113 protein-coding genes (2 of these 113 cut by a window edge) are annotated in these 112,761 nt (G+C 70.4%); 31 read left to right on the top strand and 82 right to left on the bottom strand.

The genetic code is table 11. From position 1 onward, the window contains the following. Both KV102_RS16835 and KV102_RS16830 read right to left on the bottom strand, forming a co-directional pair. Window positions 1-356 carry the beginning of a DNA translocase FtsK gene (locus tag KV102_RS16835; protein WP_220346976.1) on the bottom strand. It extends 2,170 nt beyond the left edge of the window, so 356 of the gene's 2,526 nt are visible here — the first part of the coding sequence; it begins with the start codon at window positions 354-356; its stop codon lies beyond the left edge, outside the window. Window positions 357-495: 139 nt separating this feature from the next. Beyond that, a complete protein-coding gene (locus KV102_RS16830) occupies window positions 496-918 on the bottom strand; it encodes an Hsp20/alpha crystallin family protein (RefSeq protein WP_220342471.1) in 423 nt (140 codons plus the stop codon). A 105-nt stretch (window positions 919-1,023) separates the two neighbouring features. Here KV102_RS16830 and KV102_RS16825 point away from each other — a divergent pair, with 105 nt between their 5' ends. Together KV102_RS16825 and KV102_RS16820 are read left to right on the top strand one after the other, a co-directional pair. Continuing rightward, window positions 1,024-1,323 (top strand): MerR family transcriptional regulator, encoded by a 300-nt coding sequence (locus tag KV102_RS16825; RefSeq protein WP_220346975.1) that lies wholly within the window; start codon window positions 1,024-1,026, stop codon window positions 1,321-1,323. Between the two features lie 96 nt (window positions 1,324-1,419). After that, window positions 1,420-3,027 (top strand): hypothetical protein, encoded by a 1,608-nt coding sequence (locus tag KV102_RS16820; protein WP_220346974.1) that lies wholly within the window; start codon window positions 1,420-1,422, stop codon window positions 3,025-3,027. Between the two features lie 141 nt (window positions 3,028-3,168). Here KV102_RS16820 and KV102_RS16815 read toward each other — a convergent pair whose 3' ends face one another. From KV102_RS16815 to KV102_RS16800, 4 genes are all read right to left on the bottom strand, one after another. Continuing rightward, a complete protein-coding gene (locus KV102_RS16815) occupies window positions 3,169-4,860 on the bottom strand; it encodes a ribonuclease J (RefSeq protein ID WP_220341358.1) in 1,692 nt (563 codons plus the stop codon). A gap of 3 nt (window positions 4,861-4,863) precedes the next feature. Then, window positions 4,864-5,781 carry a 4-hydroxy-tetrahydrodipicolinate synthase gene (gene dapA / locus KV102_RS16810; protein ID WP_220346973.1) on the bottom strand — a complete coding sequence of 306 codons (918 nt, stop codon included), beginning with the start codon at window positions 5,779-5,781 and terminating at the stop codon, window positions 4,864-4,866. A 201-nt stretch (window positions 5,782-5,982) separates the two neighbouring features. Next, complete coding sequence (locus KV102_RS16805; RefSeq protein WP_220346972.1) at window positions 5,983-6,504, bottom strand: dihydrofolate reductase; 522 nt, start codon at window positions 6,502-6,504, stop codon at window positions 5,983-5,985. After that, window positions 6,501-7,313 carry a thymidylate synthase gene (locus KV102_RS16800; protein WP_220341355.1) on the bottom strand — a complete coding sequence of 271 codons (813 nt, stop codon included), beginning with the start codon at window positions 7,311-7,313 and terminating at the stop codon, window positions 6,501-6,503. Before KV102_RS16800 ends, KV102_RS16805 begins: the two co-directional genes overlap by 4 nt. 39 nt (window positions 7,314-7,352) lie before the next feature. Between KV102_RS16800 and KV102_RS16795 the strand changes: the two genes are divergently transcribed. The 4 genes from KV102_RS16795 to KV102_RS16780 are packed head-to-tail and all read left to right on the top strand — an operon-like array spanning window position 7,353 to window position 9,603. After that, on the top strand, window positions 7,353-7,907 hold the full coding sequence (locus KV102_RS16795) for a GNAT family N-acetyltransferase (protein WP_220346971.1): 555 nt from the start codon (window positions 7,353-7,355) through the stop codon (window positions 7,905-7,907). Next, entirely contained in the window at window positions 7,900-8,544 is a 645-nt protein-coding gene (locus KV102_RS16790; protein ID WP_220346970.1) for a DUF2461 domain-containing protein, read from the top strand. Before KV102_RS16795 ends, KV102_RS16790 begins: the two co-directional genes overlap by 8 nt. Next, the gene (locus KV102_RS16785) at window positions 8,534-9,307 is read left to right on the top strand and encodes an AzlC family ABC transporter permease (protein WP_220341352.1); all 774 of its coding nucleotides are present in this window, start codon (window positions 8,534-8,536) and stop codon (window positions 9,305-9,307) included. The genes KV102_RS16790 and KV102_RS16785 overlap by 11 nt, the downstream gene beginning before the upstream one ends. Continuing rightward, window positions 9,304-9,603: an AzlD domain-containing protein gene (locus KV102_RS16780; RefSeq protein ID WP_220346969.1), complete on the top strand. Its 300-nt coding sequence runs from the start codon at window positions 9,304-9,306 to the stop codon at window positions 9,601-9,603. The genes KV102_RS16785 and KV102_RS16780 overlap by 4 nt, the downstream gene beginning before the upstream one ends. A 10-nt stretch (window positions 9,604-9,613) precedes the next feature. Here the strand turns inward: KV102_RS16780 and dapB are convergent, their stop codons facing one another. Continuing rightward, window positions 9,614-10,366, bottom strand: a complete 753-nt coding sequence (dapB, locus tag KV102_RS16775; RefSeq protein WP_220346968.1) for a 4-hydroxy-tetrahydrodipicolinate reductase — start codon at window positions 10,364-10,366, stop codon at window positions 9,614-9,616. Window positions 10,367-10,453: 87 nt separating this feature from the next. Between dapB and KV102_RS16770 the strand changes: the two genes are divergently transcribed. Both KV102_RS16770 and KV102_RS16765 read left to right on the top strand, forming a co-directional pair. Continuing rightward, complete coding sequence (locus KV102_RS16770) at window positions 10,454-11,485, top strand: NYN domain-containing protein (RefSeq protein WP_220341349.1); 1,032 nt, start codon at window positions 10,454-10,456, stop codon at window positions 11,483-11,485. 166 nt (window positions 11,486-11,651) lie between these two features. Continuing rightward, the gene (locus tag KV102_RS16765) at window positions 11,652-11,855 is read left to right on the top strand and encodes a cold-shock protein (protein ID WP_220341348.1); all 204 of its coding nucleotides are present in this window, start codon (window positions 11,652-11,654) and stop codon (window positions 11,853-11,855) included. Window positions 11,856-11,951: 96 nt separating this feature from the next. Here the strand turns inward: KV102_RS16765 and KV102_RS16760 are convergent, their stop codons facing one another. From KV102_RS16760 to KV102_RS16750, 3 genes are all read right to left on the bottom strand, one after another. Beyond that, a complete protein-coding gene (locus KV102_RS16760) occupies window positions 11,952-12,269 on the bottom strand; it encodes a hypothetical protein (RefSeq protein ID WP_220341347.1) in 318 nt (105 codons plus the stop codon). A 98-nt stretch (window positions 12,270-12,367) separates the two neighbouring features. Beyond that, window positions 12,368-13,585 (bottom strand): kynureninase, encoded by a 1,218-nt coding sequence (kynU, locus tag KV102_RS16755; protein WP_220346967.1) that lies wholly within the window; start codon window positions 13,583-13,585, stop codon window positions 12,368-12,370. Beyond that, on the bottom strand, window positions 13,582-16,290 hold the full coding sequence (locus KV102_RS16750; protein ID WP_220346966.1) for an HAD-IC family P-type ATPase: 2,709 nt from the start codon (window positions 16,288-16,290) through the stop codon (window positions 13,582-13,584). The genes kynU and KV102_RS16750 overlap by 4 nt, the downstream gene beginning before the upstream one ends. 65 nt (window positions 16,291-16,355) lie before the next feature. Here KV102_RS16750 and KV102_RS16745 point away from each other — a divergent pair, with 65 nt between their 5' ends. Beyond that, entirely contained in the window at window positions 16,356-16,766 is a 411-nt protein-coding gene (locus KV102_RS16745; protein ID WP_220346965.1) for a TIGR03667 family PPOX class F420-dependent oxidoreductase, read from the top strand. A 35-nt stretch (window positions 16,767-16,801) separates the two neighbouring features. Here the strand turns inward: KV102_RS16745 and KV102_RS16740 are convergent, their stop codons facing one another. The 3 genes from KV102_RS16740 to rpsO form a co-directional block, all read right to left on the bottom strand. Beyond that, window positions 16,802-18,124 (bottom strand): pitrilysin family protein, encoded by a 1,323-nt coding sequence (locus KV102_RS16740; protein ID WP_220346964.1) that lies wholly within the window; start codon window positions 18,122-18,124, stop codon window positions 16,802-16,804. After that, a complete protein-coding gene (locus tag KV102_RS16735; RefSeq protein ID WP_220346963.1) occupies window positions 18,121-20,364 on the bottom strand; it encodes a polyribonucleotide nucleotidyltransferase in 2,244 nt (747 codons plus the stop codon). The genes KV102_RS16740 and KV102_RS16735 overlap by 4 nt, the downstream gene beginning before the upstream one ends. Before the next feature lie 291 nt (window positions 20,365-20,655). Beyond that, window positions 20,656-20,919, bottom strand: a complete 264-nt coding sequence (gene rpsO, locus KV102_RS16730; protein WP_220342470.1) for a 30S ribosomal protein S15 — start codon at window positions 20,917-20,919, stop codon at window positions 20,656-20,658. Window positions 20,920-21,143: 224 nt separating this feature from the next. On the opposite strand from rpsO, the gene KV102_RS16725 reads away from it, so the two are divergent. Continuing rightward, a complete protein-coding gene (locus tag KV102_RS16725) occupies window positions 21,144-21,350 on the top strand; it encodes a hypothetical protein (RefSeq protein ID WP_220341341.1) in 207 nt (68 codons plus the stop codon). 9 nt (window positions 21,351-21,359) lie between these two features. On the opposite strand, the gene KV102_RS16720 is transcribed toward KV102_RS16725, so the two are convergent. The 5 genes from KV102_RS16720 to KV102_RS16700 are packed head-to-tail and all read right to left on the bottom strand — an operon-like array spanning window position 21,360 to window position 25,993. Continuing rightward, the gene (locus KV102_RS16720; RefSeq protein ID WP_220346962.1) at window positions 21,360-22,649 is read right to left on the bottom strand and encodes a glutaminase; all 1,290 of its coding nucleotides are present in this window, start codon (window positions 22,647-22,649) and stop codon (window positions 21,360-21,362) included. A gap of 6 nt (window positions 22,650-22,655) precedes the next feature. Further along, window positions 22,656-23,495, bottom strand: a complete 840-nt coding sequence (locus tag KV102_RS16715) for an alpha/beta fold hydrolase (protein ID WP_220346961.1) — start codon at window positions 23,493-23,495, stop codon at window positions 22,656-22,658. Continuing rightward, window positions 23,390-24,367 carry a protein kinase gene (locus KV102_RS16710; RefSeq protein WP_255561182.1) on the bottom strand — a complete coding sequence of 326 codons (978 nt, stop codon included), beginning with the start codon at window positions 24,365-24,367 and terminating at the stop codon, window positions 23,390-23,392. Before KV102_RS16710 ends, KV102_RS16715 begins: the two co-directional genes overlap by 106 nt. Beyond that, a complete protein-coding gene (locus tag KV102_RS16705; RefSeq protein ID WP_220346959.1) occupies window positions 24,364-25,083 on the bottom strand; it encodes an ABC transporter permease in 720 nt (239 codons plus the stop codon). Before KV102_RS16705 ends, KV102_RS16710 begins: the two co-directional genes overlap by 4 nt. After that, window positions 25,064-25,993 (bottom strand): ABC transporter ATP-binding protein, encoded by a 930-nt coding sequence (locus tag KV102_RS16700; RefSeq protein WP_220346958.1) that lies wholly within the window; start codon window positions 25,991-25,993, stop codon window positions 25,064-25,066. The genes KV102_RS16705 and KV102_RS16700 overlap by 20 nt, the downstream gene beginning before the upstream one ends. A gap of 213 nt (window positions 25,994-26,206) precedes the next feature. Between KV102_RS16700 and KV102_RS16695 the strand changes: the two genes are divergently transcribed. Next, the gene (locus KV102_RS16695) at window positions 26,207-28,948 is read left to right on the top strand and encodes an AAA family ATPase (RefSeq protein ID WP_308290358.1); all 2,742 of its coding nucleotides are present in this window, start codon (window positions 26,207-26,209) and stop codon (window positions 28,946-28,948) included. Window positions 28,949-29,046: 98 nt separating this feature from the next. After that, window positions 29,047-30,657, top strand: coding sequence for a multicopper oxidase family protein (locus tag KV102_RS16690; RefSeq protein ID WP_220346956.1), 1,611 nt, complete (start codon window positions 29,047-29,049; stop codon window positions 30,655-30,657). Window positions 30,658-30,684: 27 nt separating this feature from the next. On the opposite strand, the gene KV102_RS16685 is transcribed toward KV102_RS16690, so the two are convergent. The 9 genes from KV102_RS16685 to rimP all read right to left on the bottom strand — a co-directional run bounded on the left by KV102_RS16685 (window position 30,685) and on the right by rimP (window position 40,042). After that, a complete protein-coding gene (locus KV102_RS16685; RefSeq protein ID WP_220346955.1) occupies window positions 30,685-31,161 on the bottom strand; it encodes a GNAT family N-acetyltransferase in 477 nt (158 codons plus the stop codon). 145 nt (window positions 31,162-31,306) lie between these two features. Continuing rightward, window positions 31,307-32,263 carry a bifunctional riboflavin kinase/FAD synthetase gene (locus KV102_RS16680; RefSeq protein ID WP_308290355.1) on the bottom strand — a complete coding sequence of 319 codons (957 nt, stop codon included), beginning with the start codon at window positions 32,261-32,263 and terminating at the stop codon, window positions 31,307-31,309. 86 nt (window positions 32,264-32,349) lie between these two features. Next, a complete protein-coding gene (locus KV102_RS16675) occupies window positions 32,350-33,585 on the bottom strand; it encodes a phosphatidylserine/phosphatidylglycerophosphate/cardiolipin synthase family protein (RefSeq protein WP_220346954.1) in 1,236 nt (411 codons plus the stop codon). Window positions 33,586-33,635: 50 nt separating this feature from the next. Continuing rightward, the gene (truB, locus tag KV102_RS16670; RefSeq protein ID WP_220346953.1) at window positions 33,636-34,526 is read right to left on the bottom strand and encodes a tRNA pseudouridine(55) synthase TruB; all 891 of its coding nucleotides are present in this window, start codon (window positions 34,524-34,526) and stop codon (window positions 33,636-33,638) included. Then, complete coding sequence (gene rbfA, locus KV102_RS16665; protein WP_220341330.1) at window positions 34,523-35,005, bottom strand: 30S ribosome-binding factor RbfA; 483 nt, start codon at window positions 35,003-35,005, stop codon at window positions 34,523-34,525. The genes truB and rbfA overlap by 4 nt, the downstream gene beginning before the upstream one ends. Before the next feature lie 78 nt (window positions 35,006-35,083). Further along, window positions 35,084-38,044 (bottom strand): translation initiation factor IF-2, encoded by a 2,961-nt coding sequence (gene infB / locus KV102_RS16660; RefSeq protein WP_220346952.1) that lies wholly within the window; start codon window positions 38,042-38,044, stop codon window positions 35,084-35,086. 112 nt (window positions 38,045-38,156) lie between these two features. Next, complete coding sequence (locus KV102_RS16655; protein ID WP_301021448.1) at window positions 38,157-38,456, bottom strand: YlxR family protein; 300 nt, start codon at window positions 38,454-38,456, stop codon at window positions 38,157-38,159. Window positions 38,457-38,585: 129 nt separating this feature from the next. Further along, entirely contained in the window at window positions 38,586-39,584 is a 999-nt protein-coding gene (gene nusA / locus KV102_RS16650; protein WP_220341328.1) for a transcription termination factor NusA, read from the bottom strand. Further along, on the bottom strand, window positions 39,584-40,042 hold the full coding sequence (rimP, locus tag KV102_RS16645; protein ID WP_220341327.1) for a ribosome maturation factor RimP: 459 nt from the start codon (window positions 40,040-40,042) through the stop codon (window positions 39,584-39,586). The genes nusA and rimP overlap by 1 nt, the downstream gene beginning before the upstream one ends. A 141-nt stretch (window positions 40,043-40,183) precedes the next feature. Here rimP and KV102_RS16640 point away from each other — a divergent pair, with 141 nt between their 5' ends. The 3 genes from KV102_RS16640 to KV102_RS16630 are packed head-to-tail and all read left to right on the top strand — an operon-like array spanning window position 40,184 to window position 42,346. Then, window positions 40,184-40,726, top strand: a complete 543-nt coding sequence (locus KV102_RS16640) for a hypothetical protein (RefSeq protein WP_220346951.1) — start codon at window positions 40,184-40,186, stop codon at window positions 40,724-40,726. Then, on the top strand, window positions 40,723-41,169 hold the full coding sequence (locus tag KV102_RS16635) for a ferritin-like domain-containing protein (protein WP_220346950.1): 447 nt from the start codon (window positions 40,723-40,725) through the stop codon (window positions 41,167-41,169). The genes KV102_RS16640 and KV102_RS16635 overlap by 4 nt, the downstream gene beginning before the upstream one ends. 31 nt (window positions 41,170-41,200) lie before the next feature. Further along, window positions 41,201-42,346: a GNAT family N-acetyltransferase gene (locus KV102_RS16630; RefSeq protein ID WP_220346949.1), complete on the top strand. Its 1,146-nt coding sequence runs from the start codon at window positions 41,201-41,203 to the stop codon at window positions 42,344-42,346. Window positions 42,347-42,353: 7 nt separating this feature from the next. On the opposite strand, the gene KV102_RS16625 is transcribed toward KV102_RS16630, so the two are convergent. The 5 genes from KV102_RS16625 to KV102_RS16605 form a co-directional block, all read right to left on the bottom strand. Continuing rightward, entirely contained in the window at window positions 42,354-44,123 is a 1,770-nt protein-coding gene (locus tag KV102_RS16625; RefSeq protein WP_220341323.1) for a proline--tRNA ligase, read from the bottom strand. Window positions 44,124-44,203: 80 nt separating this feature from the next. Next, a complete protein-coding gene (locus tag KV102_RS16620; RefSeq protein WP_220346948.1) occupies window positions 44,204-44,785 on the bottom strand; it encodes a hypothetical protein in 582 nt (193 codons plus the stop codon). Further along, entirely contained in the window at window positions 44,767-45,339 is a 573-nt protein-coding gene (locus KV102_RS16615; RefSeq protein ID WP_220341321.1) for a hypothetical protein, read from the bottom strand. The genes KV102_RS16620 and KV102_RS16615 overlap by 19 nt, the downstream gene beginning before the upstream one ends. Window positions 45,340-45,388: 49 nt before the next feature. Beyond that, entirely contained in the window at window positions 45,389-45,961 is a 573-nt protein-coding gene (locus KV102_RS16610; protein WP_220346947.1) for a hypothetical protein, read from the bottom strand. After that, window positions 45,961-46,803: a GNAT family N-acetyltransferase gene (locus KV102_RS16605; protein WP_220346946.1), complete on the bottom strand. Its 843-nt coding sequence runs from the start codon at window positions 46,801-46,803 to the stop codon at window positions 45,961-45,963. Before KV102_RS16605 ends, KV102_RS16610 begins: the two co-directional genes overlap by 1 nt. Window positions 46,804-46,891: 88 nt before the next feature. On the opposite strand from KV102_RS16605, the gene KV102_RS16600 reads away from it, so the two are divergent. Continuing rightward, window positions 46,892-47,407, top strand: a complete 516-nt coding sequence (locus tag KV102_RS16600) for a DinB family protein (protein ID WP_220346945.1) — start codon at window positions 46,892-46,894, stop codon at window positions 47,405-47,407. Window positions 47,408-47,415: 8 nt separating this feature from the next. Here KV102_RS16600 and ispG read toward each other — a convergent pair whose 3' ends face one another. Genes ispG through KV102_RS16575 form a run of 5 tightly spaced genes read right to left on the bottom strand, consistent with a single transcriptional unit; the run spans window position 47,416 to window position 52,957 of the window. Then, entirely contained in the window at window positions 47,416-48,564 is a 1,149-nt protein-coding gene (ispG, locus tag KV102_RS16595; protein ID WP_220346944.1) for a flavodoxin-dependent (E)-4-hydroxy-3-methylbut-2-enyl-diphosphate synthase, read from the bottom strand. Between the two features lie 37 nt (window positions 48,565-48,601). After that, window positions 48,602-49,915, bottom strand: coding sequence for an RIP metalloprotease (locus tag KV102_RS16590; protein ID WP_220346943.1), 1,314 nt, complete (start codon window positions 49,913-49,915; stop codon window positions 48,602-48,604). Continuing rightward, window positions 49,912-51,150 carry a 1-deoxy-D-xylulose-5-phosphate reductoisomerase gene (dxr, locus tag KV102_RS16585; protein ID WP_220341315.1) on the bottom strand — a complete coding sequence of 413 codons (1,239 nt, stop codon included), beginning with the start codon at window positions 51,148-51,150 and terminating at the stop codon, window positions 49,912-49,914. The genes KV102_RS16590 and dxr overlap by 4 nt, the downstream gene beginning before the upstream one ends. 50 nt (window positions 51,151-51,200) lie before the next feature. Beyond that, window positions 51,201-51,995 (bottom strand): ABC transporter permease subunit, encoded by a 795-nt coding sequence (locus KV102_RS16580; protein ID WP_220341314.1) that lies wholly within the window; start codon window positions 51,993-51,995, stop codon window positions 51,201-51,203. Further along, entirely contained in the window at window positions 51,992-52,957 is a 966-nt protein-coding gene (locus KV102_RS16575; protein WP_220341313.1) for an ABC transporter ATP-binding protein, read from the bottom strand. The genes KV102_RS16580 and KV102_RS16575 overlap by 4 nt, the downstream gene beginning before the upstream one ends. Before the next feature lie 137 nt (window positions 52,958-53,094). Between KV102_RS16575 and KV102_RS16570 the strand changes: the two genes are divergently transcribed. After that, a complete protein-coding gene (locus KV102_RS16570) occupies window positions 53,095-54,261 on the top strand; it encodes a histidine kinase (protein ID WP_220346942.1) in 1,167 nt (388 codons plus the stop codon). Then, window positions 54,258-54,902 carry a response regulator transcription factor gene (locus KV102_RS16565; protein WP_220341311.1) on the top strand — a complete coding sequence of 215 codons (645 nt, stop codon included), beginning with the start codon at window positions 54,258-54,260 and terminating at the stop codon, window positions 54,900-54,902. Before KV102_RS16570 ends, KV102_RS16565 begins: the two co-directional genes overlap by 4 nt. A gap of 16 nt (window positions 54,903-54,918) precedes the next feature. On the opposite strand, the gene KV102_RS16560 is transcribed toward KV102_RS16565, so the two are convergent. After that, a complete protein-coding gene (locus KV102_RS16560) occupies window positions 54,919-56,361 on the bottom strand; it encodes a gamma-aminobutyraldehyde dehydrogenase (protein ID WP_220346941.1) in 1,443 nt (480 codons plus the stop codon). A 142-nt stretch (window positions 56,362-56,503) separates the two neighbouring features. Here KV102_RS16560 and KV102_RS16555 point away from each other — a divergent pair, with 142 nt between their 5' ends. Next, window positions 56,504-57,880 carry an aspartate aminotransferase family protein gene (locus KV102_RS16555; protein WP_220346940.1) on the top strand — a complete coding sequence of 459 codons (1,377 nt, stop codon included), beginning with the start codon at window positions 56,504-56,506 and terminating at the stop codon, window positions 57,878-57,880. 64 nt (window positions 57,881-57,944) lie between these two features. On the opposite strand, the gene KV102_RS16550 is transcribed toward KV102_RS16555, so the two are convergent. From KV102_RS16550 to KV102_RS16530, 5 genes are all read right to left on the bottom strand, one after another. Then, window positions 57,945-58,568, bottom strand: a complete 624-nt coding sequence (locus tag KV102_RS16550) for a hypothetical protein (protein ID WP_220346939.1) — start codon at window positions 58,566-58,568, stop codon at window positions 57,945-57,947. 380 nt (window positions 58,569-58,948) lie between these two features. After that, on the bottom strand, window positions 58,949-59,767 hold the full coding sequence (locus tag KV102_RS16545) for an ABC transporter permease (protein ID WP_255561181.1): 819 nt from the start codon (window positions 59,765-59,767) through the stop codon (window positions 58,949-58,951). Then, complete coding sequence (locus KV102_RS16540) at window positions 59,764-60,708, bottom strand: ABC transporter permease (protein WP_220346938.1); 945 nt, start codon at window positions 60,706-60,708, stop codon at window positions 59,764-59,766. The genes KV102_RS16545 and KV102_RS16540 overlap by 4 nt, the downstream gene beginning before the upstream one ends. Further along, the gene (locus tag KV102_RS16535) at window positions 60,708-61,877 is read right to left on the bottom strand and encodes an ABC transporter ATP-binding protein (RefSeq protein ID WP_220341307.1); all 1,170 of its coding nucleotides are present in this window, start codon (window positions 61,875-61,877) and stop codon (window positions 60,708-60,710) included. The genes KV102_RS16540 and KV102_RS16535 overlap by 1 nt, the downstream gene beginning before the upstream one ends. Further along, window positions 61,861-63,009, bottom strand: a complete 1,149-nt coding sequence (locus KV102_RS16530; protein ID WP_220346937.1) for a PotD/PotF family extracellular solute-binding protein — start codon at window positions 63,007-63,009, stop codon at window positions 61,861-61,863. The genes KV102_RS16535 and KV102_RS16530 overlap by 17 nt, the downstream gene beginning before the upstream one ends. A gap of 245 nt (window positions 63,010-63,254) precedes the next feature. Here KV102_RS16530 and KV102_RS16525 point away from each other — a divergent pair, with 245 nt between their 5' ends. After that, the gene (locus tag KV102_RS16525; RefSeq protein WP_220346936.1) at window positions 63,255-63,728 is read left to right on the top strand and encodes an Lrp/AsnC family transcriptional regulator; all 474 of its coding nucleotides are present in this window, start codon (window positions 63,255-63,257) and stop codon (window positions 63,726-63,728) included. A 4-nt stretch (window positions 63,729-63,732) separates the two neighbouring features. Here the strand turns inward: KV102_RS16525 and KV102_RS16520 are convergent, their stop codons facing one another. From KV102_RS16520 to KV102_RS16470, 11 genes are all read right to left on the bottom strand, one after another. Then, window positions 63,733-64,446 carry an AMP-binding protein gene (locus tag KV102_RS16520; RefSeq protein WP_220341304.1) on the bottom strand — a complete coding sequence of 238 codons (714 nt, stop codon included), beginning with the start codon at window positions 64,444-64,446 and terminating at the stop codon, window positions 63,733-63,735. Continuing rightward, window positions 64,443-64,856 carry a thiol-disulfide oxidoreductase DCC family protein gene (locus KV102_RS16515; protein ID WP_220346935.1) on the bottom strand — a complete coding sequence of 138 codons (414 nt, stop codon included), beginning with the start codon at window positions 64,854-64,856 and terminating at the stop codon, window positions 64,443-64,445. Before KV102_RS16515 ends, KV102_RS16520 begins: the two co-directional genes overlap by 4 nt. Then, on the bottom strand, window positions 64,856-65,584 hold the full coding sequence (locus KV102_RS16510) for an enoyl-CoA hydratase (RefSeq protein WP_220346934.1): 729 nt from the start codon (window positions 65,582-65,584) through the stop codon (window positions 64,856-64,858). Before KV102_RS16510 ends, KV102_RS16515 begins: the two co-directional genes overlap by 1 nt. A 15-nt stretch (window positions 65,585-65,599) precedes the next feature. After that, window positions 65,600-66,454 (bottom strand): HAD family hydrolase, encoded by an 855-nt coding sequence (locus KV102_RS16505; protein ID WP_220341301.1) that lies wholly within the window; start codon window positions 66,452-66,454, stop codon window positions 65,600-65,602. After that, complete coding sequence (rlmN, locus tag KV102_RS16500) at window positions 66,447-67,577, bottom strand: 23S rRNA (adenine(2503)-C(2))-methyltransferase RlmN (RefSeq protein ID WP_220346933.1); 1,131 nt, start codon at window positions 67,575-67,577, stop codon at window positions 66,447-66,449. The genes KV102_RS16505 and rlmN overlap by 8 nt, the downstream gene beginning before the upstream one ends. Window positions 67,578-67,626: 49 nt before the next feature. After that, window positions 67,627-68,469: a phosphatidate cytidylyltransferase gene (locus KV102_RS16495; RefSeq protein ID WP_220341299.1), complete on the bottom strand. Its 843-nt coding sequence runs from the start codon at window positions 68,467-68,469 to the stop codon at window positions 67,627-67,629. Beyond that, complete coding sequence (gene frr / locus KV102_RS16490) at window positions 68,469-69,023, bottom strand: ribosome recycling factor (RefSeq protein WP_220342466.1); 555 nt, start codon at window positions 69,021-69,023, stop codon at window positions 68,469-68,471. Before frr ends, KV102_RS16495 begins: the two co-directional genes overlap by 1 nt. Window positions 69,024-69,058: 35 nt before the next feature. Next, on the bottom strand, window positions 69,059-69,793 hold the full coding sequence (pyrH, locus tag KV102_RS16485) for a UMP kinase (RefSeq protein WP_220342465.1): 735 nt from the start codon (window positions 69,791-69,793) through the stop codon (window positions 69,059-69,061). 105 nt (window positions 69,794-69,898) lie between these two features. Continuing rightward, on the bottom strand, window positions 69,899-70,723 hold the full coding sequence (tsf, locus tag KV102_RS16480; protein ID WP_220341298.1) for a translation elongation factor Ts: 825 nt from the start codon (window positions 70,721-70,723) through the stop codon (window positions 69,899-69,901). Between the two features lie 69 nt (window positions 70,724-70,792). Beyond that, window positions 70,793-71,776 (bottom strand): 30S ribosomal protein S2, encoded by a 984-nt coding sequence (gene rpsB, locus KV102_RS16475; RefSeq protein WP_220346932.1) that lies wholly within the window; start codon window positions 71,774-71,776, stop codon window positions 70,793-70,795. A 260-nt stretch (window positions 71,777-72,036) separates the two neighbouring features. Then, window positions 72,037-72,549 carry a CAP domain-containing protein gene (locus KV102_RS16470; protein ID WP_220346931.1) on the bottom strand — a complete coding sequence of 171 codons (513 nt, stop codon included), beginning with the start codon at window positions 72,547-72,549 and terminating at the stop codon, window positions 72,037-72,039. A gap of 123 nt (window positions 72,550-72,672) precedes the next feature. Here KV102_RS16470 and KV102_RS16465 point away from each other — a divergent pair, with 123 nt between their 5' ends. Continuing rightward, the gene (locus tag KV102_RS16465; RefSeq protein ID WP_220346930.1) at window positions 72,673-73,596 is read left to right on the top strand and encodes a M23 family metallopeptidase; all 924 of its coding nucleotides are present in this window, start codon (window positions 72,673-72,675) and stop codon (window positions 73,594-73,596) included. 56 nt (window positions 73,597-73,652) lie between these two features. Here KV102_RS16465 and KV102_RS16460 read toward each other — a convergent pair whose 3' ends face one another. The 10 genes from KV102_RS16460 to rplS form a co-directional block, all read right to left on the bottom strand. Then, window positions 73,653-75,905 (bottom strand): NADP-dependent isocitrate dehydrogenase, encoded by a 2,253-nt coding sequence (locus KV102_RS16460; RefSeq protein ID WP_220341294.1) that lies wholly within the window; start codon window positions 75,903-75,905, stop codon window positions 73,653-73,655. Between the two features lie 174 nt (window positions 75,906-76,079). After that, complete coding sequence (locus tag KV102_RS16455) at window positions 76,080-77,066, bottom strand: tyrosine recombinase XerC (protein ID WP_220346929.1); 987 nt, start codon at window positions 77,064-77,066, stop codon at window positions 76,080-76,082. Between the two features lie 47 nt (window positions 77,067-77,113). Then, window positions 77,114-78,346 carry a DNA-processing protein DprA gene (dprA, locus tag KV102_RS16450; RefSeq protein ID WP_220341292.1) on the bottom strand — a complete coding sequence of 411 codons (1,233 nt, stop codon included), beginning with the start codon at window positions 78,344-78,346 and terminating at the stop codon, window positions 77,114-77,116. Next, window positions 78,343-79,911: a YifB family Mg chelatase-like AAA ATPase gene (locus KV102_RS16445; protein ID WP_301021654.1), complete on the bottom strand. Its 1,569-nt coding sequence runs from the start codon at window positions 79,909-79,911 to the stop codon at window positions 78,343-78,345. The genes dprA and KV102_RS16445 overlap by 4 nt, the downstream gene beginning before the upstream one ends. Continuing rightward, on the bottom strand, window positions 79,908-80,276 hold the full coding sequence (locus KV102_RS16440) for a YraN family protein (protein WP_220346928.1): 369 nt from the start codon (window positions 80,274-80,276) through the stop codon (window positions 79,908-79,910). Before KV102_RS16440 ends, KV102_RS16445 begins: the two co-directional genes overlap by 4 nt. A gap of 102 nt (window positions 80,277-80,378) precedes the next feature. Next, window positions 80,379-80,687, bottom strand: a complete 309-nt coding sequence (locus tag KV102_RS16435) for a DUF2469 domain-containing protein (RefSeq protein ID WP_220341290.1) — start codon at window positions 80,685-80,687, stop codon at window positions 80,379-80,381. A 67-nt stretch (window positions 80,688-80,754) separates the two neighbouring features. After that, a complete protein-coding gene (locus tag KV102_RS16430) occupies window positions 80,755-81,624 on the bottom strand; it encodes a ribonuclease HII (protein ID WP_308290354.1) in 870 nt (289 codons plus the stop codon). Between the two features lie 22 nt (window positions 81,625-81,646). After that, the gene (lepB, locus tag KV102_RS16425; RefSeq protein ID WP_220346927.1) at window positions 81,647-82,354 is read right to left on the bottom strand and encodes a signal peptidase I; all 708 of its coding nucleotides are present in this window, start codon (window positions 82,352-82,354) and stop codon (window positions 81,647-81,649) included. Window positions 82,355-82,403: 49 nt separating this feature from the next. Further along, entirely contained in the window at window positions 82,404-83,177 is a 774-nt protein-coding gene (gene lepB / locus KV102_RS16420) for a signal peptidase I (RefSeq protein WP_255559259.1), read from the bottom strand. Window positions 83,178-83,202: 25 nt separating this feature from the next. Then, window positions 83,203-83,553 (bottom strand): 50S ribosomal protein L19, encoded by a 351-nt coding sequence (rplS, locus tag KV102_RS16415; RefSeq protein ID WP_220341288.1) that lies wholly within the window; start codon window positions 83,551-83,553, stop codon window positions 83,203-83,205. Window positions 83,554-84,003: 450 nt separating this feature from the next. On the opposite strand from rplS, the gene KV102_RS16410 reads away from it, so the two are divergent. After that, complete coding sequence (locus tag KV102_RS16410) at window positions 84,004-84,819, top strand: LuxR C-terminal-related transcriptional regulator (RefSeq protein ID WP_220341287.1); 816 nt, start codon at window positions 84,004-84,006, stop codon at window positions 84,817-84,819. Between the two features lie 3 nt (window positions 84,820-84,822). Here KV102_RS16410 and trmD read toward each other — a convergent pair whose 3' ends face one another. The 4 genes from trmD to rpsP are packed head-to-tail and all read right to left on the bottom strand — an operon-like array spanning window position 84,823 to window position 86,870. After that, window positions 84,823-85,545, bottom strand: coding sequence for a tRNA (guanosine(37)-N1)-methyltransferase TrmD (gene trmD / locus KV102_RS16405; protein WP_255561177.1), 723 nt, complete (start codon window positions 85,543-85,545; stop codon window positions 84,823-84,825). Then, complete coding sequence (rimM, locus tag KV102_RS16400; RefSeq protein WP_220341286.1) at window positions 85,542-86,084, bottom strand: ribosome maturation factor RimM; 543 nt, start codon at window positions 86,082-86,084, stop codon at window positions 85,542-85,544. The genes trmD and rimM overlap by 4 nt, the downstream gene beginning before the upstream one ends. A 4-nt stretch (window positions 86,085-86,088) precedes the next feature. Further along, window positions 86,089-86,331, bottom strand: a complete 243-nt coding sequence (locus tag KV102_RS16395; protein ID WP_220342460.1) for an RNA-binding protein — start codon at window positions 86,329-86,331, stop codon at window positions 86,089-86,091. Window positions 86,332-86,339: 8 nt separating this feature from the next. Next, window positions 86,340-86,870 (bottom strand): 30S ribosomal protein S16, encoded by a 531-nt coding sequence (rpsP, locus tag KV102_RS16390; RefSeq protein WP_220341285.1) that lies wholly within the window; start codon window positions 86,868-86,870, stop codon window positions 86,340-86,342. A gap of 216 nt (window positions 86,871-87,086) precedes the next feature. Here rpsP and KV102_RS16385 point away from each other — a divergent pair, with 216 nt between their 5' ends. After that, window positions 87,087-87,530 carry an HIT family protein gene (locus KV102_RS16385; protein ID WP_220346926.1) on the top strand — a complete coding sequence of 148 codons (444 nt, stop codon included), beginning with the start codon at window positions 87,087-87,089 and terminating at the stop codon, window positions 87,528-87,530. 22 nt (window positions 87,531-87,552) lie between these two features. Here the strand turns inward: KV102_RS16385 and KV102_RS16380 are convergent, their stop codons facing one another. The 4 genes from KV102_RS16380 to KV102_RS16365 form a co-directional block, all read right to left on the bottom strand. Then, window positions 87,553-89,469 (bottom strand): ABC transporter ATP-binding protein, encoded by a 1,917-nt coding sequence (locus tag KV102_RS16380; RefSeq protein ID WP_220346925.1) that lies wholly within the window; start codon window positions 89,467-89,469, stop codon window positions 87,553-87,555. After that, window positions 89,466-91,199, bottom strand: coding sequence for an ABC transporter ATP-binding protein (locus KV102_RS16375; RefSeq protein ID WP_220346924.1), 1,734 nt, complete (start codon window positions 91,197-91,199; stop codon window positions 89,466-89,468). The genes KV102_RS16380 and KV102_RS16375 overlap by 4 nt, the downstream gene beginning before the upstream one ends. Before the next feature lie 73 nt (window positions 91,200-91,272). Further along, on the bottom strand, window positions 91,273-92,673 hold the full coding sequence (locus KV102_RS16370; RefSeq protein WP_374106981.1) for a gluconate:H+ symporter: 1,401 nt from the start codon (window positions 92,671-92,673) through the stop codon (window positions 91,273-91,275). After that, window positions 92,670-93,200 carry a gluconokinase gene (locus KV102_RS16365; RefSeq protein ID WP_220341281.1) on the bottom strand — a complete coding sequence of 177 codons (531 nt, stop codon included), beginning with the start codon at window positions 93,198-93,200 and terminating at the stop codon, window positions 92,670-92,672. Before KV102_RS16365 ends, KV102_RS16370 begins: the two co-directional genes overlap by 4 nt. A gap of 144 nt (window positions 93,201-93,344) precedes the next feature. Between KV102_RS16365 and KV102_RS16360 the strand changes: the two genes are divergently transcribed. After that, window positions 93,345-94,646 (top strand): DUF4437 domain-containing protein, encoded by a 1,302-nt coding sequence (locus KV102_RS16360; RefSeq protein ID WP_220346923.1) that lies wholly within the window; start codon window positions 93,345-93,347, stop codon window positions 94,644-94,646. Then, on the top strand, window positions 94,643-95,383 hold the full coding sequence (locus KV102_RS16355) for a hypothetical protein (protein WP_220341279.1): 741 nt from the start codon (window positions 94,643-94,645) through the stop codon (window positions 95,381-95,383). The genes KV102_RS16360 and KV102_RS16355 overlap by 4 nt, the downstream gene beginning before the upstream one ends. A 102-nt stretch (window positions 95,384-95,485) precedes the next feature. On the opposite strand, the gene KV102_RS16350 is transcribed toward KV102_RS16355, so the two are convergent. Next, window positions 95,486-96,343: a CoA ester lyase gene (locus KV102_RS16350; protein ID WP_220346922.1), complete on the bottom strand. Its 858-nt coding sequence runs from the start codon at window positions 96,341-96,343 to the stop codon at window positions 95,486-95,488. Window positions 96,344-96,438: 95 nt separating this feature from the next. On the opposite strand from KV102_RS16350, the gene KV102_RS16345 reads away from it, so the two are divergent. The 4 genes from KV102_RS16345 to KV102_RS16330 are packed head-to-tail and all read left to right on the top strand — an operon-like array spanning window position 96,439 to window position 101,468. After that, window positions 96,439-97,677: a CaiB/BaiF CoA-transferase family protein gene (locus tag KV102_RS16345; protein ID WP_255561176.1), complete on the top strand. Its 1,239-nt coding sequence runs from the start codon at window positions 96,439-96,441 to the stop codon at window positions 97,675-97,677. Between the two features lie 32 nt (window positions 97,678-97,709). Beyond that, complete coding sequence (locus KV102_RS16340) at window positions 97,710-98,558, top strand: cyclase family protein (RefSeq protein ID WP_220341277.1); 849 nt, start codon at window positions 97,710-97,712, stop codon at window positions 98,556-98,558. Continuing rightward, window positions 98,551-100,005: an MmgE/PrpD family protein gene (locus tag KV102_RS16335; RefSeq protein WP_220346921.1), complete on the top strand. Its 1,455-nt coding sequence runs from the start codon at window positions 98,551-98,553 to the stop codon at window positions 100,003-100,005. The genes KV102_RS16340 and KV102_RS16335 overlap by 8 nt, the downstream gene beginning before the upstream one ends. Then, window positions 100,002-101,468, top strand: coding sequence for a dihydroorotase family protein (locus KV102_RS16330; RefSeq protein WP_220341275.1), 1,467 nt, complete (start codon window positions 100,002-100,004; stop codon window positions 101,466-101,468). Before KV102_RS16335 ends, KV102_RS16330 begins: the two co-directional genes overlap by 4 nt. A 10-nt stretch (window positions 101,469-101,478) precedes the next feature. Here the strand turns inward: KV102_RS16330 and KV102_RS16325 are convergent, their stop codons facing one another. The 3 genes from KV102_RS16325 to KV102_RS16315 all read right to left on the bottom strand — a co-directional run bounded on the left by KV102_RS16325 (window position 101,479) and on the right by KV102_RS16315 (window position 103,439). Further along, entirely contained in the window at window positions 101,479-102,288 is an 810-nt protein-coding gene (locus KV102_RS16325; RefSeq protein ID WP_220341274.1) for an IclR family transcriptional regulator, read from the bottom strand. Between the two features lie 141 nt (window positions 102,289-102,429). Beyond that, window positions 102,430-103,125, bottom strand: coding sequence for an alpha/beta fold hydrolase (locus tag KV102_RS16320; protein WP_220341273.1), 696 nt, complete (start codon window positions 103,123-103,125; stop codon window positions 102,430-102,432). Next, window positions 103,122-103,439, bottom strand: coding sequence for an antibiotic biosynthesis monooxygenase (locus KV102_RS16315; protein WP_220341272.1), 318 nt, complete (start codon window positions 103,437-103,439; stop codon window positions 103,122-103,124). The genes KV102_RS16320 and KV102_RS16315 overlap by 4 nt, the downstream gene beginning before the upstream one ends. Before the next feature lie 51 nt (window positions 103,440-103,490). On the opposite strand from KV102_RS16315, the gene KV102_RS16310 reads away from it, so the two are divergent. Next, entirely contained in the window at window positions 103,491-104,315 is an 825-nt protein-coding gene (locus KV102_RS16310) for a hypothetical protein (RefSeq protein ID WP_220346920.1), read from the top strand. Beyond that, window positions 104,312-105,175 (top strand): NAD-dependent epimerase/dehydratase family protein, encoded by an 864-nt coding sequence (locus KV102_RS16305; RefSeq protein WP_220341270.1) that lies wholly within the window; start codon window positions 104,312-104,314, stop codon window positions 105,173-105,175. The genes KV102_RS16310 and KV102_RS16305 overlap by 4 nt, the downstream gene beginning before the upstream one ends. Before the next feature lie 155 nt (window positions 105,176-105,330). Here the strand turns inward: KV102_RS16305 and KV102_RS16300 are convergent, their stop codons facing one another. From KV102_RS16300 to KV102_RS16275, 6 genes are all read right to left on the bottom strand, one after another. Beyond that, window positions 105,331-106,560, bottom strand: a complete 1,230-nt coding sequence (locus KV102_RS16300) for a hypothetical protein (RefSeq protein WP_220341269.1) — start codon at window positions 106,558-106,560, stop codon at window positions 105,331-105,333. Beyond that, window positions 106,557-107,204 carry a neocarzinostatin apoprotein domain-containing protein gene (locus KV102_RS16295; RefSeq protein WP_220346919.1) on the bottom strand — a complete coding sequence of 216 codons (648 nt, stop codon included), beginning with the start codon at window positions 107,202-107,204 and terminating at the stop codon, window positions 106,557-106,559. Before KV102_RS16295 ends, KV102_RS16300 begins: the two co-directional genes overlap by 4 nt. A gap of 65 nt (window positions 107,205-107,269) precedes the next feature. Then, window positions 107,270-110,098 carry a branched-chain amino acid ABC transporter permease/ATP-binding protein gene (locus tag KV102_RS16290; protein ID WP_220346918.1) on the bottom strand — a complete coding sequence of 943 codons (2,829 nt, stop codon included), beginning with the start codon at window positions 110,096-110,098 and terminating at the stop codon, window positions 107,270-107,272. Then, on the bottom strand, window positions 110,095-110,871 hold the full coding sequence (locus KV102_RS16285) for an ABC transporter ATP-binding protein (RefSeq protein ID WP_220346917.1): 777 nt from the start codon (window positions 110,869-110,871) through the stop codon (window positions 110,095-110,097). Before KV102_RS16285 ends, KV102_RS16290 begins: the two co-directional genes overlap by 4 nt. Further along, window positions 110,852-112,186 carry an ABC transporter substrate-binding protein gene (locus tag KV102_RS16280; protein ID WP_220341265.1) on the bottom strand — a complete coding sequence of 445 codons (1,335 nt, stop codon included), beginning with the start codon at window positions 112,184-112,186 and terminating at the stop codon, window positions 110,852-110,854. The genes KV102_RS16285 and KV102_RS16280 overlap by 20 nt, the downstream gene beginning before the upstream one ends. An 89-nt stretch (window positions 112,187-112,275) precedes the next feature. Beyond that, window positions 112,276-112,761 carry the final stretch of a hypothetical protein gene (locus KV102_RS16275; protein ID WP_220341264.1) on the bottom strand. The gene runs 804 nt beyond the window's last position, so only the last 486 of its 1,290 coding nucleotides appear in the window; its start codon lies beyond the right edge, outside the window; it ends in the stop codon at window positions 112,276-112,278.

Here is a 112,761-nt window from a genome sequence, read left to right as displayed (position 1 = left end):
GTCAACGGGCTGTCGACCTGGAACCACACAGCGCCGACGACGACGACGCCGGCGCCGATGAGGACGAGCCCGACACCGTCACGACGGTGCTCCGGCTCGAGGTCACGAGCAGCGTGCCCGACGCTCCGCACGATCGCGCCGAGCATGCGGGCCAGGCCCATCCAGAGCGCCGCGATCCCCCTCCCGAGCGCGCTGAGGGCACGCAGGACCGGACCAGGACCCGAACGCGGCGGCGGAGCGGGACGACGCCTGGTCGTACCCTGCCCACGCTGCTGCGGACGACGGCCCTGGCCACCGGACGACCGCGAGTTCTTTTTGGACGACCCTCGCGGTGGGGAAGACGTACGGCTCGCCATGGGGGCGACTCTAAGCCTGAGAGCCGCACCCGTCCGGTAGCCCACGCCGTGCGACGGGTTGCTCGTCGCGGGCCCACCTCGTCGTCGTGCGGACGCGCGGGGGCGAGGGCCCGCAGTGGGCCCCCGCCCCCGCCGTCGGTCAGGCGCTGATCGCGCGGCTGGTGTCCTCGCCGTGCTGGATCTCGACCTTGCGCGGCTTCGCCTTCTCCGCGACAGGGATCGTCACCCGCAGCACCCCGTCGGCATAGCGCGCCTCGACGCGCTCGGTGTCGAGCGTGTCGCCGAGGATGAGCTGCCGGCTGAACACACCGCGCGGACGCTCGGCCGCGATCAGCTCCTCGACGCCCTCGCGGGCCGGACGGTCGGCGCGGACCGTCAGGACGTTGCGCTCGACGTCGATGTCGATCGAGCCCGGGTCGACGCCCGGCAGGTCGAGCTCGACGACGAACGAGTCGCCCTCGCGCCACGCATCCATCGGCATCCCGGCCGGACGAGCGGCGGTCCCGAAGACCTGCTGAGTCAGACGGTCGAGCTCACGGAACGGATCGGTGCGCATGAGCATGATCATCACCTCCACAGAACCTTTCATGCCTCACGCATGACCTATATTGGCTGTTACACTTTTTATATACCGCAGAGTTGATGACGATGCAAGAGGGGTCGACAGATGACTGGTCGAGCGCGGGACCGCGCGGTCTACGCGATCTCGGTCGCCGCCGAGCTCGCGGGCACCGCCGCCCAGAACCTCCGCGTCTACGAGCGCGAAGGTCTGGTCGCACCGGCCCGGACCAGCGGCGGCACGCGTCGCTACAGCGACGACGACGTCGTACGGCTCCGGAGGATCGTGGCGCTGCTCGACTCGGGGCTCAACCTCGCAGGCATCACCATGGTCCTCGAGCTGGAGGACGAGAACGCCCGCCTGCGCGCCGACCGCGACGCCGAGCAGGATGCCGGTCGCGACGGCTGAGCGGGCCAGATCATCTCGGGACGGTGGCGGTCTCCGTCCGTCCATCCGCTGCTGCGAAGATGACCGGCGAATCGTCCCGCAGCGGAAGAGGCACACGTGAGTCGTCGCGACGCCGACAAGAAGAATGGCCCGCGAGCGTATGCGCGTGCACGTCTCGACAAGCGCAGAGGCAAGGAGGCCGGCCTCCGCCTTCCGGTGACCACGGCGCTGCTGATCGTCTACGCGGTTCTCGCGCTGATCGGCCTCGCGCTGCTGTTCATCGCCCCGTACTGGTTCGGGTTCCTGCGCGGCGTCGCCTACAATGCCGCCGCGCCGGTGACGCTCACCGCGGTGCTCCTGGTCCTGCTGGCGCTCGTCGCCGACCTGCGCGGGAGGCGGATGGTCGTGCTCGTGATCGCGTTGACGGTCGGATGGGTGGCCTTCGGGGTCTACTCGACGCTGACCGTCGGATGGCACGCAGCGAAGGGCGTGTACGAAGCGTCCGTCGTGGAGACCGACGACCCTCAGGGCGGGTACAAGGTTCGTGAGCCGTACGAGGTGGCGAGGTCGAACGTCTCACAAGGCATCGGTGACGTGATCGCGTCCGACCGCGCCACCGCGATCAAGCACGTCGACGGAGAGTGGACGGCGATCGTCCCCCGCAAGGGATGGAACAAGGGGTACGCGAAGGTCGTCTCCCGCGACACCGACGGCGAGTACACGTCGTGCGCCTTCGACGACGAGCACTCGGGGGTCAAGTTCGGCGGGAAGTTCAGCCACAACCTCGGCCGCGCGATCACCGGGCAGGTCATCGACACCTGGGGCCGTTTCGCCCCCGTCGTGTGGGACGAGTCCGACATGTTCGGGCTGTGCGACGGCGACGGAGCCAGGATCGTCGTGCCCCTCACGCGGTGGAGCGGTCACTGGGCGTCGCACCAGGTGCCCGCCGGCGTCGCGATCGTCGAGACCGACGGGAGCGTCCGTGTCGACAAGACCGCGAAGGGGATCGACGGGCCGGTCTATCCGATCTCGCTCGCTGCCGAGCAGCGCGAGTCGACACGAGCCGCTGGGTCGTTCTGGGACTACGTCAGGCACCGCTCCGGGTACGCCGACAGCGACGCCGTCGGCGAGGCGGGGGCCGCCAACACCGGTGAGTTCGCCCTCGTCCGCGCCAAGGGCGGGATGGACTACGTGACGCCGTTGACCCGTGCATCGAGCGACCGTTCCGGGTCCCAGTCGATCGTCGGAGTCTCCACGATCGCGGCGGACAGGACCGAGCCGGGCAGACTCGCCACGCTGACCGTCCACAAGGTCCCGGCGGAGTCGGGCCTGCGCGGCCGGATCTCGAAGACGCTGACCAACTTCCAGAACGTCTCCGTCCTCGCGACCCGCAAGGCCACGATGCTCGAGGTCGTCCCCACGAGCGCCGACATGTGGGTGGCCACGCTCGGGATGGAGGCGGCCGACGTGATCTCTCCCGCGTATCGGATCGAGATCCCCAGCGAGGGTGAAGCGTGCCTGAAGGCGCTCGACGGCCGCACCATCCAGTGCGGCGCGCAGGCCGGGGTCGACGGCAACGGAGCCGGGCCGGTCCTCGCTCCGTCGGACGGCGCCGACCCGAGCGGTGGTGCCCTCGCTGATCGCAGCGACGCGGAGCTGCTCAAGGACCTCGCCGACATCACCGCCGAGCTCCAACGTCGCGAACAGGCAGGTCCGGCCGACTGACCGCCTGGCGAGCCTGCGGCCGGCCAGTGCGAAGCGGGGAGAACTCACCCCTGGGTGGCCCCAGGGTCCGACCGGACGGCTCGGACGACCTCACGGGCGGCGGACAACCGCCGCCGCCACGAGAGGCCGCCGAGACGTCTCTCAGGCCTCGAGGACGACGGGCACGATCATCGGGCGCCGGCGGTGCGCTCCCGAGACCCAGCGGCCCACCGTACGGCGGATGATCTGCTGGAGCTGGTGCGTGTCGTACGTGCCGTCGCTGACGGCGTCGGCCAGCGCCTGCTCGATCCGGGGCACGATCTCGGTGAAGATCGAATCGTCCTCGGCGAAGCCGCGAGCCTGGATCTCCGGACCGCTGACGACCTTGCCGCTCGAGGAGTCGATGACCACGATGACCGAGACGAAGCCCTCCTCGCCGAGGATCCGCCGGTCCTTGAGCTCGGACTCGGTGATGTCTCCGACCGACGAGCCGTCGACGTAGACGTAGCCGCAGTCGACCTTCCCGGTGACCTTGGCGCGACCGTCGACGAGGTCCACCACGAACCCGTCCTCGGCGATGACGACGCGGTCGTGCTCGACCCCCGTCGCCCGCGCCAGCGCCGCGTTGGCGTGCAGGTGACGCATCTCGCCGTGGACCGGCATGACGTTGCTCGGCTTGACGATGTTGTAGCAGTAGAGGAGCTCGCCCGCCGACGCATGGCCGGAGACGTGGACCAGGGCGTTGCCCTTGTGCACCACGCGCGCGCCCAGCCGGATGAGGCCGTCGATGACGCGGTAGACGGCGTTCTCGTTGCCGGGGATCAGCGAGCTCGCCAGCACCACCGTGTCACCGGGTTCGATGCGGACGGAGTCGTGCGAGTTGGCCGCGATCCGCGACAGCGCCGCCATCGGCTCGCCCTGCGACCCGGTCGACACGAGGACGAGCTCCTCGGGCCGGTAGTCGGAGATCTTGCGGCCGTCGACGATCACGCCGTCGGGGACGTGGAGATAGCCGAGGTCGCGCGCGATCTGCATGTTGCGGATCATCGAGCGGCCGATGTAGGCGACCTTGCGGCCGTGCTTGACCGCGGCGTCGAGGATCTGCTGGACGCGGTGCACGTGCGAGGCGAAGCAGGCTGTGATGATGCGCTGCTGGCTCTGCGCGAAGACGCGGTCGAGCACCGGCGAGATGTCACGCTCGGTCGTCGTGAAGCCCGGGACGTCGGCGTTGGTGGAGTCGGTGAGGAAGAGGTCGACCCCGGCCTCCCCCAGCCGCGCGAACGCCCGCAGGTCGGTGATGCGGCCGTCGAGCGGAAGCTGGTCCATCTTGAAGTCGCCGGTGTGGATGACCAGGCCGGCCTCGGTACGGATCGCGACGGCGAGAGCGTCCGGGATCGAGTGGTTGACCGCGATGAACTCCAGGTCGAACGGCGCCAGCGACAGGGTGTCGTCCTCGGCCACGACGTACTTCGGCACGTCCTTGAGACGGTGCTCGCGGAGCTTCGAGTCGACCAGGGCGAGCGTCAGGCGCGATCCGACGAGCGGGATGTCGCCGCGCTCGCGCAGGAGGTACGGGACGCCACCGATGTGGTCCTCGTGACCGTGGGTCAAGACGATCGCGACGATGTCGTCCAGACGGTGCCGAATCGGCGAGAAGTCGGGCAGGATCAGGTCGACACCTGGCTGGTGGTCCTCGGGGAAGAGGACGCCGCAGTCCACGATGAGGAGCTTGCCGGCGTGCTCGAAGACGGTCATGTTGCGACCGATCTCGCCGAGACCGCCGAGCGCGATGATGCGCAGCCCGTCGGCGGGGAGCTCTGGCGGTGCGCCGAGCTCGGGATGAGGATGGCTCATTTATCAGTCCTTCAGCAGGGAGGCGTCACGCAGCACGCGTGCCAGCTCGGCCACCTGCTCGTCAGTCGCGTCCACGTAGGGCGAACGCGTAGTCCGGTCGTCGATCACACCCAGCAGCTGCAACGCTGCCTTGGACATGATCGCGCCTTGGGAGCTTGGCGGCATGACAGCGGCCACCACGTCGAGCAGCTGCTCGTTGATCGCACGGGCGTCACGGAGGCGGCCGTCGTCGACCGCGCGCACCATCGCGGCGTACTGCGCCGCGGCGACGTGGCTGACCACCGACACCACGCCGGCGGCGCCGGTGACGAGCCATGCGAGGTTGAGGGCGTCGTCGCCCGAATAGAGCGCGAGCCCGGTGTCACGCATCACGGCAGCACCGCCGGCGAGGTCGCCGACGGCGTCCTTCACGGCCACGATCGCCTCGTGCTGGGCGACCTCGGCGTAGGTCTCGGTGGAGATGCGGACGACCGAGCGGCTGGGGATGTCGTACAGCATCACAGGCACGCCGCCGCCGGCGTCGGCGACGGTCGTGAAGTGGCGGACGAGCCCGGCCTGCGGCGGCTTGTTGTAGTACGGCGAGACGAGAAGCATCCCGTGAGCACCTGCGGCCGCGGCCTGGCGGGCGAGGCGGGCCGACGCGCGGGTGTCGTTGTTGCCCACGCCGGCGACGACCGACGCACGGTCTCCTACGGCCTCGAGGACCGCCGTCAGGAGCTGACCGTCCTCTTCCGGGTTGGTCGTGGGTGACTCGCCGGTGGTGCCGCTGACCACGAGACCGTCGGAGCCCTGGTCGACGAGGTACGAGGCCAGCTTGGCGGCGGCGTCGAGGTCGAGGGCGCCGTCGGGGGCGAACGGAGTCACCATGGCCGTCAGCACCCGGCCGAACGGGGCCGCAGGAGAAGCGAGCGGTGAGGTCATGTGGACCACGCTACCGCCTGGGTGGCGCTGTGCTCCCGGCGCCACACACCGAGCGCCGCACCGGCCGCCGGCTCCGGAAGCGGACATGGAATGTCCCGATCCTGTCCGTTCGGGGGCCCGGACAGGACCGGGACACTGGGGAGATCGTCGAAGCCCTCGTCGGTGTTACACCTGATCGGGAACTGTCTCGTGTGATCTGGGTCACACCCGCTCGTACGTCACGATCCGGTAGCCCTCGTAGGGCACGGTCTGGGCCTCGCGCCACTGCGACCAGTCGACCTCGGGGAACCAGGCATCGCCAGGCGGGGCGGCGTCGACGTGCGTGAGGACCATGCGATCTGCTCTCGAGAGGGACTGCGCGTAGAGCTGCTCCCCTCCGATGACGAAGACCTCGTCGTCCAGCTCGGATGCCAGGTCGAGTGCGCCGTCCACGTCGTGGCTGACGACGACCTCGTCCGGTCCCTTCCAGCCCGTGCGCCGCGTCACCACGACGGAGGTGCGGCGCGGGAGCGGCCGCCCGATCGAGTCCCACGTCTTGCGACCCATCACCAGGACGTGGCCGGTGGTGAGCGCCTTGAACTGAGCGAGATCACCGGTCGGGGGCCACGGCAGACCACCGTCTCGACCGATCACGCCGTTGGTCCCGACGGCGGCGACGAGCGTGATGCGGGCACGGTGGCCGCCGCGCCCTGTGTCGTCGTCGCTGCCCGGATCGAGCGTCATACGGCGATGGGGGCCTTGATGGCCGGGTGGGGGTCGTAGCCGGTGACCGTGACCGCGTCGAGGGTGAAGCCGTCGATCGAGGTGACGCCCGGGTCGAGCTCGAGCTGCGGCAGCGGGCGCGGCTCGCGCGTGAGCTGCTCACGCGCCTGGTCGAGGTGGTTGACGTAGAGGTGCGCGTCACCCAGCGTGTGGACGAAGTCGCCCACCTCGAGGCCGGTCACCTGGGCGACCATGTGCGTGAGGAGCGCGTACGAGGCGATGTTGAAGGGCACTCCGAGGAAGACGTCGCCGGATCGCTGGTAGAGCTGGCACGACAGACGGCCCGGGCCCCCGTCGGCCCCAGGCGCGACGTAGAACTGGAACATCGTGTGGCACGGCGCCAGCGCCATGTCGGGGAGGTCGGAGACGTTCCAGGCGCTCACGATGTGGCGGCGCGAGTCGGGGTCGCCCACGATGGCGTCGACCACGCCCTGGAGCTGGTCGACGTGGCGGCCGTCGGGCGTCGGCCAGGACCGCCACTGGTAGCCGTAGATCGGGCCCAGCTCACCCTGCTCGTCAGCCCACTCGTCCCAGATCGAGACGCCGTTCTCTTTGAGGTAGGCGGTGTTGGTGCTGCCGGCGATGAACCACAGCAGCTCGGCGACCACCGACCTCACGTGCACCTTCTTGGTGGTGACCAGGGGGAACCCCTCACGCAGGTCGAACCGCATCTGGTGACCGAACACGCTGAGCGTGCCGGTGCCGGTGCGGTCGTCCTTGCGGACGCCGTCGTCGAGGATCCGCTGGACGAGGTCGAGGTAGGCGCGCACGTGGTCACGCTACGGCACCGACCTGACACAATCGCAGGCGTGACCACTGCCGACACCAGCGTCCGGATCGCGTGGAGCGCCGACGCCGACGCCATCGCGACGCTCCAGGCCGCGGCGTGGCGCGAGCGCTACGCCGACGTGCTGCCTCCCGAGCTCCTCGAGCAGGTCGTGCCCGAGCTCTTCGCCGAGAAGTGGGCCGCCTCCCTGGACCGTCCCGGCGACGCACGCAACCGGGTCCTCGTCGCCCTGGAGCACAGCACCGTCCGCGGGTTCACCGTGACGGGCCCTTCGACCGACGACGACGCCGACCCGGTCGCCGACGGCGAGGTGAGCGAGCTGACGGTCTCGCCCGACCACCGGCGTACCGGTCACGCCTCCCGGCTCCTCCAGGCGGCGGCCGACACCCTTCGGGCCGACCGGTTCACCCGGGCGACCATGTGGCTCGACGCCCGCGACGACGCCCTGCGCGCCTTCGTCGCGAGCACGGGGTGGGCTCCCGACGGCGCTCACCGTGAGGTCGACCCCGTCGGCGACGGCAGCGTCCGGCTCAAGCAGGTGAGGCTCCACACCACCCTCGGGGGTGACGGTGACTGACGGTGACCACGGCCCGGTCGGGTTCTCCGTCGCGGCGGCCGACTTCTACGAAGACCTCGAGAACGACAACTCGCGCACCTTCTGGACCGCCCGCAAGGACGACTACGAGACGCTCGTACGGCGTCCCATGCTGGCCCTCACGGCGGTGCTGGCCGACGAGTTCGGCCCCGCGAAGGTGTTCCGCCCCTATCGCGACGTCCGCTTCAGTGCCGACAAGACGCCGTACAAGACCCACCAGGGCGCGTTCGTCTCGACGTCGCCGGCCACCGGCTACTACGTCCAGATCGACGCCTCCGGCGTCAGGGTGGGCGCCGGCTGGTACGACGCCACGGCGGACCGCAAGCACCGGTTCCGCCAGGCGGTGGACGACCCACGCAAGGGCTCCGCGCTCGAGCGGCTGATCGACTCGCTGGTCGCGAAGGGTTTCGAGGTCGGTGGTGACCGGGTCAAGACCCGGCCGCGAGGCTGGCCGGCGGACCATCCGCGCATCGATCTCCTGCGCCACAACACGCTGACGCTCATGCGCTGGTACGGCACGCCGGGCTGGATGGAGACTCCCGGGCTCGCCACCCGGGTGGCCGACGACTGGCGCACGCTCACCCCTCTCCTCGACTGGCACGCGCAGCATGTCGGCTGAGGTCCCCGCTCCCAGCGACCGCAGCGTCGTCGTCGACTCCCTCGGTGTCGGCCTCGCCACCGGTGTGTACGGCATCTCCTTCGGCGCCATCGGCACCGCATCAGGGCTGACCGTGGCCCAGACCTGCGTGCTGTCGCTGCTGATGTTCAGCGGAGCCTCCCAGTTCGCGTTCGCCGGCGTGGTCGCCGCCGGCGGGAACCCGGTCACGGGAGGGGTCACCGCCTTCCTCCTCGGCAGCCGCAACACGTTCTACGGGCTGGGTCTCGCACCGCGGCTGCGCGTGCGCGGCTGGCGGCGGCTGGTGACCGCACAGCTGGTCATCGACGAGTCGACCGCGATGGGGGTCGCGCGCGAGACCGACCGGCACGCCCGCATCGGGTTCTACGTCACGGGCACGTCGATCTTCGTGCTGTGGAACCTCATGACGTTCCTCGGGGCCCTGGCCGGCAACGCGCTCGGCGACCCCCGCACGTACGGGCTCGACGCCGCGGTCGCCGCTGCGTTCCTGGCGCTGCTGTGGCCCCGGCTCACCGCCTGGCCCCAACGGCTGGTCGCGGCGGTGGGAGCGCTGGTGGCGATCGGGACGGTGCCGCTGACGCCGGCGGGAGCGCCGATCATCGTCGGCGGTGCAGTCGCCGTGCTCGTCGGTCTGTGGCTCACCCGCCGCACCAGCGAGGCCGAGGTCGCCGACGCTCTCGAGCACGCGGACGACCCGCACGAGCACCGTCACCACCGTGACGAGCCCGAGGAGGGCACGTCGTGATCTGGTGGGCCGTGATCATCGCGTCGCTGGCCTGCTACGCGCTCAAGCTGGCCGGCCTGTCGGTGCCCGACCGTGTCCTCGAGCGGCCTCTGACGGTGCGGGTCGCGGCGCTGATCCCCGTGGGGCTCCTCGGCGCCCTCGTCGCGGTCCAGGCGTTCGCCGACGGTCAGGCCCTCGTGCTCGACGCCCGCGTCGCCGGTGTCGGCGTCGCGGTGGGGCTGCTCCTGCTCCGGGCGCCGTTCCTCGTCGTCGTCGCCGGTGCGGCGCTCACCGCCGCTCTCGTCAGGCTGATCTGAGCAGCAGCGCTCACTCGAGCCCGAGCACTCCGTCCAGACCGACCGTCAGCCCCGGGCGGTCCACCACGCCACGCACTCCCGCCACCACGCCGGGCATGAACGACTCACGGTGGACGGAGTCGTGCCGGATCGTCAACGTCTCGCCGGCGTCACCGAGCACGACCTCCTGGTGCGCGACCAGGCCACGGGCACGGACGGCGTGGACGTGGATCCCGTCGACGACGGCTCCCCGGGCTCCGAGGGGGTCGGAGGTCGTCGCGTCCGGCACCGGGGGCGTCCCGGCCTCCGCCCGCGCCGCGGCGATCAGCTCCGCCGTCCTGGTCGCGGTGCCAGAAGGTGCGTCGACCTTGTCCGGGTGGTGCAGCTCGACGATCTCGACCGACTCGAAGTAGGGCGCGGCGACGCGGGCGAACCGCATCATCAGCACCGCACCGATCGAGAAGTTGGGCACGATGAGCACGCCGACTCCGGGTGACGCCTCGACAAGGTCGCGGACCTCGGCGATCCGGGCGTCGTCGAAGCCCGACGTGCCGACGACCGCGTGGATCCCGTGGCCGACGCAGAACCGCAGGTTGTCCATCACGACGTCGGGGCTGGTGAAGTCCACCGCGACGGTCGCACCGGCCTCGACGAGCTGCTCGAGGGGCTCGTCGGCGTCGATCCTCGCCACCACCGAGATGCCGTCCGCCGCCTCGAGTGCACGCACCGACTCCGACCCCATCCGTCCCTGCGCGCCCAGCACCCCGACCGTGATCTCACTCATGTGCCGATCCTCTCATCGTCCGCACGGCGGCAGCGTCCGGCAGACTGTGTACGAGACGCACCCGCGTCACCGACAGAAAGAGCAGGCATGCCTGAACCGGGCGCAACCCGCGTCGCCGTCTACATCGACTTCGACAACATCGTCATCTCCCGGTACGACCAGGTGAACGGACGCAACCAGTTCCAGCGCGACAAGGCGCGGGCGTTCTCGACCAACGAGACCGCCGCCGACAGTGAGGTCACCGAGAAGCTGGCACGGGCGACCGTCGACGTCGGCGCCATCATCGACTTCGCGTCGTCGTTCGGCACGCTGGTCCTCACACGGGCCTACGCCGACTGGTCGGCGCCGGTCAACGCGGAGTACCGCGGGCAGCTCGTGAGCCGCGCCGTGGACCTGGTCCAGCTCTTCCCGGCAGCGGCCTACGGCAAGAACGGTGCTGACATCCGCCTGGCGGTCGACGCCGTGGAGGACATGTTCCGTCTGCCCGACCTCACGCACGTCGTGATCGTCGCCGGCGACTCCGACTACATCGCGCTCGCGCAGCGGTGCAAGCGGTTGGGCCGCTACGTCGTCGGTGTCGGGGTGGCCGGCTCGACGAGCAAGTCGCTCGCCGCGGCGTGCGACGAGATGGTGACGTACGACTCACTTCCCGGTGTCGAGGCCCCTCCCCCGGCGCCGGACAAGCCTGCGCGAGGCTCCACCCGCAAGCGCACCTCCAAGTCCGCCCAGACGGCATCGGCCGAGCCCGCCACCGAGGAGCCCAGCGCACCTGCCGCCAAGAAGGCCCCGCTCAAGGCGGCCGCACGATCCACGGTGCCCCTCTTCGCCGAGCCGGGATCGGACGACGCCGTCGAGACCGAGCCCGAGGACGCCCAGGACCTGGCGACACGTCTCCTCGAGCGCGCGCTGCGTCTTGGCCACGAGAAGGACGACGCTGACTGGCTCCACAGCTCCGCGGTCAAGAGCCAGATGAAGCGGATGGATCCGTCCTTCAACGAGAAGTCCCTGGGCTACCGCTCCTTCTCCGACTTCGTCAAGTCGCGCGACGGTGTGGCCGAGATGGACGAGAGCAGCACCGCCCGTCTCATCCGACTTCACCCGGCCAGGACGGGGCGGTGACACCACCGGTTAACCAGGAGGTGATAGCGTCGGAGATGTTGCATGACGTCATTGCCGCAGATTCGAATCTGGACCTCGCTCGCGAGGAACGTTCTTTCCCAGGTTGATGTGCTCGCGACACCAGTCGCTCGCTAACACAGCGTGCGCACGACCGAAGGAGAGAAACATGGCTACAGGTACCGTCAAGTGGTTCAACGCCGACAAGGGCTTCGGCTTCATCGCCCCCGACGGCGGCGGCGAGGACGTGTTCGCGCACTTCAGCGCGATCGCTGCTTCGGGCTTCCGCTCGCTCGAGGAGAACCAGAAGGTCGAGTTCGACGTCGAGCAGGGCCCCAAGGGTCTGCAGGCCGCCAACATCCGGCCGCTCTGACACCCGACTGAATCGGGTCTCGAACCCGCAGAACCCCCGCTCCCTCTCTGGGTGCGGGGGTTCTGCACGTCCGGCCGCCGAAGCGGCCGGGGCGCGTCAGCGTCCGACGGTCAGCGGGACCGCGTCGGGATCGACCGAAGCGATGATGCTGCGGACCTGATCGGTGTCGGCCTCGAGGTGGGAGACCTCGAAGTTGCCGACGGGCTCGCGACGGGAGCCGATCCAGCAGTCGACCCCAGCCTCGCGCAGAGCGGCCAGGATCGGCGCACAGGTGCGGCCCGGTCCGGGGCACCACGCGAAGACGCGCGGACGCTCGGGCCGGTCGTGGCTCAGGCCCATCCGGCTCAGGTCTCGCTGGGGGCGGCGGCTGCGTCCGGGTGTGGTCGTCGCAGCAGGTTCGGGTTGGTCGCTCACGAGGCACCAGCTCTCGGTCGGCCGGCGGCGTGCTCGGGGGCGAGCTCGTCGAACCGGTGACTCCAGACTACGCCACCGAGCGGGGTGGCTCCGACCGCTCAGAGGGCCTCGACGATCTCGCGGGTGATGTCCATCGCCGTCCAGAGCTCGGCGTAGGAGGTGGTGAGCGGCGAGAGACCGAGCCTGATCATGTCGGGGTTCCGGAAGTCCGGGATGACGGCGGCCGCGTACATCGAGGCAGCGACCTCACGAGCCTGGGGACCCTGCACCGTGACATGGGCCCCTCGCCGCGCCGGGTCACGTGGTGACGCGACGACGAAGCCGTGCGAGACGAGCCACGCGTCGGCGAGCTCGACGCACATCTGCGTGAGGGCGACCGCCTTCGTGCGGAGAGCGTCGATCCCCGCCTCGGCGACCAGCGAGACCGACGCGTCGACGGCGGCGATGCCAGGGACGTACGCGGTGCCGGACAGCATCGCCCGGATCGACCGGTCGGGATCGTACGTCGGTCCCATCGCGAAGCGGTCCGCGGTGCTCCACCACCCGGTGATCGGCTGCCGCACGGTCCCCAGGTGCCGCTGCGCCACGTAGAGGAAGGCAGGCGCGCCCGGTCCGGCATTGAGGTACTTGTACGTGCAACCGACGGCCAGGTCCACCCCCGCCTCGTCCAGCTCGATCGGGACGACGCCCGCGGAGTGACACAGGTCCCAGATCGCCAGCGCGCCGACCTCGTGGACCAGCGCCGTGGTCGCCGGCAGGTCGAGGAGCGCGCCCGAGCGGTAGTCGACGTGGCTCAGCAGTACCAGCGCCGTACGGTCGGAGAGCGCCGCTCGCAGCTCGTCCTCGGTGACACCCTCGACCACGTCGGGGGACAGCCATCGCACGGTCATCCCGCGCGAGGCCGCCACGGAGTCGACGAGATAGCGGTCGGTGGGGAAGTCCACGTCTGCGGCGACGATCTCGTCGCGGTCCGGCCTCAGGTCGCAGCCGGCGTGGAGCACCTTGAAGAGGTTGACCGACGTCGACTCGGCGATCACGGTCTGTCCGGGGGCGGCCCCGAGGCACGCCGCTGCCAGGCGGTCGCCGACCTGCTCAGGAAGCTCCAGCCACCCCTCCTCCCAGCTCCGGATCAGGCGCTCGCCCCACTGGCGGCGCAGGACGTCCTCCACGCGCTGGAGGGTCCGCAGCGGTGGTCGACCGAGCGAGTTGCCGTCGAGGTAGGCGACCGGGTCCTCGGCGAGGAGGAACTCCTCGCGGAATCGCGACAGCGGGTCGGCCGCGTCCAGCGCGACCGCGTCGTCGTAGGAGGGGATCATCCGCCGATCTCACCATGGACGCCTCGCCAGCGGTCCACCGCCTTGCCGACCTCCACGAGGAGGAACACCGCGATCGCCAGCGCCGCGGTGTAGCCCCACACGTCGAGACCGATCGGTGCCGACTCGAACCAGGTGTTCATGAACGGCAGATAGACGAAGCCGATCTGGGCGAGGACCATCGCCGCGGAGGAGATCCAGACCGCGGGGTTTCCGCGCAGCGCCCTCGTCGTCAGGCTCGAGGCGTCGAGGTAGCGGCTGTTGAACAGGTACGCGAGCTGGCCGAGAGCCAACATCGTGACGGCCGCCGTCCTGGCCTCGTCCAGCGACAACCCGGCGTCGTAGGTGGTGGTGAACACGAGCAGCGCTGCTCCGCCGATGAGGACCGACACGACCGCGATCCGCCAGCCGTAGGCGAGGTCGACGACCGAGGCACCCGGGTCGCGCGGACGCCGGTCCATGATCCCGGGCTCCGCCTTCTCGTAGGCGAGGGCCAACGACAGAGTCACGGCGGTCACCATGTTGATCCACAGGACCTGCACCGGCTCGAGAGGCAGGGTCATGCCGAAGACGACGGCCACCAGCATCACGAGGGCCTGCGCCCCGTTGGTCGGCAGGAGGAACAGCACCGACTTGCGGACGTTGTCGTAGATCCGCCGGCCCTCCTCGACCGCCTTCTCGATGGTCGCGAAGTTGTCGTCGGCCAGGACGACGTCGGCCGCCTCCTTCGTCGCCTCCGTCCCCTTGATCCCCATCGCCACCCCGACGTCGGCCTGGGTGAGCGCAGGGGCGTCATTGACACCGTCACCGGTCATGGCGACGACCTCGCGGTGGTGCTGGAGGGCGGAGACGATCCGGATCTTGTGCTCCGGGCTCGTCCGCGCATAGATGTCGACCTCCAGCACGGCCTCCCGCAGCTGCGTGGTGCTCATCGCCTCGAGCTCGGCGCCGGTCAGGACACCGACCCCCTCACCCTCCACGATGCCCATCTCGCGCCCGATGGCGAGCGCCGTACCCGCGTGGTCACCGGTGATCATCTTGACCCGGATCCCGGCACGGTGGCACTTCTCGATCGCGGCGACGGCCTCCGGGCGTGGCGGGTCGACGATCCCGACCAGGCCGACCATCTCCAAGCCCTGGCTGACGTCCTCGTCGCTCAGGGCCTCCTCGCCGGGCCGAGGCGCGCCGACCGCCGCAGCCAGGACCCGCAGACCTTGGCTGCCCAGGTCCTCGATCCGCTCCGACCACCACTCGCGGTCCAGGGGCTCGGTCGACCCGTCTGCGCCACGCTGGGAGCCACAGCGGTCCAGGATGCGGTCGGGTGCACCCTTGACCGACACCTGCAGACTGCCGTCAGCCGCTCGGTCGAGCGTCGCCATGTACTTGGTCTGGGAGTCGAAGGGCACCACGTCGAGGCGCCTGCCGCCCGGGTCGTCGAAGGACGCCTTGAGAGCCAGCGTCCGCAGCGCACCGTCCGTCGGGACCCCGACGAGCGTCCAGTCGTCCCCGTCGCGGCGAACGACGGCGTCGTTGCAGCGCGCCATCACGGTCACCAGCTCGGCGAGGTCGGGGCGTTCCTCGCACCGCACGGGCGCGCCGCCGTCACGGATCTCGCCGTCCGGGGCGTACCCGATGCCGGTGACCTCGTACGCCGCCGCGCGCGTCACCACGGTGCGGGCCGTCATCTCGTTCTTGGTGAGCGTGCCGGTCTTGTCGGAGCAGATCGTCGTCACCGAGCCGAGCGCCTCGACGGCCGGAAGCTTGCGGGTGATCGCCCGCTCCCGCGCCATCTGCTGGACGCCGAGGGCGAGGATGATGGTGACCAGCGCGGGGAGACCCTCCGGGACGGCCGCGACCGCGAACCCGATCGTCGCCGACACGAGCTCGGGGATGTCGAAGTCGTGCACGAGGCGGCCGACGAGCACCATCACGACCGCCATGACGGCGATCAGGAGCGCCAACGCCTTGCCGAACGCGTCGAGCTGGCGACTCAGCGGGGTCTCGAGCGGCTCGACCTCGTCGACGAGGGTCTGGATCCTGCCGACCTCGGTGCTCTGACCGGTCGCCGTCACGACCCCGAGCCCGCTCCCCTGCGTCACGAGCGTCCCGGAGAAGACCATGTCGGCGCGGTCCCCCACCCCTGCGTCCGCGGCCACGACGTCGACGTCCTTGCTGGAGGGCACGGACTCGCCGGTGAGCGCGGACTCCTCGACCTGGAGGTTCGAGGCCGCCAGGAGCCGCAGGTCGGCGGGGACCTTGTCGCCGCCCCGGAGGCGTACGACGTCGCCGGGGGCGAGCGCTTCGGCGTCCACACGACGCCAGCCACCGTCACGGCGTACGTCGGCCTGCACGCTCAGCATCGTGCGGATGCCGGCCAAGGCCTTCTCGGCCCGGCCTTCCTGGATCAGGCCGATCGCGGCGTTGATGACCGCGACCGCCAGGATCACCGTGAAGTCGACCCAGTCCTCCAGGACGGCCTTCGCTGCCGCGGACGCCAGGAGGATGTAGATCAACGTGTCCTCGAACTGAGCGACCACCCGCTTCCACCACGGGGTCGGCTCGGGCGGCGCCAGACGGTTGGGACCCACGTCGGCGAGCCGGCGTTCGGCCTCGGCGTCGGTCAGCCCGTCACGCGACGTCCCCAGGCGCTCCAGGACCTCGTCGACGGGAGTGGCCCAGACCGGCGGTTGATCGGTGACCTCGTCCATGGGTCCATCGAACCGTGGCTGGTCTTGCGCCGCACCCGCGGGTCCCCTTCGCGTTACGGTGAACCATGAGCGTCGCTCCCACGATCCCCGCCGCGGTCGCCGAACGCCTGGCCGAGGACCTCGTCGTCTGGCTGACGACCGTGAACGCGGCCGGGGAGCCGACACCCACACCCGTCTGGTTCGTCTGGCACGACGGCGCGCTGTGGATCCGGAGCCGGCCCGAGGGCGCCAAGATCGCGCACCTCGCCGCCAATCCGCACGTCGCGCTCAACCTCAACAGCGACCGCGCAGGCAACGACGTCGTCGTCCTCAACGGGACGGCGACCATCGAGGAGACCATGCCGGACGAGACGTGGGCCGCCTACACCGGCAAGTACGGCAACCAGATCTCCGGGCTCGGCTCCACGGCGAAGTCCTTCGCGGAGTCCTACTCGACCACGCTGCGCGTCGCGGTCGGGCGGGTACGCAGCTGGTAGCAGGGCACGCCTGACGCTGCGGTGGCCGCGCCAGGTCAGTCCAGGTCGTCCAGCGACTCGAACGGGCCGACCACCGCGAGGGCGGGTTTGCCGGCGAACATCCGGGCCACCTCGCGCGCGTCGTCGAGCGTCACGGCGTCGATGCTGGCGAGCAGGTCGTCGATGCCGGCCAGCTCGCCGTGGAGGAGGTCGGCCTTGGCGATGCGGCTCATCCGCGAGGCGGGGTCCTCGAGCCCGAGCACCACGCTCCCCTTGAGCTGTCCCTTGCCGCGCTCGAGCTCCTCGGCGGTCGGTCCGCGCTCGGCGAACGTGCCGAGCTCGTCGCGGACGACCTTGAGCACGTCGCCGAGCTTGCCCGGCGCGCACCCCGCGTAGACGCCGAGCATGCCGGCGTCGGCGTAGCTGGCGCCGAACGAGTAGACCGAGTACGCGAGGCCGCGCTTCTCGCGGATCTCTTGGAACAGGCGGGAGGACATGCCCCCTCCGAGCACCGCGTTGACCACGCCGAGAGCGTGCCGGCGGTCGTCTCCGCGCTGCACGCCGGGCAGCGCCGCGACGACGTTGGCCTGCTCGGTCGGCCGGGCCACGAGGCCGCGAGCGCGCCGGAACCGCGTACGGCCGCCGCCCCTGCGGACGGCGGCGGGACCGGCGTCACCGGCGATGGCGAGCACCCGGCCGAACGCCTGCGCGACCTGCTCGACGACCCGCTCGTGGTCGACGTTGCCGGCGACGGAGACCACCATCGCCGACGGCACGTAGCGGCGGCGGTAGTAACGCAGGATCTGCGGGCGTGTCAGCTCGCGGATCGTGCCGGGGTCACCGGCGACCGGGCGACCGAGCGGCGTGGGTCCCCAGGCGAGCGACGTCGCCAGGTTGTGGACGACGTCGTCCGGGTCGTCCTCGTTCATGGCGATCTCTTCGAGGATGACGTCGCGCTCAGCCTCGACGTCCTCGGTGGTGATGAGCGAGTCGGTCACCATGTCGGCGAGCACGTCGACGGCCAGCGGCAGGTCGTCGTCGAGTACGCGTGCGTGGTAGCACGTGTACTCCTTGCCGGTGAAGGCGTTCATCTCTCCACCGACCGCGTCGAGGGCGGCGGAGATGTCCAGGGCCGAGCGCGTGCTCGTCCCCTTGAAGAGCAGGTGCTCCAGGAAGTGCGACGCACCGGACAGGGTCGGGGCCTCGTCGCGAGACCCGACCCCGACCCAGATGCCGATGGTGGCCGTCCGCACGCCCGGCATGGCCTCGGTCACCACACGCAGCCCACCCTTGAGGACCGTCCGGCGGACGAGTCCGCCTTCGGTCAGGAGGGTGCGTGTGGTGCCCGGGCTCTGGTCCGGGTCGAGCAGGACGGTCACGAAGCGCTGTCGGCCTTCGCGGCGGTGTCCGCGCCCTCGGCGGGAGCCTCGTCCGAGGACGAGCCCTCCACGACGGGGATCAGCGACAGCTTGCCGCGGTCGTCGATCTCGGCGATGGAGACCATGACCTTCTGGCCGACCTTGACGACGTCGTCGACGTTCTCGACACGCTTGCCGTCGTTGAGGTCACGCAGCTTGCTGATGTGCAGCAGGCCGTCCTTGCCCGGCATCAGCGAGACGAACGCGCCGAAGTTGGTCGTCTTGACGACCGTGCCGAGGTAGCGCTCACCGATCTCAGGCATCGTCGGGTTGGCGATGGCGTTGATCGCCGCACGGGCGGCCTCTGCTGCCTCGCCCGACTCTGCGCCGACGTAGACGGTGCCGTCGTCCTCGAGCGTGATCTGCGCACCCGTGTCGTCCTGGATCTGGTTGATGACCTTGCCCTTGGGGCCGATCACCTCACCGATCTTGTCGACCGGGATGTGGATCGTGATGATCCGCGGCGCGTAGAGCGACATCTCGTCCGGAGTCGAGATGGCCTCGTTCATGACGTCGAGGATCGTGAACCGCGCGTCGCGAGCCTGGGTCAGCGCACCTGCGAGCACCGACGCCGGGATGCCGTCGAGCTTGGTGTCGAGCTGCAGGGCGGTGACGAATTCGCGCGTGCCGGCGACCTTGAAGTCCATGTCGCCGTAGGCATCCTCGGCGCCGAGGATGTCGGTCAGCGTGACGAACTCCGTCTTGCCGTCGACCTCGCCCGAGATCAGACCCATCGCGATGCCCGCGACCGGGGCGCGCAGCGGCACACCGGCGTTGAGCAGCGCCATCGTCGAGGCGCAGACCGAGCCCATCGAGGTGGAGCCGTTGGAGCTGAGCGCCTCGGAGACCTGACGGATCGCGTAGGGGAACTCCTCGCGAGCCGGCAGCACCGGCATGAGCGCACGGCCGGCGAGGGCGCCGTGACCGACCTCGCGCCGCTTCGGCGAACCGACACGACCGGTCTCACCGGTCGAGTACGGCGGGAAGTTGTAGTTGTGCAGGTAGCGACGGGCGCGCTCGGGCGAGAGCGTGTCGAGCTTCTGCTCCATCGTCAGCATGTTGAGCGTCGTGACGCCGAGGATCTGCGTCTCGCCGCGCTCGAACAGCGCCGAGCCGTGGACGCGCGGGATCGTGCCGACCTCGGCGTGCAGCGTACGGATGTCGGCGAGTCCGCGACCGTCGATGCGGATCTTGTCGGTGAGCACGCGCTGGCGGACGAGCTTCTTGGTGACCGCACGGACAGCCGCGCCGAGCTCCTTCTCGCGACCCTCGAACTGCTCGCCGAGCTTGTCGAGGACGTCGGCCTTGATGGCGTCGAGACGCTCCTCGCGCTCCGCCTTGCCGGCGATGGTGAGCGCCTGACGCAGGTCCTCGGAGGCAGCCGCCTCGACCGCGTCGTAGGCGTCGTCCTGGTAGTCGAGGAAGACCGGGAACTCCTGCACCGGCTTGGCTGCCGACGCGGCGAGCGCGGCCTGCGCCTCGCACAGCGTGCGGATGAACGGCTTGGAAGCCTCGAGGCCCTCGGCCACGATCTCCTCGGTGGGCGCGGTGGCGCCGCCGCGGACGAGCTCCCACGTCACCTCGGTCGACTCGGCCTCGACCATCATGATCGCGACGTCGTCACCGGCGATGCGGCCCGCGACGACCATGTCGAACACGGCGTTCTCGAGCTCGGAGTGCTTCGGGAACGCGACCCACTGGCCGTCGATGAGCGCGACCCGCACGCCACCGATGGGGCCGGAGAACGGCAGGCCCGAGATCTGCGTCGAGGCCGACGCGGCGTTGATCGCGAGGACGTCGTAGGCGACGTCGGGGTTGAGTGCCATCACGGTGATGACGACCTGCACCTCGTTGCGCAGACCCTTCTTGAAGGTCGGGCGCAGCGGGCGGTCGATGAGGCGGCAGGTGAGGATCGCGTCCTCGCTCGGCCGTCCCTCACGCCGGAAGAACGAACCGGGGATGCGACCCGCGGCGTACATGCGCTCCTCGACGTCGACCGTGAGCGGGAAGAAGTCGAAGTGGTCCTTCGGGTGCTTCCCAGCGGTCGTCGTCGACAGCAGCATCGTGTCGTCGTCGAGGAAGGCGGTGACAGCACCGCCGGCCTGGCGAGCCAGCACACCGGTCTCGAAGCGGATCTCCCGCTTGCCGAAGCGGCCGTTGTCGATGACAGCAGTGGTGGAGTGGATCTCGGGTCCCGTCATGGGTACCCCTTTCTCACGCGCATCCTGCGCGTGCGTCTCGCGGAGCAGTCACGCGAGCGGGCGTGCGCACCGTCTGGGTGCGCCATCGGCCCCGGGGGCGCCGGTCTTCGATCGAGGTCCGCGAAGTGCGGCGTACGAGGTGTCGTACAGCGCCATCCGCGGGCCACTACCGAGGACCGAGCGTCGCCCCGTGTGCTGCTCCGTCTGCTTGCGGTCGTGCGATGTGGAGTTGTGGTCAGGAACGATGAGACGAGCGGCCCGTCCTTGGCGGAGGGGCCGCTCGTCTCATGATCAACGGCGCAGGCCGAGGCGCTCGATGAGGCTTCGGTAGCGGGCGATGTCGTTCTTCTGGAGGTAGTTCAGGAGGCGGCGACGCTGGCCGACCATCAGCAGCAGGCCGCGCCGGCTGTGGTGGTCGTGCTTGTGCGTCTTGAGGTGCTCCGTCAGGTGCGCGATGCGCGCCGTCAGGAGAGCGACCTGGACCTCCGGAGAACCGGTGTCGCCCTCGGTCGTCGCGAACTCCGCGATGATGTCCTTGCGGTCGACGTCCTTGATCTCGGCAGGGGTGTACGTCTTGGTCGCGCTCACGCGGTCTCCTTTGGTCGTTGCACGGCGCGCCGGGGCATGTTCACCCGGGCACTCTGGATCCGTGGCCGATCTGACGGCAACGTCCAGCGTATCAGCGGCCGCGACCCATCCCCAATCCGGACGCCTGCCGGCAGTTGTGCTGTCGGCGGGGCTGACGCACCATCGGAGGTATCCGACGACGGAGGTGGCGCATGTCTGACTTCGAGAGCGAGTCCTACGATACCGAAGCCCCGCTCGACGACGACGGGCCGGAGGAGCGTCTGACACCGGACCCGGAGCTGGATCCCACGCCCCGGGTGGACGTCGACGAGGTCGACCCCGACGCGGATGCCGCCGAGGCCGACCAGGTGGAGCAGGCCTGGGAGGTCGCTCTCGACGACGACTTCGACCGGGGCTGACCGGTCGCGTCAGCGATCGTCGCCGACCCCGGCGACCTCGTCGAGGTCGGCGACGACGACGACCTGGCCGCCGTCTCCAGGGTCTGGGTCGGGAATGATCGAGTCCGGGTCGACGAGGTATACGTGACGACCCTCGAGCGTGAGCCGCCGCGCAACCTCCAGCAGCATGCGCCGGGCCACGTCGTCGATCGACGAGACCATGGTGAGGTCCAGTGCGACCCTCGACTCGGCACGTACGGTTTCGACGGCTTCTCGTACGACCCTCTCGGCCCCGGCGAAGCGGATCCCGCCCTGAAGCTGGAGAACCCGGACCGCATCCTGCCCGGTACCGACGACGTGGTTGGACCGTACGACCGCGCGAGCAGCGGGCGGAACCTCCATCAGATGCAGGCCCATGTCGGACGAGAACCGTTCGAACAGCGACACCCCGCGCACGCTGTTCCCGTGCGGGTCCAACCGGGGTGAGAACGTCGCGATGCCGATCTGACCAGGAAGGGCACCGATGAGCCCGCCCGCCACCCCGCTCTTCGCCGGGATGCCGACCTGGGTGGCCCAGTCACCGGCGGCGTCGTACATCCCGCAGGTGGACATGACGCTCAGGACCTGACGGACCACCGGCGAAGGCACGACCGGCTCCCCCGAGCAGGGGTTGACTCCCCCGTTGGCCAACGTCGCGGCCATCACGGCGAGATCGCGGGCAGAGACCAGCAGGGAGCACTGGCGGGTGTAGCCCTCGACGACGGTGTGCGGATCATCGGTGAGGATGTCGTGGCTGCGGAGCATGTGCCCGATGGCCAGGTTGCGGTGCGCGTGCTCCATCTCCGACGCCCACACCGACTCGTCGGTCTCCAGCCGGCGGCCGGCGAACGCCGAGAGCCCGCTGACCACGCGCGCCATACGCCCCGCGGGGTCGGCTCCTTCGGGCCCGGTCAGTGAGTGAGCGGTGATCGCACCGGCATTGATCATGGGGTTGAGCGGACGCCCGGAGTCGGGTTCGAGGGAGATCTCGTTGAATGCCTCCCCGGATGGCTCGACGCCGACCTTGTCCAGGACCGCGTCGAACCCTCGATCGGCGAGGGCCAGCGCGTAGACGAACGGCTTGGAGATCGATTGGATGGTGAACGGGGCGTCGACATCACCGGCGCCGTAGACCTCGCCGTCGACGGTGGCGAAGACCGCGGCGAGACACCGAGGGTCCGCCGTGGCGAGCTCGGGGATGTACCCGGCCGGCGCGCCGGACTTGTCCGAGACGACGTGAGAGAGCGCCTCAGCGAGGTAGTCGGGGATCGGTGACCGCACGAGCGCTCAGCCGAGGAAGGTACGAAGGGCGGCGTTGACCTCGTCGGCATGTGTCCACAACAGACCGTGCGGCGCACCTTCCACCTCGACGTACTCGGCGTCCGGAACAAGGTCTCGGAATCGCCGACCCGTGGCATCGATCGGCAGGATGTTGTCGGCGGTGCCGTGGAGGATCAACGTCGGCAGAGCAGCGTCGCGGACCGCGGCGACGTCACCTCGGAAGTCCTCGATCCAGCTGGGGACCACCGCGTACGCCGCGACGGGGGCACTGCCGACCGCGATGTTCCAGCTCGCCCGGACGACTTCCTCGCTGATCCGCGACCCAAGGTTCTCGTCGAGGTTGTAGAAGTCTCCGTAGAACTGGGTGAACCAGGCGTACCGGTCGGCCTTCGCCGCGTCCATGATGCCGTCGAACACCGCCTGCGGGACGCCTTCGGGGTTGTCGTCGCGTTGCACGAGAAACGGTTCGAGGGAGGCGAGGAACGCAAGCCTCGCGACGCGGTCGGTCCCGTACGTCGCCACGTAGCGGGCGAGCTCACCGGTGCCCATCGAGAACCCGACCAGGATGACCTCGTGCAGGTCGAGCGTCTCGAGCACGGCGTTCAGGTCGGCAGCGAAGGTGTCGTAGTCGTAGCCGGTGGCGACCTTGGAGGACCGGCCGAACCCGCGACGGTCGTAGGTGATGACGCGGTAGCCGAGGTCGAGCAGCTCGCGGGTCTGCTTCTCCCAGCTGTCACCGTTCAGCGGATAGCCGTGGATGAGGACGACAGGCTGTCCCGTGCCCTGATCCTGGTAGTGCAGCTCGATCGGGGTGCTGTTCTCGTTGCCGACGGTGATGAAGCCCATGATGCGTTTCCTTCCTTGTGGCCGATGAGGCCCTTCGCTGCTGACTGGAGCGCATCCGCGAACGCCCGGGCGCTCTGGAAACGGTCCTCTCGCGCTTTGGCGAGTGCTTTGACGAGTACGGCGCCGAGCGCCGGCGAGTGGTCGTAGGCGGTGATTCGCGGTGGTTCTTCGTGGACGTGCTGGTAGGCGACAGAGACCGGGTCGTCCGCGACGAAGGGCGGCCGCCCGGTCAGCATCTCGTAGAACAGGCAACCCGCCGAGTACAGATCGCTGCGGACGTCCGCGACCTCGCCGCGGGCCTGCTCCGGCGAGAGGTAGACGGGAGTCCCCATGAACGCCCGGTCGTGGGTGATCGTCGCGGTCGGATCACCACTGTCGCGCGCGATCCCGAAGTCGACGACCTTGACGGCGCCGGACGGCGTGATCATCACGTTGGCCGGCTTGATGTCGCGGTGGACGACGCCCGCCCGATGGCTGGACTCCAGTGCCGAGAGCACCCCGAGCTGATACCGGATCGCCCGCTCGAGCGAGACGCCACCGCGCTTGAGCAGATCCCGCAGCGACCAGCCGGGGACGTACTCCATGACGAGGAACGGGACGCGTACGTTGCCCTCCCCGCCACCGACGACCTCCTCGCATCCGGTGTCGAGGAGAGCGACGATCGCGGGGTGGCAGAGCCCTGCCACCAGGCGCGCTTCACGCCGGAGCCTGGAGAGCACCAGGGGATCGTGTGCGAGATGCGTACGGAACACCTTGACGGCGACCTGGCCGCCCGAGCGGAGATCGTGTCCTCGGTGGACGTCGGCCGTCCCGCCGCGTCCGACGACCTCGCCCAGCACGTAGCGGCCACCGAGCACCCGAGGTGTGCTCATCGGCGCGGCTCCCATCGGAAGTACCGCGATGCCAGCGCGAAGGCAGCGACGACCCAGCCCAGCGTGGGCGCCAGGAGCGGCAGCGACTCGACAACCGGGACACCGCCGTTCCAGGCGTTGACGACCAGCTGGGTGGCCGAGCCCCCGGGGAGCAGACGCTTGAGCACGGCAAGGTCCTCGAGGCCGGTGATCCCCACCCAGCTCGCGACGGCGATCACGACCAGGCTCACCGGCAGGGTCGTCACCTGGGCGTGCTCCGGAGAGTTCGTGAGTCCGGTCGTGGCCAGCGCCAGGCCGACCATCATGGCGGCGATGGCGAGGATCGCCACGACGAGGATCGGGATGTCGACCGGCGCGGTGGCCACCACCCCGAGGACGACCAGGATCGCGACCGTCTGCCCGAGCGCGATGACGGTGATCGGCAGCACGAGCCCTGTCAGGATCTCGGCGTCGCTCGCTGCGGTGGAACGCAGCCGTTTGAGGAACAGGTTCTGTCGCCGCGAAGCCAGGGTGGTCACCGCGGTGGTGTAGAGGCCGAAGGCCATCACCGTGAAGAGCACGATCGCCGCGATGTAACCGAGGCTGGCCCCGTCGGCGAATGCCTCGTGCCGGTAGACGAAGAGCCCACCGACGGCCAACGGGATGATCAGGCCCGTGACCATGACCAGCCGGTTCCGGAAGATCTGGATCAGCTCACTACGCGCGATCGCCAACATGCTGCGGCCTTTCGAGAGTCGGTGTCGTGGTTTCAGTGCTGAGGGCACGGAAGACGTCGTCGAGGCGGGTGGCACCAGCCTGCAGCTCCTGCAGCTCCACCCCGGCGTCGTGCGCCCAGTCCAGCAACCGATAGAGGTCCTCCTGGAGCCCGAACGTCTCGACGCGCACCGTCCCGTCGGCGTGGGCGAGGGAGAGCGGCGGCTCGGGTGCGCCCGCAGGAAGGATGAAGCTGATGACCGACGGGAGACTCCGGGTCAGCTCGACGAGCGTTCCCTCCTTGCGCAACGTCCCCTGGTGCATGACGCCGATGCGGTCCGCCCGCTGCTGCGCCTCCTCCAGGTAGTGGGTGGTGAGCACGATCGTGGAGCCCTCTTCGCGCAGGCGGTCCACCGCGGCCCACAGTGCATCACGGGACTGGATGTCCAGTCCGGTCGTCGGCTCGTCGAGGATGACGAGCTCGGGCCCGCCGTAGACGGTGGTAGCGAAGTCGAGGCGTCGCTTCTCCCCACCGGAGAGCTGCGCGACCTGGGTGCCCGCCTTGTGGGTGAGGCCGGAGATGGCGAGGACGCGCTCGACGTCGTCGTGCCTCCCGCTCAGCGTGCCGAGGAGACCCACCGACTCCCGCACCGTGAGATCCGGGGAGAAGCCGCTCTCCTGCAGCATGATCCCCATCCGAGGCCGTACTGCACGACGGTTCGTGGGGGGTTCGCCGAAGATCCGTACGCTGCCGGCGGTGGCCTGGCGGTGGCCTTCGACGACTTCGAGGGTGGACGTCTTGCCGGCTCCGTTGGTGCCGAGGAGGGCGTAGAGCTCACCGTGTTGGACATGGAACGAGAGATCCCGCACGGCGGTGAAGTCGCCGTACGTGATGCTCAGTTTGTCGACCTCGATGACGGGGCTGATGGACATGGCGGATCTTTCATTTCGGGGTTCTTGCCGGGTCATCAGACTCGCAGCGGCCGGTGGCACTTCGCGTCAGTGAAAGCCCCTGATGTCCTCGCGCGTGCGGCGACCCGCTCGCCCTTTCCGCGTCCACGGAGGACGACCCGGTCTGGTGCGCCCCGTTCGCATCGGTAAGGATTACCTAGACCTCCACCTAGGTGACGACGCTGGGAGTGCACACTGACGACGCTTCTGGGCCGGCGCGAGGAGTGCGAAACGGTCACACAGCTGCTCGACCAAGCCCTGTCCGGTCGCAGCGGCGTACTCGTACTGCGTGGCGAAGCAGGCATCGGCAAGACGGTGCTCGTCCAGCATGCCCGCGACCGCGCGGTCCCCTTGGGGTTCCGCGTGGAGTGCTGTGTGGGGGCGGAGTCCGAGACCCAGTTCGCCTTCGCTGGTCTGCACCAGCTGTGCGGGCCGCTGCTGGACGGCGTGGATGCGCTGCCCGAGCCGCAGCAGACGGCACTCTGCGTGGCGTTCGGACAGCAGGCCGGTGCCGCACCGGACCTGTTCTTGGTCGGGCTCGCCGTCCTCAACCTTCTGGCCGAAGCCGCCGAGAAGGCGCCGCTGCTGTGCCTGATCGACGATGCACAGTGGCTCGACCAGGCATCCGCGCAGGTCCTGGCCTTCGCTGCGCGCCGGGTCGACGCTGACAGGGTGGCGCTGCTCTTCGCGGTGCGCGACACCGACGTGGACAGCGATCATCGGTTCGCCGGACTGCCCGAGCTGCGCCTGGCAGGGCTGTCCGAGATGGAAGCCCGGTCGTTGTTGGCCACCGCGGTCCACACGCCGCTGGACGATGCGGTGTCGGAGCGGATCTTCGCGGAGGCGCGCGGCAACCCGCTCGCCCTGCTGGAGCTCCCCCACGGCATCCACGCCGCGCATCTGGCCGGCGGGTTCGCGGTGCCCGATGCGCAGGGCGTTCCACGCCGTGTCGAAGACAGCTTCCAGCGGCGCTCCGCAGGGTTGCCGGTCGCCACCCAGCGGTTGCTGTTGGTCGCATCGGCCGATCCGACCGGTGACGTCGAGCTCCTCTGGCGCGCCGCGGCGCGGCTCGGGCTCGATCGCGAGGCGGCCGCACCGGCCGAGACCGCAGGTTTGCTGGAGATCGACGGTCAGGTGCGCTTTCGTCATCCCCTGGTGCGATCAGCGGTCTACCGGTCCGCCACTCCGCCTGACCACCGCCGCGTCCACGGAGCGTTGGCGGCCGCCACCGACCCGTTGTCCGACCCCGACCGGCGCGCCTGGCACCAGGCTCAGGCGGTCCTGGGCACCGACGAGCAGGCGGCTGCGGAGCTGGAGCGCTCGGCCGACCGAGCACGCGACCGCGGAGGCGTGGCTGCTGCCGCCGCCTTCTTTCAGCGCGCAGCCGAGCTGACGCCGGAGCCTGCCGCTCGCGCGCGGCGGGCGCTGGAGGGCGCCCACGCGCAGCACGAGGCTGGTGCGACCGAAGCTGCTCTGGCACTGCTGGCGGTCGCGGCGGCGGGGCCGCTGGGCGACCTGTCCCGCGCCCGCCTCGACCTGCTGCGTGCTCAGATCGCGTTCCACCTGACGCGAGACCACGGCGTGCCGGGGATGCTGCTGAACGCGGCTGAGATGCTCGCCCCGCTCGACCCCGCGCTCTCTCGCGAGACCTACCTGCACGCGCTCGATGCGGCGGTCCTCACAGGGAGCGGCGACGCCGTGCAGATCGCTGCAGCGGCTTCGGCCGCTCCCCGCTCCGAGGTACCGCCGCGACCGGTGGATCTGCTTCTCGACAGCCTCGCGACGACGTTGACGAAGGGGTACGCAGAAGGGGCGCCCCTGCTGCGGGGCGCCCTCGAGTCGTTTCGCGACAGCCCGCACACCGATCCTGATCAGAACCGTCAGAACGCCGGCTGGTTGTGGCTGGCCGGCCGCAACGCGGTGGCCATCCTCGACGACGAGCTGCTTCACGCACTGGCCAGCCGCAACGTCGCACTGGCGCGAGAAGCCGGTGCGTTGGCAGCGCTGCCCGCCGCGCTGAATCTCATGTCCATCGCCTCCGTCCTGATGGGCGAGCTCACCCGAGCGGGCGAGCTCGCCGCCGAGGCGACGGCCATCACTCAGGCCACCGGCGGCCTCCAGCTCCGGCACGCCCCGGTCATTCTGGGTGGTTGGCGAGGCGACGAGGCCGAGACCATCGCGCTCAGTGCCGTCACCGCCGAGGACGCCGCCTACCCCGAAGGAAGTACGGACGCCTCCCAGGCGCAGTACGCGCTGGCAGTACTTCACAACGGTCTCGGCAACTACTCGGCTGCGCGGGAGGCTGCGTCACGGGCGTGCGAGTCACCTGAGCTCGCACTCAGCAGCGCCAGTCTCCCTGAGCTCATCGAAGCATCCGTCCGTGCCGGTCATCCCGAGCACGCCGCCTCTGCGCTGGAGCAGCTTCAGTGCCGGGCGCGTGCCAGCGGCACGAGCTGGGCGCTCGGGATGGCAGCGCGCTCCCAGGCCCTCACGAGCACCGGATCGACCGCCGAGGACGAGTACCGCGAGGCGATCGAACAGCTCCGGCGCAGCCGCATGGGCGGCTACCTCGCTCGTACCCATCTCGTCTACGGCGAGTGGTTGCGGCGGGAGGGCCGCCGCCAGGAGGCGCGGGAGCAGCTACGGATCGCCCATCAGCAGCTCACGGACATGGGGATCGAGGCGTTCGCGGAGCGTGCCGCCCGCGAGCTGCGTGCCACCGGTGAGCATCCGCGCAAGCGCACCGTCCAGACGGCCGACTCCCTCACCGACCAGGAGCTGCACATCGCGCGCCTCGTAGCCACGGGGGCGACCTCCCGCGAAGTCGCCGTGCAGCTCTTCCTGAGCCCGCGCACGATCGAAGCCCACCTGCGCAGCATCTTCCGCAAGCTGGACATCACCTCGCGCCGGCAGCTCAGAGAGTTCCCGCTGCCCTGAGCTGGGCGTCGCGGACGGCGTCAGGGACCACCCGGAGCGGCCCCTGACATTCGCCAAAAGGCTTGGGACCGGGGCGCGGGAGGGCCGAACCTGTCGGTATGGACGCAACGCAGGACTCGCTCTCGAGCACCACGCCGCGCCGGCGCCGTCCGGTGCGCCGGACGTTGCTGCTCGTCGTCGGCTCCCTCCTGCTGCTCGTGGTGCTCGCCGTCGGTGGCCTCGGCACGTGGATCGCCGTGAGCTTCGCGAACGCCCGCGTCGACACGGTGGGCGAGGTCGACTTCGACCGTGTCCTCGCGGTCCCCCGGTTGGCCGAGTCGCGGGTCGAGCCGGACGGCACGCGCGTGTTCAGCCTGCGGATGCAGGAGGGCGAGTCCGACCTCGGTGGAGAGCGCCCGACACCGACCTGGGGCTTCGCCGGCGCCTACCTCGGCCCGACGCTGCGCGCCACGCGGGGCGAGAAGGTGCGCGTGGAGGTCACGAACGGCCTCAGCGAGCCGAGCACCGTCCACTGGCACGGGATGCACCTTCCCCCGGAGATGGACGGCGGCCCGCACCAGATGGTCGAGCCCGGCACGACCTGGTCACCGCACTGGGTGATCGACCAGCCGGCGACGACGCTGTGGTACCACCCCCACCCCCACGGGGCGACGGCGTCGCACGTACGACGCGGGCTCGCGGGGATGTTCCTCCTGGACGACCCGGCCGACAGCGCGGGCGGGCGTGTCGGCGCGGCCCTTCCCCACCGCTACGGGGTCGACGACGTCCCGCTCGTCGTGCAGGACGTGCGCCTCGACGACGACGGCCGCATCGACGACCAGGAATCGCTGTTCAGCTCGGTGGGAGCGTTGGGTGACCGGGTCCTCGTCAACGGGACGCCAGGGCCGTACGACGAGGTGACAGCGCAGCGGACCCGCTACCGCCTGCTCAACGCGTCGACCGCGAGGACCTACACCTTCGCGTTCTCCGACCGCCGTGAGTTCGCGCTCGTCGGCACCGACGGCGGTCTCGTCGAGAGGCCCGTCTCCCTCGACCAGATCGTCCTGACGCCGGGTGAGCGCGCCGAGATCGTCGTCACGATGGAGCCGGGCGACCGAACCGTGCTGCGCAGCGAGCCCCTCCCCGACCGGTTCGGTGGCGGGAGCCGCTTCACCGGCGACGACGACCGCCTCGACGTCCTCGAGCTCCGCGCGGCGGACCGGCTCGACCCGTCGCCCCCGCTCCCCCGCCGGCTGGCGCCACCTCCCGACGTCGATCCCTCGGACGCCGTACGCACGCGGACGTTCCAGGTGAGCAGCAACGCCATCAACGGTCGACGCATGGACATGGGCCGGATCGACGCGCAGGTCGAGGACGGGAGCACCGAGATCTGGGACGTCTCGTCCGGCGACGGCGGGCTCCACAACTTCCACGTCCACGACGTGCAGTTCCGCGTGGTCAGCGTGGGTGGGAGGACGCCCCCCGTCGACGAGCGTGGGTGGAAGGACACCGTCCCGGTGCGACCCGGGGATCCCGTCCGTCTCGCGGTCCGGTTCGACCTGCCGCCCGGCGCGAGCGGCGCGCCCGGAGGCGCCCCCTACATGTTCCACTGCCACCTCCTGCGCCACGAGGACTCCGGAGCGATGGGGCAGTTCGTCGTGGTCCCGCCCGGTCAGGGGTCGGACACGGCGACGGCGCCTCAGACGCCGACCACCACGCACGCGCACTGAGGTCCGCCGCCAGTCACACCGTACGGATCAACGCGGCGAGTCGTGGGCCGGGCCAGGCCCGAGATCGGCGAAGCGGGTGTGCACGTGCATGTCGTGCCACCCGTCCGCGTGCAGGGCTGCCGAGTGCCTCGTTCCTTCCAGACTGAACCGCGCTCTGTGCGCGACCCGGCAGGACGAGACGTTGCTGACCGCGTGCTCGATCTCCAGGCGGTGGAACCCGAGGTCGAGGAGCCACGCCGCGACGCGGTCGACCGCCAGGGTGGCCACCCCTCGGCCCCGGGCAGCGGCGACGGTCCAGTAGCCCAGCTCGGCGCACCCGTCGCTCAGATCAACGCCCCTGATGCCGACCCGCCCGAGGAGAGTGTCGGCGGTGTCGACGACCGCCCACTGCCCACCGACGTCGGTGGCCCAGTGGCGTGCCGCTGCACCGATCCACCTCGTCGCCTCCGTCGTGCCAGCGCTGGATCTCCGCGTCCTCGTACGCGGCGGCCAACGCGTCTGCATCGGTCGGGCGCCACGGCCGGATCGTGAGCTCCGTGAGCGTGAAGATCGGTTGTGGCCGGTCGCTCAGCGTCCCGCGGGGCAGCGACGGCTCGACGAGGTCGGGCACACGTTCAACCTACAACCGGGTCTGGACCCGCGGGTCCGGTCAGTGCGGCTGCAGCGCGTCGCGGACCTCGGCGACGTCGCGGTGCATCCGCTGGACCAACGCGTCCATCCCGTCGAACCGCACCTGGCCGCGGATCCGAGCCACGAACGACACCTCGACCTCGACGCCGTACAGCTCCAGGTCGTCCCGGTCCAGGATGTAGGACTCGACGCGGCGCTGCACCCCGTCGAACGTGGGGTTGGAGCCCACGCTGATCGCGGCGGGCAGCGGCTCACCCTCGTCGTCGCAGCGGCGGAGCCACCCCGCGTAGACGCCGTCGGCGGGCACCGCGTAGCCGGCCGGCGGGAGGACGTTCGCGGTCGGGAACCCCATCGCCCGGCCCCGCTTGTCGCCCTCGACGACCACGCCGCGGATGCTGTGCGGCCGCTCGAGGACGCGCGCGGCGTCGGAGACGTCCCCGTCCGCGATCAGCCCGCGCACGTAGGTGGAGGAGTAGACGATGTCACGAGCGCCGTCGAGGTCGACACCCTCGGCGACGAAACCGTGCTCGTGGCCGCTGGCGACGAGCGTGGAGACGTCACCCGCGGCCTTGGTGCCGTACGTGAAGTTGTCGCCCACGACGACGCCCTCGGCCCGGAGCTCGGACACCAGGATGCGCTCGACGAACTCCTCGGGACTCCACGCCGCCATCTCGGGCCCGAAGGCCAGCACCCGCACCTCGTCCGCTCCCGCAGCGCGCAGCAGCTCGAGCCGCTGCGGCACGGTGGTGAGCATCCGGGGCGCTCGATCCGGGGCGAAGACGGCGGTGGGGTGAGGATCGAAGGTCACGGCCACGACCGGGGCCCGCGACGACCCGATCTCCGCCGCCAGGGTGCGGGCTCGCGCCAGCACACGCCGGTGACCCGCGTGGACGCCGTCGAACACGCCGATGGTGGCCACACTGGGTGTGCTGCGGGACTCCGTCGCCGCACCGTCGATCGCTCGCCACACGTTCACAGGGCAACTGTGCCACGGACCACGGTCGAGGCTCCCGCCTGTCCCCCCGGCCGAGCCGCCTTCCGTCCGGATTCGGGGTGAGACGGCTAGAGCAGCGGGCGGAGCGGCACGAGGACGGCTTCGCTGAAGCGCGCCATCGCGCGCCGGCGAGACCACTCGTCGACGGTGAGCTCGCGCGTGGCGGAGGTGTCGTTCTCGAAGATGCGCTCCATCATCGCCGCGATCGCCTCGTCGATGATCTCCGCGTTGACCTCGTAGTTGCCGGTCAGGCTGAGCCGGTCGATGTTGGCGGTGCCGATCGTCGACCAGCGACCGTCCACGGTGGCGGTCTTGGCGTGCACCATCGCACCCTGGAACAGGAGGATCTTGACCCCACCACGCAGCAGCTGGGAGTAGAACCCGCGCGACAGCCAGTCGCACAGCACGTGGTTGGAGATCTCCGGCACGATCACGCGGACGTCGACGCCGCGTGCGGCTGCTCGCAGCAGCGCGGCGAGGACGTCGCGGTCGGGGATGAAGTAGGCCTGGGTGATCCAGACCCGGACGCTCGAACGGTCGATGGCGTCGAGGTACATGTTGCGGATCGGGAACGACAGGTGGAGCGGGACGTTGCGGTGCGCGCGGAACCGCGGCTCCCAGTCGATGTCACCGGTGTCCAACAGCTCTGGCTGCTCGGTCCTGCGGTGGGCGTTCCAGAAGTCGACGAACGCGTTGTTGAGCTCCCAGGTGTGAGGACCCTCGACCCGCAGGTGGGTGTCGCGCCACTTGCTCGCGTAGTCTGCGCCGATGTTGTAGCCCCCGACGAACCCGACCTTGCGGTCCACGACCAGGATCTTGCGGTGGTCACGCCCGGTCTTGCGGATCCGCAGCAGGAAGATCCACGGGCTGAACCACGGGTGCCGCATCACCTGCACCGACGGTGGGAACTTCTTGAACGACCGCTTGACCACCAGGTTCGCGAAGACGTCGTAGATGACATGGACCTTGACGCCGCGCTCCGCGGCGGCGACCAGCTCGCGCTTGAACTCCTCGCCGAGGGAGTCGCCCTTCCAGATGTAGGACTCGAGGTGGATCTCGTGCTGCGCGCCCCTGATCTCCGCAAGCATCGCGTCGAAGAGGTCGTGGCCGTAGGTGTAGACGGTGACGGTGGAGTCGCCGAGCTTCTCCGAGATCGGAGGAAGGCGCGGGAACGTCACCTCCGCGGTGTCGTCGACCCGGCGCTTGCGGTGGGTGTCGATCGCCGTCAGGACGGCTGCCACCATGACGATCAGGACGAACCAGATCGCCACCACCCAGAGTGCGACCCGCAGGACCGTCACCATGCACCACAGACTAGGGGCTCACCGCCGTGCACGACGTCTCACTGCTCGTATCAGCCCACGAACACCGCGACCGAACGAGCGTCGGCCCCCCGCTGCTCGTACAACGCCAGGAAAGCACCACCAGGGTCGAACACCGCGACGGGCCCCCGCGCGCCGAGATCGTACGACGTCAGAGCCCGGCCGTGCCGGACGATCCGTGCCTGCTCGGCGTCGAGGTCGACCGACGGGAACGCCAACCGGGCGGCGTCCTCGAGCGAGACCACCCCGAGCTCCTCCGCGAGTTGGTCGAGCGTGCGCGCGACGTCGATGCCGAAGCCGCCGACGCGGGTACGGCGCAGCGCCGTGAGATGTCCGCCGACACCGAGCGACGCCCCCAGGTCGCGAGCAAGCGCTCGGACATAGGTGCCGCTCGAGCACGTGACGCGGGCATCGACGTCGACCGTGCTCCCCTCCCCCGGGCGCAGGTCGAGCAGGTCGAACCGCTCGACGGTCACCCGGCGGGCCGGCAGGTCCACCTCCTCACCGGCGCGGACCCTCGCGTAGGCCCGGCGGCCGTCGACCTTGATCGCCGACACAGCCGACGGGACCTGGTCGATCTCCCCGACCAGCGGGAGTGCGGCCGTACGGACCGCCTCGAGGTCGAGCCCCGAGGCGTCGGCCGTCGCGACGACCTCACCCTCGGCGTCGTCGGTCACCGTCGTCGCGCCGAGCCGAACGGTCGCCTCGTACTCCTTGTCGTGGCCCGAGACGTGCCCGAGCAGACGCGTGGCCCGACCGACCCCGAGGACCAGCACGCCGGTCGCCATCGGGTCGAGCGTGCCGGCGTGGCCGACCTTGCGCGTCCCCGCCAGCCGCCGGACCCGTGCCACCACGTCGTGCGACGTCAGGCCCGCGGGCTTGTCGACGACCACCAGGCCGGTCGGCGGCTCGGCGGGGCTCACGCCTCGGGGTCGCGGTCGATCCGGGGAGCCTGATCCTCGAGGGCGACCTGCTCCTCGAGCTCCTCGGCCTTCGCCTTGTACGGGTCGGCGTCACCGGCGTACTCCGCGCGAGCAGCCTTCTCGGCGACCCTGGCGTCGCGCTCGCGGGCCCGGGTCAGCAGGTCCTCGATCTGACGTGCGTTCTCCGGGACGGCGTCGCGCACGAACTCCAGCGACGGCGTGTGCCGCATGCCGAGCTGCTTGCCCACCTCGGACCGGATGAGGCCCTTGGCACTCTCCAGCGCGGCGGCCGTGCCCTCCAGCTCATCGGCGTCACCCATCACCGTGTAGAACACGGTCGCATGCTGGGTGTCGCCGGTGACGCGGACGTCGGTGACCGTCACGAAGCCGATCCGCGGATCCTTGACCCGGCGCTCCAGCATCTCCGCCACGATGACCTTCACCCGGTCGGCGACCTTGTTGACGCGCATGCTTCCCATCACGAACTCCTTTTCGAAACGAGAGGCGGGGCGCCGCTGTCGCAGCACCCCGCCTCGTTCAGTCATGACCGTCAGGCGTCAGGCCCGAGGGATCTCCCGCATCTCGAACGTCTCGACGATGTCGCCGATCTTGATGTCGTTGAATCCCTTGAGCGTCAGACCACACTCGAAGCCCTCACGGACCTCGGTGACGTCGTCGCGCTCACGCCGCAGGCTGGAGAGGTCCAGGTTGTCCGCGACCACGGCGCCGTCACGCAGCAGCCGGGCCTTGGAGTTCCTGCGGATCGAGCCGGAGGTGACCATGCAGCCCGCGATGTTGCCGATCTTGGACGAGCGGAAGATCTGGCGGATCTCCGCACGGCCGAGCTGGGCCTCCTCGAACTCGGGCTTGAGCATGCCCTTGAGCGCCGCCTCGATCTCGTCGATCGCCTGGTAGATGACCGAGTAGTAGCGGATGTCGACACCCTCGCGGTCGGCGACCTCGGTCGCCTTGCCCTGCGGACGCACGTTGAAGCCGATGATCACGGCGTTGGACGCGGCCGCCAGCATCACGTTGGTCTCGGTGATCGCACCGACACCACGGTCGATGACCCGCAGCGCCACGTCGTCACCGACGTCGATCTTGCTCAGGGCATCCTCGAGCGCCTCCACCGAGCCGGAACCATCACCCTTGAGGATGAGGAGCAGCTCGTCGGTCTCGCCCTTCTCCATGTGCTGCATGAAGTCCTCGAGCGTCCGGCGGCCGGCACGCTGCGCGAGAGCGGCGTTGCGCTCACGCGCCTCACGCTTCTCGGCGATCTGCCGGGCCATCCGGTCGTCGGAGACGACCATGAAGTTGTCACCGGCACCCGGCACGGCCGTCAGGCCGAGCACGAGGACCGGACGAGACGGGTCCGCCTGGCTGACCGGGTCGCCGTGCTCGTCGAGCATGGCGCGGACGCGGCCGTAGGCGGGGCCGGCGACCATCGAGTCGCCCACCTTGAGCGTGCCGCGCTGGACCAGGACGGTGGCCACCGGGCCACGACCACGGTCGAGGTGTGCCTCGATCGCGATGCCCTCTGCTGCCTGGTGCGGGTTGGCACGCAGGTCGAGCGACGCGTCAGCGGTCAGCACGATGGACTCGAGCAGACCCTCGATGTTGAGCTGCGACTTCGCGGAGACGTCGACGAACATCGTGTCGCCGCCGTACTCCTCGGGCACCAGGCCGTACTCGGTGAGCTGTCCGCGCACCTTGGTCGGGTCGGAGTCGGGCTTGTCGATCTTGTTGACCGCGACCACGATCGGCACGCCGGCCGCCTTCGCGTGGTTGAGCGCCTCGACCGTCTGCGGCATGACGCCGTCGTCGGCCGCGACCACCAGCACCGCGATGTCGGTCGCCTGCGCACCACGGGCACGCATGGCGGTGAACGCCTCGTGGCCCGGTGTGTCGATGAAGGTGATGCGGCGCTCTGTGCCGTCCACCTCGGTCGCCACCTGGTAGGCGCCGATGTGCTGCGTGATGCCGCCGGCCTCCTTGTCGACCACGTTGGCCGAGCGGATGGCGTCGAGCAGCTTGGTCTTGCCGTGGTCGACGTGACCCATGACAGTAACCACCGGCGGACGCGCGGTGAGGTCGGTCTCGTCACCCTCGTCGTTGCCGAACTCGATCTGGAACGACTCGAGCAGCTCGCGGTCCTCGTCCTCGGGGGAGACGACCTGAACGTCGTAGTTCAGCTCATCGCCGAGGATCTGCAGGATCTCGTCGTTGACCGACTGCGTCGCGGTGACCATCTCGCCGAGCGCGAACAGCACCTGGACGAGCGACGCCGCGTCAGCGCCGATCTTCTCGGCGAAGTCGGTCAGCGACGCGCCACGGGACAGACGGATGGTCTGCCCGTCACCCTTGCGGACGCGGACACCCCCGACCGACGGCGCCTGCATCTGGTCGAATTCCTGACGCTTCGCGCGCTTGCTCTTGCGTCCACGACGAACGGGTCCACCCGCGCGACCGAACGCACCCTGAGTGCCACCGCGACCAGCGCGACCGGGGCCCGGACGTCCGCCGCCACCGGCGAAGCCGCCGGGACGAGGGCCGCCGCCGCCGCCTGCGCCGCCACCGGGTCCACCGGGACGACCGCCGCCGCCACCGGGGCGACCGGCACCCGCCGGAGCACCACGGCCACGACCGCCCGCACCACCACCACGTGCGGGACCGCCGACCGAGCTCTGCTTGGGCATCATCGCCGGGTTGGGGCGCGGCATGCCCGGACGCGGCGCGGGAGCACCGTCGCGCGAGGCCGGCGGACGGGGGGGCATGCCAGGACGCGGGGCGCCTTCACGCTGGCCCTCGCGCGGCGCACCCTCGCGGGTGCCACCAGTGGCACCGCCGCCGCCACCCTCGCCACGACCCGGGCGCTGCATGCCCTGGGTCGACGAGAACGGGTTGTTGCCCGGACGCGGGCCACCACCGGGTCGACCGGCACCACCGGCGTTGCCGCCAGGACGCGGACCGGGACGACCGCCGCCACCCGGGCGCGGGGCCGGAGCGCCACCGGGGCGCGGGGCCTCGGAACGCGCGGCCGGAGCCTCGGCGCGGGGTGCGGGACGCGGGGCAGGACGCGGACCACCGGGCTTGGGACCGGCGGGAGCCGCAGGTGCCTGCGGCGCGGCGGGGGCCGCCGGCGCCTCGGGTGCTGCGGGAGCGGCCGGCGCAGCTGCGGCGGGCGTCTCCACCACGGGAGCCTCGGCTGCGGGAGCCTCGGGCTTCCTGCGCGGACCTGGCATGGGTGCACCGGGCGTTGCTGCCCGTCGCGGGGCAGGGGTGGCCGCGGGAGCGGCCGAGCCGGCGTCGGCCGTCGGCGCGGCCTTCTTGGAAGTCTTCTTCGCACCCTGGGTGCGGAACTGGTCGCCGTACTTCTCGGTGAGGCGACGGATGACCGGTGCCTCGACGGTCGACGAGGCTGAACGGACGTACTCGCCCATGTCGTTCAGTGCCGACAGGACGTCCTTGCTGGTGACTCCGAGCTCTTTAGCGAGCTCATGGACTCGGACCTTTGCCACTTCTCTCCTTCAAGGGCGATCCGAGCCCGGTGGGGCACAGACCGCTTAGTTGATGTGCATGCTCATCGAACGGAACTCATCGAGGGCTCATGAGCGTGTGCTCCACTTCTGTCTATGCACCGCCGGTGAGCGGTGCGGGCTGTGTCGGTCTGGTCGTTCCTCGGACGTAGGCCTCCAGCGGACCGGTGTCGATCGGCCCCTCCACCCGGAGGGCCCGCGCGAACGCCTTGCGCTGGGTTGCTCGTTCGAGGCACGTGACATCGGGGTGCAGGTGCGCCCCACGTCCCGGTGCTGAACCGCGGAGGTCAGGCGTGACGCTGATGCTCGTCTCACCGTGAACAGCCACGACCCGAACCAGATCGGTCTTGTCGACTCGAGCTCGGCACCCGATGCAAGTACGGACAGGCCGCACGCGTACCGGGGTGCCCGTCGCTGCATCTTGCGACACACCGCCGGACGGAGTCGAGTGATTCACCGCCGCCAGTCTAGCGGGTCCGCCCCGGGAGTGTCGCGCACCCCGTCCCGGCAGGCCCTGGCCGCGTCAGGACGCCGTGCCGCCTTCCGGAACCTCGGTGTCCGGACGGATGTCGATGCGCCAGCCGGTCAGCCGCGCGGCAAGCCGGGCGTTCTGGCCCTCCTTGCCGATCGCCAGCGACAGCTGGAAGTCGGGAACGACGACCCGCGCCGCCTTGGCGTCGGCGTCGACGACCGTGACCGATGTCACCTGGGCGGGCGACAGCGCGTGGGCGATGTAGTCGGTGGGAGTCTCGGAGAAGTCGACGATGTCGATCTTCTCGCCGTGCAGCTCCGACATCACGTTGCGGACGCGCTGGCCCATCGGGCCGATGGAGGCGCCCTTGGCGTTGACGCCGGGCATCGTGGAGCGGACGGCGATCTTGGTCCGGTGGCCGGCCTCGCGGGCGATCCCGGCGATCTCGACGGTGCCGTCGGCGATCTCGGGCACCTCGAGGGCGAAGAGCTTCTTGACAAGGGTCGGGTGCGTGCGCGAAACCTGCACCTGCGGGCCGCGAGGTCCTCGCCGAACGCTCGTCACCAGCGCCTTGATGCGGTCGCCGTGCTCGTAGGACTCCCCCGGCACCCGCTCGGCGACCGGGAGCAGCGCCTCGACGCGTCCGAGGTCGACGAGCACGTCGCCGGGCTCGCGCCCCTGCTGGACCACGCCCGAGACGATGTCGCCCTCGCGCGCGGCGAACTCGCCGAACCGCTGCTCGTCCTCGGCATCGCGCAGCCGCTGAAGGATGATCTGCTTGGCCGTCGTGGCCGCGATCCGGCCGAAGTCGCTCGGGGTGTCCTCGAACTCCTCGGTGAACGTGCTGCCCTCGTCGCCCTCGACGCGGTCGCGAGCCCAGACCACGACGTGGCCCGACTTGCGGTCGAGCTCCACGCGGGCGTTGCTGCGGGCACCGGGCGTCCGGTGGTACGCGACCAGGAGCGCCTGCTCGATGGCCGTCACCACGACGTCCAGCGGCAGGTCCTTCTCGTGCTCCAGGGTGCGCAGCACCGCCATGTCGATGTCCATCAGACGTCCTTCCGATTGAGCTCGGGCTCGATCTTGGCCTTCTTCACGTCCGAGTACGCAACGTCCCGGCTTCCAGTCTCGGTGCGGACGACTGCTCCCGCATCGTCGGAGGACAGGAGGCGACCGACGAACGTGGGGCCTTCGAGGGGGGTGATCTTCACGAGCCGGCCGACGTTGCGCGACCAGTGCCGCGGAAGCGTCAGCGGCCGGCTCGTCCCACGGGAGCCGACCTCGAGCGTGTAGGGGTCGTCTCCGAGGGGGTCGGCTGCGTCCAGGGCGCTGGAGACCGCTCGCGTGACCTCGGCGATGTCGTCGAGAGTGAGTCCGCCCTCGGCGTCGAGCACCACGCGCAGAATGCGCCCGTTGGTCAGCTCGACGGCGTCGAGATCCATCCCGTGGGAGGTGACGATCTGCTCCAGCAGCTCCTGGAGGCTGTCGGGGACCGGTGTCGTAGCCATGGCACGCCTCCGTCTTCTGTTGTGCCGCGAGGATGGTGTCGCGGGTGCCGCTGTGACGATCGCTTCCAAGTCTAGGCGGTCGCCCCGGTGGCGCGGCGGCGGGCGACCCCGGCACACCTCTACTCCGATAGGTTCACCGGTGTGAGTCTCGGATCGCCACCGCCACGTCCTGGGGTCGGACGGCGTCGACTGCTGCTCGGGGGGACCGGGCTGGTCGCGTTGGCCGCCGTGCCCGGCTGCTCGTGGCTGGACCGCGAGCCCGAGACGCCCTCGCCGCAGGAGCATCCGGACCACGATCTGCTCTCCGGCGCGTACGCCCGCGAGTCCGCCGTCGTCGCTGCCGTCCAGGCGACGGCACAGAGGCACGCCGGCCTGGCGCCCTCGCTGGCGCCGGTCGCGGCGCGCGCCCAGGAGCGCGTCACCGCTCTGGAGGAGGCCCTCGGGACCGGCGGCGCCCCCTCCCCCGCCCCTGAGGCGTCACCACCGACGGCGACTGCAGCGGTCCCGGCGCGCCCGGCGGCCGCCCTCCGTGCTCTGGTGACGGTGAGCCAGACCGCCCAGCGGGACCATGTGGCCGACTGCGTGCGCGCGAGCGACCCGGGCGTCGCACGGCTGCTCGCGTCGGTCGCGGCCGGGGACGGCCAGGACGCGGTCATCCTGCGGACCACCAGGAGCGGGACATGAGGGCGACCGACGAGGATCCCGCGGGGTTCGAGACCGATCCCACCGACGCCCTGCAGAATGCGCTCGCGGGTGAGCATGCGGCGGTCTACTCCTATGGCCTGGTCGCCGGTCGTCTGGAGGCACGGTCACCGGTCCAGCGCCAGGCAGCAGGCGCGTTCGCGCTCCACCGCAAGCGTCGCGACGACCTGCGGGCCTGGCTCGCACAGGACAAGCAGGCCCCGGTCGACCCCGAACCCGCGTACGCCACCGGCCAGGTCGCCACGGCGTCCGACGCACGTCGGCTCGCGCAGCAGGTGGAGTCCGGACTCGTACGGAGCTGGCTGGCGGTCGTCGGTGTGACCGAGGGCGAGCGCCGCGCCTACGCCTGCGCTGCGGTCGACGAGTCGGCCACCGCGCTGCTCGCGTGGGGCGGGAAGCCCGCCGCCCTGCCCGGGATCGACTGATCCGTCGCACTCGCCATGCCAGACTTCAGGCATGCCGTTCGCTCCCCTCCGCTTCCCTGACGGCGTCCCGGTCCTCACCGACGGACGCGTCACGCTGCGCCCCCACCGGCTCGACGACGTCGCCGCCGTCGTCGAGCAGTGCCGCGACCCCGAGACGTTGCGGTGGACGACCATTCCTCTCGGCTACGACACCGCGATGGGCACCGGCTTCGTCACCGAGATGGTGCCCGAGGGGTGGGGCTCGGGCGCCGAGCACGCGTTCGCGGTCGAGGTCACGGACGCGCATGGCAGCCCGCGTTACGCCGGCACCGTCTCGCTCCGCGACGTCGGCGCCGGACGCGCGGACATCGGCTTCGTCGCCCATCCCGCCGTCCGCGGAGACGGGGTCACGACGTCAGCGCTGCAGCTGCTCCTGGGATACGGGTTCGAGACGCTCGGGCTGCACACCGTCATCTGGTGGGCCGACCAGGGCAACTGGGCGTCGCGCAAGGTGGTGTGGCGATGCGGCTTCACCTTCGGGGGCACCGTGCACCGGTGGCTGCCCGAGCGCGGCGAGTACCGCGACGGATGGGTCGCGACCCTCCACCGCGACGACGTGCGCGAGGCCTCGACCCTCTGGTGGGACCTGCCGACGCTGCGTGGCGACCGCATCTGTGCGCGCCCTTTCGAGCCCGCCGACGACGACCGGCTGGTCGAGGGCGGCAACGATGCCTCCGTCCAGCAGTGGATGCCGTCCTTCCCCTCGCCGTACGGTCTGCCCGACGCCGCGGCCTTCCGGGCGACGACCCTCGACGCCGCGGCCAACGGCGCCGCGTTCTCGTGGGCCCTCGTCGACTCCGTGACCGACGACCTGCTGGGCGCCGTCGGCGTCCCCCACCGCAGCGACACCGGTGCCGAGATCGGCTACTGGCTGCTCGCCGACGAGCGCGGCAAGGGCTATGCCCGCGAGGCCGTCGACCTGGTCGTCGACCACGCGTTCACGCCGCGCGACCGCGGCGGGCTCGGGGCGCTGCGAGCCTACGTGCGCATCGACGAGGGCAACCGCGACTCGCTCGACGTCGCACGGGCGTGCGGCTTCGAGATGGCCGGCGCCGAGCGGGCCGGCACCGTACGCCGCGACGGCACCATCGCCGACATGCTCGTCCTCGAGCGCGTCAACCCTCTCCTCGGGATCTAGCCGACGCTCACCGCGACGTGCGCTCGCGCAGGAACGCCGCCACGTCGTCGAGCGGGACGTTCTCACGCACGCCGGTCTTGCGGTCCTTCACCTCGACGACGCCCTCGGCGAGTCCCCGGCCGACGACGACGATGGTCGGGACACCGATCAGCTCGGCGTCCTTGAACTTCACGCCGGGCGACACCTTGGCACGGTCGTCGTAGAGGACCTCGACACCAGCGGCCTCCAGCTCGTCGGCCAGCGCTGCCGCCGCGTCGAAGACCGCCGCGTCCTTGCCCGTGGCGACCAGGTGGACGTCGTACGGCGACACCGCGGCGGGCCAGACGATGCCGGCCTCGTCGTGGCTGTTCTCGACGATGGCCGCGACGGCACGCGAGACGCCGATGCCGTACGACCCCATCGTCACCGTGACGAGCTTGCCGTTCTCGTCCAGGACCTTCAGGCCGAGCGCGTCGGCGTACTTGCGTCCGAGCTGGAAGATGTGACCCATCTCGATACCGCGCGCGAGCTCGAGCGGTCCTGACCCGTCGGGGGCGGGGTCACCGGGGCGCACCGCGGCGGCCTCGATGACGCCGTCCGGGGTGAAGTCGCGTCCGCAGACGAGGTCGAAGACGTGCTTGCCGGGCTGGTTGGCCCCGGTGAGCCAGGCCGACCCGCGCACGACACGGGGGTCGGTCAGGTAGCGGATGCCGGACTCCGACTCCTCCCCCAGCGCCTCGGGGCCGATGTAACCGCGCACGAGCGCGGGGTGCTTGGCGAAGTCGGCATCCTCGAACGGGTCGATCTCCCCCGGAGCGAGCTGCGCCTCGAGTCGCTTGACGTCGACGTCGCGGTCGCCGGGCACCCCGACGACCAGCACCTCGCGCGTCCCGTCGGGCTGGCGGACCCAGAGCACGACGTTCTTGAGGGTGTCGGCGGCCGTCCAGGGACGGTCCGCGCGCGGGAATCGCTCGTTGGCCACGTCGACCAGGGTCTCGATCGTCGGCGTGTCAGGGGTGTCCTCGACGTGGGCGGGAGGCAGGGCGGCGATCGCCTCGTCGTCCAGAGGCTCGGGAGCCACCGTCCTCACGGCCTCGACGTTGGCGGCGTAGCCGCCGGGCGAGCGGACGTAGGTGTCCTCGCCGTTGACGGCGGTGGCGAGGAACTCCTCGCTCGCGGATCCGCCCATGGCGCCCGACATCGCCTGCACCACGACGTAGTCGAGGCCGAGCCGGTCGAAGATCCGGATGTAGGCCTCGCGGTGAGCCTCGTACGACCGGGCCAGGCCGTCGTCGTGGACGTCGAAGGAGTAGGAGTCCTTCATGATGAACTCGCGTCCGCGCAGCAGGCCGGCGCGCGGACGCGCCTCGTCGCGGTACTTCGTCTGGATCTGGTAGATCGAGAGCGGGAGGTCCTTGTAGGACGAGTAGAGGTCCTTGACGAGGAGGGTGAACATCTCCTCGTGGGTGGGACCGAGGAGCATGTCGACGTCACGGCGGTCCTTGAGCCGGAACAGGTTCTCGCCGTACTCCCCCCAGCGACCCGACGCCTCGTACGGCTCCTTGGGGAGCAGCGCGGGGAACGACACCTCCTGCGCACCCATGCGGTCCATCTCCTCGCGCACGATCCCCTCGATCTTGCGCAGGACCTTCAGGCCGAGAGGCAACCAGGAGTAGATGCCAGGGGCCGCGCGGCGGACGTAGCCGGCGCGGACCAGGAGCCGGTGCGACGGCACCTCCGCGTCCGCCGGGTCCTCGCGAAGCGTGCGGAGGAAGAGACGAGACATGCGGGTGACCACGGGCGTACTCCTGGTTTCGGGATGGCAGTCTCTGGTCGAGACGGTGCGGTGCCCAGCCTAACGGCCGGGCACCGCGCGGCTCAGCGGTAGCGCACCCACCGGGAGAGCCGGTCGGAGTCGAGCCTCGGGAAGACGTCGATCGCCGTGCGGGGACCCGGGTCGTCGACCTCGAGCGGGCCCACGCCCTTGAGGTCGGTGCCGACGAGCGCCACCCCCACGCGCACCGCGCGGCGGTTGCCACCGAGACACCGCTGCGGGAGGCGGACGGTCACCGAGCGCTTGCCGATCCGAACACGGTCGCCCGAGCACCGCACGGTCGCCCCGGTGTCGTCGGTCAGGACGGCACGGTCCCACCGCGCGACGCCCCGCGTCCTGAGGGAGACGAACTCGGGACGCCCCGCAGCCCTGGTCCGGACGACGACCGAGATCGCCGCGAGCTTGGAGCGTCGCAACCGGGGCACGGTGATGCGGATGACGACGGCGCGCTTGGTGTTGGCGACGGTGACCTTCGTGAGGTCGAGCGCGGCGGCGGCGTCGTGGCGCGGATCGGTGAGGACCCGCGTCTCGGCGGCCGCCGGCGAGGCGGCCGCCGAGACGACGAGAGCAGCCGCCGTACCCGTCACCAGCAGCCGACAGGTGCGGATCAGCGGTAGCGGACCCACGGCGACATCTTGGTGCTCGTCAGGCTGGGGTACGCGTCCACGACGGCATCGGGACCGGGCTCGGGCATCTCCTCCATCTCCGAGGCGTCGTCGCGGCCGATCAGAGCGACCGACACGCGGACGGCGCGCTTGTTGCGCTCCAGGCAGCGCTGAGGGATGCGGACCGTCACGGAACGCTTGCCGAAGCTGATCCGGTCACCCTTGCAGGAGACGAAGTCCTCGTCGGATTCACCGGAAAACATCAGCGGCATCCACCCGGCGCCCTCGATCCGAATCTTCATCGAGGCGAAGTCCGGGCGGCCCTTGGCCTTCGTGCGGAGGCCGACAAGGACCCCGCCGAGCTTCGACTTCTTGAAGCCGGGCACGGTCATCCGGACGACGACGGCGTGCTTCTTGTTGGTCACCTTGATCTTGGTGACGTCGAGCGCGGCGACGGCGTCACCGCGCGGGTCGCTGAAGGTGCGGGTCTTGGCTGCCGCGGGGGAAGCGGTCGTCGCGAGGACGAGGCCCGCTGCGGCCGCGCCGACGACGAGGGTACGGATCGTACGGATCATGGGGTGTGCTCCTGCGAAAGGTGACCCCGCCAATCGGGGTCGCCGAAGCCTAGCGGTAAGCGGCCCAGGGCGTCATCCGTGCGCCACGGGCCTTCGGGACACCGTCGATCGGCAGCCGGGGGCCTGGTTTCGGATCGATCAGGACCTCCTCGGGCACGTTGCCGTGGAGGTAGGCACGCGTGAAGACCGCGACCTGCACCCGCACGGCGGCGCGGTTGTCGCCCAGACAGCGTTGCGGCACCGACAGCACCACGCTCCGGGGGCGGATCCTGAAGCGCATCCCGGAGCAGCGCAGGCGGCTCGCATCCAGCTGCTGCCAGGTGGTCTTCCAACCCCCGGCGCGGCGTACCTTCGACGCGGCGTACTCGGGGCGGCCCGCGACCTTGCGCCCGAGGAACACCGTGACGCCCCCGACGCGGCGGCGTTCCAGACGCGGGACGCGGATCGTGACACGCACCCGGTGCTCGGCGTTGCGGACCCGTAGCGACGTGATGTCGACGGCCGAGAGCGCGTCACCACGTTGGTCGCGGACCGTGCGCGCCGCCGCATCGGCAGGCGACGCGAGGAGACCGGTGGCGAGGACGAGCGCCACCGCGGCGCCGACCGGAGCGAGGCGCCTCATCAGAACAGCACCGACGCGAACGTCTCAGTCTGCACGAACCCGACCCTCTCGTAGACCCGTCGCGCGGCGACGTTGTAGTCGTTGACGTAGAGCGAGACGACCGGTGCGATCTCGCGGCGGGCGCGCTCGACGACCGCCGCCATCCCCGCCGTCCCGAGCCCGCTCCCCCGGTGCTCGGGAGCCACGTAGACGCCTTGGATCTGGCAGCCCTTGGCCGAGGCCGAGCCGACCTCCGCCTTGAACAGCACCTGGCCGTCCTGAATGATCGCGTACGCCCAGCCGCGCGCGACCAGCTGGGTGACCCGAGCACGATAGCTGTTGCGGCCGGGGAGCTCCGGGCTCTCGCCGACCTCCTCCTCGAACATCGCGACGCTCGCGGGATAGAGGATGTCGACCTCGTCGATGAGCACCGGGCGGACGCGCCAGTCAGGAGCCACGAGCGGCGGCCCGGCGATCTGGAGGAACGGCTGGTCGAGGCGGAGCGAGCGAGCAGGTCCCCACGACCCCTCCAGGCGCTCCCACAGGCCGAGGGCCGCGGAGCGAGGTCCGACGATCGACGACGACAGCCGCCCCGTCGTGCGCGCACGCTCGGCGAACGCCTCCACCGCGTGCGGCGTCGCCTCGACCGGGACGAAGTTGGCGGCCACGTGACACGCGGACACGAGGGTGTCGCCCTCGAAGTAGCCCCACATCTCTCCGCCCAGCCAGCGGGGAGACAGCCGCGTGCTGCTGGTGCGGTGGTCGACGAAGAGGTTGACGATCGCGTCGCGGTCGATCAGCTCCTGCAGCGCGGGGATGTCTCCCTCGCGCAGGACGCGGACACCCTCAGCCGTGCTCAGCACCGGGCCTCCTCACGCCGTCGGTGGGACGAGCCTATCTGGCGCGGTCGCCCACGACCATGTCTCGCCGTCGCGGCGTAGGGTGCGCGGCATGACGACCGCACCGCTCGGGGAGCCCGCCACCTCTCTCCGCGATCCCCAGGCCATCGCCGAGGGACAGCTCGACCACCAGCGCGACGCGCTGCTGCGCAAGCTCGCCTCCCTCTCCGACGCCGAGCGCTCCCGCAGCCGCCTGCCCTCGGGGTGGACGCCGCTGGGTCTGCTCAAGCACCTGCGCCACGTCGAGCGCCGGTGGCTCCAGTGGGGCTTCCTCGGCGAGCAGGTCGCAGACCCGTGGGGCGACGAGCGACCTGGGTCGGACGCATGGTTCGTCGCCGACGACGAGACGTACGAGGTGCTGCGCGCACGCTTCGAGGAGCAGGTCGAACGCTCCCGGGCCATCACCGGCGCCGCGTCGCTGAACGATCTGGCCGTGATGGGTGGACGCTTCGAGGCCGACCCGCCCAACCTTGCCTGGATCCTGCTCCACCTCGTGCAGGAGTACGCGAGGCACGTCGGCCACCTCGACATCGTCGTCGAGCTGGCCGGCGGCGGCCTCGGCGAGTAGGCGATCGCCTACGAGACCGCCACGGCCGGCGACGCGCCCTCGATCGGCTCCATCCCCTCGGCGATCCTCATCGCCTCCTCGATCAGGGTCTCCACGATCTTGGACTCCGGCACGGTCTTGATGACCTCGCCCTTGACGAAGATCTGCCCCTTGCCGTTGCCCGACGCGACGCCGAGGTCGGCCTCGCGCGCCTCACCGGGGCCGTTCACGACACAGCCCATCACGGCGACGCGCAGCGGCACCTCCATGCCCTCGAGCCCGGCGGTGACCTCCTCGGCGAGCGTGTAGACGTCGACCTGGGCCCGCCCGCACGACGGGCAGGACACGATCTCGAGCTTGCGGGGACGGAGGTTGAGCGACTGGAGGATCTGGATGCCGACCTTGACCTCCTCGACCGGCGGGGCCGACAGCGAGACCCGGATGGTGTCGCCGATGCCCTGGCTGAGCAACGCCCCGAAGGCGGTCGCGGACTTGATCGTGCCCTGGAACGCGGGGCCTGCCTCGGTGACACCGAGGTGCAACGGCCAGTCTCCCTTCTCGGCGAGCAGCTCGTACGCCCGGACCATCACGACGGGGTCGTTGTGCTTGACCGAGATCTTGAAGTCGTGGAAGTCGTGCTCCTCGAACAGCGACGCCTCCCAGACGGCCGACTCCACGAGCGCCTCCGGGGTCGGCTTGCCGTACTTCTCCAGCAGGCGCTTGTCGAGCGAGCCCGCGTTGACGCCGATCCGGATCGACGTGCCGTGGTCCTTCGCGGCCTGCGCGATCTCCTTGATCTGGTCGTCGAACTTGCGGATGTTGCCAGGGTTGACGCGGACGGCCGCGCAGCCGGCCTCGATCGCAGCGAAGACGTACTTCGGCTGGAAGTGGATGTCGGCGATCACCGGGATCTGCGACTTGCGCGCGATCTCGGGCAGCACCTCGGCGTCGTCCTGGCTCGGGCACGCGACGCGGACGATGTCGCACCCCGCCGCCGTGAGCTCCGCGATCTGCTGCAGCGTCGCGTTGACGTCGACGGTCGGGGTCGTCGTCATGGACTGCACCGAGACCGGCGCGTCTCCCCCGACCTCCACCTTGCCGACCTTGATCTTGCGGGTCGGCCGACGGGGCCGGAGCACCGGAGGCGGGGCGGCCGGCATTCCCAGGTTGACGTCCATGCGGGTACGAATCTCCTCGCGTGCGTGCGGTCGGGCCTCAGGTGAGGCGTACGGGGTTCACGATGTCGGTGTAGACCAGGATGATGCCCATCACCAAGAGGACGGCACCCACGGCGTAGGCGACCGGCAGCATCTTGGCGACGTCGACCGGCCCGGGGATCGGCCGACGACGAAGTCGAGCGATCGCGTTGCGCAGGCCCTCCCACAGCGCTCCGGCGATGTGGCCGCCGTCGAGCGGCAGGAGCGGGATCAGGTTGAAGAGCCCGAGGAAGAGGTTGAGCCCCGCGAGCAGCAGGCCGACGCTGAAGACGCGGTCGCTCCAGGTGGCGCCCTCGGCCGAGGTCAGCTCACCCGCCACCCGGCTGGCGCCCACCGGGCTCATGGGGGTGTCCTGGCCGCGCTCGGCCCCGAACGCCGCCTTGGTGACCTCGACCATCTTCTCCGGCAGCGAGCCGATGGCCTTCACCGTGCTGACGGTCATGTCCCCCATCGTCGCCACGGCGAAACCGAGGTCCTCGCGCTGAGCGGGGACGTAGGGGCTGACTCCGAGGAAACCGACGCGCTCGACCTTGTCGGGGTCGGTCTTGGTTGGCCGCGGCTGGACCGACGTGTTGACGGTGACCTTCTGCTCGGCACCGTCACGGACGTACTCGATCGTGGCGGGGCTGTCGCCGTTCGCCCGGATGAGGTCGGTGAGCTGGTCCCAGCTGCTGATGGGCGTGCCGTTGAAGGAGGTGATGGTGTCGCCCGGGGTCAGACCTGCCTGCTTGGCGGGAGTGACGGGGTCGGCGGCCGTGCACTTGCGACCGGCCTCGGCGGCGGGGATCGCGCAGTCGGACACCGTCTCGACCGTCGTCGTGGCGTTCTCGACGTTCTGGGAAGGGATCGTCATGAAGAGCGCGGCGAACAGGATGAAGGCGATCACCAGGTTGACGACCGGTCCGCCGGCCATCACGATCGCCTTCTTCCACCACGGCAGGCGATAGAAGAGGCGCGGCTCGTCCTCGGGGGTGACGTGCTCGTACTCGGCCGAGCGGGCGTCGAACGCTAGCTGCGTGAACATCCCGGTGTTGGACTTGCGGACGGTGCCCGGATCGTCACCCTTGTTGGGCGGAAGCATGCCGACGATCTTGACGTAGCCGCCGAGTGGGACCGCCTTGACGCCGCACTCGGTCTCGCCCTTGCGGGTCGACCACAGCGTCCGTCCGAAGCCGATGAAGTACTGGGTGACCTTGGTGCCGAAGAGCTTGGCGGGCACCATGTGACCGAGCTCGTGCAGGGCGATCGAGACCGCGATGCCGACGACGAGCACGACGACGCCGAGGGCGTACAGCCACGGTGTCGCGTTCATCGGCTCTCCTGCCTCGTCCTGGTCGTCGCCGCCATCAGCTCCTGCGCACGCTCGCGGGCGGCCGCGTCCGCGGCGAGGACGTCGTCCGCGGTCACCGGCTCCGTCTTCGAGCGTACGCCCGCGTCGGTGAGGTGCTCCGAGAGCACGGCGCCCACCGTGTCCACGATCGAGAGGAACGGAAGGTTCCCTTCGAGGAACGCGCCGACGCACTCCTCGTTGGCGGCGTTGTAGACCGCCGGTGCCGTACGGCCGAAGGCGCCGGCCTCGCGGGCGAGGCGCACGGCCGGGAACGCCTCGTCGTCGAGCGGGGCGAAGTCCCAGGTCGACGCCTGGGTCCAGTCGCATCCCGGACCGGCGTCCGGGACGCGGTCGGGCCACCCCATGCCGAGGGCGATCGGGATCAGCATCGAGGGCGGCGATGCCTGCGCCAGCGTGGACCCGTCGACGAACTCGACCATCGAGTGGATCATCTGCTGCGGGTGCACGACGACGTCGACGCGGTCCATCGGCACGTCGAAGAGAAGGTGCGCCTCGATGACCTCGAGGCCCTTGTTGACGAGGGTCGCCGAGTTGATCGTGATGACCCGACCCATCGCGAAGTTGGGATGGTCCAGGGCCTGGTCCGGGGTCACATCCTGCAGCTCGGCGCGGGACCTGCCGCGGAACGGGCCACCGCTGGCCGTCAGCACCAGGCGGCGCACCTCCTCCGCGGTCCCGCCTCGCAGCGCCTGCGCGATCGCCGAGTGCTCGGAGTCGACGGGGACGATCTGACCGGGTCGTGCCAGCGCCGTGACCACCGGCCCACCGATGATCAGCGACTCCTTGTTGGCCAGGGCGAGCGTCGTGCCTGCCTCGAGGGCGGCGATCGTGGGACCGAGGCCGACGGCGCCGGTGATGCCGTTGAGGACCACGTCGCAGCGGGTCGCCGCGAGCTCGGTGGCGGCGCGGGGGCCGGCGAGGATGCGGGGCAGCCGGTGCTGCCCGTGGGCGTACCCGCGCCGCTGGGCCTCGGCATACAAGGCCAGCTGCACGTCCTGGGCGGCCGTGGCCTGCGCGACCGCGACCACCTCGACCTCGTGGGCGATCGCCTGCTGGGCGAGGAGGACCGGGTCGCTGCCGCCGGCGGCGATGCCGACGACCCGGAAGCGGTCAGGGTTCGCGGCGACGATCTCGAGCGCCTGTGTCCCGATGGAGCCGGTCGATCCGAGCACGACGACGTCGCGGGTTTGCACCATGAGACCAGTGTCTCAGGTGCGCCCGCGACGTCGTCCTCGGCTGGTGCCGGCTACTTGATCTCGCTGCGCAGGACGCGCCGCGCCCCGACGACGAACGGGATGATCAGCCAGATCGTCCCGGAGACCAGGAGCTGGGCCCACTTCTCCCCGGTCCAGCCTCCGTCGAACAACGGCATCTGTGCGGTCGCGAAGTCGATCCACGGGAGCAGGTCGCCGAACCAGTCGATGAAGACCGACGCCACCGCGAAGATCGTCGGGAGGACGAAGGCCCAGGCGAAGTAGACGACGATCGCCGCCGGCGAGCTGAGCAGCAGAGCGCCGAACGTGAGCCCCATCAGGATCCCGAGAGCCTGCATCGCGTAGAAGCCGAGGAGCTCCACCGCGTTGACGTTCCAGACCGTCGTGTCCGACGCGAGCCCGGCGAAGACGTTGCCGAACGCGGCCGCGATCGCCGCGACGACCACCGCGAACAGCGCCACGATCAGCCCCACGACGACCTTCGCCGCGAGGACGCGGCCGCGGTGCGGCTCGAGGGTGAACGTGACGAGGGCCGTCCGTTGCGACCACTCGCTGGTCACCGACAGCACTCCGAGCACCGGCAGCAGAACTCCCATCGGGACGCTCATAGCGGTGAGGAAGTCCTTGAACGAGACCGAGATGTCGTTGGCCAGCACGACCCACAGCATGATCACCATCACGACGACGCTGATCACGGCCACGGTGCCGAGCAACCACTTGCCCGCACGGGTGTCGGCGAGCTTGCGCAGCTCGACTGCCACCAGGCGGGTGAAGGGCACCCGAGGACGGGTGAGGTCGATCCCGACCTCCGGGGCGAGCGCGGTCATGCCTGTCCTCCTTGGGGATCGGGCGGGCCGAAGCCGGGCCGGGGGCCGGCGTCCGGGGCGGGGGTGGGCGCGAGCGGGTCGCGCTGGTTGTCGGCGGTGAGCTGGAGGAACAGGTCCTCCAACCCCGCGCGGTCACCGGGTCGGAGCTCGACGAGAGCGACGCCGGCAGCAGCCGCCGCCTTGCCGACGGCGACAGGATCAGCGTCGGTGACGAAGCCGTCAGCGGTCGCCGGCGTGACGTGGATGCCTGCGACGGACAGCGCCCGCGCCAGCGCGTCCGCCTCCTCCGCCCGTACGAACGTGCCGGCACCGGCGAGCAGCTCCTCCTTGTGCCCCTGCGCGACGATCTTGCCGTTGCCGATCACGATGATCTCGTCGGCGATGACCTCGATCTCGTGCAGCAGGTGCGAGGAGAGCAGCACCGTGCCGCCGCGGTCGGCGTAGTGGCGCAGCAGCTGGCGCATCCAGTGGATGCCTGCCGGGTCCAGACCGTTGGCCGGCTCGTCGAGGATCAGCACCTGGGGGTCGGCCAGGAGCGACTGCGCGATGCCCAGCCGCTGGCGCATGCCGAGCGAGTAGTTGCCGACCCGCCGCTTGGCCTCCTTGGGAGACAACCCGACGACCTCGAGCATCTGGTCGACGCGCCCGCGGTCCAGGCCCATCGTGCGGCTCGCGATCGTGAGGACCTCACGACCGGTGCGGCCGTTGTGCTGGGCCGACGCGTCGAGGAGGACGCCGATCTGGGTGCCCGGGTTGGGGATGTCGGTGTAGCGGTGGCTGCCGATGGTCGCCGAGCCGGCGGTCGGGATCGTAAGCCCGGCGAGCATCCGCAGGGTCGTCGACTTGCCGGCACCGTTCGGACCGAGGAAGCCGGTCACCGAGCCGGGACGACAGGTGAAGGAGATGTCGTCGACCGCGAGGTGGTCGCCGTACCTCTTCGAGAGGTTCTGGACTTCAATCATGGCTCCAGCATCGCGCAGCGCGAGCTCATCCACATCGGCCCATTGGCTCGGCCGACGTGGCCGAAAGTAGGGGGTACGGGGTCGGAGACCGACCTTCGGCCGGTTCGCCGACCGTGCCCAGTGCCTAGGCTGTGGCTGTGAACGAGGTCGACCCCGCGGCGTACCAGCCGCTGCTGCGGTGGTGGAGCCAGCTCTGGCGCTACGTCCTGGCGGTCCTGATCAGCGCTGTGACCTGGCTGTCGGGTGTGGCGCAGTGGCAGGCAGAGCACGCACCCCGGTGGTTCTGGGCCGACCTCGTCGGAGGTCTGGTCGCTCTTGCGCTGGTCACGAGGCGCCGGCAGCACCCCGTGGCGGTGGCCGCCGCGGTGACGGTGATCGGAGCGTTCTCGTACGCCGCCGCCGGTCCCGCCGTCCTCGCGGTGGTCTCGCTCGCGACGCGGCGCAGGCTGCGCGAGATCGTCGGTATCGGCCTGCTCGTGGCCGTGCAGACCGTCGTCGTCACGCTCATCGACCCGACTCTCGAGGACGACTGGAGGATCGTCCTGGCTCTCAGCGTGCCGATCGTGGTCACGATGTTCGCGGTGGGCATGTACGTGGGGTCGCGCCGCGAGCTGCTCTACACCTTGCGGGAGCGTGCTCGGGTGGCGGAGGCGGAGCAGGCGAGCCGCGTCGCCCAGGCTCGCACGGCAGAGCGGGCCCGGATCGCACGCGAGATGCACGACGTGCTGGCCCACCGCATCTCGATGGTCGCGATGCACGCCGGCGCGCTGGCGTACCGCACCGACCTGCCACCGGAGGAGGTCCGCACCTCGTCGGAGGTGATCCGGGACAACGCCCACCTCGCGCTCACCGACCTGCGCGAGGTGCTCGGCATCCTCCGCGCCGACGAGGACGCCGGGGCGGGCGACCGCCCTCAGCCGTCGTGGCGGGACCTGCCCGACCTGGTGGGCGGTGCGCGCGCCGCGGGGATGCGGGTCTCCCTCACCGATGACCTCTCACCGCACGCGCCGCCCGAGCGCATCGGCCGGACCGCCTACCGCGTCGTTCAGGAGGCACTCACCAACGCGCACAAGCACGCTCCGGACACGATGCTGTCGGTGGTGATGCGGGGCGAGCCAGGCGACGGGATCGTCATCGAGGCTCGCAACCCGTTGCGGGTGGGGTCGACGCAGGACCGTCTGCCTACGTCGGGGCTGGGGCTGGTGGGCCTCTCGGAGCGTGCCGACCTCGTCGGCGGGACGCTCTCGCATCGGGTGACCGGGGACGAGTTCGTCCTGACCCTCGTACTACCGTGGCCGGCATGATCCGGGTCGCGCTGGTCGACGACGACGCCCTCGTACGGGCCGGGCTGAGGCTGATCCTCGGCGGCGCCGACGACGTCGAGGTCGTCGCCGAGGCCGCCGACGGTCTCGACGCCCTCCGTGTCCTCCGGTCGACACCCGTCGACGTCGTGCTCATGGACATCCGGATGCCCCGCATGGACGGGCTCTCCGCCACGGCCGAGCTCGAGCGCGCCCCGTCGGCGCCCCACGTGATCGTCCTGACGACCTTCGACGCCGACGACTACGTGCTGCGCGCGCTGCGGCACGGCGCGAGCGGGTTCCTGCTGAAGGACACCGCGCCGGAGGTGCTGGTCGATGCCGTGCGCAAAGTTGCCGCGGGCGACCCGATGCTGTCGCCGAGCGTGACCGAGCAGCTGATCCGGCGGGTCCGCGACCTCGGGGACGGCGACGGCGACGCGAAAGAGCGGCTGGCCGTGCTCAGCGAGCGCGAGCGCGAGGTGGCGGTCGCCGTCGGACGCGGGATGTCCAACGCCGAGATCGCCGTCGACCTGCACATGAGCCTCGCGACCGCGAAGGCGCACGTGTCGCGGATCCTCACCAAGCTCGACGCCGCGAACCGCGTCCAGGTCGCGATCGCGGTCCACGAGGCCGGCCTGGTGTGACCGGACAGGGCGGCGCTCAGGCCTCGAGGTTGCTCATCACGTGCTTGACGCGGGTGTAGTCCTCGAGGCCGTACATCGACAGGTCCTTGCCGTACCCGGAGCGCTTGAAGCCGCCGTGCGGCATCTCCGCGACCAGCGGGATGTGGGTGTTGATCCACACGCAGCCGAAGTCGAGACGCCGCGCCATCCGCATCGCGCGCCCGTGGTCCTTGGTCCACACCGACGACGCGAGACCGTACGGGACGCCGTTGGCCCAGCGGACCGCCTCGTCCTCGTCGGAGAACTGCTGGACGGTGATGACCGGACCGAAGATCTCGTTCTGGATGGCCTCGTCGTCCTGCCGCAGCCCTGCGAGGACAGTCGGCTCGTAGAAGTAGCCGTCGGCGAGGTCTCCGCCGGGACGCGACCCGCCGGCGGCGAGCGTCGCGTGGTCCGGCAGACGGTCGACGAAGCCGGACACCCGCGCCAGCTGGTCGGAGCTGTTGAGGGCGCCGTACAGCACCTCCTCGTCGTCGGGCAATCCTGTCCTCAGGCCCTTGGCCTGCTCGGCGATCGCGTCCACGAAGTCGCCGTACACGCGCGGCGACGCCAGGACCCGGGTCGCGGCGGTGCAGTCCTGGCCGGCGTTGAAGTAGCCGGCCTCGGCGATCGCGGCAGACGCGGCCTCGATGTCGGCGTCGTCGAACACCACCACCGGCGCCTTGCCGCCGAGCTCGAGGTGCACGCGCTTGACGTCCTCCGCCGCCGAGCGGGCGACGTCCATCCCAGCGCGGACGGACCCGGTGATCGCAACCATCGCCGGGGTGGGGTGAGCGATCAGCGCGCGCCCGGTGTCTCGGTCGCCGCAGACGACGTTGAGGACGCCGGGCGGCAGGATGTCCGCGGCGATCTCGGCGAGCAGTGCCGTCGAGGCGGGCGTCGTGTCGCTCGGCTTGATGACAATGGTGTTGCCCGCGGCGAGGGCCGGGGCGATCTTCCAGATGCCCATGAGCAGGGGGTAGTTCCACGGCGTCACCTGCGCCACCACACCGATCGGCTCACGTCGGATCATCGAGGTGTGCCCGGCCATGTACTCCCCGGCGGCCCGCCCCTCGAGCACGCGCGCGGCGCCGGCGAAGAACGTGAGCGCGTCGTCGACCATGGGCATCTCTTCGCTCACGGTCAACCCGCGCGGCTTGCCGGTGTTCTTCACCTCCACGTCGACGATCTCGTCGAGGCGGTCGTGGATCGCCTGGTTGAGCTTGTTCAGCGCGGCCTGGCGCTCCCGAGGCGTGGTGTCGCGCCAGCCGTTGTCGAAGGCCTGCTGAGCGGCCTTCATCGCCGTGTCCACGTCGGCCTCGCGAGACATCGGTGCCTGCGCGTAGACCTGTCCGGTCGAGGGGTCGATGACGTCGTACGTGGCGCCGTCGAGGGCCGCCACCTTGTCGCCGTTGACGAAGTTCGTGAGGGTCTCGGTCATGCCCTCAATCTGGCACAGGCCGGAGAGGCTGACAATGGATTGAATGGTCAGGGAGGTGTCGACCTTCGGATTCCGTACCTCGTAAGGTCTATCACTGTCGAGAACCTTTGCCCAGAGACCGTTCCTGCGCGATACTCGGTCCATGAGCGAACAGTGGGACGACGCGCACCTCCAGCGCGCTGCCAAGGATCACCTCTGGATGCACTTCACGCGTCACAGCACGTACGACACCGCGGACGTGCCCGTGATCGCGAAGGGGGAGGGTGCATACCTCTTCGACACCGCCGGCAAGCGCTACCTGGACGGGCTCGCCGGCCTCTTCGTCGTCCAGGTGGGGCACGGCCGCGAGGAGCTGGCCGAGGCCGCCGCGAAGCAGGCCCGCGAGCTGTCGTTCATGCCGCTGTGGTCGTACGCGCACCCGCCGGCCATCCAGCTCGCCGAGCGCGTCGCCTCGTACGCCCCCGGCGACCTCAACCGTGTCTTCTTCACCACCGGCGGTGGCGAGGCGGTCGAGTCCGCCTGGAAGCTCGCCAAGCAGTACTACAAGCTGACCGGCAAGCCCACCAAGCACAAGGTGATCAGCCGTCACATCGCCTACCACGGCACCCCGCAGGGCGCCCTGTCGATCACCGGCATCCCCGACATGAAGGCGCCGTTCGAGCCGCTCGTGCCGAGCACCTTCCGCGTCCCGAACACCAACATCTACCGCGCCCCGGAGCACGGCGACGACCCGGAGGCCTTCGGACGCTGGGCAGCCGACCGCATCGCCGAGGCGATCGAGTTCGAGGGCCCCGACACGGTCGCGGCGGTGTTCCTCGAGCCCGTCCAGAACGCGGGCGGCTGCTTCCCTCCCCCGCCGGGATACTTCCAGCGGGTCCGCGAGATCTGCGACGAGTACGACGTCCTGCTCGTCTCCGACGAGGTCATCTGCGCGTTCGGGCGGCTCGGCGAGATGTTCGGCGCGGTGCGCTACGGCTACCAGCCCGACATCATCACCTGCGCCAAGGGCCTCACCTCCGGCTACGCACCGCTCGGCGCGATGATCGCCTCCGACCGGCTCATGGAGCCGTTCCTGAAGGGTCACACCTCCTTCCTCCACGGCTACACCTTCGGTGGTCACCCGGTCTCGACCGCGGTCGCGATGGCCAACCTCGACATCTTCGAGCGCGAGGGCATCAACGAGGGCGTCCGCGCCAACGAGGACGGCTTCCGGTCGACGCTCGAGAAGCTCCTCGACCTCGACATCGTCGGCGACGTGCGCGGCGACGGCTTCTTCTACGGGATCGAGCTGGTCAAGGACAAGGCGACCAAGGAGACCTTCAACGAGGACGAGTCCGAGCGCCTGCTGCGCGGCTTCCTCTCCAAGGCGCTGTACGACGCGGGCCTCTACTGCCGCGCCGACGACCGTGGCGATCCGGTCATCCAGCTGGCTCCGCCGCTGATCTGCGACCAGGAGCACTTCGACGAGATGGAGGGCATCCTGCGCTCCGTGATCACCCAGGGCCAGAACCTGCTCTGACCCGTACGACCCGCGGAAGCCGCTGCCCCAGGTACCCCGGGGCAGCGGCTTCTGTCCGTCTCCCTCAGGTGGCGTCGTCGAGCTGGGCGGTCAACCAGTCGAACGCCGTGCTCCCACGGGCAGCGGATCCGGCGGCCGAAGGTCGCCAGCCAGGGCCCCATGTCGCGGGGTCGTCGTCGATCACTCCACTGACAAGGTCTCCCGACTCGTCCTCGAGGATGAGGCCCTGAACGTCGGGTTGAGTGACGACGGCCCCTCCAGGTAGACCGGCGTTCACGTTCTCGTGCCGCCACGTCGGGTCGTCCGCGTGCGGCGCTCGACTCGCGGTCGTTCCCATGACGGCGATCCGCACTCCGGGAGGGGCCGCCTGCTCAAGCTCGTCGACCGTGAGGACGCTGGACGGGGCACCCGGCTCGCGGGTCGGGCTTCCGTCCGGTCCGACGACCTCGTAGCCGCGGAGGACACGGACGAACACCTTCGCGCCGTGAACGCCCGGCGCCCTCACGTACGCCTGATCGACGTCGACGGCGAGGATCGCCCAGCGCTGCGCGTCCTCGTCGTCGTACGCATCGACTCCCGGTTCCCACGAGGCGATCGTGCCCGTGACGACCACAGGTGACGTCGCCACGACCTCGAGGGGAGATTCGCGGACGTCGAAGTCGAAGCTGCGGCCTCCGTCGCCGGTCAATGTGCGCTCATCAACATCGGGACGGGACCCAGCTGTTGGCGCGGGGACGCCATCGGCCGTTGACTCCGCTCCCCCTGCCTCCGCTCCCCCTGACTGTGTCGTACTGCAGCCTGCGAGGAGCGTCGCTGCGAGCCCGGTCGCCACGAGTGCGCCGCGGGATGGTCTGGTCGTTCGAGACCTCATGGGATCTCCTATCCGAACCACGGATCGATGTGCGAGCTTCGATGGTGAGGATCGTAGAGGGTATTCCACGCCTCACCATTGGCGTTCCCGGATCGCAGGCAACTGTCAAGTGTCTCCACATGTGCTTGCGGCTCAGACTTACTCGGCAACGGTCGCAGTAGTTCGGCTTCACGGACGTCCCCCGCGTACGGAGGTGGCTAGGCCGCGACCTTCGACTGCCGGCGCCGGGCGACCTCGTTGCCGAGCACGATCAGCACCGCGACCAGGAACATCGCCGTGCCGATGACGTTGACCTGCATCGGGATGCCGCGCTGCGCGGCACCCCACACGTACATCGGGAACGTGACGGTCTGGCCGGCGTTGAGGTTCGTGATGATGAAGTCGTCGAAGGACAGCGAGAAGCTCAGCAGGGCCGCGCCCAGGATGCCCGGGAACACCAGCGGGAACGTGACCCGCCAGAACGTCTGGTTCTCCGTCGCATAGAGATCCATCGCGGCCTGCTCCAGATTGTCGTCCAGCCCCGACAACCGCGCTCGGACCGTGATGATCACGAAGGACAGGCAGAACGTCACGTGGGCGACGAAGATCGTCCAGAACCCCAGCTGGCCGCCGAACCCGGCCGAGACGAACAGCGCGAGCAACGACGACCCGAGCACGATCTCCGGCGCGGCCATCGGCAGGATGATGAGGGTGTTGAGCGGGCCGCGACCGACGAACCGGTGTCGCACGAGCGCGAACGCGGCGAGGGTCCCGAGGATGGTGGCGACCACCGTCGCGAGCAGCGCGATCTCGACGCTGCGGACCACCGACGAGCACATCCCCGAGGGGTCGCACGGGTTGAGCCAGTTGTCCAGCGTGAACCCGTCGAACCGGTAGACGTTGCGCGACGCCTGGTCGTTGAAGCTCATCAGGCCCACGATCGCCACCGGCACGAACATGTAGACCAGCACCAGCACGCCGAGGGCGAGGACGAGGTGCTCGCCGACCCAGCGGCCGAGCCTGTGCAGCGCACTCATACGAGGTCCTCCGTTCCTGCGCGGCGGATGTAGAACACGACGCCGACCGTGATCACGATCATCAGCGTCATCGACAGCGCGCCGGCGGCGGCATAGTCGCCCTGGTTGGTGAACAGGTTCTGGATGATGTTGCCGATCATCCGCTGGTTGGGACTGCCCAGGAGCTCGGCGTTGATGAAGTCGCCGGCGGCCGGGATGAACGTCAGCAGCGTCCCCGCGACCACCCCCGGCATCGACAGCGGCAGCGTCACCTTGAAGAAGGCGCGCGCCGGCGATGCGTACAGGTCGCCGGCCGCTTCCACGAGCCGGTTGTCGATCTTGTCCAGGCTCGCGAAGAGCGGCAGCACCATGAAGGGGAGGAAGTTGTAGGTGAGTCCCGCGACCACCGCGAACGGCGTCGCGAGCAGACGCCCGTCCTCCCCGAGGATCTGCAGGGTACGCAGTCCCTCGGCGATCCAGCCCTCGTCGGCCAGGATCAGCTTCCACGACAGCGTGCGGAGGAGGAAGCTGGTGAAGAAGGGCGCGATGACGAGGACCAGCATCAGGTTCTTCCAGCGCCCCGCCTTGAACGCGATCGCGTAGGCGAGCACGTAGCCGAGGACGAGGCACGCGACGGTCGCCATCGCGGCGTACCAGAACGACCGCAGCAGCGGCCGCCAGTAGGCCTGGATCGTGTCGACGTAGTTGGCGACGTGCCACGTCATGTCGTAGCCGGTCAGGTTCGACCCTGTGGGGTCGTACAGGCTCATCGCGATCAGCGAGTAGAACGGCACGAGGAAGAACAGCGCCAGCCAGAGCGCCGACGGGAGCATCAGCCAGTAGCCGGTGAACCGGCCGCCGCGTCCGCGGACCGTCTCGTGCCCCTCCCCCGGGTCGTCGCTGGACGACCCGAGCCCGACGGCGTCGGGCTCGACCAGCGCCTCCTGCGGCTGGTGGGTCATCAGTCGTCCCCGTCCTCGACGCCGGCCTTCGCGTCCTGGCTCGCGTCGAGCAGGAACGCGTACTCGGGGCGCCACGACAGGTCGACCGGCGTCCCGACCGCGAAGATCGGGCGTCGACCGGTGTTCTGCTCGAACACCATGAGCTCCTGGCCCCACGGCATGCGGACGAGGTACTGGGTGCTGACGCCGACGAAGCTCACGTCGGTCACCACACCCCCCGCGAAGCGGTTGCCCGGTGCGTCGATCTCGCCACCGACCTCGGCGATCATCACCTTCTCCGGGCGGATGCCGACCCAGCCCTTGCCGCCGACGGCGTGGCTGCGCTCGGCCGGGATGGAGACGGTCGTGCCCTGGACCGACACCGTGACGGCGTCACCGTCCGGGCCCAGGATCTCTCCCGCGAGGAGGTTGGACTGGCCGAGGAAGTTCGCCACGAAGGTCGTCCGGGGGTTGTCGTACAGGGCGGCCGGCGGGCCCATCTGCTCGATCACGCCCGCGTTCATCACCGCGACCGTGTCGGCCATGGTCATGGCTTCCTCCTGGTCGTGCGTGACATGGACGAAGGTCCGCCCGACCTCGGTCTGGATCCGCTTGAGCTCGATCTGCATGCCGCGTCGCAGCTTGAGGTCGAGCGCACCGAGCGGCTCGTCGAGGAGGAGCACCTCGGGGCTGTTGATCAAGGCCCGTGCGAGGGCGACGCGCTGCTGCTGGCCACCCGAGAGCTGGGTGGGTTTCTTGTGCCCCTGACCGCCCAGCTCCACCAGGTCGAGCATCTCGGCGACCTTCGCCTTGGTGTCCTTGACGCCGCGCCGCTTGAGCCCGAAGGCGACGTTCTCGGAGACGTCGAGGTGCGGGAAGAGCGCGTAGCTCTGGAAGACGGTGTTCACCGGCCGCTTGTACGGCTTGTCGTAGGTGATGTCGCGGTCGCCCAGGGTGATCGTCCCCGAGGTGGGCGTGTCCAGACCCGCGACCATCCGGAGCGTCGTGGTCTTGCCGCACCCCGACGGACCGAGCAGCGCGAAGAAAGATCCCTGCGGCACGACGAGGTCCAGCGACCGCACCGCGGTGAAGGAGCCGTACGACTTGGTGAGGGCCGTCAGCCGCAGGTCGCGGTTGCTCGCCTCCTGGTCGTCGCGCGTCGTCGCGTCGTCGTCAGCCACCAGTGACATCGGCAAAGTCTCCTTCGTACTCACGCATCGTGAACTCGTCGAGCGCCATGAACGAGTGGGTCATGGCGAGCGTCGCGTCGTCGGGGAAGATCAGCGGGTCGGACGCCATGTCGGGATCGATCTTCTCCATCTCGGCCTGGGCGCCCTCCACGGGGCAGATGTAGTTGACCCACGCCGCGAGCTTGGCGGCCACGTCCGGCCGGTAGTAGTAGTCGATCCACGTCTCGGCGTTGGCCTGGTGCTCGGCCTGGTTGGGGACGAGCATGTTGTCGGCCCAGATCATCAGGCCCTCCTCGGGCACGACGAACTCGATGTTGGGGTCGCCCGCCGCGAGGACGTCGCCCGACCAGGCCTCGCACGCGACGATGTTGCCCGCCGCGAGGTCCTGGACGTAGTCGTTGCCCGTGAAGGCCCGGATCTGCCCGCCGTCGGAGGCACGCCGGAGATCCTCCATCGCGACGCCCCACTCGTCGTCGCTGAAGTCGGCTGGGTCGGCGCCGTTCTTGAGCAGCAGGAAGCCCATGGTGTCGCGCATCTCGGTCAGCAGGCTCACGCGCCCCTTGAGATCCGGCCGCGTCAGGAGGTCGGAGAACGAGCCCACCTCGGAGACCTTGGCCTTGTTGTACGCGATGCCGGTCAACCCGGCCTGCCACGGTGCCGAGTAGGTCCGGTCCGGATCCCAGCCCAGTCCCTGCAGGGACGAGATGAGGTTGTTGTGGAGGTTGGGCACCTTCGCGGCGTCCAGGGGCTGGATCCACCCCATCTCGATCGTCCGTGCCGCGGCCCAGTCGGTGAGCATGAACATGTCGCGGTTCACAGGCTCGCAGGCGCCGAGCTGGTTGACGACCTTCGCGAAGAACTCGTTGTTGTCGTTGACGTCGGCGGTATAGCTGACCTGGATGCCCGTCTCCTTCATGAACTGGTCCATCGTGGTGACGTAGCCGTCGTCGGGCTGGTCGATGTACTCCGGCCAGTTCGAGACGATCAGACGACGGTCCGAGCTGCGGTCCGGTGCCCTGCAGTCGGCCGGGTCCTGCCGGCGGTCAGGTGTGCCGAACATCGGCAGCACGGCGGCGCTCCCGGCGAGGAACGCGGCTCCTCCTACGCCCCGGAGCATCGTCCGGCGGCTCATCTGCCTCACCAAGTGACGCGACCTCGATCCGTACGGGGTGCCTCACGGGCACCGTGGTGGCGTTCGACCTGCGGGGATCGTCACACGTCGGGAGCAACCGGGACAAGGGATTCCGCAGTTGTTTACTGTCTCGCAACGAAATCGCGAGCCAGCGGGGCCGATCTGCCCAGAATGCGTGACAATCACCACGCTGAAACGACTGACGTGCGGAGGCAGAGGACCCGGCGCTCGGGCAGGATGTGCGCATGACGGAGCGCAGGTCCACCAACGGTGTCGTCCTCGACGAGGTCTCCAAGCGCATCATCGCCGAGCTCCAGGTGGACGGCCGGAGGTCGTACGCCGCGATCGGCAAGGCGGTCGGGCTCTCCGAGGCGGCCGTACGCCAACGCGTCCAGAAGCTCACCGACGCCGGCGTGATCCAGATCGTGGCGGTCACCGACCCGCTCGAGCTCGGCTTCGCGCGCCAGGCCATGGTCGGCATCGGGGTCGACGGAGACGTGTTCGCGGTGACCGACGCGCTTGCGGACATCCCCGAGCTGGACTACCTGGTGATCACGACCGGGCGGTTCGACGTGCTGGCCGAGATCGTGTGCGAGAGCGACGACGACCTCCTCGACGTCATCACCAGCAAGATCCGCGCCATCCCGGCGGTCACGCAGACCGAGACGTTCGTCTATCTGCGGCTGCGCAAGCAGACCTACGCGTGGGGCGTGCAGTAGCCCGTCAGGCGCCGGGCAGCACGAGCCCCCGACCGGACATGAGCCCGGCCAGGACGGCGACCACGGTGGCCTCGTCCCACGCCGACCCGAGGGCGGCCGGCTCCTCGTACGGGGTGACGAGGCCGGCACGCTCGTGCACCACCCGGTCCCCGTCACCGGTCACGGCCAGCGCGGTCCCGCCGGCCACCGGGACGACGGGCGCGGGATCGGTGGCCCCGGCCTTCAACGCGGGGTCCCAGGCGACGTCGCGGGTCTCGACAAGAGACCACTCCCCCGGGCGTACGACCACCACCGCACGCGGACGCGCAGGGTCGAGCGCGTCGACGGCGGTCGCGACCACGGGCATCTGCTCCCCGTCGGCGACCACGAGCGCGGGGTCGCTCCGCTCGATCAACGGCGCGGGCTGCTCACCGACCCAGGCCGTCGCTCCGACCCGACCGGCAGCGAGCAGCGCGACGACCGACTCGGGCGAGGGCAGGGACGCCACGGCGACCGCGTCGCGTTCACGCACGCCCAGAGCGCGCATCAACCCACCCATCGCCGCGACCTGCTCCAGCAGCACCGCGTACGAGGTCGTCCCCGTCGGCGCTCGCAGGGCGGGCACCTCGGCGGCTCCCGCGACGACCAGGTGGTCGAGGGCGTCGTAGACGGCGTTGAGCCGACCCGTCGAGGGGTCGGCCGGATCCTTCGGCGGAGTGAACCAGCGAGGTCCGCTCATGGGGCCGTCCTTCCGTCGGGAGCGTCTCCCGGCTCGCCCGGGGTCGTGGGCAGCGCGCACTGCGGGGTGCCGCCCGGAAGCTGGTGACGGTGTGCGGAGATCCACCGGTAGACCGGCCACGCCAACGCCGTCGCCGGTCGTGTCACGAGCACGCGTCCGACCACCGGCCAGGGTGGGCGAGCCGTACGGAGGTAGGCGGCGACAGCCTCGGGCCCAGCGGCCCGACGCCCGGAGTCGACCCACTGGAGGGCCGCCGAGCACTGCACAGCCGTCAGCCCGAGGGCGTCGAGGTCGGCCTGCTGCCAGGCGACGATCCGGGCGCGACGCGACGGCGCCCAGCGCCGCAACCACCGAACCGACGAGGAGCAGAAGCCGCAGTCGCCGTCGAAGACGAGCACCTGAGCAGACATCACATCCCCCGGAACACCGGAGCGCGCTTCTCCGTTCGAGCGAGCGCGGCCTCCCGGACGTCCTCGCTCCCCCAGCACGCCTCCCAGCCGCGGGCGATGCGCTCCGCGGTCTCGGGATCGGTGGGGTCACCGTTGAGGACGAGCTTGTTGTAGGCCAGCGTCAGCGGCGCGAAGGTCGCGATCTCGTGCGCCCACGCCGCTGCGGCGTCGGTGTCACCCAGCCGGTCGACGAGCCCGCGCGAGTACGCGGTCTCGGCGTCGAGCAGGTCTGCGCCGAGCATGAGGGCCTTGGCCGTGCCGGCACCGGCCACTGCCGCCAGCGTGCGGATCGTCCACGCGTCCACCGCCATCCCGTTGCGCGCGGTCGGCACGCCGAACACCGCGGTCGGCGCGGCCACCCGCAGGTCGCACGCGAGGGCGAGCTGAGTCCCGGCGCCGATCGCCGGCCCGTTGACCGCGGCGACGACCGGGATCTCGACCCGGGTCATGGTGCGGAGCATCGCGTACAGGGCGTCGACGAAGTCCGACCCGTACACGCCCGTGAGGTCGGCGCCCGCACAGAAGCTGGTGCCCTGGCCGGTGATCACCATTGCTCGTGACCCGTCGCCGGCCGCGGTCTCGACCGCCTCACGCACCTCGTGGCAGGTGTCGAGGTCGAGGGCGTTGCGGCGCTCGGGCCGGCGCAGCTCCACGGTGGTCACGACTCCGTCGCGGGTCACGTCGATCACGGGTGCTCCTGTCGGTCAGGGGGTACGGCGCAGCGCGCCGTGCTCGTCGCAGATCCGGTCCAGGATGGCAGCCACACCGTCGTCGTCGTTGCTCGGCACCACCTCGTCGACCGTGTCGAGGACGTCGTGGTGGGCGTTGGCGACCGCGAAGGAACGGGAGGCCCAGCGCAGCATCGGCAGGTCGTTCGGCATGTCTCCGACGGCCCAGACCGACTCACGGTCGAAGCCGTTCCCGGCGCACCAGGCCGCCAGCCCGCTCGCTTTGGTGACACCCGGCGCGGTGATCTCGGCGAGGCCGACGGCACCGGAGAAGCCGAGCTCCGCCCGTCCGTCGAGCACGGCCGCCACCCGCCTGTGGAACTCGTCGGGATCACTCCCGTCCAGCTTGGCCAGGAGCTTCCCCGCGGGCTGCGACGCGATGGCGTCCCAGTCGTCGAGGTCGTCGACCTCGGGAGACTCCCGGACGTAGGCGAAGGCCTCCTCGCGGCGCATGCCGTCGGCACGCTCGACCGCCAAGGCGATACCGGGCAACGCCTCCCGCAGCGACGCCCCGAGGTCACGGAGCAGACCGGGGGCGATCGTGCCGTGGTCGGTGACGGTCCGGCTCGCCACGTGGTAGACGAACGCGCCGTTTGCACTGAGCGCCACTCCCCCGGTGGCGTCTCCGACCGCGTCGGCGAACGCGTCCAACCACCGGGGCGGCCTCGCGGTCACGAAGACCGTCGGCACCCCGGACTCCTCCGCGCGGGCGATCGCCTCGCGGGTACGGGGCGACAGGCTGCCGTCGGAGCGCAGCAGCGTCCCGTCGAGGTCGGTGGCGAGCACCGCCGGCAGCCCGGCCCGGCTGAGCCGGTGGGTGGGATCAGGCATCGGCCGCTGCGAGCTGGCCGCACGCCCCGTCGATCTCCTGGCCGCGGGTGTCACGGACCGTCGTCGAGATGCCCTTGGCCTCGAGCCGGCGGACGAACTCCCGCTCGTCCTCGGGCTCGGACGCGGTCCAGATCGAGCCCGGGGTCGGGTTGAGCGGGATCAGGTTGACGTGGACCCAGCCCCAGTCCCCGTAGGAGCGGAGCAGGTCTCCCAGCATGTCCGCACGCCAGGCTTGGTCATTGATGTCCTTGATCAGGGCGTACTCGATCGAGACACGCCGCTTGGTCGTCCGCGCGTAGTCCCACGCTGCCTCGACCGTTTCCGCGACCTTGAAGCGGGTGTTGATCGGGACGAGCTCGTCGCGCAGCTCGTCGTCGGGGGCGTGCAGCGACAGCGCGAGCGTGACGGGGATGCCCTCCTCCGTCAGCTGCTTGATCCGAGGCACCAGCCCGACGGTGCTGACCGTGATGTTGCGGGCCGACATGCCCAGCCCTTCGGGGCCGTCGTCGACCATCCGGCGTACGGCGCCGATCACGGCCTTGTAGTTGGCCATCGGCTCGCCCATGCCCATGAACACGACGTTCGACAGCCGGCCAGGCCCACCGGGGACCTCGCCACGAGCCATCGCCCGGGCTCCGTCCACGACCTGCTCGATGATCTCGCCGGTCGACATGTTGCGCTGCAGCCCACCCTGGCCGGTGGCGCAGAACGGGCACGCCATCCCGCACCCGGCCTGGCTCGACACACAGATCGTCGCGCGGTCGGGGTAGCGCATGAGCACCGACTCGACGAGCGCACCGTCGAAGAGCCGCCAGAGCGTCTTGCGGGTGGTGCCCCGGTCGGCGGTCTGCGTCTTGACGGGCGTGATCAGCTGCGGCATGAGACCGGCGACGAGCTGGTCGCGGATGCCTGCCGGCAGGTCGGTCATCTCGCCGGGGTCGGAGACCAGCCGGGTGAAGTAGTGCGTCGAGAGCTGCTTGGCGCGGTAGCCGGGGAGACCGAGCGCCTCGACGGCCTCCTTGCGGGCGGCGAGGTCGAGGTCGGCCAGGTGACGCGGCGGCTTGCCCCGTCCCTTGGGCTGCTCGAAGACGAGCGGGAGCGGGTTCGGGTTCACGTGAGACATGTCAGGTTCATTGTCCCATCCGCCACCAACCCCGCGCGCCGTCCGGCGGTCAGGCGACGGGGACGAGGAAGTGCAGCACCAGCCAGCAGATCGGCGCGACCGCCAGCAGCGAGTCGAGGCGGTCCATGAGGCCTCCGTGGCCCGGCAGCAGATCGCTCATGTCCTTGATGCCGACATCGCGCTTGATCATCGACTCCGAGAGGTCGCCGAGCGTGGCCATCGCGACCGCGGCCAGACCGAGCAGCACTCCGACCCACCAGCGACCGTCGAGGAGGAGCACCACGCACAGCACGCCGGCGAGCACGCACCCCAGCACCGATCCGGCGAAGCCCTCCCAGGACTTCTTGGGGCTGATCGTGGGAGCCATCGGGTGCTTGCCCAGCTTGTAGCCCGCGGCGTACCCGAAGATGTCGGAGGCGATGGTGACGACGATGAAGGTCACGATCCGCCACGCACCGTCGTCCTCGGCCGCCATCAGGACGACGAAGGACCCGAGCACGGGGACGTACCCGAAGATGAAGACGGCGGCGGAGGTGTCGCGCACGAACCCGTCCGCGCCGCGGGGCATCCGGTAGACGAACACGCCGAGCACCGTCAGAGCGGCACCGATGGCGATCGCCTCCGTGCCACCGACGTACGCCGCGGCCAGCGTCGCCAGACCGCCGGCCATCAGCGGCGGGAGCGGGACGGCGATGCCGGCCTTCGCGAGCGCGGACGAGAGCTCCCAGATCGCCACCGCGCCCGCGGTGACGACCACCAGCACGAACAGCGCCTTCACGAAGAAGAGCGAGATGATGACGGCGCCCGCGAGGCCGACACCGACCCCGATCGCGGCAGGAAGGTCTCGCCCGCCGCGCTGCTGGGGCGCCGCGGGCACGTCTGGTGAGCTCATCAGACCTCGAGCAGCTCCTGCTCCTTGTTCTTGACGAGCTCGTCGATGCGGTCCACGTGCTTCTTGGTGAGCCCGTCGAGGCGCTTCTCGCCGCCGGTCACGTCGTCCTTGCTGATCTCGCCGTCCTTCTCCGCCTTGTCCATCGCCTGCTTCGCGCTGCGGCGGATGTTGCGGACGGCCACCCGGCCCTCTTCGGCCTTGGACTTGGCGAGCTTGATGTATTCCTTGCGGCGCTCCTCGGTCAGCTGCGGGAGGACGAGCCGCAGCACCTTGCCGTCGTCGGTCGGGTTGACGCCGAGGTCGGAGTCACGGATGGCCTTCTCGATCGCGGTCTTGGCACCGATGTCGTACGGGCTCACGATGACGACCCGCGGCTCGGGGATCTGGAACCCCGCGAGCTGCTGGATCGGTGTCGGGGTGCCGTAGTAGTCGGCCGTGATCTTGGCGAACATCGCGGGGTGCGCACGCCCGGTGCGGATCGCGGCGAACTCCTCGCGCGCGTGCTCGACGGCCTTGTCCATCTTGGAGTCAGCGTCGCGCAGGGTCTCGTCAATCACTGGCCTGCTCCTTCGTAGAGGTCTCTGGTCGATCAGTCTGCGTAGACCAGCGTGCCGATCTTCTCACCTCTCAGGACCGAGGAGATGTTGCCGTCTCCCTCGATCCCGAAGACGCGCATCGGCAGCTTGTTCTCCATCAAGAGCGCGAACGCGGTCGCGTCGGCGACCCGCAGCCCGCGCTGGAGCGCTTCGGTGTACGAGATGGAGTCGATCTTGGTGGCGCTGGAGTCCTTGTGGGGATCGGCGGTGTAGACGCCGTCCACACCGTTCTTGCCCATCAGCACCTCGTCGGCCTTGATCTCCAGCGCACGCTGGGCCGAGACCGTGTCGGTGGAGAAGTAGGGCATGCCCGCCCCCGCACCGAAGATCACGACGCGCCCCTTCTCGAGGTGGCGGATCGCCCGACGCGGGATGTACGGCTCCGCGACCTGGCCCATCGTGATGGCGGTCTGGACACGGGTCTCGATGTCACGCTTCTCCAGGAAGTCCTGGAGGGCGAGGCAGTTCATGACGATCCCGAGCATGCCCATGTAGTCGGCACGCGCCCGGTCCATCCCCCGCTGCTGAAGCTCTGCGCCACGGAAGAAGTTGCCGCCCCCGATGACGATCGCGACCTCGACACCGGCCGCGACGCCCTCCGCGATCTGGCGCGCGATCGTGTTGACGACGTCGGGATCGACTCCGAGGCTGCCACCGCCGAACGCCTCGCCGGAGAGCTTGAGGAGCACGCGACGCGCCGGCTCCGCCGGAGGGGCATCCTGCTCCAGCCCGGACGGCACGGAGGCCGGCGGGTCGACTGTCTCGTTCTCGTCCACCACACCGGCCTCCGTATCGCGCGTCGTCGTCAGATCATCCTGCCAAATCGGAGCGCGTCAGGCGCCGATCTCGATGTGCGCGAAGCGCGTGATGCTCAGGCCGGCCTCGTCGAGGACCTGACGCACGGACTTCTTCTGCTCCGTCACCGACGGCTGGTCGAGGAGCACGAAGTCCTTGTAGAACGCGTTGACCTTGCCCTCGACGATCTTGCTGATCGCCTGCTCGGGCTTGCCCTCCTCGCGGGCCGCGGCCTCGGCGATCTCGCGCTCCTTGGCGACGACCTCCGCCGGGACGTCCTCACGCGTGAGGTAGCGCGGGCGCATCGCGGCGACCTGCATGGCCACGCTGCGCGCGACCGTCTCCTCGCCGTCGCCCTCGTACTCGATGAGCACGCCGACGGCCGGCGGAAGGTCGCTCGCGCGACGGTGCAGGTAGGTCGCGACGCGGCCCTTGCCCTCGAGGACCTGGACGCGCCCGAGCTCGAGCTTCTCGCCGATGATCGCGGCGAGGCCAGAGATCCGCTCGGCGACGGTCGAGCCGTCAGCGGTCTTGGTCGACGCGAACTCGGTCGCGTCGGCGGGCTTGGTCTCGTCGGCCAGCGTGGCGAGCTCCTGCGCCAGCGCGACGAACTGCTCGTTCTTGGCGACGAAGTCGGTCTCGGCGTTGAGCTCCACGATCGCGTTGCCCGACGCGGCCACCAGTCCGGCGGTCGCCTGGCGCTCAGCGCCACGCTTGTCGGCCTTGGCCTGACCGTGGACGCGCAGGATCTCGACGGCCTTGTCGTAGTCGCCCTCGGCCTCGGTGAGCGCCTTCTTGGCGTCCATCATGCCCGCGCCGGTGGCGTCGCGGAGCTTCTTCACCTCTGCTGCAGAGATTGCCATCTCTATCTCTCTCGTCTGTGTCCGTGGCCGGAGACCGGCCGAAGTGGTGGTGACGTGTCGCGGGAGCGCTCAGGCCTCGGCGGGCTTGTCGTCGGCGGGCTTGTCCTCGGCCGGCTCGTCGGAGACGGTCGCGTCCTCGGCGGTCGCATCGGCCGGCTTGTCCTCGAGGGCCTCAGCCGTCTCCTCGGCGACCTCGGACGGGGTGTCGTCGGCGCTGGCCGACGACTGGACCTCAGCCTCGGCAGCCTCGGTGGTGACGGGGTCGGTGCCCTGCGCGAGCTCGCGCTCCCACTCCGCCAGCGGCTCGTCGGCAGCGACGGCGCCCGCGGCGGCCGCCTCGGTGCCCTCTGACTCCTTGCCGGCGCCGCGCGACATCAGGCCGTCACCGACGGCGTCGGCGACGACGCGCGTGAGCAGCGTGACGGACCGGATCGCGTCGTCGTTGCCCGGGATCGGGTAGTCGACGTCGTCGGGGTCGCAGTTGGTGTCGAGGATCGCGACGACCGGGATGCCCAGCTTCTTGGCCTCGTCGACCGCCAGGTGCTCCTTCTTGGTGTCGATGATCCACAGCGCCGACGGCGTACGGCTCATGTCGCGGATGCCGCCCAGGGTGCGGTCGAGCTTGTCGTGCTCGCGCTTGAGCTGCAGGAGCTCCTTCTTGGTGCGGCCCGAGCCGGCGACGTCGTCGAAGTCGACCTCGTCGAGCTCCTTGAGGCGCTTGATCCGCTCGTGGACGGTCTGGAAGTTGGTGAGCATGCCGCCCAGCCAGCGGTGGTTCACGTACGGCATGCCGACGCGGGTCGCCTGCTCGGTGATGGCCTCCTGCGCCTGACGCTTGGTCCCGACGAAGAGGATCGTGCCGCCGCGGGCGACGGTCGTCTTGACGAAGTCGTACGCGCGGTCGATGTAGGCCAGCGACTGCTGCAGGTCGATGATGTAGATGCCGTTGCGCTCGGTGAGGATGAAGCGCTTCATCTTGGGGTTCCAGCGGCGGGTCTGGTGCCCGAAGTGGACACCGCTCTCGAGCAGCTGGCGCATGGACACGACGGCCATGGCGTTCCTCTTTCTTGCCAGGGCGCACGGGTGCGCCCGATCCTGGTTGACGTGCCGGCGGCGCCGACACCCTGGCACCCTTGCGCGGACCGCCTCCCGTGTGGGGAGGACCAGGGCCGCACATCCCAGCCTTGCTGGGCGAAGGGCACGCGAAGTCACTCGTCACGCCGGCGTTCCTGGTGAAGGGAACAGCAGACGGTCTGAGCGCTTCTCCCAGTCTAGGACACAGGGTCCAGCCGGCGAAATCCCGGTCCTTCGCGTCAACGGCGGTAGGCGAAGACCTGGCTCACCCAGATGATGCCGCGGCGGTCCCGCCGGACGCCGACCCCGATCCGCCGGTAGCGCGGTTCCAGGATGTTGGCCCGGTGGCCTGGTGAGTTCATCCACGCCCGGACGACCCGGACGGGCCAGCGATAGCCGTAGGCGATGTTCTCCCCCACCTTGTGGCCGCCGCAGGCCCGCAGGACCGGTCGGAGGTTCTGGTGCGTCAGTCGTCCGGTCCGCGCGATGCGGTCGGCACTGCGCTGGGCGTAGCGGTCGAGACACGCGGACCTGCCGAGCGCGCGCAGGCCGCGGGCCGAGCGCGCGCGGTTGGTGTGCCGGACGACTCTCCTCTCGTAGCGCGAGGGGCCGGGAGGAGCCGAGGCCGCGACCGCGGTCACGGCCGTCGCCGTCACGGGGGCGGCCGCGGACGCCCCTTGCGCCGACGTCCACGCCCCGGGCGCCGCCATCAGCACGGCGGTGATGATTGCGACAGGACCGATCCTTCTCATGCGAACCCCCACTCGCAGAACGAGCGACGCCGAGATCGTCCCCAGGTGTCCGCTCGAGATGTTCGTCCACAGATGTCCGACTTGTCCCTACGCTAACCGCGCTGTCTGCGATGGCATCTTCGGATGAACACCCACCGTCTTCGCCTCGTCGCGCTTCCTGTGATGGCCGCGGCCGCCGCCCTCTCTCCCCCGGCAGCCGCCGAGGAGTCGTCCTGGTCGTGGCCCCTGGAGCCGCGACCGTCGGTCGTCCGCGCCTACGAGGCCCCCACCGGCCCGTACGCCGCCGGTCACCGCGGGGTCGACCAGGCTGCGGCGCCGGGCGCGATCGTCCGGGCGGTGGACGGCGGGGTGGTGGCGTTCGCCGGCCGGGTCGCCGGCGTCGAGGTGGTCAGCGTCGACCACGACGGCGTGCGCTCGACGTACCAACCGGTCGGCGCCGACGTCGTGAAGGGCGACCGCGTCGCTCGCGGCGCCGTCCTCGGCAGGGTCCTCCTCGCGGGCGGACACTGCTTTCCCGTCGCCTGCCTGCACCTCGGTCGTCGTCACGGGCGCGCGTACGCCGATCCGCTCGCGCTCCTCGGCCGTGCGGCTGCGGTGCGGCTCGTGACGCCGTACGGACCGCCACCGGCGCCGCCGCCGACCCCGGCACTGGGACGTGGCACCCCGGGAGGGCTGGTCCATCCGGTAGACGGTCCGATCAGCTCCCCGTTCGGGATGCGCGTGCACCCGGTCTCCGGAGAGCTCCGACTGCACGACGGCACGGACTTCGCGGTCCCGTGCGGGACGCCGGTCCGGTCGGCGGCGGCGGGACGCGTGGTCGGCTCGGGGTACGACCCCGCGTACGGCAACCGAGTGGTGGTCGAGCACGGCGGCGGGCTGTCGACCACTTACAACCATCTGATCCGGCCGGGCACAGCCGCCGGCACGTCGGTCGAGGCAGGCACCGTCGTGGGGTCGGTCGGGTCCACCGGCTTCTCGACCGGTTGCCACCTGCACTTCATGGTCGTCGACGAGGGACACCCGGTGGATCCGACCTCCATGCTGTAGACGACGAGACCCGCCGGGTGTGCACCCGGCGGGTCTCGTCCGTCAGCGGTGGCCTGTCAGCCGAGTGCCGCCAGCGCGTCGTTCAGGGTCTTCGAGGGCCGCATGACCGACGACGCGAGTGCGTCATCGGGGCGGAAGTAGCCGCCGATGTCCACGGGCGAGCCCTGGACCCCGATGAGCTCCTCGGTGATCGCCTGCTCGTTGGCAGCGAGCTGCTCTGCCAACGACGCGAACGCCGCCGCGAGCTCGGCGTCCTCGGTCTGAGAGGCCAGCTCCTGCGCCCAGTAGAGCGCGAGGTAGAAGTGGCTTCCACGGTTGTCGATCCCGCCGACGCGGCGGCTGGGCGACTTGTTCTCGTTGAGGAAGGTGCCGGTCGCTCGGTCGAGCGTGTCGGCGAGAACCTGAGCCTTCGGGTTGTCGGTGACCTGGGCGAGGTGCTCCAGGCTGACGGCCAGGGCGAGGAACTCGCCGAGACTGTCCCACCGAAGGTAGTTCTCCTTGATGAGCTGCTGCACGTGCTTGGGCGCTGAGCCGCCGGCGCCGGTCTCGAAGAGACCACCTCCGTTGATGAGCGGCACCACCGAGAGCATCTTGGCGCTCGTCCCCAGCTCCAGGATCGGGAACAGGTCGGTCAGGTAGTCGCGGAGGACGTTGCCCGTGACCGAGATGGTGTCCTCGCCCTTGCGGATGCGCTCCAGCGAGAACGCCGTCGCGTCGACCGGGGACATGATCTCGATCTGGAGACCGTCGGTGTCGTGGTCGGCGAGATAGGTCGTCACCTTCTCGATGAGGTTGCGGTCGTGCGCCCGCGACTCGTCGAGCCAGAAGACCGCAGGGGCGCCGGTGGCGCGGGCCCGCGTCACGGCGAGCTTGACCCAGTCGCGGATCGGGACGTCCTTGGTCTGGCACATGCGCCAGATGTCGCCCTGGGAGACCGGGTGCTCGAAGACGACCGAGCCGTCCTGGTCGGTCACGCGGACCGTGCCGGCAGCGGGGATCTCGAACGTCTTGTCGTGGCTGCCGTACTCCTCTGCTGCCTGCGCCATGAGGCCGACGTTGGGTACGGAGCCCATCGTCGTCGGGTCGTACGCGCCGTGAGCCCGGCAGTCGTCGAGGACGACCTGGTAGATGCCGGCATAGCTGCTGTCGGGGATGACCGCCAGCGTGTCGGCCTCGACGCCGTCCGGTCCCCACATGTGACCCGAGGTACGGATCATCGCGGGCATGGACGCGTCGACGATGACGTCGCTCGGGACGTGCAGGTTGGTGATCCCCTTGTCGGAGTCGACCATCGCGAGCGCGGGACCGTCCGCGATCCCCTGCTCGATCGCGGCCTGCACGGCATCGCGGCTGTCGGCCGGGAGCGTCCCGAGACCGGAGACGATGCTGCCGAGACCGTTGTTGGGGCTCAGGCCGGCCGCGGCGAGCGCCTCGCCGTGCTCGGCGAACAGCTCGGGGAAGAACGCCTGCACGACGTGCCCGAAGATGATCGGGTCGGAGACCTTCATCATCGTGGCCTTGAGGTGGACGGAGAACAGGACGCCCTCCGCCTTCGCCCGCGCAATCTGCGCGGTCAGGAACTCACGCAGTGCGGCGACGTCCATGGCGGTCGCATCGACGACCTCGCCGGCGAGCACCGGCACCGACTCGCGCAGCACGGTGGTCGAGCCGTCCTCGGCGACCAGCTCGATCCGCAGCGAGCCGTCCTTGTCGATCACGGCGGACTTCTCGTTGGACCGGAAGTCGCCCGAGTCCATGTGTGCGACGTTGGTCTTGGAGTCGGCACTCCACGCGCCCATCGAGTGCGGGTGCTGGCGGGCGTACTGCTTGACCGACGCCGGCGCCCGGCGGTCGGAGTTGCCCTCGCGGAGCACCGGGTTGACGGCACTGCCCTTGACCTTGTCATAACGGGCGCGCACGTCGCGGGCCTCGTCGGTCGACGGATCGTCGGGGTAGTCGGGGATCGCGTACCCCTGGCCCTGCAGCTCGGTGATGGCGGCCTTCAGCTGAGGAACCGACGCACTGATGTTGGGGAGCTTGATGATGTTGGCCTCGGGCCGCTTCGCGAGGTCGCCGAGCTCGACGAGGGCGTCACCGACCTGCTGCTCGGGCGGGAGGCGGTCGGGGAACTGCGCGAGGATCCGCCCGGCGAGGGAGATGTCGCGGCTCTCCACCGTGACGCCCGCCTTGGCCGCGTAGGCCTGGATGATCGGGAGGAACGAGTACGTCGCGAGCAGCGGCGCTTCGTCCGTGTGGGTGTAGATGACCTTCGAGTCCAACTCCGAGGCTCCATTCCTGCGTTCGACCATCCCGCTTCCCAGGATGGTTCGGCGTGCTGGGGGGTCTAGTCCTACGAGCCCGCGCGCGGCGCGGGAGGGGACGCACCAGGTGCTGATGGTCCGCCGGTAGGAAGGCGCTCCACAGGCAGCCTACTTCGTCGCGGCTGCCCCGCCCGACGCGGGAAGAGTCTCTCGCACTGCCGGTCAGGCCCGCGGGTGTGCCTGGGCGTAGGCGCTGCGCAGCCGCTCGGAGCTCACGTGGGTGTAGAGCTGGGTGGTCGCGAGCGACGCGTGGCCGAGGAGCTCTTGGACGCTGCGCAGGTCGGCGCCGCCCTCCAGAAGGTGCGTGGCGGCGGTGTGGCGGAGTCCGTGCGGGCCGAGGTCGGGGGCGTCGTCGACGTCGGCGAGGCGGGAGTGGACCATCCGGCGGATCGTCCGGGGGTCGACGCGCCCGCCCCGTCGGCCGAGGAAGAGCGCAGGCCCGCTCCCGGCGACCACCAGCTCCGGCCGGACCGTCAACCACCGGTCGACGGCGCGACCGGCCGGGCGACCGAACGGCACGCTGCGTTCCTTGTCGCCCTTGCCGACGACCCGCACCACGTCGCGCGAACGGTCGACGTCGTCGATGTCGAGCCCGCACAGCTCGCCGACCCGGATGCCGGTCGCGTAGAGGAGCTCGAGGACCGCCACGTCGCGCACCGCGACGGGGTCGGAGTCCGACGGGTGCGCAGGTCGTGGAGCGCCCGCCTCCGCCTCGTCGTCGGCGCCGCCCGGACCTCCGGTGGCGACCGCGGCGGCCGAGTCGAGGAGGGCGCGCACCTCGTCCTGGCGGAGGACGCCGGGCAGCTCGCGGTGCCGCTTGGGGTTGACCAGCAACGCGCCGGCGTCCTGGTCGGCGCGACCGGTGCGCACCAGCCACGCCGTGAAGCGACGGACGGCTGCCGCCCGACGCGCCAGCGTGCTCCGGGCTCGGCCGCGGACCTGCTGTGCGGCAAGGAAGCTCCGCAGCGACCTCAGCTCGAGCAACGCCGGATCGCGGACGCCGAGCGCCTCCGCATGGGCGGCCAGCAGGTCGAGGTCGCCGGCGTACGCGCGCACCGTGTGCTCGCTCAGCCCACGCTCGGAGCGCAGATGCCGCGTGTAGGCCTCGAGGGCGTCGGTCCAGGCAGGACTGCGGTCGGTCGTGGCCATGACCCGAGTGTGACGGTGGGTCGCGTGACCTCCAAGCGGGCACGCCGTCACCGGTCCTGGTCCCCGGCGGCAGGGTCTCCGGCCCTCTCGCCCGCGCCATCGCCGGCGCGCGCGAGGTCGGCGCGCCGCGCAAGGTGCCATCCCCGACCCGACGGCCGGACGAATCCGCTTCGCTCCAGATGGTCGAGTGCTGCGGCGACCGCCTCCGGGGACGCACCGGCATGCCAGGCGATCTCGTCGGTGGTCCGGGGTCCCTGCGCAGGCAGGGCCTCGATCACGGCCCGTGACGTCGGGTCGAGACCGTCCCAGACGGTCGCTGGTGCCGACGGTGGGGTGGCGTCACGACGCCCGAGCACGTCGAGGTCCTCGAGGACCTCCGCGCCGTTGGTGACGAGCACGGCACGACCCTCGCGGATCGCCTGGTGCACGCCGACCGACGACTGGTGCGCCACCGGGCCGGGCACGGCCATGGTCAGCCGACCGAGCTCGTTGGCCCAGCTCAGCGTGTTGAGCGCTCCGCTGCGTCGCGCCGCCTCGACGACGACGGTGCCTTGGGTGAGACCTGCGATGATCCGGTTGCGCGTGAGGAACCGCGACCGGGTGGGAGTCGCGCCGGGCGGATGCTCGCTCACCAGCAGCCCGGACTCGGAGATCGCGCGCAGCAGGCTCGCGTGGGCACGGGGGTAGTCGATGTCGAGGCCGCAGGCCAGGACCGCGACCGTTGGCCCGCCGAGGGCCAGCGCACCACGGTGCGCCGCTGCGTCGATGCCGAACGCCGCCCCGCTCACCACCGCTGTCCCGGCGTCCACGAGGTCGGCCGCCAGGTCCCCCGCCACGTCACGGCCGTAGGTCGTCGCGTCGCGCGCTCCCACGACGGCAGCCGACCGAGCGGTCAGGTCGTCGAGACGGCCCCGGCCGCGGACCCAGAGGCCGAGCGGGCGCCCGACGACCCCCGACACGGCACCGACCTGATCGAGGTCGTCCAACCGCTCCGGCCAGCCTGCATCTCCGGGGCAGACCCAGCGCAGCCCGGCACCGCGCGCGACGGTGACTGTTGCCTCGAGCCGCGTGTCGAGTGCGACGGCACGAGCACGCCAGGCTTCCGGTGTCCCCGCGTCTGCGGACGTCACTGCGGCCAGCAGCTCCGTCGGCGTGCGCTCGAGCAGGCCGGCGGCCAGCCTCGGATCACCGGGCTCGGCCACCAGGCTCAGCCCGAGGCGGGCGCGCCGCTCGTCTCGCCGACCACGGGGCGACACGCCGTCCTGCTCTGTCGCAGTCACGCGGTCACCCGCTCCCACAGGGAGCCCTCGGGTGTGGTGCCGCGCCGCAGCGCCGTCGCCGTCTCCAGGTCGTCGTCGTCGGGTGCCGGCCGTTGTCGCAGGTCGGCCACCGTCCACGCGACCCGGAGAAGGCGGTCGGCCGTCCGGGCGTTGACCGTCCCCGCCCGGACCAGCCGACCGACAGCCACCACGAGACGTGTCGGGGTCGGGAGGTCACGACGTAGCGCAGCGCCGGGCACATCGGCGTTGGTCCGCCACGGCGTGTCCTCGAGCCGTCGACGCTGACGGTCTCTCGCCTCGACGACCCGTTGCGCGACGACCTTCGACGACTCGGGCTGCTCCGCACCCGGTCCGTAGTGGTGGGCCGAGACAGGACCGACCTCGCGCTGGAGGTCGATACGGTCGCGGACCGGTGCGGACAGACGCTCGCCGTAGCGTCGCTTGACCACCGCGCTGCACTCGCACAGCTCACCGGTCCGCCGACCGCACGGACACGGGTTGGCAGCGAGGACCAGCAGGAACCGTGCCGGGAACTCCGCGGTCTGGACCGCACGGGACACGGTCACGCGCCCGCTCTCGAGCGGTTGACGCAGGCCGTCGATCACGTCGCGACGAAACTCCGGGGCCTCGTCGAGGAACAGCACCCCGTGGTGCGCCAGCGACATCGCACCAGGCCTCACGGTGCGGCTCCCTCCCCCGACCAGCGCCGCCGCCGACGCCGTGTGGTGGGGGTCGACGAACGGAGGTCGACGCAGCAGCGGCGCGTCGGGAGAGAGCATCCCCCCGACCGAGTAGACGGCGCTCGTCTCCATCGCCTGCTCGTCGTCGAGGTCCGGCAACAGGGACGGGAGTCGCTGCGCGAGCATGGTCTTGCCGACCCCTGGCGGACCCGAGAGGAGCAGGTGGTGGGCACCCGCCGCCGCCACGACGAGGGCAGCACGCGCGTCGTCCTGCCCCGCGACGTCGGCGAGGTCGAGCCCCTCGAACCGGTCCGGGCGCGCCGCTTCACCGGGCACCAGGGCGTCGACCGGAGGGTCGTCCGGGGGATCCTCGCCGCGGAGCAGCGCGGCGGTCTGACGCAGCGACCGCACGCCGAGCACCCGCGCGCCCGCGACGACGGAGGCCTCGGCAGCGTTGGACTCCGGAACGATGACGAGCCCGCAGCCTGCTGCCACCGCCGCGGCGGTCGCCGGCAGGACGCCCGCAACGGCACGCAGCCGCCCGTCCAGTCCGAGCTCACCGAGCACGGCCGCGCTCGCGAGCCTCTCCTGGGGCACGTGCCCTTGGCTGGCGAGGACGGCGAGCGCGATGCCGAGGTCGAAGTGGGAGCCCGCCTTGGGGAGCCAGGCAGGTGACAGGTTGATGGTGACCTTGGTGTCGGGCCACGCGAACCGGCTGTTGGCGATGGCGGCACGGCAACGATCACGGGACTCCGCGAGCGAGGCGTCCGGCAACCCGACCAGCGTCGTCCGGGGCAGCCCGGGGCTCACGTCGACCTCGATGTCGATGACCCGGCCCCGCATCCCCTCCAGCGACACCGACATGGTCCGGCCCAGGCCCGTCACGCCGCACCCACCACGTGCGTGATCTCGGCCGCTCCACGCGCGGGGACGACGACTGCGACGACGTCGATGCGCACGAGTCCGGCACCGGGCTGATGCTCGGACAGGTAGACGCCCGCGAGACGCCGGAGGCGTGCTGCCTTCTGGGGGGTCACGGCCTCCAGCGGGGTCCCGTACGCGGCGCTCCGGCGGGTCTTGACCTCACAGAAGACGAGCGCGTCGTCGTCCTGGGCGACGATGTCGATCTCACCCCACCGGCACCGCCAGTTGCGGTCGATGACCCGCATGCCTTGGGCACGCAGATAGTCGGCCGCGACGTTCTCGCCGTGCACCCCGACCGCGCGCCGCTGCTCATAGCTCGATGCCATGTCGCCACCTCCACGGACAAGGTGGCGCCTTCCGGCACGACCGGGACGCACGCCATCCGCGCCTGGGGACGAGCACCGTCTGTGGACAGACGGCCGCCACGCCTAGCCCTTCGGTGGCTCGAAGTCCGAGGTCGCCAGCTCCTCGACGTTGACGTCCTTGAACGTGAGGACCTTGACGTTCTTCGCGAACCGGGCGGGGCGATAGATGTCCCACACCCACGCGTCGGTCATCGTCACCTCGAAGTAGGCGTCACCCGTCTCCGAACGCACCTTCACGTCCACGGCGTTGCACAGGTAGAAGCGGCGGTCCGTCTCGACCACGTAGGTGAAGATGCCGACGACGTCGCGGTACTCGCGGTAGAGCGCGAGCTCCATCTCCGCCTCGTACCGCTCGAGATCCTCCGCGCTCATCGTCCTCCCTCGGTCGGGACCGTCCCTGCGAAACTACCGCGTACGGCGTCCGCCGCGCGCGGTCCGTTCACACGTGGCGCTCTGCCGACCGCTCCTCGGGACCGATCAGGCCACCCTCGGGAGCGACCGACGACCACCAGAGGTCGTCCGTCTGCGACGCGACGGCATCGCTCTCCTCCGCAGCGGCTTCCTCGACCTCGAGGCCCCACTCGTCCGGCATGCCGGGCGGGAGCGCCTCACCCAGCGCTGCCGCCGGGCCGGCACCGTCCGCGATCAAGCCCGGCAACCGCCAGGAGACGCGGTGGTGCGGCGTCGGGCCCAACGAGGCGAGCGCCGCGATGTGCTCCGGGGCGGCGTACCCCTTGTTGTCCGCCCATCCGTACTCGGGATGCTCCTCGGCGAGGGCCACCATGATCGCGTCCCGAGCCGTCTTGGCGAGGACGCTCGCGGCGGCGACCGCCGCGCAGCGCATGTCGGCCTTGATCATCGTCACCACCGGAGGCACCTGCTCGACCACCTGCGGCGGCCCATAGAGGCTGGTCTGCTCGGGCGGCGTGAGGTAGTCGTGGTTACCGTCCAGCAGCACGGAGTCCGGTGCGACGTCGAGCTGGGCGAGGGCACGATGACCCGCCAGTCGGAGCGCAGCGATGATCCCGAACTCGTCGATCTCGTTCGGGGTCGCATGGCCGACGCCGTGCGACGGTGCCCACCGCTTGATCCGTGGCACGAGGCGGCGACGCGCCTCGGCAGTGAGGAGCTTGCTGTCGCGCACGCCCTGAGGAGCGGTCTTCGTCGACTCGGTCACGACGACCATCGCCACGGTCACCGGGCCGCACAGCGCGCCTCGGCCGACCTCGTCGCTGCACGCCAGAGAGGTCAACCCGCCGCGCAGCATACGTCGCTCGATCCGCAGCGACGGCGGTGCCGCCGAGCTCACGCGTCGCCCTGGGGCCATCGGCTCAGCCGGCGTCGGGGACGTTCTTGAACGGCTCGTTGTCCGAGCCGCCGGAGCCGGCACGACTCAACGGCCACACGATCCCCCACGACTTGCCCACCACGGCGTCGGTCTTGACGAACCCGCCACCGGGACCGCCCATGTGGGCACGCGAGTCCTGGGAGTTGTCGCGGTTGTCACCCATCAGCCACAGCCGCCCCTCGGGCACCTTCACCCTGAAGCGCTGGCTCGCGGTGGCCTTGGGGTTCTTGACGTAAGGCTCATCGATCGAGGTGCCGTTGACCTGGAGCCGTCCCTGGGCGTCGCAGCAGACGACCGTGTCGCCGCCCACGCCGATGACGCGCTTCACGAGCTGGCCGCCCGACGGATAGAGCCCGAAGATCGACAGCGCCTTCTGCACCGGCCCGAGGTCCTCCTCGACCTGGGGACCGAGCCAGTCACCGGGGTCGTCGAACACGACCACGTCACCACGCTCGGGCTCGCCCGTCCAATAGCTGACCTTCTGGACGAGGATGCGGTCGTCGATCTGGAGGGTGTCCTCCATCGACCCCGAGGGGATCCAGAACGCTTGGACGAGGAAGGTCTTGACGACCAGGGCCAGCACCAGCGCCACGACGACCAGCAAGATCGTCTCCTGCCACAGCGGGAGCGGCTTGCGCTTCTGCCGGGCAGGGCGTTCGGCGGCCTTCGCGGCCTGATCGTGGGATGTCACACCGACAGCGTAGCCGGGCGCCCTCGCGTGACGGAGGTGCCGGGGCGCCTCAGTCGAGCGAGGCGAAGGACTCAGGATCGTGGAGGACGGACCGGTCCTTCCAGGGCCAGACCACGAAGGCGACCTTGCCGACGACGTTGCCGTCAGGCACGAATCCCCCGCCCGCCTCGTCGACGTGGGCGCGCGAGTCTGCGGAGTTGCCGCGGTTGTCGCCCATCACCCAGAGGTGCTCCGCGGGCACGGTCACGCTGAAGGGCGTACGGCCGGTCGCCGTCACGTCCTTGACGTACGGCTCCTCGATCGCGACACCGTTGACCTCGATCCGTCCGGCCGTGTCGCAGCACTTGACGGTGTCGCCACCGACGCCGATCACGCGCTTGACGAGGTGGCCGCCCGACGGGAACAGGCCGGCCGAGGAGAGAAGCTTCTGGGCTGCGTTCGAGGATCCGTGGACCTCTCCCGCACTCAGCCAGCCGCCGGGATCCTCGAAGACGACGACCTCGCCGCGGCGGGCCTCACGCCCCCAGTACGACACCTTCTGGACGACGATCCGGTCCTGGACGCCGCCCGCGTTCCCGGTCAGCGTCGGCTCCATCGACTCCGACGGGACGTAGAACGTCTGGAGGAAGAGCGACTTCACGATCAACGACAGCAGGAGCGCGGCGAGGAGCAGCGCGACGATCTCCATCCAGAGTGGGATCCGTCGATCGCCCCATCGCGCCGCGCCGAGCCAGCGACGCGCCGGACCCCCCGCCGAGCGGAGTGCCCGGTGCGTCCCTCGTACTTCGTCGTCGGCACGGCCGACGACCGGCTCGTCACGCATGGTCCACAGTCCCCCCCGAGACTGCTCAGGCCTCGCGCTTCTCCTTGATCTTGGCCGCCTTGCCCCGCAGGTTGCGCAGGTAGTACAGCTTGGCGCGGCGCACGTCGCCGCGGCTCACGATCTCGATCCGGTCGATGATCGGGGTGTGGAGGGGGAAGGTGCGCTCGACGCCGACACCGAAGCTCACCTTGCGGACGGTGAACGTACGTCCGACGCCCGAGCCCTGCACGCGGATCGCCACTCCCTGGAACACCTGCACGCGGGAGCGGTTGCCCTCGATCACCTTGACGTGGACCTTGAGGGTGTCCCCGGCGCGGAATGCGGGGACATCGTCACGGAGCGACTCGCTCGCGACGGCATCGACTACGTTGGTCATCTCAACTCTTCCTCGTCGGTGCCACAGGTCACCCACGGAATGCGTGGTGTGAATGCTTCAGAACGGTGCTGCGACACGTCGCGTGCGACGGTCCTCGCGGCTCGAGACCCCTGTGGCAGCAGAGCCCAGCACCGACCTCCCAGTCTGCCACACCGCCGTCAGCGTCCGTTAATCGGCCGACGGCAGCGCCCAGGACCGCCGTCCTCTCGGCATCACCCCCGCCGACGCCGGCGAACTGCGGTCCTGGGCTCTGGTGCGAGCGTAGGTCTCCGAAGGGGACCGGCGGAATACGCAGTGGTACGTACGCACGGGCCTCTGGCGAGACAGGCCGGAGCCTGGTGTCACATCGGCGCCACGGTGGCGACGTTCAGTCCTCGACCACGGGGCGACGTTCTCACCGCCGTTCGCTAGGCTCGCCGCACAGGCCCAGTCGAGGAAGGACGGGGAGCGATGCCCGACGCCGCACAGTGGATCGGAGTCGCCGCGGACGTCCTGACCGGCGACGACCTCTGCGCTGCGCGGCAGCGGCTCACCGACCACCTCCTCCACGAGTTCGGCGCCAGTGCCGGAGCACGGGTCGAGCTCGACGCGCCGACCGGCACACTGACGCTCCACGGCTTCCCCGGAGACATCGCCTTCGACACCGAGCGCTGGCCGTACGGGCTGGTGACGCTGACGCGCACACACCCTCTCGTCCTGCACTACGTACGCACCGGCTCGCTCGAGCCGGAGGTTCTCCTGCAGCCAGGCGAGAGCACGCGGACCCTCCCCACCGTGCTCGTCAACCTGCTCGACTCGGTCGGCATCGGCCTGCACCAGCTCGTGCTGCCGCTCCGCAACGAGGTGGGAGTCGGCATCGAGGCATACGTCCTCGTCCGCGACGACCCCTTCCCGCGATGGTCACTCCCGCGTGCCCGCGCGCTGCACGCCCTCGTCCGCGGGCTCGACCAGCACCTTCGGCTCCGGGTCGCCGCGCCCGAGGTGGCCGAGCCCACCAGCGACGACGCCGGCCTCACCCCGCGCGAACGCACCATCTTGGCGATGCTGGCGGAGAGCCGCACCGCCGAGTCGATCGGACGAAGCCTGGGGATCTCGGTCCGGACGGTGCACAAGCACCTCGAGAACGTCTACCGCAAGCTCGGCGTGAGCGACCGGGTGGCCGCCGTGACAGCTGCCCAGCGGCGCGGACTGTTCCCCGGCGCCGGCACGGTCGCGGTGATCCGCGAGCGCACACCCCGCGGCGGCGAGGTCTCCAGCATCGGCTGAGGATCAGCCGTCGTCGCCGGCGAGCAGGTCGGGCCGCCGGAGCGTGGTGCGCGCCTCTGCCTGCGCGCGCCGCCACGCGGCGATGCGGGCGTGGTCGCCGGACAACAGGATCGACGGGACCTCGTGGTCGCGCCACACCGCGGGCTTGGTGTAGACGGGGTACTCGAGCAGACCGTCGGACCCGTGGGACTCCTCCGCCAGCGACTCCGGGTTGCCCATGAATCCCGGGAGCAGGCGGATGACGGCCTCGATGACCGCGAGTGCCGCGACCTCGCCGCCGTTGACGACGAAGTCGCCCAGCGAGATCTCCTCGACGGGCATCCGGTCGGCAGCCCAGTCGATCACCCGCTGGTCGATGCCCTCGTATCGTCCGCAGGCGAACGCGAGCCAGGGCTCGCGCGCGAGGCGTTCGGCGTCGGTCTGCTTGAACGGCCGTCCCGAGGGGGTCGGGACGAGAAGGCGGGGTGTGCTGGCGTGCCCCTCCTCCGCGGATCCGGCGGCCAGGAGTCCGTCGAGCGCCTCGCCCCACGGCTCGGGTCGCATCACCATCCCTGCGCCACCGCCGTACGGCGTGTCGTCGGTCGAGCGGTGCCGGTCGTGCGCGTGCTCACGAAGGTCGTGCACGTGAAGGTCGAGCAGGCCACGCTGCTGCGCCTTGCCCGGCAGCGACAGCGACAGCGGCGCGAGGTAGTCGGGGAAGATCGTGACGACGTCGATGCGCATCATTGCGGGCCGGCGTCCTCGGCCTGCTCAGGGTCGAGCAGACCCGCCACCTCGGTCACCTGGACGACCCCTGCCTCGAGGTCGACCTCGGGGACCAGGGCGGCGACGAACGGGACGAGCACCTCGGTGCCGTCGAGGCGCTCCACGGCGAGCATGTCCTGGCCGGGCAGGTGCAGCACCTGGTTGACCGTTCCGCGCTCGACCCCACCCGACAGGACGCGCAGGCCCTCGAGCTGGTGGTCGTAGAACTCCTCGGGGTCGTCCGGACGCTCCGTCTCGTCCACGTCGGCGATGATCTGCGCCCCCCGGAGCGCCTCAGCGGCCGTGCGGTCGGGCACGGCGTCGAACATCACCAGGAGCCTGCCCTGGTGCGGACGAGTGCTCCGGATGGACATGCTCTGGTCGGCACCACCGGACCGCGGACGCAGCACGACCGACGAGCCCGGGGCGAAACGCCTCTCGGGCTCGTCGGTCGTCAGGTCGATGCTGACCTCACCGCGGATGCCGTGCGCCCGGCCGATCCGGCCGACGACGATCTCCACCGGATCAGCGACGCCGGTCGACGTCGACGAAGTCGATGCGCGCACCGCCGCTGCCGGCGAGAGCGCCGGCGACGGTCCGGATCGCCGTGGCCGTGCGGCCCTGGCGCCCGATGACCTTGCCGAGGTCCTCGGGGTGGACTCGCACCTCGAAGAGCGTGCCGCGGCGAAGCTGCTTCGGGGTGACGTCGACCTCGTCCGGGTGGTCGACGATGCCGCCGACCAGGTGCTCGATCACTTCGCCCACCATCACGGTGATCAGGCCTCCGAGGACTCGGAGGTCTCGGTGGACTCGGCAGCCGCCGGCTCCTCGGCCTTCTTGGCAGACTCGTCGGCCTTGGCGGCCTTCTCGTCGCCCTTGGCGGCCTTCTCGTCGCCCTTGGCAGCCTTCTTGGCCGGCGCCTTCTTGGCCGCGGCCTTCTTGGTCACGGCCTCGGTGCCGGGCTCGCCGTGGACGGCCTTGAGCGCCTCGTTGAAGACCTCGGCCTTGTCACGCTTCGGCTCGGCGAGCTTGACCGTCGACTCGGCGGTCTCGCCCTTGGACCGCTGGAGGTCACCGGTGAGCTTGAGCAGCGCGGTCACGGCCTCGCTCGGCTGAGCGCCGACGCCGAGCCAGTACTGGGCACGGTCGGAGTCGATCGTGATGATCGAGGGATCGGCCTTGGGGTTGTAGGTGCCGATCTCCTCGATGACGCGTCCGTCGCGCTTGGTGCGCGCGTCGGCGACGACGACTCGGTAGAACGGCGTGCGGATCTTGCCCATCCGCTTAAGACGAATCTTGACGGCCACGGGTGTGGTGTCTCCTCAATGAACGTGGTGTGGTGATCCAGCCGCCACCGTGTGGGGAACGGGGCCGCCTGATCGTGGATCCGAACGCGTCCGAATGAGAGGGTCCAGACGCGAGACGGAATCGCCGTCCATTGTGCCAGACCGCGTCCCACGGCTCCAACTCGCGGCACCGTCGAGACGATCCGTGCTCGGTGCGCGTACGGCACACTGCTCCGTATGAGCACGCTCTTCACCAAGATCATCGCCGGAGAGATCCCGGGACGCTTCGTATGGGCCGACGACGAGGTGGTCGCCTTCCTCAGCATCGGGCCGATCCGCCAGGGCCACACCCTCGTGGTCCCGCGCGCGGAGGTCGACCACTGGATCGACGCCGAGGACGCGCTGCTCGCACGGCTGACCTCCGTGGCGAAGCGGATCGGCGCTGCCCAGCAGGCGGAGTGGGACAGTCCACGGGTCGGCACGATGATCGCCGGCTTCGAGATCCCCCACCTCCACGTCCACGTCTGGCCGGTGTGGGACCTCGACGACTTCAGCTTCGCCGCCGTGGACCCCGACCCGCCCGCCGCCTCCCTCGACGAGGCCGCGGAGCGGCTGCGCGCCCGCCTCGTCGCCCAGGGACAGGGCGCCCACGTGCCGGAGGACGTGTCGTCGGCCGGCTGACTCCGCCGCCGACGCCTCGAGGTCAGATCTCCGCGCCGGCGAACTGCGCCTGGTAGAGCCGCGCGTAGGCGCCGCCCGTGGCGACGAGCTCGTCGTGCGTGCCCTGCTCCACGATCCGGCCCTGCTCCATCACCACGATGCGGCTCGCGTCGCGGATGGTGGAGAGGCGGTGCGCGATCACGAAGCTGGTCCGCCCCGAGCGGAGCTGCTCCATCGCCTGCTGCACCAACGCCTCGGTCCGGGTGTCGACGGAGCTGGTCGCCTCGTCGAGCACCAAGATCGACGGGTCGGCGAGGAACGCGCGTGCGATCGTGAGCAGCTGCCGCTGGCCCGCGCTGAGGTTCCCCCCGTCGTCGTCGATCACGGTGTCGTAACCGTCGGGCAGCGTGCGCACGAAGTGGTCGACGTAAGCCGCCTGTGCCGCCGCGACGATCTGGTCCTCGGTCGCCCCCTCCGCGCCGTAGGCGATGTTGTCGCGGATCGTCCCGTGGAAGACCCACGCGTCCTGCAGCACGACTCCGAAGTTTGCACGGAGCACGTCGCGGTCCATCGCCCGGATGTCCATCCCGTCCAGCGTGATGCGACCACCGTCGACGTCGTAGAACCGCAGGGCGAGATTGGTCAGGGTCGTCTTGCCGGCACCGGTCGGGCCGACGATGGCGACGGTCTGACCCGGCTCGGCGACCAGGTCGAGGTGCTCGATCAAGGGAGACGCGGGGTCGTACGAGAACGACACGTCCTCGAAGGCGACCCGTCCGCTCACGGCCTGCGGCGCCAGCGCGTCCGGTGCGTCGGGGACCTCCTCGGTCTCGTCGAGGAGCTCGAACACCCGCTCCGCCGAGGCGACCCCGGACTGGAGCAGGTTGATCATCGACGCGACCTGCGTGAGCGGCTGGGTGAACTGGCGCGAGTACTGGATGAACGCCTGGACGTCGCCGACGGTGATCGCCCCCGTCCCGACCTTCACCGCACCCATCACGGCGATCGCGACGTAGTTGACGTTGGACACGAACATCATCACCGGCTGGATGAGGCCGGAGACGAACTGCGCGCGGAAGCCGGCGTCGTACACCCGCTCGTTGGCGGCGTCGAACTCCAGTCGCGCCTGCTCCTGGCGGCCGAAGACCTTGACGACCTCGTGGCCGGTGAAGTTCTCCTCCACGTGACCGTTGAGCCGCCCGGTGGCAGCCCACTGCGCGACGAACTGCGGCTGGGAGCGCTTCGCGACGCCGCCCGCGACGACGACGGCGATCGGGATCGTCACGACGGCCACCAGCGTCAGCACCGGTGAGATCGTCAGCATCATCACCAGCACTCCCACGACGGTGAGGAGCGAGACGAGCAGCTGGCTGATCGTCTGCTGGAGGGACTGGGCGATGTTGTCCAGGTCGTTGGTGACCCGCGAGAGGATCTCCCCTCGCGGACGCGAGTCGAAGTAGGACAGGGGCAGCCGGCCGATCTTGTCCTCGACCTCGCCACGCATACCGGCGACCGTCCGCTGCACGAGCCGGGTCGTCATCACGCCCTGGACGTACATGAAGATCGAGGACAGCACATAGATGCCCAGGAGGCCGACGAGGATCCATCCGAGCGCGTCGAAGTCGATGCCCTGGCCCGGCTGGAGGTCCATGGTCTGGACCATGTCGGCGACGCGGTCGTCACCCTTCGCCCTCAGGTCCTCGACGACCTGCTCTTTGGAGGCGCCCTCCGGGAGACCGCTGGCGATGTAGCCGTCGAACACGATGTCGGTGGCGAGCCCGAGGATGCGCGGCCCGATCACGCTGAGGGCCACCCCGATGACGGCGAGGACGGCGATCGCGCCCGAGCTCACACGGTCGCGGACGAGTGTCGCGAGCAGACGACGGGCTGACGACCCGAAGGACTTGGCACGCTCCGGCGCTCGCGCGCCCAGCATGGGGCCGGGGCCACGGGCGCTCATGCCGCCTCCTGCGCTGTCAGCTGGGAGAGGACGATCTCGCGATAGGTCTCGCAGGTGTCCATCAGGTCGGCGTGCGTGCCCGTCCCCACGACCCGGCCCTGGTCGAGGACGACGATGCGGTCGGCGTCGCGGATCGTGCTGACTCGCTGCGCGACCACGATCACGGCCGCGTCGGCGGTGACCGTCCGCAAGGCGCGCCTCAGCGCGGCGTCGGTGGCGAAGTCGAGCGCGGAGAAGGAGTCGTCGAAGAGATAGACGAGCGGGCGGCTCACCACGGCTCGCGCGATCGCGAGGCGCTGCCGCTGGCCGCCGGACACGTTGGTCCCACCCTGCGCGATGGGCGCGTTCAGCCCCTCGGGCATCGCGCGGACGAAGTCGTCGGCCTGCGCGATCTCCAACGCCTCCCACAGCTGCTCGTCGGTGGCCTCGGGGCTGCCCATGCGGAGGTTGGTCGCCACGGTGCCCGAGAAGAGGAACGCGCGCTGCGGCACCAGACCCATCGCCTCCCAGACCCGCGGGAGGACGCGGTCACGGACGTCGACTCCGTCGAGCAGCACCCGCCCGTCGGTCACGTCGAAGAGCCGCGGGATCAGGTTCAGCAGCGTCGACTTGCCGCTGCCGGTGGACCCGATGATCGCCGTCGTCTCCCCGGGGCGGGCGACCAGGTCGACGTCGCAGAGCACCGGCTCCTCCGCCTCGGGATAGCTGAAGCCGACCCCGGCGAGCTCGACCTGCCCGGTGACGACGGGCGACGCGTCGGCGTCGGGGGCGCTGACGACGGTGGGATCGGTGCTGAGGACCTCCTGGACGCGGTCGGCCGAGACCTCGGCTCTCGGCAGCATGACGAACATGAAGGTCGCCATCATGACGGCCATCAGGATCTGGACCAGGTAGGTGAGGTACGCGGTGAGCGTCCCGACCTCGAGCGTGCCGTCGGCCACGCGGTGCCCGCCGAACCACAGCACGGCCACGCTGGAGGCGTTCATCACCAGCATGACGGTGGGGAACATCAGGGCCATCCACTGACCGGCCCTGATCGCGACGTCGCGGTACTCGGCGTTGGCGACGGCGAAGCGCTCCCGCTCGTAGCCGCCCTTCACGAAGGCGCGGATGACCTGGATCCCCATGATCTGCTCGCGCAGGATCCGGTTGATGACGTCGATCTTGCCCTGCATCTGCTGGAAGTACGGACGCATCTTGACGATGATGATGCCGACGGCGACGACCAGGAGCGGGATCACGACCGCGATCAGCCAGGAGAGCCCGAGGTCTTGACGCAGGGCCATCACGATGCCGCCGACGCACATGATGGGCGCGGCGACCAGCATCACGAACACCATGAAGGTGACCATCTGGATCTGCTGCACGTCGTTGGTGCTGCGCGTGATCAGGGTCGGAGCTCCGAACCGGGAGACCTCCTGCGCCGCGAACGACTCGACCTTGCGGAAGACCGACTCACGCAGGTCGCGACCGAAGGCCATCGCCGTACGGGCGCCGAAGTAGACGGCGACGATCGAGCACACCACCTGGACGCAGGTGACGAGCAGCATGATGCCGCCGAGGCGGAGGATGTAGCCGGTGTCGCCGTTGACGATGCCCTTGTCGATGATGTCGGCGTTGAGGCCCGGCAGATAGAGGTTGGCCAGCGTGGAGACCAGCTGGAAGAGGAGCACGAGCGCGATCGCGCCGCGGTACGGACGCAGGTACGTCCGTGCGAGGGTCCAGAGCACGGCTTGACGGTACCGCCGACGTGGTTGCGACCCACACCGAAATACGCGGGTTTCGCTCCCGGCGTACTGCGGCTCAGACCACCACGTTGAGGAGCAGGACGACGACGAGGCCGGAGACGGACAGAACCGTCTCCATCAACGACCACGACTTGATCGTCTGTCCGACCGACATGCCGAAGTACTCCTTGATCAGCCAGAAGCCGGCGTCGTTGACGTGGGAGAAGAACACCGAGCCTGCCCCGATCGCCAGCACCAGCAGCGACACGTCCCCCTGCGCCATGCCCTCGGTCAGCGGGACCATGATCCCTGCGGCGGTGATCGTCGCGACGGTCGCGGATCCCGTCGCGAGGCGGATCAGGACCGCGACCAGCCACGCCACCAGCAGCACGGAGATGCCGGAGTCGGTGACGAAGTCGGCGATGACCTCCGCGATCCCGGTGTCGATCAGCACCTGCTTGAAGCCGCCGCCCGCACCGACGATCAGGATGATCCCGGCGATCGGGGGCAGTGACGCCCCGATGCTCGCGCTGATGCCATCACGGTCCATGCCCGAGCCGACGCCGAGCGTGAAGATCGCCACCAGCACGGCGACGAGCAGCGCGACGAGCGGCTCGCCGACGAAGTCCATGAAGGCGTACGGCAGCCCGTCCTCGTCGAGGAGCAGGTCGGCGACCGCCTTGGCCATCATCAGCACCACCGGGAGGAGCACCGTGGCGAGCGTGACCGCGAACGACGGCCGGCGGGCGCCCTCGGTGTCGCGGGACGCCTCGAACTGGGCGCCCTCGGCGTGCACCTCGCCCACCCAGCGCTCGGCGAGCCTGGTGAACAGCGGGCCGGCGACCACGATCGTCGGGATCGCGACGAGGATCCCGAGGCCGAGCGTGAGGCCGACCTCCGCGCTCAGCACGTCGATCGCGGCGAGCGGACCGGGGTGCGGTGGCACGAAGCCGTGCATCGCCGAGAGACCGGCGAGGGTCGGGAGGCCGACGGTGATCAGGGAGAGGCCGGTGCGCCTGGCGACGAGGTAGATCACCGGCATCAGCAGGACGAGGCCGATCTCGAAGAACATCGGCAGGCCGATGATGGCGCCGATCGTGGCCATCGCCCACGGCAGCATCCGCGGGCTCGCACGGCCGACGATCGTGTCGACGATCTGGTCGGCACCACCGGAGTCCGCGAGGAGCTTGCCGAACATCGCGCCCAGGGCGATCAGCACGCCGACACCGGCGACGGTCGAGCCGACACCCGCGGTGAAGCTCTCCAGCGTGTCGGCCAACGGCATGGTCGCGACGGCACCGACCGTCAGCGATCCGAGCGTGAGCGCGAGGAACGGGTGCACCTTCAGCCACACGATCAGGACGACGATCAGCCCGATACCGATCAGCGCCGCGGTGACGAGCTGGGCGGTGCCGGCGGCGGGGGTCACCGCCTCCTGGGCACCGACGAGACCGAAGAGTCCCCCGGGGCCGGTCACAGCCGTCGCTCCTGCGCCTGCACCGCCTCGACGCGGCCGAGGAACGTGTCGACGATCTCGGCCGGCGGCGGCGCGATGTCGAGCACCTCCCCGTTCTCGTCGGGCTGCAGCGGCTCGAGCGTGTCCTCCTGCGACTGCAGCAAGGAGACCGGCATGAAGTGGTCACGGCGCTCCATCCGCTCCCGGATCAGCGCATGGTCACCGGCGAGGTGGAGGAAGGTCGCACGCGGCGCCGAGTCGACGATGACGTCGCGGTAGGCCCGTCGCAGCGCCGAGCAGCTCACCACCGCCCCGCGGCTGTCGTGCTCGTGGAGCCACACCCCGATCGCCTGCAGCCACGGCCACCGGTCCTCGTCGGTGAGCGGTGTCCCGGCGGACATCTTGGCGACGTTCGACTCCGAGTGGAACGCGTCGCCGTCCTCGTACGGGACGTCCAGACGCTCAGCGAGCTTGTGTCCGATCTCCGACTTCCCGACGCCGGAGATTCCCATCACCACCACGAGAGGGGGCGGGGTCAGCTGGCTCATGGTGCACCTCCTGCCCGCGAGCGTGGCACGGCTCGCGGCGCTCTGCCGATCGAGGGGATCGCGCGGTCTCACCGATCCCTCTATCCAGCGCTCCGGCCGGCAGATATCGTATATTCTGAAATCCACTTCACCCAGGAGGCACCCGTGCGACCCCACGTCGAGCTGATCCAAGAGGACGACTACGTCTGGCACGCCGCCGAGCTGCCCGGCGGCGAGGGTCGGGCGAGCGAACGCCGTCTCTCCGTCGACGAGGAGGACGGCTCCTGCTCGCTGCGCGTCGACTTCCACACCGACTGGGGACGCGGTCCGGGGATCCACCACGCGAACACCGAGTACTACGTGCTCGAGGGCCAGATGACCTACGGCGACCAGGTGATCGGCAAGGGCGGGTACGTCTACGCGCCGCGCGGCGTCCCGGTCGAGTCCATCCGCTTCGCCGAGGGCACGAGGATGCTGCACTACCGGGAGTACGGCGACGCCGGCTTCGACCCGGTCGACTCCCCCGCCGCCCCTCGCTGGGACGACGCCCGCGAGGACGTCATCGTGGTCGACTCCGAGGCGATGACGTGGGACGCCGTCCCCAACCCCGGGCCGATGCCGGGCCTCTTCATCAAGTACCTCCATGTCGACCCGGTCACCGGCTTCTACACCCGGCTGGTGCACGCGCAGGAGGGCTGGGCGGACCACCGTCTCGCCCACCACCCCTGCTACGAGGAGGCGTACACGACCCAGGGCCACATGGAGTACAACTTCGGCACCCTCGACCTCGGGACCTACTTCTTCCGCCCCGCGCGCGTCAAGCACGGCCACTTCACCACCATGGAGGGCGGCGCCACCTGGCTGCTGCGCTCCGACGGCGAGCTCGCCAACTGGTACACGCAGAACGAGTGGGTGCGCTGGGGCGGCGAAGGAGTCAACTACGGTCCCGAGGGCCTCGACGAGAAGCCGCACCCCGCCGCCCGCTGGGCGCACTCGACGCACGACATGGCGGAGCCGTGGCGTACCGACGAGGACATGCGTCAGCTGACCGCGTCGTGGCAGTTCCAGAAGGACCAGGGTCAGTACGACGCTCCCGTCGCGCACCACGGCTCGGGCGCGGACAAGTCCGCCATCGCGATCGCGAAGGCGCTGGACGCCTACAACCTGCAGGGCGGCCACGGCGGGCACGACCACACGCACTCGCACGACCACGACCACGACCACGACGACGCGCACTCGCACGAGCACGACCACGACTCCGCCGAGGCCCCCCGCGAGGTCATCAACCTCGACTGGGGCTGGGCAGGCAGGGCGACCGAGCACGCCGACGAGCGCACGGACGCGCAGGCGCACAACTGGGGCGCGGGCCGCGTCTGGAAGCCGGGCGACCCGATCCCCGCGCCCATCCTGTCGAGCATGCCGGTCCGCAGCCGGTCGCGCGGTCGCTGGGACGGAGACGGGATGTGACCGATCCGCTGGCCGCCGTCGAAGCGGTGCACGGGTTCAACGGCTACAGCGCGGCGATCCTCCTCCACATCGTGCTGTTCGCCTACTGGCTGGGTGGAGACCTCGGCGTCTTCTACTCCAGCCGCTACATCCTGCGCGAGGACCTCGCCCCGCAGTCACGTGCCACAGCGCTCAAGATCATGCACGGGGTGGACCTGGCACCGCGGATCTGTCTCGTGCTGTTCCTGCCCAGCGGTGTGACCTTGATGGCGTGGGGGCCGCTCGGTGACGAGTTCTTCGTCAACGGGGTCCTTCTCGCACTCTTGTGGGTCGCGTCGCTCGTCTGGCTGGCGATCGCGGTGTACGACTACTTCCGTGACACCGCGACCCGCTTCGGCCAGGTGATCCAGAAGCTGGACCTGGTCGTCCGGTACGGCCTGGGCGCGACCTTGCTCGCGATCGGCGGCTACACGATCGTCGCCAGCGAGCCGTTCGGGGTCGACACCAACCCCAAGTGGCTGGGTGCGAAGCTCGCCGCCTACGCGCTCTGCATCCTGGCGGGTGTCCTCATCCGCTGGAAGCTGCGGTCGTTCGGGCCTGCCTTCGGCCGTCTCATGGCGACCGGGTCGACCCCCGAGGTCGAGCGTGACCTTCGTGCGTCGCTGCGCGGGTGCGAGCCGTACGTCTTCGCGATCTGGGGATTCGTGCTCCTCGCCGCCGTGCTCGGCGTGATCAAGCCTGGCTCGACCGCGTACTGAGAGCGCACCCGAGCCCGCGTGCCAGGAGGAGAAGACATGGTCGTCGAGCATGTCTCCCCTGCGCGCGCGGGCCGGGTCGCGGCGGGAGCGACAGGCCCTCCGTCAGCGCGCGAGCGCGATGACGGCTCGCGCGCGGCGGACGACCGCCTCGTCCACCATCCGGCCGTCCGGTCCGATCACGACGCCACGCCCCTGCGCCACCGCCTCGTCGAAGACGGCGACCAGCGTCCTGGCCCGGTCGAGCGTCGCCGCGGTGGGAGTGAAGACCTCGTTGGCGACGGCGACCTGCGCCGGATGGATGCAGGCGCGGCCGACGTACCCGCGGCGGGCGAGCGCACGCGTCGTCGCGGCGAAGCGGTCCAGGTCGCGGAAGTCGGTCGATACCGGGGCCACCGGGGCATTGATGCCGGCGGCCGCGCTGACCACGACGACCTGGCTGCGGATCGGCGCCCAGTCGGCCTCGTCAGCGTCCTCGCCCAACCCGAGATCAGCACCCAGGTCGGCCTCGCCGACCTGGAGGCGGACGACGCGGGGGGACGCCGCGATCGCCCGAGCGTCGAGGAGGGCGGCTGCCGACTCGAGCAGCGGGACCACTCCGACGGAGCCCGGCTCGAGTCCCGCCGCGCTCTCCGCCCGGGTCAGCGCTCCGTCGACCATCTCGAGCTCGGCGCAGGTCTCGGTCTTCGCGACCATGACGCCGGTGAGTCCCGGGGCGACTACGGCCTCGACGTCCTCGATCCCGAGGGGCCCCGGGTTGATCCGGACCCACACCTCGACGCCCGAGGAGTCGCCGCGCAACGACGTGAGCCACTCGGCGACGGTGGCGCGGGCGGAGTCCTTCGCCCCCCACGGCACCGCGTCCTCGAGATCGACGATCACGGCGTCGGCCCCCCGGTCCAGCACCTTCGCGAGCTTGTCGGGTGCGTTGCCGGGGACGTACAGGTACGAGCGAGCGATCACAGGAGACTCCGCCTAGTGGAACGATGTTTCACAGCACGCTATCGCACGGCTACCGGCACGTTGACCCATGACGGGCACGCGCTTACGATTCTGGAATGGCGTTTCGCACAATGGAACAAGTAGACCCCCACGGCTCGATGAGCGATGGACCGCTGACCGGCGTCCGCGTCCTCGACGCGTCGACGATCCTCGCGGGGCCCCTGTGCTGCCAGATACTCGGCGACTTCGGCGCCGAGGTGGTCAAGATCGAGCACCCCACCGCCGGCGACAGCATGCGCGGCCACGGCGAGAGCAAGGACGGCACACCACTGTGGTGGAAGGAGATCGCCCGCAACAAGCAGACGGTGGGCCTCAGCCTGTCGGCTCCCGAGGGCGCTGAGCTCTTCGCGCGGCTGGCCGCGACCGCCGACGTGGTCGTCGAGAACTTCCGGCCCGGCACCCTCGAACGCTGGGGCCTCTCCCCCGAGCGCCTGCTCGAGGCGAACCCCGGGCTGGTCGTCGCCCGGATCACCGGGTTCGGCCAGCGCGGCCCGTACGCCGCTCGCGCCGGGTTCGGCACGCTCGCGGAGGCGATGAGCGGGTTCGCCCACCTCACGGGCCAGCCCGACGGACCGCCCACCCTTCCCGCGTTCGGCCTCGCCGACTCCATCTGCGGGATCGCGGCCTCGTCGGCCGTGGTGATGGCACTGCTCGCCCGGGAACGCAACGGCGGCCACGGGCAGGTCGTCGACCTGAGCCTCCTCGAGCCGATCATGACCGCCGTCGGCCCAGGCCCCACCGTCTTCCAGCAGCTCGGCAAGGTCGGGACTCGCAACGGCAACCGCTCGCACAACAACGCGCCACGCAACACCTACCGCACCGCCGACGGCCACTGGGTCGCCATCTCCACCAGTGCCCAGGCCATCGCCGAGCGGGTGATGCGTCTGGTCGGTCACCCCGAGGTGATCGACGAGCCGTGGTTCGCAGCGGGCCACAGCCGCGCCCTCCACGCCGACCTGCTCGACGGCTACGTCGGGGACTGGATCCTCGCCCGCACGCGTGACGACGTCGTCAGCGCGTTCACCGACGCCGGCGCCGCCGTCGCCCCGGTCTACTCCGCGCGCGACCTCGCGCACGACCCCCACGTCCGCGAGACGGAGATGCTGCTCGAGGTCGAGGACGAGGACCTCGGACCGGTCCTCCAGCACAACGTGATGTGGCGGATGTCGGAGACCCCCGGTCGCATCCGCTTCACCGGTCGCGACCACGGCGCCGACACCGACACGCTGCTGAGCGACCTGGGTGTCGACGCCGACACCCTCGCCGACCTCCGTACCCGCAACATCATCTGCTGATCGTGAACGACGCCGAGCCGAAAGAAGAAGGCATGACCACCCTCTCGACCACCTCGTCCCCCCCGCGGAGCCTCCTGGACGCCGTACGCGCCGGGGTCCGGGTGGTGGACCTCGGCCGACGCCTCACCGTCGGCATGCCGCAGTCGCCCAACCACCCGCCGTACTGGCACGCCCTCCCCCGCCGCCACGGCGACATGGTGCGCGTCGACGGCGGCTCCGCGGCCAACGACATGATCTCCATGGGGACGCACGTCGGCACCCACGTCGACGCCCTCGCCCACGTGTCCCAGGACGGAAGGTTGTACGGCGGGCTCGACGTGGCGGACGCGCTCGAGGGAGGGCGCTACGCGCAGCTCGGCGCGCACACGATCGAGCCGATGGTCCGGCCGGGCGTCCTGCTGGACGTGCCCGCCGCCCTCGGCGTCGGGCGTCTCGACGCCGGGTACGAGATCACCGTGGCCGACCTCGAGCTGACCCTCGAGCGTCAGGGCAGCACCATCGCGCCGGGTGACGTCGTCCTGGTCCGCAGCGGCTGGGGGCAGCACTTCGACAGCGGCGCGGACCAGCTCTTCATGGGCCAGTCGTCGGGTGTGCCCGGAGTGGGTGCCGCAGGCGCGCAGTGGCTGGTCGACCGCGGGGTCCACGCCACCGGCGCCGACACGATCGCGTACGAGTGCCTTCCGCCCGGCGCCGGTCACGCCACCCTGCCCGCCCACCGTGTGCTGCTGGTCGAGAACGGCGTCTACATCATCGAGACGATGGCGCTCGAGGAGCTTGCGGCCGAGGGCCTGCACGAGTTCGTGTTCGTCCTCTCCCCGCTGCCGCTCTTCGGCGCCACGGGGTCGCCCGTGCGTCCACTGGCGGTGGTCGCGGGTGAGTGATCCAACCCTCGGCGGCCACCTCGCCGCGTTCGCCGCCGACGTCGCGCGCGACGGCCTCCCCGACGAGGTCGCCGCGAGCACGCGCCAGCGCGTGCTCGACGTCCTCGGCCTCTGCGTCGCCGCCCACCGCCTGGACACCAGCGCCGCGATCATCGGGCACGTCCTCGACCAGGGCGGGCACGAGCAGTCCACCGTCGTGGGCTCGCCCCAGCGTGTGACGGCAGCCCAGGCCGCGCTCGCCAACGGCGTGCTCGCGCACTCCCTCGACTACGACGACACGCACCTCCCGTCGGTGCTCCACCCGAGCGCCAGCGTGGTCCCCGCCGCACTCGCGGCCGCCGAGCACACCGGTGCCGACGGCGCGCTGACCGTGCGCGCGATCGCGGTCGGGCTCGAGGTCGCCGTCCGGCTCGGCATGGCCGGGTACGACCAGGAGCTCGGCAACTCCGTCTTCTTCGAGCACGGGCAGCACGCGACCTCGATCACCGGGGCGATGGGCAGCGCGGTCGCCGCGTCGCTCCTCTACGGTGCCGACGAGAAGGGTGTCCTCGACGCTCTCGGCCTGACCGCCTCCATGGCGTCGGGGATCATCGAGGCCAACCGCACCGGCGGCACCGTCAAGCGCCTCCACTGCGGTCTCGCCGCTCAGGCCGGCGTCACCGCCGCCCAGCTCGTCCGCCGCGGGTTCACCGGACCGCCTACCGTCCTGGAGGGCCGGTTCGGGTTCTTCGAGGCGTGGCTGCACGGCCGCTTCTTCCCCGAGGCGGTCACCGAGGGCCTCGGCAAGACGTGGGCGGTGCCGGACATCTTCTTCAAGCCGTACCCGGCGAACCACTTCACGCACACCTCCGTCGACGCCGGCCTCGCCCTGCGCGCGCGGGGTGTCCGGCCGGAGGACGTCGCGTCGATCGTCATCGGCGCCCCGACGGCGGTGATCCGCACGATCGGAGCGCCGCTGGAGACCAAGCGCGCACCGGAGACCGGCTACCAGGCGCAGTTCAGCGGTCCGTACGCGGTCGTCGCCGGCCTGCTGGGCGGCGGCGGTCTCGGCACCGGGCTCGACGACTACACCGACGCTCTCGCTCAGGACCCGGTCCGGCGCGCGCTGATGGCGAAGGTCGAGGTCGTCCCGGACGAGCGCTGCGACGCGATCTATCCGCACCAGTTCCCCGCCGTCGTCACCCTGCGCACGACGTCGGGCGACGTCCTCGTCGAAGAGGTCCTCACCAACCGGGGCGGCCCGCAGCGCCCGCTGTCCGACGACGAGCTCGCCCGGAAGTTCCGCGACAACGTCGCCGGACGGGTGACCGAGGAGGACGCCGACGCCGTACGGGCCGACGTCCTCGACCTCGACTCGCTCGCCGGCGTCGACGGCGTCCTGCGCCGCCTCGTGACCTTCACCAGCCCCACCCCGACCACCGCCCGCACCGAGGAGGAGTCCGCATGAGCGACCTCGACCTGATCATCACGAACGCCGACGTCGTCGTCGCCGGCTCCGAGCTGACCCAGCAGCTCGACATCGGCATCAAGGACGGAAAGATCGCCGTCCTCGCACCCGACCTGCAGGTGGAGCCCGGCGTCGACCTCGTCGACGCCGGCGGCCGGACCGTCTTCCCCGGCGTCGTCGACGCCCACCAGCACTGGGGCATCTACAACCCGCTGTCCGAGGACGCCGCGACCGAGAGCCGCGCCTGCGCGCAGGGCGGTGTCACCACCGCCCTCAACTACATGCGGACCGGTCAGTACTACCTCAACCGTGGGGGCTCGTACGCCGAGTTCTTCCCCGAGGTCCTGGCGCAGACCGAGAACCGCTCCGTCATCGACTACGCGTTCCACCTCGCCCCGATGTCGCGCGGCCACATCGACGAGATCCCGGCCCTGATCAAGGAGCACGGAGTCACGTCCTTCAAGATCTTCATGTTCTACGGGAGCCACGGGCTGCACGGCCGCTCCGACGACCAGCGCTCGTTCCTGATGACTCCGGAGGGCGAGCGCTACGACTACGCGCACTTCGAGTTCGTCATGCGCGGGGTGCAGGCGGCCCGCGAGCAGCACCCCGAGATCGCCGACCAGATCTCGCTGTCGCTGCACTGCGAGACCGCGGAGATCATGAGCGCGTACACCGCGCTGGTCGAGGAGGACGGCTCGCTCTCGGGTCTGCCCGCCTACAGCGCGTCACGCCCACCGCACTCCGAGGGCCTGGCGGTCACCATCGCCTCGTACCTGGCGCACGAGACCGGCCTGCCCACGATCAACCTCCTGCACCTGACGTCCCGCAAGGCGGTCGACGCCTCGGTACGGATGGCCGCGGCGTTCCCGCACGTCGACTTCCGCCGCGAGGTCACGGTCGGGCACCTGCTCGCCGACTGCGACACCGCGCACGGCGTCGGCGGCAAGGTCAACCCGCCGCTGCGCCCGCGCGAGGACGTCGAGGCCCTGTGGCAGCACGTGCTCGACGGCACCATCGACTGGGTCGTCAGCGACCACGCCTGCTGCCGCGACGAGAAGAAGTTCGGCGCGGACCGTGACGACGTGTTCCTCGCGAAGTCAGGCTTCGGCGGCGCGGAGTACCTGCTCGCCGGGATGATCACCGAGGGCCGCAAGCGCGGCCTCGGGCTGGACCGGGTGGCGCAGCTGACCGCGACCAACCCGGCGGAGCGCTACGGGCTCGGCGCCACCAAGGGCGCGATCGAGGTCGGCAAGGACGCCGACCTCGCGATCGTCGACATGGACCACGCATGGACCGTACGGGCGGCGGACTCGGAGTCCACGCAGGAGTACACGCCCTTCGAGGGCGCCGATCTCACCGCCAAGGTCACCGACACCTTCGTCCGCGGGCGGCGGGTGCTGACCGACGGTGTGGTCACCGCGACCGGTGGTGGCCGCTACCTGGCGCGGCCGAGCGCCTGACCGCCCTCGGTCAGGGGGTCCAGCCGAAGCGGTGCGACAGCGATGCCGTGGTCTCCAGCAGCGCGTCCCGGCACGCGTCCAGCTCACGCTCGAACCGCTCGGCCGGACCGCAGACGCTGACGACGGCGACCGGACGGCCGTCGTGGCCGCGGACGGGCGCCGCCACCGAGGCGGCGCCGTCCATCCGCTCGCCCTGCGAGCGCGCCCATCCCTGGCGACGGACCTCGGCGAGGTCCTCCCGCAGGGCGGCGGCGTCGACGATCGTGCTGTCGGTCAGCGCGACGAGCGGGACGGAGTCGAGGTAGTCGTCGATCTCCTCGTCGGGGAGGAAGGCGAGGAAGGACCGCGAGGAGGCCCCCGCATGCAGCGGGTACGGCTCGCCGATGGTCACCGACATGATGACCTCGCGGTCGGGGGTGACCTGGTCGACGTAGATCCGGCTCCGCTCGCCCAGCAGCACCGACAGCGTCGCCGTCTCGTCGGTCCGTGCCGACAGGTCCTCGAGGAACGGCCGACCGACACGGCGGACGTCGATGCGGTCCAGGTAGGTGAGACCGAGACGCATCGCGGCGACCCCGAGCGAGTAGCGCCGGGTCCTCTCGTCGAGGCTGACCAGGTCACGGCTGCGCAGCGACGCGAGCACGCGGTGGACCGCCGCCTTCGAGAGGTCGAGCGCGTCGGCGATCTCGGTCACGCCCAGATCGGGCCCGACACTCTCGGTGAAGAGAAGCAGCACGTCCGCGGCGCGTTCCACCGTCGCGATCGTCGCGCTGGTGCTCTCCGGACCACGCGGGTCGAGCTGCTTCGTCCTCGGGGACATCGAGGGACTCCTTCGTCGTCGTTCAGGCCGGTCGGCCAGCACGGGGCGGATCAGTTCTCTCACGAAGCCACCGCCGAATCAAGACGCCGTTCCACCCGGCTCGGCACAAGACGTGCTCAGCCGAGTGTGCCGCCCCCGGGGTCACACGGGAAGCGCTGCGGCCCGGACGAGGAGGTCGGCGACCTGCGCGGGAGCGGTCAGCGGCGCGTCGTGCCCGGCGTCGAGCACCTCGTACGGGATGCCTCGAGCGTCGAGGCGGGCACGGGTGGTGCTCGAGGGATAGCCCTCGGGCGTCCCGGCGCAGAAGACGTACGAGGCCGGGACGGGGTGCTCCGCCGCGACGCTGAGCGGGTCCAGCGACGGCGCGAACGGGGTGTGCGTGAGCCGTGCTCCCGTCCAGGCGGCCGTCGCCTCGTCGAGGTCACCGCCCGCGACCGGAGGGCGCGCCGCGACGAGGGTCTCGCGGGGCGGGAGCGCCGTCGCGGGAGCGGGCGTCAGATCGACGGCCCGCTCGCCGGGGTCCGGGACCGCCCCGTCGAGATAGACCACCCGTCGCACCCGGTCGGGGACCCGGTCGACGAGCGCACGCACGACGACGCCGCCCTGGCTGTGGCCGACGACGACGAGGTCGTCGAGGTCCTCGATCTCGACCAGCGCTGCCAGCTCGTCCACCCAGACGTGCAGCCCGGTGACGTCGCCGGCCGACCCGGCCCGCTCCCCTGCGCCGGTCAGGCTCGGGGCGTAGACGTCGTGACCCGCGGCGACCAGGTAGGGCCGCACCCGACGCCACGACCAGCCACCGCGGAACGCTCCGTGCACGAGCAGGAACGTGGTCATCGCGGGTCCGGCTCGTCGAGGACGACCTCGAGGTACTCACGGGGATAGGAGTCGTACGGGCGCAGGTGTGCGTACATCGCCTCGGTGTGCGCCACGTAGTCCGGGTGTCGGGTGCACTCCTCGTACGCCTCGACGGTGTCGAAGAACCGCAGGTGCGTGAAGTGGGTCGGGTCCTCCACCCCACGGACCAGGCGACGGCCGCGATAGGCGGGATGGTCGCGGAAGAACCGTCCGAACTCGCCCGACAGCGCGATGTAGGCCTGGGCGTGCTCCTCACCCGGTCTGGTCCATGCCTGGCTGACGACGACGATCATGGGCCCCTCGATGCTCTCGACTGATAGATGATATATCATTATGCTTCGCCCATGACCAGTAGCCAGACCAAGACCATCCCGGAGTTTCTCGCCGAGGCGCCCGACGTCGACAGCCGAGAGCTGTGGCAGGCGTTCTGGGAGATCCTCACCGCGGCCAAGGACAAGATCACCGCCGAGCTGCCGGTGCAGCCGCACCCCAACAGCGACGGGCTCGCCGCCTGGAGCACCCCCGACGACTCGTACGAGGGATCGCTCAACACCTACGCCGGCGACGCCGACAACGGCGCGGAGTGGCTCGTGCACTCCTGGATCGGCAACCGCAAGGCGTCGATCCTGGACATGAACCTCCAGGTCTGGCTCGGCCCGCACATCGACGTCCCCCACCTCATCATCGTGTTCGGGACCATCCCCAACATCTTCTACTTCAGCGACCTCGTGCCTCGGCGTGATCTCGCCGTCGACGTCGACTACCTCGAGCGCTACTACGAGCCCGAGAACGCCTCGTGGCTCTCGCTGCGCGGCGACGACCGGTTCACCTGGTCGGTCAGCCACGGGACGTACATGCGGGCGTTCCTCTCCCCCGTCGGGAGCTCCTACGTCGCCGACCGGACCGACGACGTGGTCGCGACGCTGCGCGCGGCGGTGGAGCAGCGGGTCGACACCTGGCTGGGGTGGGTCCGCGAGGCCCGGCCGGTGCCTCTCGAGGAGCGCGTCGCGCTGCGCGAGCGCGACCACCTGCTGCGCACCTACGGCTACACCCTCGACCCGATGAACGAGCTCTCGAAGAAGTTTCTCGGGGCCGAGCGCGTCGACGAGCTCGTCTCCGTTCGCGCCGGCCTCGACCAGATCCGTACGAGCAAGGAGAACGCCCAGTGAAGATCCTCGTCATCGGTGCCGGCCTCGTGGGTGCCTCGGCAGCCACCACGCTGCGCGAGCGTGGTCACCACGTCACCGTCACCACCACCACCCCCGGGCGGGTGGACGACCTCGCGTCGCGCTTCGACGAGGTCGTCGTGCTGCGCGGGGCCGACCGTGAGGCGGTGCACGCAGCCGTCGCCGAGGCGGATGCCGTCGTCGTCAGCGCCGGACCGGTCGCTGCCCACTCGATGACACCGGAGGACCGCGCCAAGACCTACCACGAGGTCCTGGTCGCCACGGCCGAGAGCGTCACGAGCGCACCCGGGTCGCCGCACCTCGTCGCGCTGTCCGCGCTGTCGGTCTACGGCGGCGCCGCCAACCACCTCGAGATGGTCGACGAGGACTCCCCCGTGACCGACTCCGACGACCCGAGCCCCGACCGCTTCCTGGCGATGGAGGACGTCTACCGGACCGAGGCCGGCGACCGGTCGACGATCTTCCGGTGCGGAGACATCTTCGGCGCGGACGACCCGCCGATCGACGCCAAGATCGCGATGGCCCACCAGTACCTCGGCGGGTCGGTCCCGTTCGGGGCGGACGCGCTCCTCTACCGTCTGCACGTCGAGGACGCCGCCGACGCGATCGTCCACGCGGTGGAGACACGGATCGTCGGGACCTACAACCTCACCCATCCCGAGCTCCCGCCGACCAACGCCGAGCTCTTCGACGCGATCAGCGCGGCACAGGGCCTCCCACCGCTGGTCTACCGCGCCGAGATCGCGGCCCCGGCCGTCCCGATCTCGGTGGACCGTCTCCGTGACGCAGGCTTCGTCGCCAAGCGCTCGTACGTCGAGCACCCGCTCGTCACGGCACACTGACCTCGGCACAGCACACGGTCCCGGCATCTGCCCTCCATGAGGGATGAGATGCCGGGACCGTGCGCTGTGATCGTGTGGCAGCCACCGAAGCGGGCTCCCTGACGTCGACAGGTACGCAGGGAGCCCGCTGTCCGTGAGGTCGGCGGGATGCCGACTCAGCCGCGCGTCGCTGTGCCCCGACGCGACGGGAGCCAGACGAGACCCGCGGCACCCAGGAACACCAGGGATGCTGCCACCAGACCGATCACGGGCAACGAGCCCGTGCCACCGGTCTTGGGAAGGGTGGCGGCCGGGTCGCTGCTCCCACCGCCGCTCCCGCCACCGTCACCGTCGGCCGGAGGCTCGCTGCTGACCGTCATCTTGGACAGCGTCCCCGATCCCGTGCACTTCGCGCCGATGGACGCAGAAGGGAAGTCGAACGAGAATCCCGATGCCTTCACGTCGAGCTCGTCACCGGACGCCTTGACGCTGCCCTTGAGCGTCGGGACGGGGACCACGGCCTTCGGCGCGGCGTTGACCGTGTCCGTCGCCGTGAGCGTGGTCGCCGTACCCCCGACCGACAGGTTGAGCGTGTACTCCATCGAGCCGTCGATCGGGACCGGCGCGATGCCGGGGAGCTTGCTCATCGTCGCCTGGAGGGAGACCGGGTCGCCCGCGTTCTTGCGGTATCCGGAGACCGAGATCGTGGCGTTGTAGTCGAACTTCGACCCGATCGACATGACGCACGCGAACTTCACCGTGCCCTTGGCGGGCTTGCCAGGGTTCCCTGCCGGCGGAGCCGAGGTCGGCGCCTTCGCCGGAGCGGTGGTCGGCGCCTTCGTCGGCTTAGGCGTAGGCGTAGGCGTAGTCGGCGTAGGCGGCGGCTCATCGCTCACCGTCAGCACCGACAGCGCCGTGGACGCCGTGCACTGGCCACCGACGCCGGAGACCACGAACGTGAACGCGGTCGCCGTCACCGGCAGCTCGGCCTTGCTCGAGGTCACCGTGCCGGACACGTCGGTCACCGGGACGGGCCCGTTCGGGGCGGCCGTGGTCGGCCCCGTGCCTTTGAGCGTGACCGCCTGACCGTCGATCGTCAGCTTCAACGTCGCGCTCATCGACGCGTTGTTGATCGCCACCGGCGCCACGCCCGGGAGGTCGCTGAGCGTGGCCCGCAACGTCACGGGGCCACCCTCCGCCGCACGGTAGCCCGCGACCGAGACCTTCGCCGCGTAGTCGAAGTCCTTCTTGAAGTCGGGCATCGTGCACGAGAACGCGACCGTTCCTGCCGCCGGCGTGCCCTCGGCCGCGGCCGCCGGACTCGACACCAGCGCGAGCGAGCCGCCCATCAGCGCGACGGCGCCCGCGACCCGTGCGAGCGCACCGAGGCGCGTGCGCGCCCTCATGCGCTGACTCCGTGACGACGACGACCCGGGAACACCAGGAGCACGCCGAGGCCACCCATGACGAGGGCGGCGGCGGCCATCAGCAGGACGGGCAGGTTGTCGGTGCCGCCGGTCTTGGGCAGCGCACCCGCGTTGTCGTCCTCAGGGACGGTCGGTGCCGGGTTCGCCGCCGGCGCCGCCGCAGGCTCGGCGGATGCCTGCTTGTCGCCACCGCCGAAGGTGATCTTGACCGACACGGTGTTGGCAGCGACCACGTCGTCTGGGCTGGTGTTCGGCAGCGGGGCCGCCGCCACGACACAGGCCTCCTTGGTGCAGTCGATCGCACCGAACTTCTCGGACAGAGTGATGGTGACCGGGGCGATCGCTCCGCTCTCGTCGGCGTTCCGGAAGGTCGCGCCACCCTTCAGGTTGCAGTCCGACGGTCCCTTCTGGACCGCCCTGCACTGTCCGACGGCGATGTTCTTGAGGTTGGGCGCGAAGCCGGACGCCTTGACGGTGACCTGCTGCCCGTCCTTCATTCCGGTGCTGGGACCCATGTCCAGCTTCGGTGCCGCCGACGCGGCCGGCGCGCCGAGGAGCATCACGAGCCCGAGCGCGGCCGCGAGGGCCGTCGCACGGAAGAGGGTCGAGATCCTGGGAGTCATGGCATTCGTTCTCCGAGTCGTGAGGTTCGGGCGGACGGTGGGACGGCGGTCGAGCATCGGACGAGTCATGGTGTCCCCGCGGGGAGGGGCTCGACGCTCGTCAGCTGGGGACCCGACCGGGCGATGGCCGAGTGGTCGGACCCGAGGTAGGAGCTGACGACGTCGGGGTGGTTGCGGACCTCGTCGGGGGTGCCCGAGGCGATCAACCGACCGAGGTTCATCGCGACCATCCGGTCGCTGAGTCGAGCCAGCAACGGGAGGTCGTGCTCGATGACGACCATCGCCGTCCCGAGCTCGCGCCGGACGTCGAGGAGCAGGTCGCCGAGGGCGTCGCACTCGTTCTGGGCGATGCCGGCCGACGGCTCGTCGAGCAGGAGCACCCGCGGCTCGAGCGCGAGCAGGCAGGTGAGCTCGACGACGCGCCTCGTGCCGGTGGAGAGCTCCGAGATGGTCCTGCCGGCGAACGGTCCGAGACCCATGCGGTCGATCAGCTCGTCGGCACGACGCGCCTTCATCCGGTCGGGTCGGGGGGTCCCGAGCGACGCGGCGAACAGACTGCTCGGCTCCGTCCGCTCACCGGCCACCATGACCGTCTCGCGGACGGTCATCGTCGGGAAGAGCGCCGCATCCTGGAAGGAGCGGACTAGTCCGCGGGTGGCACGGCGTTCCGGGGTCGCGGTCGTCACGTCGTGACCGGCGAAGATCACCGACCCCGTGTCGGGCTTGGTGAATCCGGCGACGATCTCGAAGAGCGTGGTCTTGCCTGCGCCGTTGGGGCCGATGACTCCGACGATCTCCGCCGGGTGCACCTCGAGGTCGACGTGGTCCACGGCGACGACGCCGCCGAAGTGCCTGCTCACGTCGTTGACGACCAGCAACGGCGCGGCCTGCGGCCCGGCCTCCAGGTCTTCGACGTCGACGGCGAACAGGCCGTCCAGCGCCGCGGAGCTCTGCAGCGGCGAGCGCTGGGTGACGTCCGGCTCGGCGCGCGCGACAGCGGGGTCGATGCCGGCACGCACGGCGAGCCGGTCGTACCACCGGTCCCGCATCCGCATCGCGATCCCACCGAGACCGTCGGGGAGCAGGACGACGACCAGCAACCACCCGAGCGCCAGGAGGGCCTGGCCGGGGATGCCGAGAGCCACCAGGCCCGGGAGGCCCACGATGATCAGCGCACCCACCATTGGCCCCGCGACGAGTCCCAGGCCACCGACGACGGTGAGGGCGACGACGTCGATGCTCGCCGAGGCCGGGAACGAGTTGACCGTCAGCTGCGTCTGACCGTGGCCGATCACGACGCCACCGAGGCCGGCGAGCGCTCCCGAGACTGCGTAGAGCTGGAGCTTGCGCAAGGTGCGCGGCACCGTGAAGGCACGGGCCGCGTCCTCGTTGTCACGCAGCGCCTGCAGCGTCCGACCGAAGCCGCTGCGCCAGAGGTTCGCCGACACGAACATGCCGAGGGCGAGCATGAGCAGCGCGAACAGGTAGTAGTCGCGGGCGACGTCCATCGAGTAGCCCCACCACTGCGGCTTCGCCGGTGAGACGCCGTCTCCCAGGAAGATGTCGAGCCGCAGCACCCAGGCCGTCGTCGCCAGGGCGAAGGCGAGCGTCGACACCGCCAGCGCGAGACCTTTGAGACGTAGCGCGGGGATCCCGACCAGCACCGACACGAGCGCGGCGGCCAGCACACCACCGAGCGTGCCGAGCACGAAGCTCCCCCACGAGTCGACCAGGTGGACCGAGACCGCCGCGGCGATGCCGGCGTAGGCGAACTGTCCGAGGGACAGCTGTCCCGCGACCCCGGTGATGAGACCGACGCTGAGGCCGACCAGCGCGAAGCCCGCCACGCTGGTGAGGACCGACGCGGTCTCGTTGCTGACGACGTACGCCAGGGCGACGGCGATCGTCGCGCAGCCTCCGACGAGGAGGTACGGCGTGACGCGGACGCCGCGCAGGGCGGCGTACGCGGCAGGGACCGGGGGGGCGCCGACCCGGCGCCAGCTGCCTCGCTCGGCGTCGGCACGACCGAGGGTCGGCTGACGAAGCAACGCGATGACGATGACCAGGCCGAGCACCACGGGCACGAGACCGCGGGTGTCGGGGTTGGACAGCAGGACCTGCTCGAGCACGCCGATGCCGATGGACGCGCCGAAGGCGATCGGGATCGATGTCATGCGCGCGATCACGGCACCGGCCAGACCCTTGAGCAGCAGGTCGGGCCCCAGGGTGTCGATCGACTGGCCCGCCGTCGTCGGGGTGACGAGGATCGCCGACAGTGCCGCGATGCCGCCGGCGATCGCCCAGGCGTACGACGACATCCGTGGCGCCCGGATGCCCTCGAGGGCGGCGGTGTCCGGGGCGTCGGCGGCGGCACGGATCGCGAGGCCCTGCCGCGCCTTGCGCAGGAACAGCGCGAGCGCCACCAGGACCGTCGGTGCGACAACGATCATGGCGACGTGGGCCGGGGTCACCGGCAGCTGCCCGATGGTGAACGACGGCAGCAGCGGGGGCATGGGGAACGTGAATCCGCTGACGCCGTCGCTGTTGAGCAGCAGCGCCATGATGAGGATGAACTGCGAGAGTCCGAGCGTCGCGATCATGCCGATGAGGCTGGGCCGTCCGGCGAGCCTGCGGACGACGCCGATCTCGATGCCGGCGGCGAGCCCCGCGGCGACCGCGATGGCGACCGGGAACGCGAGGTAGTACGGAGCGCCCCAGTCGACGACGAGGAGTCCGAGCACCGAGGCGCCGAACGCACCGATCGAGCCGTGCGCGAAGTTGACGAAGCGGCTCGAGCGGTAGACGAGGACCAGGCCGACGGCCAGCAGCCCGTACGTGAGGCCGGTGAAGACACCGATGAGGATCCGGTCGATGCCGATCTCGAATCCCATCATCGGGCCACCGCCACGTGTCCGCCGAGCATCAGCTCACGCACCCGCTCGGGATCGGCGCTCAGCTCGGCCGCGGTCTCGCAGGCCACGATCTGGCCCTTCTCCATGAAGTAGGCGCGGTCGACCAGCGACAGCGCGACGTTCACGGACTGCTCGACGAGGAGCACCGCGGTGCCGCGCTCGTTGAGGCGGCGGACGAGCTCGAGCAGGCCGCCCACGACGACCGGCGCGAGTCCGAGCGAGAACTCGTCGATGACGAGGATGCGCGGGTCCTGGACGATCGCCTTCGAGAGCGCCAGCATCTGCCGCTCTCCACCGGAGAGCGTCGACGCCGGCTGGTCCTGACGCGCCCGCAGCCGCGGGAACACCGCGAGGGCCGCCTCGACGGCCTCCTCGGCCCAGGCACGGTCCTGGATCGTGTAGGCGTGCATCCGGAGGTTCTCGGTGACGGTCAGCGAGCTGAACGTCGCCTGGCCGACGACCTGACCGAGCCCGCGAGCGATGCGCTCGCGGGTCGGCGCCGACGTGACGTCGACCCCGCCGAGCTGGACGCTGCCTGCATCGGGGCGCAGCAGGCCGGCGACCACCTTCAGCATCGTGCTCTTGCCGACGCCGTTCGGGCCGAGGAGCGCGACCATCTCGCCCTCCTCGACGACCAGTCCCGCGTCGAAGAGCACCTGGACCTGGCCGTACGAGCACTGGATGCCCTCCACCGCCAGGGCAGGGGCTCCGGAGCGAGGCGCGTACGAGGCCGGGCTACGACGTCGGGAAGTCAACGTCGCCCCCCTTGTAGACGAAGCAGCGACAGTCGCGGTCGAACGAGAGCACCCGGTAGGCGCCGGAGGCCGCGTGGCGGCCCGGCCCGAGGGTCCCCGTGAACCCGGTGGCCGGCACGAACGCCGACCCGAGGTCCTCCACCGCCGCGCCCCACGCAGCCGCGTTGAGGTTGTCGGTGAGCTCGGTGGCTCCCGCCTGCAGCAGCATGGCGGCGTCGCAGTACGGGAGGGCGACGCGTGCCGCCTCGCGGGAGGAGAACGTGATGCCGGCATCGGCGTAGATGTCGATGCAGCGCTTCTCCGGTTCGGTGCCGGGGAACGGAAGCTGGTCGTCGGTGACGTCCTGGCCGGCGGCGAAGCCGACTCCGACCATCCCCTTGAGGACGTCGGACGGGACCGTCTCGGGGTTGTTGACGAAGAAGCTGGGGTTGTCGAACGAGGAGATCGCGTAGCGCGCCGAGAAGCTCTGCGCGCTGGCCACGGACGCGAAGATCGAGGCCAGTCGCGCGCCACCGAGGAACATGACGCGGTCGATGCCGCCGCTCCGGAAGGTCACCGCCCCCTGGTCGTTGCCCTGGAAGAGGCTGCCCTGGTCGGTGGTGTCGACCCACGCGATCTCGGGCTTGACACCGGCGTCCTCGAGCAGGGGGACGGCCAGCTTCTCCATCGTCGAGCGGTTGATCGGGTTGTCGGCGGCGATGACACCGACGCGCTTGCGCCCCTTGAAGAAGCCGTTCTCCTTCAGTGTCGAGACGTACGCACGGACGAAGCCGTCGTACGACGGGTAGCTGGGCGACCAGAGGTAGGGCGAGAGCTTCTCGTACGTCGCGTCGTCGGTGGCGACGAGCGTCGCGTCCAGCACCAGGGTCTTGCGCTGGGCGTAGCACGGGCGCGCGTTGCTCTGGAACTGACCGGTGAGCACGACGGCGAACGCCTTGTCGTCCTGCGTCACCTTGTTGCAGAGCTGCTCCTCGGCCGCCGGGGAGTCGACCGCCGCGTCGTACATCCGGAAGACGGCGTCGAGCTTGCGCCCAGCGACTCCACCGTTGGCGTTGACCCAGGCCTCGAGGGCCTCGACCTGCTTCTCGGGATCGCCGGCGTTGGCCGTCTTGAAGCCCGTGATGTCCTTGACACCCTCGAGGTCCACACCGACGAACACAACCTTGACCGCATCGTCGGTGACGCCCGGACCGACTCCCTCGGCAGACACCGAGGTGCCTCCGGCGCCGTCTCCGACCACCGCTCCAGGCATCATGCTTCCGCAGCCGACGAGGGCGAGCGCGAAGCACGCGAATGCCGCGCTGGCCCGGATCACCAACGATCGATCCGGTCCGCCCACAGGGTCTTTCTGGTGCCGCATCAGCCCTCCAGCCCGCCTACGTTGAGTCGCTAGAATATACGATATTAGGTGGTCTGAGAAGAGCGTTTGCCCTCTCGGTGCGCCAGCCAGGTATCGACCGCGTCGACGTCGACGACGGCGTCCGCGGAGACCGGAGCCGCCGGATCGTCACCGGAAGGCGCCCCCGACGGGTCACGTCGAGTCAGCCACGCGTCCAGCGACGGCAGGTCCACCACCGCTGCACCGCCCCCTCCCCCGTCGGCAGCCGTGCCGGAGAGGACGCGGGTCTGCGAGGCCAAGCCGGGGTCGCCGAGCAGCGCCACCAGGTCAGGACCCTCGAGGCGGCCGTCGAGGCGGTTGATGAGACGCGTCTTGCCGACGGCCTTCGGGCTCACGAGGAAGCCGCCCAGCGACTCCACGTACACCACGTCCGGGAGGCCGTACGGCTTGCTCGCCAGCGCCGCGGCGGACTCCCCCGGCATCCGGGCCTTCCTGCGTTCCTGAGCCGCCTTCAGGCGCACGTAGATCCCGAGGGCGAGCAGTGCCGCGCA

Origin of the sequence: Mumia sp. zg.B53 (assembly GCF_019550935.1) — a bacterium.
Classification (GTDB): domain Bacteria; phylum Actinomycetota; class Actinomycetes; order Propionibacteriales; family Nocardioidaceae; genus Mumia.
The sequence above is the reverse complement of the archived record's forward strand: the minus strand, read 5'-3'. Positions and strand labels throughout refer to the sequence as shown.

Excerpts from the sequence above, each read along its gene's own strand:
- KV102_RS16290 (WP_220346918.1), bottom strand. The coding sequence starts at position 110,098 with ATGATGGGATTCGAGATCGGCATCGACCGGATCCTCATCGGTGTCTTC.
- KV102_RS16465 (WP_220346930.1), top strand. The coding sequence starts at position 72,673 with ATGAACACCCACCGTCTTCGCCTCGTCGCGCTTCCTGTGATGGCCGCG.
- KV102_RS16295 (WP_220346919.1), bottom strand. The coding sequence starts at position 107,204 with ATGACTCCCAGGATCTCGACCCTCTTCCGTGCGACGGCCCTCGCGGCC.
- KV102_RS16750 (WP_220346966.1), bottom strand. The coding sequence starts at position 16,290 with ATGGACGAGGTCACCGATCAACCGCCGGTCTGGGCCACTCCCGTCGAC.
- KV102_RS16765 (WP_220341348.1), top strand. The coding sequence starts at position 11,652 with ATGGCTACAGGTACCGTCAAGTGGTTCAACGCCGACAAGGGCTTCGGC.
- rbfA (WP_220341330.1), bottom strand. The coding sequence starts at position 35,005 with ATGGGAAGCATGCGCGTCAACAAGGTCGCCGACCGGGTGAAGGTCATC.
- KV102_RS16440 (WP_220346928.1), bottom strand. The coding sequence starts at position 80,276 with ATGGCATCGAGCTATGAGCAGCGGCGCGCGGTCGGGGTGCACGGCGAG.
- KV102_RS16580 (WP_220341314.1), bottom strand. The coding sequence starts at position 51,995 with ATGACCGCGCTCGCCCCGGAGGTCGGGATCGACCTCACCCGTCCTCGG.
- KV102_RS16460 (WP_220341294.1), bottom strand. The coding sequence starts at position 75,905 with ATGGTCGAACGCAGGAATGGAGCCTCGGAGTTGGACTCGAAGGTCATC.
- KV102_RS16340 (WP_220341277.1), top strand. The coding sequence starts at position 97,710 with ATGACCACCCTCTCGACCACCTCGTCCCCCCCGCGGAGCCTCCTGGAC.
- KV102_RS16380 (WP_220346925.1), bottom strand. The coding sequence starts at position 89,469 with ATGAGCGCCCGTGGCCCCGGCCCCATGCTGGGCGCGCGAGCGCCGGAG.
- dapB (WP_220346968.1), bottom strand. The coding sequence starts at position 10,366 with ATGAGTGAGATCACGGTCGGGGTGCTGGGCGCGCAGGGACGGATGGGG.
- KV102_RS16685 (WP_220346955.1), bottom strand. The coding sequence starts at position 31,161 with ATGCAGACGCGTTGGCCGCCGCGTACGAGGACGCGGAGATCCAGCGCT.
- KV102_RS16715 (WP_220346961.1), bottom strand. The coding sequence starts at position 23,495 with ATGGGCTTCATCACCGTCGGCAACGAGAACAGCACCCCGATCGAGCTG.
- KV102_RS16325 (WP_220341274.1), bottom strand. The coding sequence starts at position 102,288 with ATGTCCCCGAGGACGAAGCAGCTCGACCCGCGTGGTCCGGAGAGCACC.
- rimP (WP_220341327.1), bottom strand. The coding sequence starts at position 40,042 with ATGGCTACGACACCGGTCCCCGACAGCCTCCAGGAGCTGCTGGAGCAG.
- KV102_RS16345 (WP_255561176.1), top strand. The coding sequence starts at position 96,439 with ATGGCGTTTCGCACAATGGAACAAGTAGACCCCCACGGCTCGATGAGC.
- KV102_RS16830 (WP_220342471.1), bottom strand. The coding sequence starts at position 918 with ATGCTCATGCGCACCGATCCGTTCCGTGAGCTCGACCGTCTGACTCAG.
- ispG (WP_220346944.1), bottom strand. The coding sequence starts at position 48,564 with ATGGACGTCAACCTGGGAATGCCGGCCGCCCCGCCTCCGGTGCTCCGG.
- rplS (WP_220341288.1), bottom strand. The coding sequence starts at position 83,553 with ATGACCAACGTAGTCGATGCCGTCGCGAGCGAGTCGCTCCGTGACGAT.
- KV102_RS16495 (WP_220341299.1), bottom strand. The coding sequence starts at position 68,469 with ATGAGCTCACCAGACGTGCCCGCGGCGCCCCAGCAGCGCGGCGGGCGA.
- KV102_RS16565 (WP_220341311.1), top strand. The coding sequence starts at position 54,258 with ATGATCCGGGTCGCGCTGGTCGACGACGACGCCCTCGTACGGGCCGGG.
- KV102_RS16735 (WP_220346963.1), bottom strand. The coding sequence starts at position 20,364 with ATGACGGGACCCGAGATCCACTCCACCACTGCTGTCATCGACAACGGC.
- KV102_RS16310 (WP_220346920.1), top strand. The coding sequence starts at position 103,491 with ATGACCAGTAGCCAGACCAAGACCATCCCGGAGTTTCTCGCCGAGGCG.
- KV102_RS16320 (WP_220341273.1), bottom strand. The coding sequence starts at position 103,125 with ATGACCACGTTCCTGCTCGTGCACGGAGCGTTCCGCGGTGGCTGGTCG.
- KV102_RS16805 (WP_220346972.1), bottom strand. The coding sequence starts at position 6,504 with ATGACGCTCGATCCGGGCAGCGACGACGACACAGGGCGCGGCGGCCAC.
- kynU (WP_220346967.1), bottom strand. The coding sequence starts at position 13,585 with ATGATCCCCTCCTACGACGACGCGGTCGCGCTGGACGCGGCCGACCCG.
- KV102_RS16300 (WP_220341269.1), bottom strand. The coding sequence starts at position 106,560 with ATGAGGGCGCGCACGCGCCTCGGTGCGCTCGCACGGGTCGCGGGCGCC.
- KV102_RS16630 (WP_220346949.1), top strand. The coding sequence starts at position 41,201 with ATGCCGTTCGCTCCCCTCCGCTTCCCTGACGGCGTCCCGGTCCTCACC.
- KV102_RS16530 (WP_220346937.1), bottom strand. The coding sequence starts at position 63,009 with ATGAGCCGCCGGACGATGCTCCGGGGCGTAGGAGGAGCCGCGTTCCTC.
- KV102_RS16435 (WP_220341290.1), bottom strand. The coding sequence starts at position 80,687 with ATGAGCGCGGAGGATCTCGAGCGGTACGAGGCGGAGATGGAGCTCGCG.
- KV102_RS16725 (WP_220341341.1), top strand. The coding sequence starts at position 21,144 with ATGTCTGACTTCGAGAGCGAGTCCTACGATACCGAAGCCCCGCTCGAC.
- dapA (WP_220346973.1), bottom strand. The coding sequence starts at position 5,781 with ATGACCTCACCGCTCGCTTCTCCTGCGGCCCCGTTCGGCCGGGTGCTG.
- KV102_RS16505 (WP_220341301.1), bottom strand. The coding sequence starts at position 66,454 with ATGCCTGATCCCACCCACCGGCTCAGCCGGGCCGGGCTGCCGGCGGTG.
- KV102_RS16815 (WP_220341358.1), bottom strand. The coding sequence starts at position 4,860 with ATGAGCCATCCTCATCCCGAGCTCGGCGCACCGCCAGAGCTCCCCGCC.
- KV102_RS16635 (WP_220346950.1), top strand. The coding sequence starts at position 40,723 with ATGAGGGCGACCGACGAGGATCCCGCGGGGTTCGAGACCGATCCCACC.
- rpsB (WP_220346932.1), bottom strand. The coding sequence starts at position 71,776 with ATGGCCGTCGTGTCCATGCGCCAGCTGCTCGAGAGCGGTGTCCACTTC.
- KV102_RS16825 (WP_220346975.1), top strand. The coding sequence starts at position 1,024 with ATGACTGGTCGAGCGCGGGACCGCGCGGTCTACGCGATCTCGGTCGCC.
- KV102_RS16385 (WP_220346926.1), top strand. The coding sequence starts at position 87,087 with ATGAGCACGCTCTTCACCAAGATCATCGCCGGAGAGATCCCGGGACGC.
- KV102_RS16675 (WP_220346954.1), bottom strand. The coding sequence starts at position 33,585 with ATGGTGACGGTCCTGCGGGTCGCACTCTGGGTGGTGGCGATCTGGTTC.
- trmD (WP_255561177.1), bottom strand. The coding sequence starts at position 85,545 with ATGATGCGCATCGACGTCGTCACGATCTTCCCCGACTACCTCGCGCCG.
- KV102_RS16545 (WP_255561181.1), bottom strand. The coding sequence starts at position 59,767 with ATGAGTGCGCTGCACAGGCTCGGCCGCTGGGTCGGCGAGCACCTCGTC.
- KV102_RS16690 (WP_220346956.1), top strand. The coding sequence starts at position 29,047 with ATGGACGCAACGCAGGACTCGCTCTCGAGCACCACGCCGCGCCGGCGC.
- KV102_RS16520 (WP_220341304.1), bottom strand. The coding sequence starts at position 64,446 with ATGAGCGGACCTCGCTGGTTCACTCCGCCGAAGGATCCGGCCGACCCC.
- KV102_RS16705 (WP_220346959.1), bottom strand. The coding sequence starts at position 25,083 with ATGTTGGCGATCGCGCGTAGTGAGCTGATCCAGATCTTCCGGAACCGG.
- KV102_RS16315 (WP_220341272.1), bottom strand. The coding sequence starts at position 103,439 with ATGATCGTCGTCGTCAGCCAGGCATGGACCAGACCGGGTGAGGAGCAC.
- KV102_RS16455 (WP_220346929.1), bottom strand. The coding sequence starts at position 77,066 with ATGGCCACGACCGACCGCAGTCCTGCCTGGACCGACGCCCTCGAGGCC.
- KV102_RS16575 (WP_220341313.1), bottom strand. The coding sequence starts at position 52,957 with ATGATTGAAGTCCAGAACCTCTCGAAGAGGTACGGCGACCACCTCGCG.
- lepB (WP_255559259.1), bottom strand. The coding sequence starts at position 83,177 with ATGCGTGACGAGCCGGTCGTCGGCCGTGCCGACGACGAAGTACGAGGG.
- KV102_RS16555 (WP_220346940.1), top strand. The coding sequence starts at position 56,504 with ATGAGCGAACAGTGGGACGACGCGCACCTCCAGCGCGCTGCCAAGGAT.
- KV102_RS16540 (WP_220346938.1), bottom strand. The coding sequence starts at position 60,708 with ATGACCCACCAGCCGCAGGAGGCGCTGGTCGAGCCCGACGCCGTCGGG.
- KV102_RS16410 (WP_220341287.1), top strand. The coding sequence starts at position 84,004 with ATGCCCGACGCCGCACAGTGGATCGGAGTCGCCGCGGACGTCCTGACC.
- KV102_RS16470 (WP_220346931.1), bottom strand. The coding sequence starts at position 72,549 with ATGAGAAGGATCGGTCCTGTCGCAATCATCACCGCCGTGCTGATGGCG.
- nusA (WP_220341328.1), bottom strand. The coding sequence starts at position 39,584 with ATGGACATCGACATGGCGGTGCTGCGCACCCTGGAGCACGAGAAGGAC.
- KV102_RS16610 (WP_220346947.1), bottom strand. The coding sequence starts at position 45,961 with ATGAGGCGCCTCGCTCCGGTCGGCGCCGCGGTGGCGCTCGTCCTCGCC.
- KV102_RS16745 (WP_220346965.1), top strand. The coding sequence starts at position 16,356 with ATGAGCGTCGCTCCCACGATCCCCGCCGCGGTCGCCGAACGCCTGGCC.
- KV102_RS16770 (WP_220341349.1), top strand. The coding sequence starts at position 10,454 with ATGCCTGAACCGGGCGCAACCCGCGTCGCCGTCTACATCGACTTCGAC.
- dxr (WP_220341315.1), bottom strand. The coding sequence starts at position 51,150 with ATGGTGCAAACCCGCGACGTCGTCGTGCTCGGATCGACCGGCTCCATC.
- KV102_RS16395 (WP_220342460.1), bottom strand. The coding sequence starts at position 86,331 with ATGGTGGGCGAAGTGATCGAGCACCTGGTCGGCGGCATCGTCGACCAC.
- KV102_RS16710 (WP_255561182.1), bottom strand. The coding sequence starts at position 24,367 with ATGAGCACACCTCGGGTGCTCGGTGGCCGCTACGTGCTGGGCGAGGTC.
- KV102_RS16615 (WP_220341321.1), bottom strand. The coding sequence starts at position 45,339 with ATGATCCGTACGATCCGTACCCTCGTCGTCGGCGCGGCCGCAGCGGGC.
- KV102_RS16560 (WP_220346941.1), bottom strand. The coding sequence starts at position 56,361 with ATGACCGAGACCCTCACGAACTTCGTCAACGGCGACAAGGTGGCGGCC.
- rlmN (WP_220346933.1), bottom strand. The coding sequence starts at position 67,577 with ATGTCTCACGTGAACCCGAACCCGCTCCCGCTCGTCTTCGAGCAGCCC.
- tsf (WP_220341298.1), bottom strand. The coding sequence starts at position 70,723 with ATGGCAATCTCTGCAGCAGAGGTGAAGAAGCTCCGCGACGCCACCGGC.
- KV102_RS16365 (WP_220341281.1), bottom strand. The coding sequence starts at position 93,200 with ATGAGCCAGCTGACCCCGCCCCCTCTCGTGGTGGTGATGGGAATCTCC.
- KV102_RS16515 (WP_220346935.1), bottom strand. The coding sequence starts at position 64,856 with ATGTCTGCTCAGGTGCTCGTCTTCGACGGCGACTGCGGCTTCTGCTCC.
- KV102_RS16525 (WP_220346936.1), top strand. The coding sequence starts at position 63,255 with ATGACGGAGCGCAGGTCCACCAACGGTGTCGTCCTCGACGAGGTCTCC.
- KV102_RS16330 (WP_220341275.1), top strand. The coding sequence starts at position 100,002 with ATGAGCGACCTCGACCTGATCATCACGAACGCCGACGTCGTCGTCGCC.
- KV102_RS16535 (WP_220341307.1), bottom strand. The coding sequence starts at position 61,877 with ATGTCACTGGTGGCTGACGACGACGCGACGACGCGCGACGACCAGGAG.
- KV102_RS16700 (WP_220346958.1), bottom strand. The coding sequence starts at position 25,993 with ATGTCCATCAGCCCCGTCATCGAGGTCGACAAACTGAGCATCACGTAC.
- KV102_RS16600 (WP_220346945.1), top strand. The coding sequence starts at position 46,892 with ATGACGACCGCACCGCTCGGGGAGCCCGCCACCTCTCTCCGCGATCCC.
- KV102_RS16785 (WP_220341352.1), top strand. The coding sequence starts at position 8,534 with ATGTCGGCTGAGGTCCCCGCTCCCAGCGACCGCAGCGTCGTCGTCGAC.
- KV102_RS16590 (WP_220346943.1), bottom strand. The coding sequence starts at position 49,915 with ATGAACGCGACACCGTGGCTGTACGCCCTCGGCGTCGTCGTGCTCGTC.